Source organism: Lacrimispora sp., from assembly GCF_046972725.1.
In the GTDB taxonomy this organism is placed as follows: domain Bacteria; phylum Bacillota; class Clostridia; order Lachnospirales; family Lachnospiraceae; genus Lacrimispora.
This window is the reverse complement of record NZ_JBKVXF010000001.1, coordinates 519042-634384: the sequence shown is the minus strand read 5'-3', so window position 1 is coordinate 634384 and position 115343 is coordinate 519042. Positions and strand designations below refer to the sequence as shown.

Annotated in this window: 117 protein-coding genes and 2 pseudogenes (2 of these 119 cut by a window edge); 82 read left to right on the top strand and 37 right to left on the bottom strand. The window is 41.7% G+C overall.

Annotation, left to right across the window (positions count from 1 at the left end):
* The 28 genes and pseudogenes from ACLTWA_RS03245 to ACLTWA_RS03110 all read right to left on the bottom strand — a co-directional run.
* Positions 1-663, bottom strand: a pseudogene (locus ACLTWA_RS03245) (SNF2-related protein) (its annotated part extends 4518 nt beyond the left edge of the window); the annotation flags it as partial.
* A gap of 1658 nt (positions 664-2321) precedes the next feature.
* A complete protein-coding gene (locus ACLTWA_RS03240) occupies positions 2322-2666 on the bottom strand; it encodes a TnpV protein (RefSeq protein WP_412326108.1) in 345 nt (114 codons plus the stop codon).
* Positions 2667-3427: 761 nt separating this feature from the next.
* The gene (locus ACLTWA_RS03235) at positions 3428-3658 is read right to left on the bottom strand and encodes a transposon-transfer assisting family protein (protein ID WP_412326107.1); all 231 of its coding nucleotides are present in this window, start codon (positions 3656-3658) and stop codon (positions 3428-3430) included.
* A gap of 2 nt (positions 3659-3660) precedes the next feature.
* Positions 3661-6201 (bottom strand): YodL domain-containing protein, encoded by a 2541-nt coding sequence (locus ACLTWA_RS03230; protein WP_412326106.1) that lies wholly within the window; start codon positions 6199-6201, stop codon positions 3661-3663.
* A 201-nt stretch (positions 6202-6402) separates the two neighbouring features.
* Positions 6403-7512, bottom strand: a complete 1110-nt coding sequence (locus ACLTWA_RS03225; RefSeq protein WP_412326105.1) for a phospholipase D-like domain-containing protein — start codon at positions 7510-7512, stop codon at positions 6403-6405.
* A gap of 100 nt (positions 7513-7612) precedes the next feature.
* Positions 7613-9184 carry a hypothetical protein gene (locus ACLTWA_RS03220; protein WP_412326104.1) on the bottom strand — a complete coding sequence of 524 codons (1572 nt, stop codon included), beginning with the start codon at positions 9182-9184 and terminating at the stop codon, positions 7613-7615.
* A gap of 118 nt (positions 9185-9302) precedes the next feature.
* Positions 9303-11414, bottom strand: a complete 2112-nt coding sequence (locus ACLTWA_RS03215) for a DNA topoisomerase 3 (protein WP_412326103.1) — start codon at positions 11412-11414, stop codon at positions 9303-9305.
* Positions 11411-11581 carry a hypothetical protein gene (locus ACLTWA_RS03210; protein ID WP_412326102.1) on the bottom strand — a complete coding sequence of 57 codons (171 nt, stop codon included), beginning with the start codon at positions 11579-11581 and terminating at the stop codon, positions 11411-11413. The genes ACLTWA_RS03215 and ACLTWA_RS03210 overlap by 4 nt, the downstream gene beginning before the upstream one ends.
* Positions 11578-12303 carry a DUF4366 domain-containing protein gene (locus ACLTWA_RS03205; RefSeq protein WP_412326101.1) on the bottom strand — a complete coding sequence of 242 codons (726 nt, stop codon included), beginning with the start codon at positions 12301-12303 and terminating at the stop codon, positions 11578-11580. The genes ACLTWA_RS03210 and ACLTWA_RS03205 overlap by 4 nt, the downstream gene beginning before the upstream one ends.
* Positions 12290-12541, bottom strand: coding sequence for a DUF4315 family protein (locus ACLTWA_RS03200; RefSeq protein ID WP_412326100.1), 252 nt, complete (start codon positions 12539-12541; stop codon positions 12290-12292). Before ACLTWA_RS03200 ends, ACLTWA_RS03205 begins: the two co-directional genes overlap by 14 nt.
* An 11-nt stretch (positions 12542-12552) precedes the next feature.
* Complete coding sequence (locus ACLTWA_RS03195; protein WP_412326099.1) at positions 12553-14352, bottom strand: CHAP domain-containing protein; 1800 nt, start codon at positions 14350-14352, stop codon at positions 12553-12555.
* A gap of 4 nt (positions 14353-14356) precedes the next feature.
* Positions 14357-15115 (bottom strand): DNA-methyltransferase, encoded by a 759-nt coding sequence (locus ACLTWA_RS03190; RefSeq protein ID WP_412326098.1) that lies wholly within the window; start codon positions 15113-15115, stop codon positions 14357-14359.
* Complete coding sequence (locus ACLTWA_RS03185; RefSeq protein ID WP_412326097.1) at positions 15115-15906, bottom strand: DUF6674 family protein; 792 nt, start codon at positions 15904-15906, stop codon at positions 15115-15117. The genes ACLTWA_RS03190 and ACLTWA_RS03185 overlap by 1 nt, the downstream gene beginning before the upstream one ends.
* Before the next feature lie 27 nt (positions 15907-15933).
* Positions 15934-18321 carry a VirB4-like conjugal transfer ATPase, CD1110 family gene (locus ACLTWA_RS03180; protein ID WP_412327166.1) on the bottom strand — a complete coding sequence of 796 codons (2388 nt, stop codon included), beginning with the start codon at positions 18319-18321 and terminating at the stop codon, positions 15934-15936.
* Complete coding sequence (locus tag ACLTWA_RS03175; RefSeq protein ID WP_412326096.1) at positions 18227-18676, bottom strand: PrgI family protein; 450 nt, start codon at positions 18674-18676, stop codon at positions 18227-18229. Before ACLTWA_RS03175 ends, ACLTWA_RS03180 begins: the two co-directional genes overlap by 95 nt.
* Before the next feature lie 18 nt (positions 18677-18694).
* Positions 18695-19564, bottom strand: a complete 870-nt coding sequence (locus tag ACLTWA_RS03170) for a VirB6/TrbL-like conjugal transfer protein, CD1112 family (protein ID WP_412326095.1) — start codon at positions 19562-19564, stop codon at positions 18695-18697.
* A gap of 74 nt (positions 19565-19638) precedes the next feature.
* A complete protein-coding gene (locus tag ACLTWA_RS03165; RefSeq protein WP_004077018.1) occupies positions 19639-19854 on the bottom strand; it encodes a Maff2 family mobile element protein in 216 nt (71 codons plus the stop codon).
* A gap of 61 nt (positions 19855-19915) precedes the next feature.
* A complete protein-coding gene (locus tag ACLTWA_RS03160) occupies positions 19916-21706 on the bottom strand; it encodes a VirD4-like conjugal transfer protein, CD1115 family (RefSeq protein WP_412326094.1) in 1791 nt (596 codons plus the stop codon).
* Positions 21703-22185, bottom strand: coding sequence for a PcfB family protein (locus tag ACLTWA_RS03155; protein ID WP_412326093.1), 483 nt, complete (start codon positions 22183-22185; stop codon positions 21703-21705). The genes ACLTWA_RS03160 and ACLTWA_RS03155 overlap by 4 nt, the downstream gene beginning before the upstream one ends.
* A gap of 73 nt (positions 22186-22258) precedes the next feature.
* Positions 22259-22609 (bottom strand): hypothetical protein, encoded by a 351-nt coding sequence (locus tag ACLTWA_RS03150; RefSeq protein WP_412326092.1) that lies wholly within the window; start codon positions 22607-22609, stop codon positions 22259-22261.
* Between the two features lie 86 nt (positions 22610-22695).
* A complete protein-coding gene (locus tag ACLTWA_RS03145; RefSeq protein ID WP_412326091.1) occupies positions 22696-23586 on the bottom strand; it encodes a DUF6017 domain-containing protein in 891 nt (296 codons plus the stop codon).
* A 60-nt stretch (positions 23587-23646) separates the two neighbouring features.
* A complete protein-coding gene (locus ACLTWA_RS03140) occupies positions 23647-23973 on the bottom strand; it encodes a DUF5720 family protein (protein ID WP_412326090.1) in 327 nt (108 codons plus the stop codon).
* Between the two features lie 20 nt (positions 23974-23993).
* Positions 23994-24920, bottom strand: a complete 927-nt coding sequence (locus ACLTWA_RS03135) for a ParB/RepB/Spo0J family partition protein (RefSeq protein WP_412326089.1) — start codon at positions 24918-24920, stop codon at positions 23994-23996.
* Positions 24877-25698 (bottom strand): ParA family protein, encoded by an 822-nt coding sequence (locus tag ACLTWA_RS03130; protein WP_412326088.1) that lies wholly within the window; start codon positions 25696-25698, stop codon positions 24877-24879. The genes ACLTWA_RS03135 and ACLTWA_RS03130 overlap by 44 nt, the downstream gene beginning before the upstream one ends.
* Before the next feature lie 115 nt (positions 25699-25813).
* Positions 25814-26509 (bottom strand): hypothetical protein, encoded by a 696-nt coding sequence (locus ACLTWA_RS03125; protein ID WP_412326087.1) that lies wholly within the window; start codon positions 26507-26509, stop codon positions 25814-25816.
* The gene (locus ACLTWA_RS03120) at positions 26506-29436 is read right to left on the bottom strand and encodes a class I SAM-dependent DNA methyltransferase (protein ID WP_412326086.1); all 2931 of its coding nucleotides are present in this window, start codon (positions 29434-29436) and stop codon (positions 26506-26508) included. Before ACLTWA_RS03120 ends, ACLTWA_RS03125 begins: the two co-directional genes overlap by 4 nt.
* A complete protein-coding gene (locus ACLTWA_RS03115) occupies positions 29423-29674 on the bottom strand; it encodes a helix-turn-helix domain-containing protein (protein WP_412326085.1) in 252 nt (83 codons plus the stop codon). The genes ACLTWA_RS03120 and ACLTWA_RS03115 overlap by 14 nt, the downstream gene beginning before the upstream one ends.
* 153 nt (positions 29675-29827) lie before the next feature.
* Positions 29828-30211: pseudogene (locus ACLTWA_RS03110) on the bottom strand (hypothetical protein); the annotation flags it as partial.
* A gap of 206 nt (positions 30212-30417) precedes the next feature.
* On the opposite strand from ACLTWA_RS03110, the gene ACLTWA_RS03105 reads away from it, so the two are divergent.
* From ACLTWA_RS03105 to ACLTWA_RS03060, 10 genes are all read left to right on the top strand, one after another.
* Positions 30418-30507: a flavodoxin gene (locus ACLTWA_RS03105; RefSeq protein WP_412326084.1), complete on the top strand. Its 90-nt coding sequence runs from the start codon at positions 30418-30420 to the stop codon at positions 30505-30507.
* Between the two features lie 794 nt (positions 30508-31301).
* Positions 31302-31799 (top strand): PRD domain-containing protein, encoded by a 498-nt coding sequence (locus ACLTWA_RS03100; protein ID WP_412326083.1) that lies wholly within the window; start codon positions 31302-31304, stop codon positions 31797-31799.
* 133 nt (positions 31800-31932) lie between these two features.
* Positions 31933-33207 carry a hypothetical protein gene (locus ACLTWA_RS03095; protein WP_412326082.1) on the top strand — a complete coding sequence of 425 codons (1275 nt, stop codon included), beginning with the start codon at positions 31933-31935 and terminating at the stop codon, positions 33205-33207.
* A 6-nt stretch (positions 33208-33213) separates the two neighbouring features.
* Positions 33214-34275: a tRNA-dihydrouridine synthase gene (locus ACLTWA_RS03090; RefSeq protein WP_412326081.1), complete on the top strand. Its 1062-nt coding sequence runs from the start codon at positions 33214-33216 to the stop codon at positions 34273-34275.
* Positions 34175-35686 (top strand): PTS transporter subunit EIIC, encoded by a 1512-nt coding sequence (locus ACLTWA_RS03085; protein ID WP_412326080.1) that lies wholly within the window; start codon positions 34175-34177, stop codon positions 35684-35686. Before ACLTWA_RS03090 ends, ACLTWA_RS03085 begins: the two co-directional genes overlap by 101 nt.
* Positions 35687-37135 (top strand): glycoside hydrolase family 1 protein, encoded by a 1449-nt coding sequence (locus tag ACLTWA_RS03080; protein WP_412326079.1) that lies wholly within the window; start codon positions 35687-35689, stop codon positions 37133-37135.
* 31 nt (positions 37136-37166) lie between these two features.
* Positions 37167-37679 carry a PTS glucose transporter subunit IIA gene (locus ACLTWA_RS03075; RefSeq protein WP_412326078.1) on the top strand — a complete coding sequence of 171 codons (513 nt, stop codon included), beginning with the start codon at positions 37167-37169 and terminating at the stop codon, positions 37677-37679.
* Between the two features lie 4 nt (positions 37680-37683).
* Positions 37684-38466, top strand: a complete 783-nt coding sequence (locus ACLTWA_RS03070) for a Cof-type HAD-IIB family hydrolase (RefSeq protein WP_412326077.1) — start codon at positions 37684-37686, stop codon at positions 38464-38466.
* Between the two features lie 67 nt (positions 38467-38533).
* A complete protein-coding gene (locus ACLTWA_RS03065; protein WP_412326076.1) occupies positions 38534-39976 on the top strand; it encodes a M81 family metallopeptidase in 1443 nt (480 codons plus the stop codon).
* 48 nt (positions 39977-40024) lie between these two features.
* Positions 40025-41413 (top strand): M24 family metallopeptidase, encoded by a 1389-nt coding sequence (locus tag ACLTWA_RS03060; protein ID WP_412326075.1) that lies wholly within the window; start codon positions 40025-40027, stop codon positions 41411-41413.
* 105 nt (positions 41414-41518) lie between these two features.
* Here ACLTWA_RS03060 and ACLTWA_RS03055 read toward each other — a convergent pair whose 3' ends face one another.
* Both ACLTWA_RS03055 and ACLTWA_RS03050 read right to left on the bottom strand, forming a co-directional pair.
* Complete coding sequence (locus ACLTWA_RS03055) at positions 41519-42280, bottom strand: DeoR/GlpR family DNA-binding transcription regulator (RefSeq protein ID WP_412326074.1); 762 nt, start codon at positions 42278-42280, stop codon at positions 41519-41521.
* 72 nt (positions 42281-42352) lie between these two features.
* Positions 42353-43090: a SagB/ThcOx family dehydrogenase gene (locus ACLTWA_RS03050; RefSeq protein WP_412326073.1), complete on the bottom strand. Its 738-nt coding sequence runs from the start codon at positions 43088-43090 to the stop codon at positions 42353-42355.
* 246 nt (positions 43091-43336) lie between these two features.
* Between ACLTWA_RS03050 and ACLTWA_RS03045 the strand changes: the two genes are divergently transcribed.
* The 32 genes from ACLTWA_RS03045 to ACLTWA_RS02890 all read left to right on the top strand — a co-directional run bounded on the left by ACLTWA_RS03045 (position 43337) and on the right by ACLTWA_RS02890 (position 77432).
* Entirely contained in the window at positions 43337-44245 is a 909-nt protein-coding gene (locus ACLTWA_RS03045) for a LysR family transcriptional regulator (RefSeq protein WP_412326072.1), read from the top strand.
* 191 nt (positions 44246-44436) lie between these two features.
* Positions 44437-45342 carry a DMT family transporter gene (locus tag ACLTWA_RS03040; RefSeq protein ID WP_412326071.1) on the top strand — a complete coding sequence of 302 codons (906 nt, stop codon included), beginning with the start codon at positions 44437-44439 and terminating at the stop codon, positions 45340-45342.
* Positions 45343-45660: 318 nt separating this feature from the next.
* Positions 45661-46107 carry a helix-turn-helix domain-containing protein gene (locus ACLTWA_RS03035; protein ID WP_412326070.1) on the top strand — a complete coding sequence of 149 codons (447 nt, stop codon included), beginning with the start codon at positions 45661-45663 and terminating at the stop codon, positions 46105-46107.
* 85 nt (positions 46108-46192) lie between these two features.
* On the top strand, positions 46193-46426 hold the full coding sequence (locus ACLTWA_RS03030) for a hypothetical protein (protein WP_412326069.1): 234 nt from the start codon (positions 46193-46195) through the stop codon (positions 46424-46426).
* Positions 46401-46814, top strand: coding sequence for a DUF4418 family protein (locus ACLTWA_RS03025; RefSeq protein ID WP_412326068.1), 414 nt, complete (start codon positions 46401-46403; stop codon positions 46812-46814). The genes ACLTWA_RS03030 and ACLTWA_RS03025 overlap by 26 nt, the downstream gene beginning before the upstream one ends.
* A 1-nt stretch (position 46815) precedes the next feature.
* Entirely contained in the window at positions 46816-48024 is a 1209-nt protein-coding gene (locus tag ACLTWA_RS03020) for an ABC transporter permease (RefSeq protein ID WP_412326067.1), read from the top strand.
* Positions 48021-48707, top strand: a complete 687-nt coding sequence (locus ACLTWA_RS03015; RefSeq protein WP_412326066.1) for an ABC transporter ATP-binding protein — start codon at positions 48021-48023, stop codon at positions 48705-48707. The genes ACLTWA_RS03020 and ACLTWA_RS03015 overlap by 4 nt, the downstream gene beginning before the upstream one ends.
* Positions 48707-50227, top strand: a complete 1521-nt coding sequence (locus ACLTWA_RS03010; RefSeq protein WP_412326065.1) for an FTR1 family iron permease — start codon at positions 48707-48709, stop codon at positions 50225-50227. Before ACLTWA_RS03015 ends, ACLTWA_RS03010 begins: the two co-directional genes overlap by 1 nt.
* Positions 50228-50276: 49 nt before the next feature.
* Positions 50277-50936, top strand: a complete 660-nt coding sequence (locus ACLTWA_RS03005; RefSeq protein ID WP_412326064.1) for an iron transporter — start codon at positions 50277-50279, stop codon at positions 50934-50936.
* Positions 50937-51038: 102 nt separating this feature from the next.
* Entirely contained in the window at positions 51039-52286 is a 1248-nt protein-coding gene (locus tag ACLTWA_RS03000) for a Fe-S-containing protein (protein WP_412326063.1), read from the top strand.
* A gap of 14 nt (positions 52287-52300) precedes the next feature.
* Positions 52301-53590: an ABC transporter permease gene (locus ACLTWA_RS02995; RefSeq protein WP_412326062.1), complete on the top strand. Its 1290-nt coding sequence runs from the start codon at positions 52301-52303 to the stop codon at positions 53588-53590.
* A 27-nt stretch (positions 53591-53617) separates the two neighbouring features.
* Positions 53618-54754 carry an ABC transporter permease gene (locus ACLTWA_RS02990; protein WP_412326061.1) on the top strand — a complete coding sequence of 379 codons (1137 nt, stop codon included), beginning with the start codon at positions 53618-53620 and terminating at the stop codon, positions 54752-54754.
* Positions 54755-54757: 3 nt separating this feature from the next.
* Entirely contained in the window at positions 54758-55450 is a 693-nt protein-coding gene (locus tag ACLTWA_RS02985) for an ABC transporter ATP-binding protein (protein ID WP_412326060.1), read from the top strand.
* An 11-nt stretch (positions 55451-55461) separates the two neighbouring features.
* On the top strand, positions 55462-55914 hold the full coding sequence (locus ACLTWA_RS02980) for an FMN-binding protein (protein ID WP_412326059.1): 453 nt from the start codon (positions 55462-55464) through the stop codon (positions 55912-55914).
* A gap of 66 nt (positions 55915-55980) precedes the next feature.
* The gene (locus ACLTWA_RS02975) at positions 55981-56883 is read left to right on the top strand and encodes a transglutaminase domain-containing protein (RefSeq protein WP_412326058.1); all 903 of its coding nucleotides are present in this window, start codon (positions 55981-55983) and stop codon (positions 56881-56883) included.
* 349 nt (positions 56884-57232) lie between these two features.
* On the top strand, positions 57233-58498 hold the full coding sequence (locus ACLTWA_RS02970) for a DNA repair protein (RefSeq protein ID WP_412326057.1): 1266 nt from the start codon (positions 57233-57235) through the stop codon (positions 58496-58498).
* Positions 58499-58508: 10 nt separating this feature from the next.
* Positions 58509-58829 carry a YolD-like family protein gene (locus ACLTWA_RS02965; protein WP_412326056.1) on the top strand — a complete coding sequence of 107 codons (321 nt, stop codon included), beginning with the start codon at positions 58509-58511 and terminating at the stop codon, positions 58827-58829.
* A gap of 150 nt (positions 58830-58979) precedes the next feature.
* Positions 58980-60647, top strand: coding sequence for a DUF2207 domain-containing protein (locus tag ACLTWA_RS02960; RefSeq protein ID WP_412326055.1), 1668 nt, complete (start codon positions 58980-58982; stop codon positions 60645-60647).
* 266 nt (positions 60648-60913) lie between these two features.
* Positions 60914-61789, top strand: coding sequence for an AraC family transcriptional regulator (locus ACLTWA_RS02955; protein ID WP_412326054.1), 876 nt, complete (start codon positions 60914-60916; stop codon positions 61787-61789).
* A gap of 77 nt (positions 61790-61866) precedes the next feature.
* Complete coding sequence (locus tag ACLTWA_RS02950; protein WP_412326053.1) at positions 61867-63180, top strand: lactate racemase domain-containing protein; 1314 nt, start codon at positions 61867-61869, stop codon at positions 63178-63180.
* A gap of 19 nt (positions 63181-63199) precedes the next feature.
* A complete protein-coding gene (locus ACLTWA_RS02945; RefSeq protein ID WP_412326052.1) occupies positions 63200-64174 on the top strand; it encodes a hydroxyacid dehydrogenase in 975 nt (324 codons plus the stop codon).
* 145 nt (positions 64175-64319) lie between these two features.
* Positions 64320-65003, top strand: coding sequence for a hydrolase (locus tag ACLTWA_RS02940; RefSeq protein ID WP_412326051.1), 684 nt, complete (start codon positions 64320-64322; stop codon positions 65001-65003).
* Between the two features lie 18 nt (positions 65004-65021).
* The gene (locus tag ACLTWA_RS02935) at positions 65022-65573 is read left to right on the top strand and encodes a DUF3877 family protein (protein ID WP_412326050.1); all 552 of its coding nucleotides are present in this window, start codon (positions 65022-65024) and stop codon (positions 65571-65573) included.
* Between the two features lie 432 nt (positions 65574-66005).
* Positions 66006-67352, top strand: a complete 1347-nt coding sequence (locus ACLTWA_RS02930; protein WP_412326049.1) for an ABC transporter substrate-binding protein — start codon at positions 66006-66008, stop codon at positions 67350-67352.
* Between the two features lie 23 nt (positions 67353-67375).
* Positions 67376-68272 carry a carbohydrate ABC transporter permease gene (locus tag ACLTWA_RS02925; RefSeq protein ID WP_412326048.1) on the top strand — a complete coding sequence of 299 codons (897 nt, stop codon included), beginning with the start codon at positions 67376-67378 and terminating at the stop codon, positions 68270-68272.
* Positions 68273-68274: 2 nt separating this feature from the next.
* On the top strand, positions 68275-69120 hold the full coding sequence (locus ACLTWA_RS02920) for a carbohydrate ABC transporter permease (protein ID WP_412326047.1): 846 nt from the start codon (positions 68275-68277) through the stop codon (positions 69118-69120).
* A 3-nt stretch (positions 69121-69123) separates the two neighbouring features.
* A complete protein-coding gene (locus ACLTWA_RS02915) occupies positions 69124-70770 on the top strand; it encodes a glycoside hydrolase family 43 protein (RefSeq protein ID WP_412326046.1) in 1647 nt (548 codons plus the stop codon).
* Between the two features lie 27 nt (positions 70771-70797).
* Positions 70798-71733, top strand: a complete 936-nt coding sequence (locus tag ACLTWA_RS02910; protein WP_412326045.1) for an ArsR/SmtB family transcription factor — start codon at positions 70798-70800, stop codon at positions 71731-71733.
* 310 nt (positions 71734-72043) lie between these two features.
* Positions 72044-73927 (top strand): beta-glucoside-specific PTS transporter subunit IIABC, encoded by a 1884-nt coding sequence (locus ACLTWA_RS02905; RefSeq protein WP_412326044.1) that lies wholly within the window; start codon positions 72044-72046, stop codon positions 73925-73927.
* A 12-nt stretch (positions 73928-73939) separates the two neighbouring features.
* Positions 73940-75364 carry a glycoside hydrolase family 1 protein gene (locus tag ACLTWA_RS02900; RefSeq protein ID WP_412326043.1) on the top strand — a complete coding sequence of 475 codons (1425 nt, stop codon included), beginning with the start codon at positions 73940-73942 and terminating at the stop codon, positions 75362-75364.
* 23 nt (positions 75365-75387) lie between these two features.
* Positions 75388-76245 (top strand): PRD domain-containing protein, encoded by an 858-nt coding sequence (locus ACLTWA_RS02895; protein WP_412326042.1) that lies wholly within the window; start codon positions 75388-75390, stop codon positions 76243-76245.
* Between the two features lie 11 nt (positions 76246-76256).
* The gene (locus ACLTWA_RS02890) at positions 76257-77432 is read left to right on the top strand and encodes an MFS transporter (RefSeq protein ID WP_412326041.1); all 1176 of its coding nucleotides are present in this window, start codon (positions 76257-76259) and stop codon (positions 77430-77432) included.
* A gap of 75 nt (positions 77433-77507) precedes the next feature.
* Here ACLTWA_RS02890 and ACLTWA_RS02885 read toward each other — a convergent pair whose 3' ends face one another.
* Entirely contained in the window at positions 77508-79181 is a 1674-nt protein-coding gene (locus ACLTWA_RS02885; protein ID WP_412326040.1) for a S8 family peptidase, read from the bottom strand.
* 184 nt (positions 79182-79365) lie between these two features.
* Between ACLTWA_RS02885 and ACLTWA_RS02880 the strand changes: the two genes are divergently transcribed.
* From ACLTWA_RS02880 to ACLTWA_RS02870, 3 genes are read left to right on the top strand one after another with little or no spacing between them, the layout of a single operon-like run.
* A complete protein-coding gene (locus ACLTWA_RS02880; protein WP_412326039.1) occupies positions 79366-79950 on the top strand; it encodes a TetR/AcrR family transcriptional regulator in 585 nt (194 codons plus the stop codon).
* 10 nt (positions 79951-79960) lie between these two features.
* Positions 79961-80215 carry a zinc ribbon domain-containing protein gene (locus tag ACLTWA_RS02875; RefSeq protein WP_412326038.1) on the top strand — a complete coding sequence of 85 codons (255 nt, stop codon included), beginning with the start codon at positions 79961-79963 and terminating at the stop codon, positions 80213-80215.
* Between the two features lie 24 nt (positions 80216-80239).
* Complete coding sequence (locus tag ACLTWA_RS02870) at positions 80240-80560, top strand: carboxymuconolactone decarboxylase family protein (RefSeq protein ID WP_412326037.1); 321 nt, start codon at positions 80240-80242, stop codon at positions 80558-80560.
* An 89-nt stretch (positions 80561-80649) separates the two neighbouring features.
* Here the strand turns inward: ACLTWA_RS02870 and ACLTWA_RS02865 are convergent, their stop codons facing one another.
* Positions 80650-81201, bottom strand: coding sequence for a nitroreductase family protein (locus ACLTWA_RS02865; protein ID WP_412326036.1), 552 nt, complete (start codon positions 81199-81201; stop codon positions 80650-80652).
* Between the two features lie 87 nt (positions 81202-81288).
* Positions 81289-83724, bottom strand: coding sequence for a GH36-type glycosyl hydrolase domain-containing protein (locus ACLTWA_RS02860; protein ID WP_412326035.1), 2436 nt, complete (start codon positions 83722-83724; stop codon positions 81289-81291).
* A 294-nt stretch (positions 83725-84018) separates the two neighbouring features.
* Between ACLTWA_RS02860 and ACLTWA_RS02855 the strand changes: the two genes are divergently transcribed.
* The 8 genes from ACLTWA_RS02855 to ACLTWA_RS02820 all read left to right on the top strand — a co-directional run bounded on the left by ACLTWA_RS02855 (position 84019) and on the right by ACLTWA_RS02820 (position 93429).
* The gene (locus tag ACLTWA_RS02855) at positions 84019-85041 is read left to right on the top strand and encodes a LacI family DNA-binding transcriptional regulator (RefSeq protein ID WP_412326034.1); all 1023 of its coding nucleotides are present in this window, start codon (positions 84019-84021) and stop codon (positions 85039-85041) included.
* A gap of 23 nt (positions 85042-85064) precedes the next feature.
* Positions 85065-86468 (top strand): carbohydrate ABC transporter substrate-binding protein, encoded by a 1404-nt coding sequence (locus ACLTWA_RS02850; RefSeq protein ID WP_412326033.1) that lies wholly within the window; start codon positions 85065-85067, stop codon positions 86466-86468.
* Positions 86469-86522: 54 nt separating this feature from the next.
* A complete protein-coding gene (locus ACLTWA_RS02845; protein WP_412326032.1) occupies positions 86523-87458 on the top strand; it encodes a carbohydrate ABC transporter permease in 936 nt (311 codons plus the stop codon).
* Positions 87458-88297 carry a carbohydrate ABC transporter permease gene (locus ACLTWA_RS02840; protein ID WP_412326031.1) on the top strand — a complete coding sequence of 280 codons (840 nt, stop codon included), beginning with the start codon at positions 87458-87460 and terminating at the stop codon, positions 88295-88297. The genes ACLTWA_RS02845 and ACLTWA_RS02840 overlap by 1 nt, the downstream gene beginning before the upstream one ends.
* 155 nt (positions 88298-88452) lie before the next feature.
* Complete coding sequence (gene galE, locus ACLTWA_RS02835) at positions 88453-89472, top strand: UDP-glucose 4-epimerase GalE (RefSeq protein WP_412326030.1); 1020 nt, start codon at positions 88453-88455, stop codon at positions 89470-89472.
* 551 nt (positions 89473-90023) lie between these two features.
* On the top strand, positions 90024-91346 hold the full coding sequence (locus ACLTWA_RS02830) for a putative DNA modification/repair radical SAM protein (protein ID WP_412326029.1): 1323 nt from the start codon (positions 90024-90026) through the stop codon (positions 91344-91346).
* Between the two features lie 3 nt (positions 91347-91349).
* Positions 91350-92129, top strand: a complete 780-nt coding sequence (locus ACLTWA_RS02825) for a TIGR03915 family putative DNA repair protein (RefSeq protein ID WP_412326028.1) — start codon at positions 91350-91352, stop codon at positions 92127-92129.
* 172 nt (positions 92130-92301) lie between these two features.
* A complete protein-coding gene (locus ACLTWA_RS02820) occupies positions 92302-93429 on the top strand; it encodes a YifB family Mg chelatase-like AAA ATPase (RefSeq protein ID WP_412326027.1) in 1128 nt (375 codons plus the stop codon).
* Here the strand turns inward: ACLTWA_RS02820 and ACLTWA_RS02815 are convergent.
* The 4 genes from ACLTWA_RS02815 to ACLTWA_RS02800 form a co-directional block, all read right to left on the bottom strand.
* Positions 93378-94952, bottom strand: coding sequence for a recombinase family protein (locus ACLTWA_RS02815; RefSeq protein ID WP_412326026.1), 1575 nt, complete (start codon positions 94950-94952; stop codon positions 93378-93380). The two genes, ACLTWA_RS02820 and ACLTWA_RS02815, sit on opposite strands and share 52 nt — an antisense overlap.
* A gap of 74 nt (positions 94953-95026) precedes the next feature.
* Positions 95027-95194 carry a hypothetical protein gene (locus ACLTWA_RS02810; protein WP_412326025.1) on the bottom strand — a complete coding sequence of 56 codons (168 nt, stop codon included), beginning with the start codon at positions 95192-95194 and terminating at the stop codon, positions 95027-95029.
* A 76-nt stretch (positions 95195-95270) separates the two neighbouring features.
* Positions 95271-95582: a hypothetical protein gene (locus ACLTWA_RS02805; protein WP_412326024.1), complete on the bottom strand. Its 312-nt coding sequence runs from the start codon at positions 95580-95582 to the stop codon at positions 95271-95273.
* Between the two features lie 60 nt (positions 95583-95642).
* Complete coding sequence (locus ACLTWA_RS02800) at positions 95643-96326, bottom strand: helix-turn-helix domain-containing protein (protein WP_412326023.1); 684 nt, start codon at positions 96324-96326, stop codon at positions 95643-95645.
* Between the two features lie 156 nt (positions 96327-96482).
* On the opposite strand from ACLTWA_RS02800, the gene ACLTWA_RS02795 reads away from it, so the two are divergent.
* From ACLTWA_RS02795 to ACLTWA_RS02655, 29 genes are all read left to right on the top strand, one after another.
* Positions 96483-96674, top strand: coding sequence for a helix-turn-helix transcriptional regulator (locus ACLTWA_RS02795; RefSeq protein ID WP_412326022.1), 192 nt, complete (start codon positions 96483-96485; stop codon positions 96672-96674).
* Between the two features lie 55 nt (positions 96675-96729).
* The gene (locus ACLTWA_RS02790) at positions 96730-96918 is read left to right on the top strand and encodes a hypothetical protein (protein WP_412326021.1); all 189 of its coding nucleotides are present in this window, start codon (positions 96730-96732) and stop codon (positions 96916-96918) included.
* On the top strand, positions 96915-97091 hold the full coding sequence (locus ACLTWA_RS02785; RefSeq protein ID WP_412326020.1) for a hypothetical protein: 177 nt from the start codon (positions 96915-96917) through the stop codon (positions 97089-97091). Before ACLTWA_RS02790 ends, ACLTWA_RS02785 begins: the two co-directional genes overlap by 4 nt.
* Before the next feature lie 52 nt (positions 97092-97143).
* Positions 97144-97776 (top strand): single-stranded DNA-binding protein, encoded by a 633-nt coding sequence (locus tag ACLTWA_RS02780; protein ID WP_412326019.1) that lies wholly within the window; start codon positions 97144-97146, stop codon positions 97774-97776.
* Positions 97769-98242 carry a sporulation initiation factor Spo0A C-terminal domain-containing protein gene (locus ACLTWA_RS02775; RefSeq protein ID WP_412326018.1) on the top strand — a complete coding sequence of 158 codons (474 nt, stop codon included), beginning with the start codon at positions 97769-97771 and terminating at the stop codon, positions 98240-98242. Before ACLTWA_RS02780 ends, ACLTWA_RS02775 begins: the two co-directional genes overlap by 8 nt.
* Entirely contained in the window at positions 98220-100229 is a 2010-nt protein-coding gene (locus ACLTWA_RS02770) for a hypothetical protein (RefSeq protein WP_412326017.1), read from the top strand. The genes ACLTWA_RS02775 and ACLTWA_RS02770 overlap by 23 nt, the downstream gene beginning before the upstream one ends.
* Positions 100230-100370: 141 nt before the next feature.
* On the top strand, positions 100371-101081 hold the full coding sequence (locus ACLTWA_RS02765) for a hypothetical protein (RefSeq protein ID WP_412326016.1): 711 nt from the start codon (positions 100371-100373) through the stop codon (positions 101079-101081).
* On the top strand, positions 101082-101537 hold the full coding sequence (locus ACLTWA_RS02760; protein WP_412326015.1) for a hypothetical protein: 456 nt from the start codon (positions 101082-101084) through the stop codon (positions 101535-101537).
* Positions 101538-101556: 19 nt separating this feature from the next.
* Positions 101557-101898 (top strand): hypothetical protein, encoded by a 342-nt coding sequence (locus ACLTWA_RS02755; RefSeq protein ID WP_412326014.1) that lies wholly within the window; start codon positions 101557-101559, stop codon positions 101896-101898.
* Positions 101870-102466, top strand: coding sequence for an HD domain-containing protein (locus tag ACLTWA_RS02750; protein ID WP_412326013.1), 597 nt, complete (start codon positions 101870-101872; stop codon positions 102464-102466). Before ACLTWA_RS02755 ends, ACLTWA_RS02750 begins: the two co-directional genes overlap by 29 nt.
* A 42-nt stretch (positions 102467-102508) precedes the next feature.
* Positions 102509-103114, top strand: coding sequence for a hypothetical protein (locus tag ACLTWA_RS02745; RefSeq protein WP_412326012.1), 606 nt, complete (start codon positions 102509-102511; stop codon positions 103112-103114).
* Positions 103115-103307: 193 nt separating this feature from the next.
* Positions 103308-104231: a recombinase RecT gene (locus ACLTWA_RS02740; RefSeq protein WP_412326011.1), complete on the top strand. Its 924-nt coding sequence runs from the start codon at positions 103308-103310 to the stop codon at positions 104229-104231.
* 9 nt (positions 104232-104240) lie between these two features.
* Positions 104241-104600 (top strand): hypothetical protein, encoded by a 360-nt coding sequence (locus ACLTWA_RS02735; RefSeq protein WP_412326010.1) that lies wholly within the window; start codon positions 104241-104243, stop codon positions 104598-104600.
* Positions 104600-104980 carry a hypothetical protein gene (locus ACLTWA_RS02730; RefSeq protein ID WP_412326009.1) on the top strand — a complete coding sequence of 127 codons (381 nt, stop codon included), beginning with the start codon at positions 104600-104602 and terminating at the stop codon, positions 104978-104980. The genes ACLTWA_RS02735 and ACLTWA_RS02730 overlap by 1 nt, the downstream gene beginning before the upstream one ends.
* A complete protein-coding gene (locus ACLTWA_RS02725) occupies positions 104977-105363 on the top strand; it encodes a hypothetical protein (protein ID WP_412326008.1) in 387 nt (128 codons plus the stop codon). The genes ACLTWA_RS02730 and ACLTWA_RS02725 overlap by 4 nt, the downstream gene beginning before the upstream one ends.
* A 121-nt stretch (positions 105364-105484) precedes the next feature.
* Complete coding sequence (locus ACLTWA_RS02720) at positions 105485-106240, top strand: MBL fold metallo-hydrolase (protein ID WP_412326007.1); 756 nt, start codon at positions 105485-105487, stop codon at positions 106238-106240.
* A gap of 134 nt (positions 106241-106374) precedes the next feature.
* Entirely contained in the window at positions 106375-106809 is a 435-nt protein-coding gene (locus ACLTWA_RS02715) for a hypothetical protein (protein ID WP_412326006.1), read from the top strand.
* Positions 106810-106823: 14 nt separating this feature from the next.
* On the top strand, positions 106824-107546 hold the full coding sequence (locus ACLTWA_RS02710) for a hypothetical protein (RefSeq protein WP_412326005.1): 723 nt from the start codon (positions 106824-106826) through the stop codon (positions 107544-107546).
* A 52-nt stretch (positions 107547-107598) separates the two neighbouring features.
* Positions 107599-108039, top strand: coding sequence for a single-stranded DNA-binding protein (locus ACLTWA_RS02705; RefSeq protein ID WP_412326004.1), 441 nt, complete (start codon positions 107599-107601; stop codon positions 108037-108039).
* 157 nt (positions 108040-108196) lie between these two features.
* Positions 108197-108802, top strand: a complete 606-nt coding sequence (locus tag ACLTWA_RS02700; RefSeq protein ID WP_412326003.1) for a hypothetical protein — start codon at positions 108197-108199, stop codon at positions 108800-108802.
* Positions 108795-109427: a hypothetical protein gene (locus ACLTWA_RS02695; protein WP_412326002.1), complete on the top strand. Its 633-nt coding sequence runs from the start codon at positions 108795-108797 to the stop codon at positions 109425-109427. The genes ACLTWA_RS02700 and ACLTWA_RS02695 overlap by 8 nt, the downstream gene beginning before the upstream one ends.
* A gap of 66 nt (positions 109428-109493) precedes the next feature.
* Positions 109494-110276 carry a hypothetical protein gene (locus ACLTWA_RS02690; protein WP_412326001.1) on the top strand — a complete coding sequence of 261 codons (783 nt, stop codon included), beginning with the start codon at positions 109494-109496 and terminating at the stop codon, positions 110274-110276.
* Complete coding sequence (locus ACLTWA_RS02685) at positions 110273-110530, top strand: replicative helicase loader/inhibitor (protein ID WP_412326000.1); 258 nt, start codon at positions 110273-110275, stop codon at positions 110528-110530. The genes ACLTWA_RS02690 and ACLTWA_RS02685 overlap by 4 nt, the downstream gene beginning before the upstream one ends.
* On the top strand, positions 110527-112563 hold the full coding sequence (locus tag ACLTWA_RS02680) for an AAA family ATPase (RefSeq protein WP_412325999.1): 2037 nt from the start codon (positions 110527-110529) through the stop codon (positions 112561-112563). Before ACLTWA_RS02685 ends, ACLTWA_RS02680 begins: the two co-directional genes overlap by 4 nt.
* 16 nt (positions 112564-112579) lie before the next feature.
* Positions 112580-113005 carry a hypothetical protein gene (locus tag ACLTWA_RS02675; RefSeq protein WP_412325998.1) on the top strand — a complete coding sequence of 142 codons (426 nt, stop codon included), beginning with the start codon at positions 112580-112582 and terminating at the stop codon, positions 113003-113005.
* Between the two features lie 37 nt (positions 113006-113042).
* Positions 113043-113306, top strand: coding sequence for a hypothetical protein (locus tag ACLTWA_RS02670; RefSeq protein WP_412325997.1), 264 nt, complete (start codon positions 113043-113045; stop codon positions 113304-113306).
* Positions 113307-113410: 104 nt separating this feature from the next.
* The gene (locus ACLTWA_RS02665; protein ID WP_412325996.1) at positions 113411-113851 is read left to right on the top strand and encodes a hypothetical protein; all 441 of its coding nucleotides are present in this window, start codon (positions 113411-113413) and stop codon (positions 113849-113851) included.
* A 155-nt stretch (positions 113852-114006) separates the two neighbouring features.
* Complete coding sequence (locus ACLTWA_RS02660; protein ID WP_412325995.1) at positions 114007-114621, top strand: hypothetical protein; 615 nt, start codon at positions 114007-114009, stop codon at positions 114619-114621.
* 123 nt (positions 114622-114744) lie between these two features.
* Positions 114745-115343 carry the 5' portion of a DNA adenine methylase gene (locus tag ACLTWA_RS02655; RefSeq protein ID WP_412325994.1) on the top strand. It continues 196 nt past the right edge of the window, so 599 of the gene's 795 nt are visible here — the first part of the coding sequence; it begins with the start codon at positions 114745-114747; the stop codon falls past the right edge of the window.

The following is a 115343-nucleotide window of genomic DNA, read 5'->3' as shown; positions in this document are numbered from 1 at the left end:
GAGTTTAGAGCCTTGCATACCCTCTGGCAGCATACCAAAAAAGTTGCCTGTGCCGCAGGCAGGCTCTAATATATTGCCCGTGGAAAATCCCATTCGTTCCACGGTATCATAAATTGCTTTGATGACCGTAGGACTGGTGTAGTGTGCGTTGAGGGTGGAGGCTCGTGCCATTTCGTACTCGTCCTCGGATAAGAGAGCTTTGAGCTGCATATATTCACTGCTGAAACTGCTGTTTGCTTTGTCAAAGACTTCGGGCAAGCCACCCCAACCGACATAGGCTGATAGGATTTTCTGCTCTGCTTTGGTGGCAGGGTGGTTTTCACGCTCAATGGTCTGCAAAGTGGTAATAGCGGTAATGTTTCGGGCAATTTTCTCTCGTTTGCCGCCCTCGCCTAAGTGGGTGTCAGTAATGCGGAAGTTTTCTGCTGTTTCCTGTGGTTTCTCTGGCTGAGGATACCGTTCCAAAAGCCTTGTAAAGCTCTCGTGACTTTCAGCACGCAGGATAGGATAGAACAATGATGGATCACGCAGGGTGACTTGGTGGGCAGAGATTTCTTCAATTAAAAAAGGCGTACCGTTTTCAAGAAAAACAGTATCGCCTATGTTGTATGGAATTGTGGGTGTTTCTGACGGTGGCTCTGGCTGTTCCGCTTGCATCGGCTCTGGTGTAGTACCGTTTAAGTGGTCTGTAACCGCCTGTGCCTCATCCTCGGTCATGTAGGTCTGATAAATATCCTCAACCTCATAGTATCTTCCATCTTGCATATCGGGAACAGTGTTATCCCTTATGATGAAAGGTTCATCATAGGCATCGGAGGTAAGTTCTACCGTATAACGAGGGGGTTCGTCCTCTAAACCATAGTCTGCGGTATCTTGCTCTGGCTCGGTATAAAAAGCACCTTCCGCTACGAGCTGCCCAATTCGCCGCTGTACCTTTGCCCATGACATTTCTAAGGCATTTCCCCCCTTGCTGATGGAGAACATAGGGAGGTTGCCGCCGTATTCACCTTTTAACCATTCCGCTGTGCCACGCTCACGGCTATGGAGCTGCATATAGGAAAGTACCCTTAATTTGCTGCCCCCATCGCCATTCCATGCTTGTAGTGCGCTATCAATGTCCACGGCAGTAATTGCAGCCATCGGCTCTGCCTCTGGAGCTGTTGCTGAAAATGGCTGTGGGGGGACTGTAATTTCTGATTGAGTAGTCACAGGCTCGGTAGTAGTTTCAGTTAGTCCTGCATTTTCCCTCTGTTTTTCTGCAAGTTGTGCTTTTTCCACGGTGGTAAGGTAGCGGTCATTGGCAATAAGATAGTCAATTCGCTTTGCAACGGTATTCCACTTCAAATGGAGCTTATCGTCTTTTTCCCCACGCTTGTATTCCAGTCCTTTGGCACTGTGGTCTTCATAGCTGTTGTCTGCACCCGAAAGGGCGTGTGTTCCGCCGCCTGTACCGTACTCATTTTTTAAAAAATCCTCTTTCTCTTTGGGACTGTGAGGTTGAGTGAAAAACTCATAAATGCGATATTTGCCATTTTGAAAGCTGCTTCCATATGCCAGAGCAGTGTCAACCTCATCTTGGGTTACAAACATTTTAAGGGACGGGACATCAGTGAGAACGGACGAAAACGCCTTTATCGGCAATCGTAAATCTTCAAAAACAGCAATCATTTCTTTTGGTTGATAGAAATGAAACCGCAAAAGCTCTCTGTCTTGCTCGTAGTCGGCAGCAAATCGCTGTAAGCCTGCAATGATGGTTTCACGCTCGGCAGGCTCTCTAAGCAGTTTTGTAATCTGCTGTGTGGAGTTTGGGAAACCACCCTGAAACAGTTCCTCGCCAAAGTAAGTGTGAGGGGCATCATCTGAAAAGTTCTGGTGCAGATACCATAGGCGTTCCGCAAGGCTTTGGTATTCATAATCCTTGGCATCTGAAAAGGCATCTTGCGGCACAAACTGCCCCTCCGACAAAAGCTCTGTGATACGCTGCTCGACATTTTCCCACGGAATAAGCTGCTTGTTTTTGGCATAAAGAGCTGTTTCACCCTTTGCAATATGGATACCCTGCTCGTTGTACCAGACGGAAACCTTTGTGCCGCCTAAATACAGTCCTTTGCCGCCTGTGCCAAATTCTTTCTGTAAAAAAGCGATGTTTTCCTCAGTGGTTTTTGCTTTCTGATACATGAAAACAATGCGGAAAATGCTGTTATTCTGATTGCCTCCTGTGCGAAGGATATGGTCAATCTCTGTTTGGGACATAGAAAAAGGGTCAGGCATTTCGCTCGACCCAATTCTCTGTATCTGTTCCTGTTCCGATGGGAACAGGGTTAGCTGTATATAAGCTCCGTCAGTATCATTTCCTCTGCCTGTGCCTTGAGATTGTTCATGTATCCCACCCATTCCATCTGATGGGTCATCTTGTCGGGAGCTGGCTGCACTTTCTGCAAGTCTGCCATAATCTGCTCCATTCGTCTGGTGGCGGTCTGGTCTATCTCCAATAGGTGGGGAAACAGTTTCTCGGACAGCAGCAGGGAATGGAATAAGGGTGTCCGATGTTCCATGAGGTACTGTTTCCTCATTCTGCCGTATTTGCCTATCGGCTGCACCTGCTCGGTCACTGTGAGGTCGGGTATCAGATAATCCCCGCTCTGGCTGTAAGTTAGGTTGTTCATGCTCTTTGCTCCTTTCGCGCTCTGTTTTAGCAATGGTAATGGATATTTGTCTGAATACCTGTTCCGACTGTTCGCTGACCGCCGTACCCAAGAGGGCAACGGTATCTGGTGTGTTGAAATCAAAAACGCTTAAAAAGTCCTCGTGCTCAAAGTATTCATCGGGGTTTAGTCCGCACCGCTGCATAAGGGTGTAGGCAATGCTGACGGTGGCGGCATTTTCAAAAGCTATTTGGATATTATCCTCATCATAATCCTCTAAAAAGCTACCGGGGACGATGTAGGGAATGTCTGCCCTGTGGTCATCATAATACTCTTTTGCGAGAGCTGATGCAATGTTGTAAAAAGCATCGGAAAGATCTTCGCTGTTTTCTCCGAATTTGTCCTGCAACATTTGCAAAACGGGAGCCTCGTGATAGTCCTGCATTTCCCAAAGGAAAGGGCGGCGAGAATGTTCTCCGCCGCCCGTGTCCTTTACATCAAAAACATATCGCAGTCTTGGGGTATCGCCTGTGGGGTCAATGAGAGCAATCCCCTTTGAACCACGGCGAACATATCGCCGCATCGTGTTGTTCCATAGGTCGAAGTCCGCACAAGCCGTTGCATCGGGTCGCTGTGCGTAAATCATAAGCTGCTCATAATAAGGATACTTGTAGAGCCGTCCTACAGTGGTTAGAAACCCCGTCCAACCTGTGCGGCTGCTTGTGATCTGTTTAGCGGTTTGTTCTGCCATCTGTGCTAAGGCTTGTGCTTTTGTTGACATATTAGTCCTCCTGTTCTTCAAAATCGGCAATAAGCTCTGCCGTAATTTCTCTGTATTCCTCATCGGTCATGGCAGTGAGTTTATCCATTACACGGTGGGTCAGCTCCAAAAGCTCAGTTTCGTCCGGCTGTAAATGTACTTGCATTGCCGTAAGCTCCGCAAGCAGACCTTCCTTTGTGCCTGTGTCATAGATGCACATGAGGTTACATTCTTCCATCGTAAATTTTCCCATAATCATAGCTCCATTTCTGCACCTTTTGGCGGCGCTGTTTTTTCTTTTTTCTGTGGTGGGTTTGCTTTCTGCTCCCTGCGTGTGGCATCAAGCAGATCCATAAGGGAGATAGGCTTGCCGCTTTTTGCATCTTTCTCAAGCTCGGCAACCGTAGGCTGATTATTCAGCACACCGTCAATCTGATTGTAATTTTGTTCGGTGGACAGTTCAGCGGTACGGAGGGGATTATCCTCGTTTCTAATGGCAAAGGCGCGAATACCGTTTCCCATGATGTGATAAGCTCCGTCATCAGACGAGTGGTGGAAACCATAGCTTGCCGCCGCCATCTGTTCTCGTGTCATCGAGGTCAGGGAAAAGCTGCCCCGTGGCGTAGCAATCCTTTCTCCTGTCAAAAGGTCATCCGGCGAGAGCGGTGCAGGCTCTAAAAATTGTGGCATCTCGGCAAAACCAATGTTATCCACATAGTGAGAGGATACCGTACCACCCACATTGAGCGCAACGATGTCACTGACGGACAGGGAATGTCCTTTGAAATCAGTAGGCTGGTTTAGGTTAAACTGCTCATAGAGATGTTCCAGAGCAGCAGCCTTATTCTCGTTAAAATCTGTAAGTGGGGCGGTATAGACAAGCTCATAATGCTCATGTTCCACAGAAAATCCTGATTTTTGTAAGCGTTCCAATCCCTCAAAACGGTAATTTCTTGTTTCATCGTCGTCTTTGAGCTGATAGATGGCATAAGTATCATGGGAGCTTTCCATAAAAAGCTGTTCCCGTATTTCAGGCGAGAGTTTACCATCCCCTTTGAGTTCCTCAAAGTCCTGCAAAGCTATCCAATCGGCACGTTCCATGCCGAAAATACCGTTGTGGTTGTCGATGTCCTCACGGTCAAATGCCATTGCCTCGGTGTTGTCCTCATAAAGAAGATATACCGTCAAATCCTGCTCAAAAAGCTCCACCGCCCGTGCCTGTGAAATCGGCAGCATTTCATCATCTAAATAGCCATAGGTATTGCGGTCTGCAAGGCTCATACCAGGGTCAGGCAAGGGATAGGAGAGTTCCTCGGTTATCGGCTCTGTGTTTTCAGGGGTAATGGTTGTGGCAAAGTGTTCCTCTAAATCACCAAAGTCATTCCAGACATCGTCCAAAACAACCTCGCCTTGTGGGGTGACTATCAAGCAGGCTGCTTCATCACCATAGTCCTCATGTTCCAAGAGAAAATAGTCCTTGCCCTCCATTTGTGTGCTGTCAATGGCATACCAAGTACCGATATGCCCCTCAACCTTGATATGGCTGCTATTAATGCCGATGGGGGTCGGATTAACACGCTCTTGAAAAGCGGCATCGGCTTTTTCCGTCAGCTCTTCATAATTAATTTGTTTTGCATTGGCACGGTCTTTTAGGGCGGCAATCCCGTTCACAGGGTCATCTTCCATAATGCTGTCCATTGCTTCGTAGATGGAAATGTCGGGGTCATCATATATGCCACCATCAAGGAGATTGTAGTCCTTATCGTAGAAGGAATAATCATAGCCGTCCTCCGTTTCCTGTATGGAAAAATACAGCTCGCCAACCTCATAAGCTAAATATTCGGGAGTAAGGTCAATGCCTTTTTCCTTGATTATTTCAGAAAAATTGCGGTTAATGTCCTCAATCAAGCCGGAAGCAGTTTTGTTGATGGTTTCAAGGGATGCTCTAAGCTCTGGCAGCTCCTTGTCTTTGCTCCATGTGGCGATGTAGCTAAAGCTGTTCTCGCCTGTCTGGATACCGTAATATTGGCAGACAGCAAAGGAAATACTTTCTGCCTCCACTTCCTCGGTACGGCGATCTTTGGGCTTCGGTGGTTCGGTATTTTCACTTAGCTGTGCCACCTCTGCCTGCTGTTTGGTACGGTCATGAAGTTTGGAATGGGCAATCTCATGGATAAGGGCAGAAACCGTCTGCACCTCGCTCATTCCCTCACGGATGGCGATTTTCTGATTTTGACTGCTGAAATATCCGTCCGTATCCGTATCCATCTTTTCAAAAGAGATAGGAACAGGGGCAGAACGAGAAAGAGCCTCCATAAAAAGCTCATACTGTTTCACATCGCCTGTCAGATTGCTTGCAAGCTCCGGCAAAGGTTTCCCTTCGGTTTGTGACACATCGAAAACGGATACCACACGGTAAAGAGGTATTTTAACCTCTACTTCCTCTGTGATGACCTTGCCATCGGTATTTAGCATGGGAGCTTGTGTCACAGGGTCGAGCTTTTCCATTTCTTTTTTTACCTTATAGGGTGTAGGGGCAATAATCTTAATGCCTTTTTCGCCTTTTTTAACATTGCGGGAAAACTGGTCACGCCACTTGTTAAAGCCTGCCACATGGGTGGCATCTGGCTTTTGCATGGAGATGAGCAGAGTGTTGTTGAGGGAATATCTGTGAAAGCGTGACATGGTGCGGAGGTAATCCATGTATTTGTCACTTTGGAACAGCTCCTTGATACCGCTTTCTATACTGTCGGTTATTTCTTTTAGGCGGTCTTTGGTTGTGTTGTTATCAGCCATAGGGGTACTCCTTTCTTATTTTGGACATGAAAAAGAGCAACCATAAAAAATGATTGCTCTAAGTATGGGTGTATCTATTTGTTTGACAAATTGGAATTTGTCAAACTGGTGTTAGGTCAATCCAAACCATGTCTGAACTTTATTTTTTATTAACGTATCACTGAAGTAGCTACCTCTAAATCGGATTGTTATGGTGACAAATCAAGTGTTATCAATCTCGGGATTCACTTTTGATACTTTCCATTTAGTTGTGAAACAGCTTGCTGCTTCTAAGGCAGATAAAATTTTCTCAATTTCTGCAAGGAAGTCCTCGGACTCATCTTGAAAAGCGTTATGTAAATCCGAATATATTTCGGAGGCACTATTCATGGCTTTTTCAACATATGCGTCTAAATACTCATCCCAAGCCACCGATGCATATTCTTCTTGCAGGATATCATTAGCTTTTTCTTCTGTATTGAAAGTGACAAGTTGATACAACGTTCCACCTTCAGATATCGTTTCTTTTAGCCAATCAATACTAAGTCTGTCAAAACATTCTTTGAGTTGTTCAAGAGCATCATTATAGTCTTCATTATCTTCATCATAAGTGTCATCGGCCGTCCCACATACAGAACCAAGCTCATCAAGATCACTGTAGAGGGTTTCAAGGTCACTTAAATCGATGAATATCGAATCCGCTACAACCATTTTGGTTCTCATATAGTCTGTATACAAGTCTTCCAACATCTTATGATGATGGTGTTTGAATTTTGCATAAAGGGACAAAATGAAAAGCTGAAAGGCACTGAAATTCTCGTCGAAATAGGAGAGTGAATCCTTCCTTACCTTATCGAAGAACTCAACGTATAACTTTATGATAAAATCTTTGTCTTCGATCAGAACTCCGGTCTCAATATTACTGGCACTTTCATTTGAGTAATTAGCTGAACCGATATAAACAATGTTTTCCGTTCCAATCATTTTTGCATGATTATAGATATTGAAATATGGAGTGAACTGACCTGGAAAGTTATCTGGATTCAATTTTGAGATATAAATATTAATATTCTTCCTTGCATTAGAACGCACATTATGACCAGCATTTGTATCATAGTATTTATCCATGCGGGAAGGCACGTTTGTTATCAATTCAACATCTGCATCAGTGTTTTTCAATGCTTCCAGAAGTGCATCATATCGCTGATTTTTAGAGATGTTGTATGTTATGATCCTGATGGTTTTCGCAGTTGGAAAATCATCAAGAACCTCTCTATAGTTTAAATCTCCATCGAGTGATACAAACCTTCCACTATCAAACGAAAGTTCCATATAGTAATTCCTCCTTGCTCATATCGATGAATCAGCTTGCGGACAAGGTCATCGTTAAATTCAAACTTATCATCCTAACAACTAGTAATTTGTATTTCAATTACTTGTAATTTTGCAAATATTCTTTATCCTTTTTCACATATCTTTTATCAAACTGTTGAGTGTAAGCTGTTATATGCAGTTCATCGCCTTCAATTTCAATTTCTCTATTACCATGCTCTTTATAGAAACCAAATACGTCTAATTCATCTACAGATGAAATGAGTTTGTGATTGATTTCCCTAAAATTAAGATATCCAAGAAACTCCTCGTATGAATTACATTCCTGTGTAATAATATCCAAATCATAAATATTCACAACATATGGTACTATGTTAATGTCCTTATCAATCTCAACATATTTTGTAATTTCTGAAGGAATAATACCAAAGTTCTCGGCAGTTACACAAACAATATATTTCACTGCAGTATCATCAATATGAACCTCCTGCGCTGTTCCGTCAACCAATTCTATAAATGTTTTTCCATCCTGTATTCTTTTTATAGAACGAACTCCTTGGGTATACGCCGCACCAATTGCTTTATACACATCCTTTTTAATATCATTATTTATTCCTTTTAACGCATTAAGTGTTAGAATTTTACTTTTACACTCACAAAAAAGTGTTCCTTCTGGCATACATACAGTTACATCCGCTTCGCCATCTTCATCTGTATATTTGAGCGATCTGAGTATATTTTCTTTGTTAACTATTCGTTCAAAATACGATTGAGTTAAATCCTCTACAACATCACCCCTATGTTGGGTATAAATTCCTACTACTTTTTTATCAAAAATTTTCTCAGCTATAAAAGTATAGTGAAAGAGCTTTGGTAAATTCATTAATGATGAAAATAACAATGGCATGTATATATATTCTCCAAAGTCAATAAATGGCTTTGATATCAAAATTTTAAATTCCGCTAAATCTACTTTTTTGTAATCTCCTGCAAAAGCCTTAACGCTTAAATAATTGCAGATGTAATCTACTTCTTTTACGCCAATAGCATCTCGCAAATTTTTTTTGTCAATTCTGAAAATATATCCTTCTTTTATACTGGGCAATTGAGGTTTTGTTTTTCCAAAAAATGCTTTTATCATATTTTTAACTTTATATTTCTCTGAATAAGCTTTTGCGACTCTAACTCCATATGTATGGAAAATATATAAAATCATCTTTTTGCATGAAGTAAACGAAAATCCCAGCTTGGCTTTTATATCCTGATCTAATGGAGAATACAATTTTTCTGCAAAACTAATAAGTTGATGAATATAGCCATCTCCACGAAATGCCATATTTTTTACTTTCATATGTTGTGCTTGTAAAAATGCCTCTTTCTCTTCATCTGTTGCATTTACCATCTTTAGTGCTTCAGTAAATAATTCTTCAATATTAGGAGCAAAAGCCTCTTTACAATACTTTTCCAGTTTGAGATAATCCTCCCATTCAAATGGAATATTTCCACTTTTTTTACATGCGAATAACGCATTAGTCGCAAAATACTCAGATGCAGATATTAGTGAATCTACGCCATGTCCATATAGCAGCATCTGCATTTCGATTATTCCAGACAGAACTTCCTCCAATGAGTATTTTGATAGAAATTCCACTATTTCATCTGTTTTGCTCATTTTAGCACTTAACCCCCTTTACACAAATTCAAATTTATCTGTTGCCGTTATAGATATTATTATAGTATACAAGCATGAGCATTTCTACTAAAATAGGATTTTATTGTTTCTTGTCTATTTACTTTTTGCCCCCTTTCTTTTTGAGAAACTCCATCTTGAAATTCACATACTTACCGCCCGTATCATCAAGCAGGACGATAGCATCATAGGTTTTTTCTGTCTTTTCAGAGAAACAGCCAGTAAGCTTAACTTTTCCATTTTTCAGCAGCTCAGTCGCAACCGCCTTTGTCAGCGCCTTTTTCTTGGCAGTGAAAAACTTGTTTTCTTTCCAGAGAGCAAAGCCACAATCCCTGGTTTCACAGGCAAAACCTTTTTTGTTCTCCATCACATTCCCGCCACAGCGAGGACAGATGCCGATAGCTTCACGGTCAGAGGGAAAGAGGACATTGCCGCCCTTAACCACTTCATAGGTTTTCACAAGGGTATCGGTCATATCGGTAATGCCCTGCATAAATGTTTCAGCAGAAAGCTCCCCACGTTCAATGAGTTTGAGTTTTTCCTCCCATTCGGCGGTAAGCTGTGGGGATTGAATAGCCTCCGGCAGTATTGTAATGAGAGAAACACCCTTGTGGGTAGGCAATAGATGCTTGGTTTTTTTATCGCCCTTACGCTCGGCAAGCTTGGTTTTGATGAGCTTTTCCAAAATGCCTGCACGGGTGGCAGGAGTGCCGATGCCTTTTCGCTCCACATCTTCGGGCATATCCTCAATGCCTGCTGTTTCCATAGCAGAAAGCAAGGTGTCCTCGGTAAAATGCTTGGGCGGTGTGGTCTTGCCCTCTTTGACGGCAACTTTTGCAGAAGAAAACACTTTGCCCTGGTCGATGTTCGGCAGGGCGGCGGTTTTCACGCTATCTCCAGTTTCTCTCTCTGGCTTTTCCTTCAGCGTGGAACGAAACAGCCATTCAGCCGCCTTAAAGCCCTCATCAAGCACCATTCTGCCCTTTGCAGAAAAGGAATTGTCGCCACAGTCGGCGGTGATGACTGTTTCCCCATACACACAGCTTTTGCCCACAGCACAAATCAGCCGTAAGGCGATAAGAGAAAGAATGTCACGCTCTCCTGCAGGCAGTTCAGTAAGCTTGGAGCTGCTTATCGCCATTGTGGGGATAATGGCATGGTGGTCGGATACCTTGCTGTTATCGGTCACGTGCTCCATATTGATGGACAGCTCCAGAGTGTTCCCAAATGAAAAAATCTTTGCGGCGGTTTTTACTACGGCAGGGGTACTCTCCATCATATCGGTGGTTAGAAATCGGCTGTCGGTACGAGGATAGGTCACGAGCTTTTTCTCATACAGACTTTGGGTGTAATCAAGGGTCTGTTGAGCTGTAAAGCCAAACATTCTGTTAGCCTCTCGTTGCAGGGTGGTAAGGTCATAGAGCTTGGGCGGCTTTTCGGTTTTCTTTTTGCTTTCCACGCTTTTGATAGTGACGATCTGACCGTCACAGGCTTTGTAAAGTGCCTCAGCCGCCGCCTTGTCACTTAGCCTTTCGCTGGACAGCACAAAACCGTCACAATCAAGCAGCACCGTGTAAAACGGCTTTGGTACAAAGGAGGAAATGGCACTTTCACGCTCCACGAGCATGGCAAGGGTGGGAGATACCACTCTACCTACGTTTAAGGTCTGATGATACAACACGGAAAACAGGCGGGTGGCATTGATGCCCACAATCCAGTCGGCTTGGGGACGGCATAGAGCAGACTGATAAAGCCTTTCATATTCCACACCGTCTTTGAGATTTTTAAAACCCTCGGCAATGGCACTTTCCTCCATTGAAGAAATCCAAAGGCGTTTAATAGGCTTTTTACAGTTACAGTGATTGTAGACAAGGCGAAAGATAAGTTCTCCCTCACGTCCTGCATCGGTAGCGGCGGTCACGATATCCACATCAGCACGGCTCATCAGTTCACGGAGGATTTTAAGCTGCTTTTGCTTGCCGTTTGCAATAGAATACTGCCATGAGGCAGGTAGGATAGGTAAATCATTGTATGTCCATTTGGCATACTTTTCGTCGTAGGCATCGGCAGGCGCAAGCTCCACCAGATGCCCTACGCACCACGAAACAAGGTAGCCACTGCCCTCCATATATCCGTCGTTTCTGTTGGTTGCACCGATAACAGCGGCGATGGACTGTGCCACACTCGGTTTTTCTGCGATAACTAAATTCATTTTTTGTCGCTCCTTTCCTTGGGGGTAATGATAAGCTCACGGTAATGTTCATTTTTACCGTGAGCCTTTTCCTGTTTTTCTTTATGGAGAGAGGGCGGGTTCCCCCGCCCTCCCCGTGGTTTCTGCATCATCATTTTTTCAAAGGGACTGTCTGTAAAATAGGTCACTTGGTATCAGCCTCCTGTTCAGTATCCTCCGTATCATCTTCGGTTTCGTATTCTTCCTCGGTATCATCAGCCTCATCGTCATCAAATTCGTACTCGTCGAGTTGAGAATTGCCCTTTGTTTTCGGCTTGTTTTTCAAAACCTTAAAGTAGTAGAAAGCACCGCCGCCTAAAATACCTACAATTAAAAGCAGGGCAAGCATACCCATAGAGCTATTTTTCTTTTCGGGTTTTTCTGGCTCGGTTTCCTCGGCGGTCTTACCAGAGCATTTTGTCAGATCGTTTTTGCATACAGGGCAGGAGGTGTTGACTGCTCCGGTAGTACATTCATCGGTACAGGAGCAAATCTCTTGCACAGGGGCGGCGGTGGCATCGTCCTCAATAAGTGCCATGAGGTCAGCCTCGTCTACAAGGTTTAAGAAATAGACATTTTCCTTGTCACCATCACGGTCTATGACCAAATAAAAGTAATTGCCGTTTTTGGACTGCATGGTGACAAACTGCTTGGACTTTGCCTGTTCACCATCAATATCGTCCACAAGCGTGAGGTTGCCATCGGGGGTAAGAGGTGCAGGGTCTGGTGTGGGTGTAGGTGTTTCGGTTACTTCGGGGGCAGGCTCGGTAGTGTCCTCGCCGCCGCCTGCAAAGGCAGTGGTGGAAAAGGCGGTACAGCAGAGAGTAACCGCAAGTAAGGTAGCGAAAATACGCATTTTAGTTTTCTTCATCGTGTTGTTCCTCCTGTTTTGGCATAAAAATAGGCACTTCGCTTTTTTCACGAAATGCCCTTAAGAATATAGAAAGTTCCTCGGTATTCATTTTGGTACTGCGGATAAGCTCCACCATTTCGGTGTTTTCCAGTTCCGTCTTTTGGCGTTCCAGTTCACGGAGCTTTCCTTGCTGTTCAGATAGCTTTTCTTTGGCTTTTTCTATCTCTGCAAGGATTTTACTTAATTTTTTATTCATTTCAGACCTCCTTAATTCATTAGTCCATATCCAATAATCACGCTGCTGTTCATATCATAATCTCGGATACGGCAGGCATCGCCGCTATTGCCCTCTACGGTATAAACCCTCTGACCGTCTGTGCCGATGACAATGCCCACATGGTCAGAGCTGCCGTCACCTTCCCAATCAAAGAAAATCACATCGCCGGGGGCAAGGTCTTTGTAATTACCGCTTGCCCATTGCCCATGCGATTTAAACCACGGAATACCCTGCGACTGGCAAGCGGCAAATCTCGGTTCACTGTATCCTGCTTGATTTAAGCACCATGATACAAAGCAGGCACACCATTCTACACGGCTGTTAAAACCATACCATGACCAGAACGGCTGTCCGCCCACATTGCCTACCTGCGACTTAGCAATGTCTACAATATTTTGATTGCCCTCTCGTGAGCCGTCTTTGAAGATAACACCGCTTAAATCGGTGGAGGGAGAGCTATCGCCTGTGCCGCCACCAAAGATAAATGGCTTGTTTCCTCGTGTTTGCAGACAAATACGATACTGCTCAAGCTGTTCGTCATTCAGTAATCGTTCCGCAATAGAACCGACAGAAGCGTTTTTCAATTTCACATTTAAAATGTAGTAATTGTACGGCACTTCCACGGTGTAAGTATCGCTGTGGGAATTTCCTTCAGCATCAGTCCATGTATCAGTATGGGTTTCGGTGCGGTAGCGGACTTCCACCACTTCGGTAATGGTTAGCTTATATTGCATATCAAAGACACGCTGTAATTCTTGGTTTACCTCACTGCTTGGCTTGTAATTCTGAAACAGGGCGGTGAGATAGGCGGCAAGCTCGTGAGGGTTATGTCCGATGGTATCAAGGTCATAGCGGTACTCGTCATAGCCTGCATACTGACTTTCAATATTGTCAATGCGGTCTTGTAAGCCATTTTCAAGGGCGGTGTAATTGTTGTCTACAGCAATAATATCCGCATCCTCTGAGGTGTAGGAGGTGGCCGCTATGCTGTGTAAACCGCCCTCCAACAGAACTGTGCAAGAGGATACCGCACACATGATAAAGACAACGAGCAAGCCGATGGCAGCGAGGATAAGAAACACTTTTTTGTTCTTGGTGATAAACTGAACTACCTTATCGGTGGCTTTTGCCGTAGTCTTTGCTGCTGTTTTTGTGTTCTTAGCGGTGGAGCTTGCCGATGCAGCCGTATTTGCTGATCCGCTAAAGCGGGCGGCAGCATACTGCTTTTTAATCGCTCGTTTTTGCTGCCACTTAGAAAGAGGATTAGAGGCGGCCTCTGGATTATCCCGCAAGCTCTTTTTGTAGAGATAGTTGATTTCAGCCTTTGCAGTTGTCCGTTCAGTTCTGGCAAGCTGACGATAGGGTTTGAGCTTGTGGCTGTGATAAGCATTTTGCATCCGCCTTGCGCCAAACTCTAAAACCTGCTCGGACTTATGAGCTGACTCCACACCCACATTATCCCTTTCGCTTTCCCGTATCTCTTTATGGATTTTCGCCATCAGCTCCTGCTGTGGGATATTCTTTATCTTGCGAGAGAGCTTAGAGGGCGGTTTTGGCTTGTCGATATCCTCAAAATACAAACGCACCTTTGGTTTGCCTGTGTCGGCGTCAAAGGTGCGTTCTCTGGTCAGCTTTTTCTGTTGTGGAATATTTGCCTGTGCTTTTTCCATTTTATCCGCCGCTTTTACCGCCTTTTTCATCGGTTTTTCAAGGGTCGGGTCTGTGCGTTCTTCTTCGGTAAAGGTAAGACGTGATGCCTTACCCACAGGGCGAAAGGGTCTTTTTCCCATGATTTCACCTCATTTCTTTGATACGGTTTTGAATGATTTCATAATATTTCTGACTGATTTCTGCACCCAAATACTTCCTTTCGGTCAGAATTGCTGCTAAAGCTGTACTGCCTGTTCCCATAAATCCGTCAAAAATCAAATCCCCGGAATTACTTGAAAGCTGAATGAGCCATGACAGGAACTCCATATTTTTAATAGAGGGGTGGTAAATCCCATGTTTCTTTTGCCATGTGGAATTATAGGTAGCTTTAGGATATTCACTTCCAAACCAACAGGAATTAAACCTTGTCTTATATTTCTTCGCAGGCTGTCTGCCTGTATTGGACTTTGTTCCCTCCGGTTTTCTGTTTCTCAAAAGAGTAGTCTTGTTAAATTTCCTACGACCTTTCTGACAAAAGATAATCCATTCTGAATTGTTAGCAAAACTTCCATGTAAATCTCCAATACCACCAATCGTTCCTTTTTCTACTATCATGCAGTTTTTTATGGTAAATCCTGCCTTCTCTAAACACTCATAGTGATAGGGATAACAGTCAAATCGGGTAAAAAAATAGGCATGGGCATTGTTTTGTAAAACACGGTAACACTCCCTTGCAAACAGACTGTAATTAATTCCGTCATCGCCTATGATGAAAGGGTGTTTCTGATTGGTAAAGTGGTTTTGATATGAGATTCCATAGGGCGGGTCGGTCAATATCATGGAAACATGCTCATCAGGAATTTTTGATAGCAGTTCCATACAATCCATGTGATATACCGCCATTACAAACTATGCTCCTGCTTTTTTTGTGGGACAGGGGATTTAGGAGCAGGTGCTTTCTGTGACTTTTCCTTTAAATGGGCTCGTACAGATGGCTTTTTTTCGTTTCCTTTATTCGCTGCCTTTTCTAAGCGGTCAACTGCTGTTATGGTATGGGTTACATTTTGCCTTATCCTTTCTAACATGGATTTGGAGTGCTTGAGCTGTTTTGTGGCAACCGCCAGTATTCCTTTGTCCTCATTTCTTTGGGTCAGTTCCTTTGTTTCTTTTCCCGTAAGGACACGCCCCAAGTTACCGGTTTGTTCCTTTAAAGCATGAAATTCACTCCCTACAGCATTGATTTTGTTTATGTGCTTTTGGGTTTGGGCAATAGAAGAAGTCAGATTATCCCTCAAATCCGTCAGAGCTTTCCTCAGTCCGATAAAATCCACCGCTTTATTCAGGGCAGAAATTCCATTTTCTTTAATAAGGGAAAGGCTCTCCTTGATGCTGTTGGAAATATCCGTTTTGATATGCTCTAACTGATTTTTCGCCTCCGTTACTTTTTCCTGTAGCGTTAGAACCCCGTTCATAACAACGGCTTTTATTCCCTTATCCTGTATAGCCGATAGCTGACCTTTGACGGTTTGCAATTCGCTTAATACCTCGGCATACTGTTTTTCCATCTGATTTAGCTGTGACAGGAGAGAAGAAAACTCTGTGAATTCTTGTTTTCTACCCTGACCGTTTAAAATCTCAAAAAATTCTTTCAAGTGTTCCTGTTCCCCCAACGGGGCTGTCAATATTGCATTCATATATTTTCGCCTCCATTCTTTGCTCATTTACTTTTCATTTGGTTTCGTTGTCATAATGCGGTACAGCTCTGTATCCTTGGGGAACTTATCGGCAAAGGGCAGAATAACATTCCCATAAAATAAAAGTCCCTCGCCCTCGCCAGAGTGGGTCACATAGGAGAGTTGATGGGTGGAGATATTGAGCTGTTTGGAAAGGATTTGCCTGTCACCCGATGCTTGACTGAGCATATAAATGAAGTCGGAGTTTTCAAAGATATTCTCCACCTCACGAGAGGATAACAGGTCTTTTACATTCTGCGTAATGCCTGTCGGAATGCCTCCCCACTTACGAAAGCGTTTCCAGATTTCTACTGAATAGGCGGCTGTCTGTTCCTCTTTAAGCAGCAAATGAAACTCATCCATATAGTAGCGAGTGGAGCGTTTTTCAGCACGATTGACCGTCACTCTGTTCCAAACTTGGTCTTGCACCACCAGCATACCGAGCTTTTTAAGCTGTTTGCCCAGCTCCTTAATGTCAAAGCAGACAAGGCGGTTATTCAGCTCCACGTTGGTGCGGTGGTTAAAAACATTGAGCGAGCCAGTGACATAGATTTCAAGGGCAGCTCTGATGTGCTGTGCCTCTTTTTCCTCCTGTTCCTCCAGAGCATGATAGAGGTCACTCAAAATAGGCATTTTTTCTGGTATGGGGTCAGCAAGGTAGTCATTGTAAATCAGACGTACACAGCGGTCTATAATACTTTTCTCCACTGGCTGCAATCCCTCCTTGCCGCCGACAATCAGCTCACAAAGGGAGAGGATAAAATCACTCTTTAAGGATAACGGACTTTCATCTTCGGAGTAGTTGAGGTTAATGTCCATCGGGTTTACAAAGTCAGTGCTGGTGGGTGAGATTTTTATCACTTGCCCATTAAGCCTCTGAACAAGGGGAAAATATTCTGCCTCTGGATCACAGATAATAATATCATCTGTGGTAATCAAAAAGGTATTGGTAATTTCACGCTTAGCAGAAAAGCTCTTGCCACTGCCCGGTGTTCCAAGTATTAAGCCGTTGGGATTTTTGAGCTTTTTTCGGTCAACCATAATGAGGTTGTTGGAAAGAGCGTTCAGTCCATAATAAAGAGCTTCGCCGCCTGCTTGAAACAGCTCCTGCGTGGTAAAGGGAACGAAAATGGCAGTTGCCGAGGTGGTAAGACTGCGTTGAATTTTAATCTGGTTTAGTCCGAGGGGCAGAGAGGACATCAATCCTTGCTCCTGCTGATAATCGAGCCGTACCAGAGTACAGTTGTGTTTTTGGGAAATCCCCGATGCTTGGAATACGATGTTTTCAAGCTGCTGCTTGTTGTCGGCAGTGTTCATCACAAGAAATGTGACTAAGAACATTCGCTCATTGCGGCTCTGCAAGTCCTGCAATAGTTTTTTTGCCTCTCCGCCATAGGTGGCAAGGTCTGACGGAATGATATCCATATCATATCCTGCACGGACAGCTTTTTTCTGTTCTTCAATTTTCATCTTGTCGAGGTCGGTGATTTTTCGCTTGATAGTCTTAATCGCCTTGGTCTGGTCTACCGACTGAATGTGCATGGTGACAAGGAGATTGCTCTCCATGTCCAGAAAGTCGGCAAGCATACGGTCATTGATTTCGGGAGCGAGTATCTGCAAAAAAGAAACTGCCCCATACTTTTTGCCCATGCGGAATGTTCTGCCCTCACGAAACTCAAAGGACGGTGGGGCAATAAAGTCCTTTGCAGATAATCCCGATGGCACAAGCCATTTCCAGTCAAAGCGGAACGGCTCGTTGCCGTCCATGCGGAGCATATTATGGAGCAGTCGCAAACGTTCTTTACCATCTACCGATTCCACCATTACTCCCAACCGCTTAAAGCTGTTCCAGAGGTCATTTTCAATACGCTCCAAACGGGGTTTGGCAATTTTGATGTTCTCTGCCTCAATGCCAAAGGTGAGGTACTTGGTCTTTACCAGCCCGTTGTTGCCCTTGGCAAGCTGATTGTGGAGCATTTCTGTGTATTCGGTACGGATGCTGTCAAAATCGTCTGCCTGTGGCCTGATGGAAACACTGCTTTCATAGTCCTCGGCATTGGCGGTCATATTGAGGAACGAAAGCTGAAACCGCACAGAACTGTCAAAGTAGTTGAGAAAATCGCACCAACTCTCAAAGATGGCGGTCTTGTCATCGTTCTGTGCAAGCTGATAGTTAATATCGTGAAAGCGTAGGGTCTTGGTGTAGAGGGTATCTGTCACACGGCAAATGCCATCGGGATACATTCTCTGAAAGGGGATACTGTCCTGTGCAGATTTTGCCTTATTGTCCGGGTTTTTTGCTCTTGCAATTGCCGCCGTAATTTCCTTTTTTTCTGCCCTCGTGAGCTTGAGGGCTTTTGCTTTTTCTGCGTTCAACAATGTTTTTTACCTCCTTGTCTAATATGTTCTGCCTTTGTATAACAGTGTAGAAATTATCTGTCTGATACGGTCTTTGCTTTGAAGTGAAAAATCGTACCTCCAGATAGTGTTTTGCAATGACTTCCAACGGCTGACCGTGCTTTTCATACATAGCAAACATGAAAAGGGGCAACATGGAAAATATCATTAAGAGAGACGCACCGCTTGTGCCGATACTGTCCTTTGTGAGAAAGAACAGGGGCAAGCCGACAGCGAGAGCCGCAGAAAAACAAATGAGCTGCCGCTTGGTGAGGTTGAACATCACCTTTGTTTTCACGGTGCTTAAATCTTTGGGAACGGGTACATAAGCCATAAAAACTCCTTTCTGCTCTTAATGAGCTGAGAATATACTCTTAGCCAGTGAACCCGTCTTAAGAAGGGTAAAGCAGAGCAAAATTGTATACCCCATACAAGTCCAGATAGCGGTGATGATGTCCTCATCAGTGGCGATGGACTGCACCAGTACCGCATAAATGCCCACACACACCATAATGAGAAAGGCTTGAAAGCCGAGAGCAAGCATGGATTTCAGATAGTTCTGCCCCATGCCGCCCCATTCACGGTTTGCCATTGTTGCAAAAGGAATGGGAGCGAGAGAGGTGGTCATATAGATTTCAAGCATTCGCCCGTAGATGACCACAAAGATGCAAGCACTTAAAATGTGCATTGTTAGTCCAACCACCATACTTTGTAGCCAAATGCCTAAAAGTGTTCCTACCTCCATTTCACCGAGGCGGGTTTCCATGTCTGCTACAACAGAGGTAATGTCGATGTTGGTGTCCGTAATAATCACTCCGGCAGCACCCGATACAACGTGCTGTGACATATCAAAGATAGCCATAACGATGTTAAAGGTATTGGTAATCAGGTACACAGCTACAAAGGTTTTGAATATCCACTTGAAGAATATCCAAGTGTCGATTTCGTGCATATTGTTCTTTTCAATGACCATCTGTATCAGCTCGTAGCACATTACAAAGGTCAAGATAATGCCTGCAATGGGAATAATGACGGTTTCGGAAAGTGAGCGCACCATAGAAAAAATATCACCATTCCATGCGGATGGGGTCATTCCTACATCGCCTGCGATTTCTCCAACTTGTGTGTTGACATTATCAAACATTCCAGACAAGTTACCGGTAATGCCGTCAATTAAAAGGTCTTTGAGCCATTTTTCAATGGCTTCCCATAAAGAATCCATCAGGGTTGCCCTCCTTTCTTGCCCCCTCCAGCCTGATACGGAAGGGGGCAGAGAAGTTTACTGCTCTGCTTGGATTAACCGAACAAGCCAGACAAGAGAGGTACAAGTACCATGCCGATGAGGGCAACACCGCCGCCTGCCATGAGCTGTTTCATACCTTGAGATTTTGCACCCGGATTATCGTTACCGTAACCTTCCAAGAGGTTGATGACACCCCAAATTCCCAAGCCTGCACCAAGTGCGATTACCAGTGTCTGCAATACATCTATTGCTGAGTTAAAAAATTCCATTGTGTTTCCTCCTAAAATTTGAATTATTGGTTGTAATTGTGTTTAAACATGAAAAAACCGCCTATTCAGCGGTTTCGGGTTCGTCAGTGAGGTCGATTTCGTAAACATCGAAAACCTCATCGGGTTTGAGTTTCAGTTTTGTGGACAGATATTTTTCAATATCAAAGGTGTTTCTTTTATCAAAATCAGACAGATATTTATAGTTCGGGTGCTGCGTAATATCATACTTGTCCGAGAGAAACGGGCGAACACCTCTAAGCTGTAAAATACACTTGCCGCCGTCCATAACGGCAAGCTCATCCATGCTCATAAGCTCCTTTCCCAACTTTTGATAATTAAGCCCGTAACTTCTTTGTGTTCCTCTGGTATCGGAAGTGTTAAACATATCAATGGTTTCCTTGCCGAGAGTTTCCGACAAGTCCTTGAGGGTGGTTTTCTCCTTTCCACCGAGAAACACCATACTGTCGCAGTTGCCGATAATAGTGTCGGCATTGTCCTTATAGAGAGCCTTTAACTGGCTCTGTGCCTGCAAAACGAGGCAAGCCGAGATCTCACGGCTACGAATGGTTGCCATCAGCTTTTCGAGCTTTGGTATCTGCCCGATGTTGGCCGCTTCATCAATCAGGCAACGTACATGGATAGGAAGTCTGCCGCCATACACATCATCGGCTTTATCACACAGGAGATTGAAAAGCTGTGTGTATGCCATCGACACCAAAAAGTTAAAGGTATCGTCTGTATCACTGATGATGATAAACAGGGCGGTTTTCTTATCGCCCAAGGTGTCAAGCTCCATTTCATCATAAGCGGTCAGCTCACGCAGTTCCTTGATGTCAAAGGGAGCAAGCCTTGCACCGCAGGAAATAAGGATAGATTTTGCTGTCTTGCCCGCAGCTAATTTGTATTTTTTATATTGCCTTACAGCAAAGTGCTGGGGGTCTTTTTCCTCCAAGCGATCAAACATGAGGTCAACAGGATTTTTAAAGTCCTCATCATCTTCACGCACCTCCGAGGCGTTTATAAATTCGATGAGGGTAGAAAAGTTTTGCTCATGTTCGGGAGCCTCAAAGTGGATATACCCGATGAGTGCCGTATAGAGCAAGGTTTCCGCTTTCACCCAAAAATCATCTCCGGCTTTGCCCTCGCCTTTGGTATTGGCGATTAAGGTAGTGACCAGTTTCAAAATGTCCTTTTCACTTCGCACATAGGCAAAGGGGTTGTAATGCATGGATTTTTTGAAATTGATGGTGTTGAGCATCTTGATTTTGTAACCATACCGTAGGAGCATTTTTCCGCACTCTACCACGATACTGCCCTTGGGGTCAGTCACAACAAAGCTGACTGGATACTCTTTAGACTGGCATTGCATAAGGTTTGGTTTGAGCCAAAACCTCGTTTTTCCAGAGCCGGAGCCGCCTACAATCAGCACGTTCTTATTTCGTGCGTTCTTTGGACTTTTGGGGCGGCTTGACATCATCAGCCGTTCCGTTTGGGTGAGTATCACATTGTTTCCAAACACAGGGTCTGCAAAAGGTGCAATGTCCTTTGCGTTGCCCCATCTTGCAGAGCCGTACTCAATGCCCTTACGGTATTTTTTTGCATTTTTCCCTTTGAGATAAACCGCAAGCCGAATAGCAGCCGCAAGCAGGATACCGATTAACATATCCTGTGGGTACAGGCTCGGCAGTGGATTTTCAAAGGCGGCGGCAAACCCATCGGTAAGGTTTAACACTTTGCTTGCAAAGTCATAGCCTGTGGTGAGCCGCCATGCCTGCGGTACTTTTGTGAACATCAAGCCGATAAAGACATAGGGCAGATTGAGAATAAGGAGCTTTTTTGTTTTCGTGTTCATAGGCTCTGCTCCTTATTTCTGTTTTTCACCTTGTCGGTGACCGTGTTTTTCACAAGCTCAGTAAATTTCTTGAGCTGTACAAGTACGGACGGTTTTTCAGCCTTTCGCACGGTCTTGGCGGTAAACTCGGTAAAAGCGGCGGTGAGAGCATCGGCATCCCTCGCCTTGAAAAAGACAAGGTACTTGGGTGGGGTCACGCTTTTATCCTTTTTGATGGCAAAGTCAACGCCGTATTTCTTTGCCACCCGTTCAAAGCTCTTGATGTTCTTGTCCGTCACCTCAATATTACTCATGCCTTGATTTTGCTCTGCAAGCTGCTTGACCGTTTGCTTGCCGTGGGGAATGGGGTCAGGACTGTCACGGCTCTTGTTTTTCTGTGCCTCCAAGAATTTCAAAATGGCGTTTTTCAGCGTTCTGCCTGTCAGCTTTGCCGTATTGATGGCAAGCGTAACCGACCTGTTTTCAACTTCTTCCTGCATAAGCAGTCCTCCTTTCCGTGATGTAGCTGGTAGTTTTCACTAAGGTGGAACTACCAACCGCCGGAGCAGATATTTAATCATTCTTTGTTCGCCCCTGTCCTTTCACAGTGAGAATGCCGTCCAGTGTAGTGGCGGTAATCCGCAAACGCTCTGCAACAGCAATGTCATTTTTTACGCTTTCGTCCACAACAGTTCCGCAGACTATAAGGACATGGGAGCGCCGTAGCATATCCCGTCCTATATCAATTCCATCCTTATGCTCCTGTGGGATTTCATCGTTTATAAAAAGTGGCAGGAACAGCAGAGGACACATGGGCATAAAGCCTGCCTCATAAATTGCCCTGCAATATTTAGCGGCGTTTTCGGTGTTCTCAAACTCGTTATTGCTCCAAGCAGCCGTGATATATGCCATAGGTCTTTTCATGGTAAAAAACTCCTTTCTGATTTTGGGTATGAAAAAAGGCGTACCCAATCCTGCTGTGCAGGGAGGCAATGCCTTTTGTGAATAAGTTATTTGCCACCGTATAAATCGTGGTTGACCAAAGCGGAATAGTAATTCCCAATGGTGGAGGGAGCATTGAACAATGTTGCAAGCAGATATCGCTTGATGTTCCGCACATAGGTGGTGGTTTTCTGTAAGCACTCAAACACATAATCAATGTGGGAGCTGTCAAGCCGCAGGAGCTTTTCTTTGACGAGCCGTGCGGGGTATTCTTCTCCAGATATGTTTATGGTAGGTTTGGTGGAGCAGAGTGTTTCCACGATGATGTCTACGATTTCGTCAAGCCGTTCTCTGTCATGGGTTCTTTTGATAAACTCGTACTCAAGATTTTCTAAAACCAATTCTTTTAATTCTGTGATATTTTCGCATCCCATCCACTCCAATCCCATCTCAGTTTTTATGTCAGTGCAACTTGCAGGATGAGATTGATTAGGATTTGATACCTCAGTAATCAATAAATCTTTCTTTTCTTGATTAGTAGTTAATCTATTAGTAATTAATTGTACGGGGTTTTCCAGATAAGGTTTATCCATATCCGGATTATCCAGATACGGCTTTTCCGTATGTGGTATGTCCGTATCTGGTTCAGTCGCATCTGGATTATGTTGTGGGTGCTCGTAAATGATGTACTCGGTATCGGAGATGCGTCCCTTGCTGTCACGGAGTTGATTGCGGATAATATACCCCTGTTTTTCCAGTTCTCGCAGAGTAGAACCGATACTGTCAACACCCTCCTTACAGATTGTCGCCAAGCCTCTGGTGGTGTAATTCCACTCATCGGGCAGTGATAACATCATGGATAGCAAGCCTTTTGCCTTTAGCGTAAGGCTTGTATCTTTCAAATGGAAATTGGACATCACGGTGTATCCACGATTTTTTTCTACCCGAAAAACTGCCATATTTTCTCAACTCCTTTCGTTTGGGTATAAAAATAGCCACAGCATAATACTGTGGCAAAATCATCTGATTTCCTGCTTTGGTTTGTCATAGAAAATATCGCCCTTGAATACCTTGGCGTGTTTAAGAATTTTGCACTCCCCACGGCTTTGGCTCTCCAATGCTTTTTGATAGCCGTTCTCGGAGAGAAACAGCCGCATACGCTCACCTTTATTTCCAACGGGGGAAGAATGGCTCAAAACATCAAAGGTAATCATGTGTTGTGTGCCATCAGCAAATCGCTCCAGAGCCATAATGTCATGCCCTGCAAGGGTAGGTTCTCCCGACTTGATACGAGCTTCGTCAATCATCTCACCAATGGTTTTTCCTGTGGTTTTACCACTATTCATAGGTCAATTCCTCGCTTTCATTATCGTTCCTGCTGTTGCTGCCGCTTTTTTTGCCAACCTTCTAAAAGTTTGAGAATAGTTTCCTCCATTTTTTGCGGAGTGTAGGACTTGGGGAAATATTTGCGGAGTTTATCGCCAGTAAGCGTTATCTTATCCAATTCACCTTTCTTTTCTTCGCTCATAATGGCACACATAACCTCAAGGGTACATTTTCCCTCGGCACTAAACTTTTTAAGCCGCTGTGCCTGTGAGAGTGAGGGAGTAGCTTGTTCCATATCCATTGCCTCAAGCAAATCTGTTTGTTCCTCTTTTTTCAGATAGGACAGTTCCACGGCAGGGTTAAAGGCTATTTTCTTTTCATCTACCATTGTAAGAAGTTCGGGGATCAGCTCGGTTAGGCGAATGTAGCGTTGGACTTGTCTGCCGCTATCACCACTTTCTTTTCCCACTATATCAGCAGTTTCCAACTTCCCGACAACTTGTCGGGAAGTCAAATCCGACCTTGCACCTTGCCGTTTGATAGCATTTAATTTCATCTTAAAGGCAAAAGCTCGTTCGCTTGGCAGAATATTTTCTCTCTGCAAGTTGCTGTCCACCATAATGATAGTGGCGGCATCATCGTCAAGATTACGGACAATGACGGGCATGGTAGAAAGTCCTGCCAGTTCGCTTGCTCTGTGTCTGCGGTGTCCTGCCACAAGTTCATAGCCGCCATCGTCACGGGGACGGGCGATTGCAGGAACAAGCACACCGTATTCCTTGATGCTTTCTGCGGTGTCTGCCATTGCTTCATCGTCTTTTACTTTAAATGGGTGGTCTTTAAATGGAAATAACTCTGTCAATGGTATCTCCATGACCTTTTCACGGTTGGCATCGGCTCTGCTTTCTTCGGTAGAAAACAAATCATCTACCGATGTCAGATTTATGTTTTTGGCGGAGCTTTTCAATCTTCAACACCTCCTTCGTCAAATCTCGGTAGCTTTCCGCAACCTTGCCTTTGGGGTCGTGAGCAAAAATGCTCTTACCCTCGGCACTAATTTCAGCTGCTCGTACTGAATGGGGAATGTCGGTAGAGAATATCTTCATGCTGCCTCCATAGGTTTCTCTTAGTAGGTTGCAGATGTCCTTTGCAAAATTGGTACGGCTGTCTACCATTGTTAGCAGGATACCGTCTATTTTCAGTTTGGGATTAATCTGTCTGCGCACTTTGTTAATGGTCTGTAAGAGCTGTTCTAAGCCTTTGGCGGGTAAATATTGTGCTTGCACAGGAATAATTACGCTGTCTGCGGCAGCAAGGGCATTGACCGTGAGCATACCGAGAGAGGGCATACAATCTAAAAGGATAAAGTCATATTGTTTTTTAACCGTATCAAGATATTGCTTTAGGACAGTTTCACGGCTCATGGCATTTACAAGGGAGACTTCCATACCTGACAATTCTATATTGGCGGGCATCAAGTCTGCTCCCTCATGGTGGCTCAATATACCTTCTTTGTGGTGGAGAGGGGTGTCGGTTATCACTTTACCCATTACAGTGGCAAGGGTGGTATCCAGCTTGTCAGGCTGTGCGTATCCTAAACTGATTGATAAGCTACCCTGTGGATCAGTATCTATCAGCAGAACTTTTTTGCCTTCAAGTGCCAATCCAATGCCTAAGTTGGCACAGGTTGTTGTTTTGCCCACGCCGCCTTTTTGGTTGGCGATGGCGATTATCTTTGCGTTCAATTTTGTTCCTCCTTTCGGTTTTTGGGTATAAAAAAGGAGCTAGTTCGATGAACTAACTCCTTTATGGGATATTGATTTAAGTATATTTTTACATTTTATTTAATGATTAACGCAGTTAAGATACTTTTATTATGGGTGAGAAGTCAAAAAAGATGTGGAGCAATTGTAATGACTTATTTGATAAAGTATAGTCGCTTATATATTCATGCAAACCTTCATCTAAATCCGTTTTTATTGAGATTAGATCTCCTTGACTGATTGCTCCAAACTTATCTTTATTAATTTTAGAAAGTTTTATCGAATTATTGGGAATATCAATATTTTTCACAACGAAGCCGAACATAATATTTTTATTGTGATAAGACGGATATTTAGGAGGTTCATCGACAAAGCGACTAACCCCTTCATCAATATATTTTTTATTTAGACTCGAGCTTCCATCAATTCGTTTGCACTCAATGATATAGTAGTCCTTTTTGTTTTTATTCACCCAATAATTATTTGATGTTACTTTAATATCACACCTTCCTATAAAGGTATCTGTATTTTCATCATATGTTTCAGGCGTTTCTATTTGAAATGAGATAGGAAACATTTCACATCCCAATTCAGTTAACACTGAATTATCGTCTAAATAATAAAAAAATAGATGGTTCTGTATGTTTACCTCATGATTTTTAACTGTGCGTCCTAAAGAAATACAATTTCGCTTCATTAGGCTACAACATTTTTCAATAGTCTCAACAATATAAGAATGAAAACCATTTTGAAAATCTTCATTTATTGATTTTTGCTTAAAACCTCCCATCATTCATCACCTCCCGAATCCATTATTTGCTCCATAACATCGGAAAGGTCAAGTTCTGCAATTGCAGGATGCCAGTACTTATAAAAATTAGGCTTTATGATAAAAAATGAGTTATCAGAAAAATGGATAACATCTCTAATTTGATGAAACTTGTCGTTGTGAGAAAACACACAAAATCTTGATAATAATGCTTTATCATCATCAATACTTTTGACCAAATCAATCGTGGTATCAGATTTGCCATCTAAAACTGCCAGTTCAAATATAGAAAATCTGTTCAATACATTATGGTACAATTTAATTGCAATGTGCTTTTCTACACGTTGATAGATGGCAGTAAATTGTTTTTTAAAACATTCACTATAGGCAACTAATTCCTCGGCAGATATCTTTCTGTAGATACTCTCAAGGTTTGTATTCGTTAGTTCCGGTATCTGAATTTTAATTGCATAATCAATAAATTTATTATCCTTCAATCCAAACGCCTGTAATACTAAATTATCAAGGTTTTCGATTTCAGAATCTAAGTCTGATAAATATAGAAAACTATCTTTCTTTTTTTCTCTATGAATGTACTCAGTTTTATTTGCAATAGCTTCAGAAAAAACATAAGGAAATTCTAATACTTCTCCCATAAACCGCTGCTCTCGTTCTATTCCTATTGAAGTCCCAAGCATAAGGTTCAAATAAGCATATAATGAAGAGTTTAGCAAGCCTACTAGGTTCATGAAAAATGGTCTTTGTTCCACCGTTCCTTTGATGATATACATGGTTTTTTTACAAATAAATGTTTCTTCACTAAAAGCTGCTCGCAATTTGTAATTATTACAGTTCACCCCAGTTGGAGTTAAGACATAAGGTGGCTCAAACAATGCTCTATCCCGAGGACGATGCACTTTGCTTTTTGAAAATAGAGTAGTATTATTTGAATTTACAAAAAAGTGATCCACTCCTTTTTGTGAATCAAGTAGTTTTTTGTTTAGCAAATGAGAAGCATCTAGCTTGTCACCGTCTTGATACTCTACTCCGGCTCCCATGATAATAGGGGGATCTTGTTTTTGGATTGCATCTGAAATTGTGCAGAAACGATTCTTAAGTTTCATCATCAAGGTTAAATCATTAGAAAATCCGTACACAATAGTTTTCCAAGCCCAGTCAAATTTCATCAGCATATCCTGTGCCACATACTTTATATCATTTTTCTCAATAACAATAACATTAAATAACTTGAAGAAAATATTAGGCTTTATAGATGTATAATTGATAACATTATCCAAGTTATTTCCCTCTGAATAACTAAAAGAAATTATTACCGCAGGGGCATCAGCATTCTCGAAAACCAATTTTCTTACGGAAGACATTTCAATTATGCTGTGAATTTTGGTTTTCTGTAACAAGAAGTCTCTAAATCTCTTAGAAGGCTGTTTTTGATTATATAATAGTTTTGAATGCAAAATAAAGCAGCAAGTAGTATGATTTTGACAAAAATCCTTTACTCTGAAAATAAAACTTCTACAAATCTCATTATTTTGTTGCTTATCAAGGTGTCCATTCTTTTTACAGTATTCTAAATGAAGACCTGTTTTTACATTACCCCAAGGCGGATTACCAATAATAAAATCAAAGGAGAGGTCACTTAGTTCTTTAAGTTGCTTGTCATCAAAGAAATCGCTGACAAATAAATTGGTTCCTTTGAGATTTGGTAACGTAAAAGTAGATAACGATTTTGGATCTTTATAGTCTAAAACAGTTAAATAAAGCGAAAATATTGTGACATCAATCGCTTCCTCATTAATGTCGATACCATAAATATTATCAATTAAAAGAGACTTTAGAAGATCATCATCATCACAATATATCTGCCCACTTAGGTTTTGCTCTACCATACGGCGATAGCTGTCAACTAAAAATACACCAGAACCGCATGCGGGGTCTAATATGGTATATTTATTATGTTCTTTTAAGAATCCTAATGTAGTTTTATCTAAAATGTATTCAACGAGATAATTAGGTGTGTAGAATGCATTGTCTTTTGCTCTTGCTTCCCGTCCAAGTAATATTTCGTATATATTACTTATCAGTTCTACTGGAATAATATTAAAATCATACATTGCAAATAGTGACAGTTGACCATCATTCATTGAAATTTTTCCAGATAAAAAATTTGCAAGCAGATTAAATACGTCCTGTGTTAATTCAGGGCATTCAATTTCATCACCTAAGTCAAAAAGATTTCCATTAAATTTTGATTTTAGATATGCAAACAAAGTATATATTGAACTTTTATCTCCCAAACACTTAAGAAGTTCATTTTTTGATTGTTCAATATTATTAGAAAAATTCTCATAAGCAAGATCAACACCTCGATCTATCAAAAATCTAATAAAAATAAGTCTTAATACTAGCTTTGTAGCAAAACTTATGTGATATGTTTTTTTCAATTCTTCCGTCAAGTAAGTAATATTTGCTAGCAAAAAATGATTCAACTTTGCATTTGAAAATCCTTTTATGAACTTTCCCCAGAATATAGGGTTTGTTATTTCTAAATAGGAAAAGTCTGTTGTAACAGAACAATTATCTATCGAAAATTCTGTAGCCATTTCTAAAATATAAGATGACAAATCCAAAGACATTCCATTATATATTTTAACTGTTTGGTCATCGCAAAGAATAGCAACAGGAATTTGAGCATTCCAAACCTGTTTACTAATTGTTTTAAAAGAAGCGTCGTCAAAAAGGCTATCAAAAAAAAGAATAAATGGTTTTCCATCCATAAAATAGATTGCATATGGTTTAATCTCAGAGACTACTTTAGATATATGGTTAGTGTAATTAGAACAATTAAACTCACTATAATAAACAAGGTTTTCTGAATTTTTGTAACCAAGTTTTTTAATAACAGTTTCTATTGGCAATTCATATCTTTTCATTTTTAAGTAAGCCTCCTTTCGTTTTCTCTGTTTCTGCAATAAATAATAAATATGTTTCAATTTCCAAAGCGTCAGCAATTTTTTGAACGTTATCTAATGCAATGCTTCTTTTCTCACGTTCTATTGCACTGATATAGGTTCTATGCAATCCTGCCTTTTCTGCAAAAGCTTCTTGCGACAGTCCTATTTCAGCTCTATACTTTTTCACGTTATTTGCGAACACTTTTACTATATCCATGGTTGCACATCACCTCAACAGTAATTTTATTTGATTGAATACAATAAGTCAACATACAATAAGTCACATCGTTATGATATTGGAGAAAGCAATTATATAAAAAATTGCCCCTTACAGACGTAAGAAGCAATTTTCATATCCATATTGGGTTTTCTATATTACTTCAAAATAAATAAGTGCATCTTTGATGGCATCTACTTGAATAGGAGTGGGGTGCTTTCTTGGATTTTTTAATGTTTCAACTGCATTAGGGGCAACGTACATTGGCAGACCTAAACTTCGTTTCACTTCGGCAATATATGCTGTGTGAACTTTGAAGCTGTATTTTTCATCAATATATTCTTTAATCATTTTGTAAGTGGTTCGTGGTTTTGGCTTGTATGCCTCAGCCTTTTGAGCTATATTATTAAGAGTGAGGCTATTTTGAACAGTGACTATACCATCAAGTGGTATCAATCCATCACCGTGTCCAAAGCCTACGGTAATACTAATATAACTGTCTGGAGCTTTGTGGGTTTTTGGTAATACCGTTGAGACGGTGGTTTTGCTGGAGCGGAAAGGCTAGGAAATCAAAGGGTTTTGAGATTCAGAACAATCAAGTATTTAGATGGCAGTTGAAAATGAATAGAAAATTAGTTGCGTAATTTTCAACAAGTGGAGTTACGGCAGAACTGATATAGGTATCGGTAGCAGGTATTGATTTCTATATAATCAAACCGAAAGTATCATATACCTAAGTTCATTTGGATTGGTATGATAAACAATCCCGCAGTACGATTGAAATGAAAGATATAACCTCACTACCAGCTATTGCCGATAAGATAATTGGTTAGAACTGTGAAGGAGTAGCTATGGTATCAAAAAAAGGAACTCGGAAGTTCGTATATAAAGGAAAGGTTTTCTATTGGTTTGTCAAAAGAGATCAATTAGATTTTATAAAAATTTACATACTTTCCGAGGATAAGAAAATCCGCTTGGAATGTAATCCCATTGATTCGGAAGCCATAATAGAGCCGAATGATATTAGAATACTTTTGAAAGATTATTTTGAGTTGCGTGAAACATAGGAATCAGCAAGAACTTCTATACCTGACAAATTTTAATTTGTGAGGTTGAATGGTAATCAGTGGGGTAAAAGTTTTACCCCACTTGAAAGTTAGGCAGTTTAGTTTTACCAAGTGATATAAAAGTTGAGTCTACAGGAATGTGGAGGCCGTTTGTCTGCTAACCCGTGTATAATAAGGATTTAAGCTGTTTTTAATACTGGCAACGGTTGCCGCCTTTTCAAATATACCTGCACTTCTGGAAGCCATTGTGTCAGTTGCATGGGACATGGGAACTTTGATGTTAAAAATCATATTGTAAGATGTAAAAGCAAAATAACAAATAATAACAAATAATAACAAATTTATCTTGACAATAAGAAAAAATGTGTTATTATGATAGTAACAGAACGGTTTGTTTTTTTATCTGGAAAATTTTTAAATTGATTTTTTAGATTGAATTGAATGAATTGTACTAAGAGGTTAAGTTATACACAATTACATAGGTGACAATAATTTTGTTGAATATTACAAAGGCGTATTATTAATAATAGTACGTCTTTTTTTGTGTATGGAGGTGAGAAATGACTGTCCAAAAAGTATTAAATAACAATGTTGTTATTGGTTTGAATGATTCAAACAAAGAAATAATCCTAATGGGAAACGGAATTGGATTTGGAAGAAAAAAAGGGGATTATATAAATTGCAATATAGCAGAAAAATGTTTTCAACTTTCCGATTCTGTAAAAATGAAATTTGAATCTATCATTCAAAACGTTGCATATGACAATATGATGATTGCGGAAGAAGTGATCACGTATGCAAAAGAAGTCAAAGGGTTAAAATTATCGGATGTAATTTATATTACATTAACGGATCATTTAAATTTTGCAATTGAAAGACATCGGGATAAAATGGATTTTAAAAATGATTTGTTAAAGGAAATTGAAGAAAAATATCCAAAGGAATTCCAGACAGGATTGAAAGCTTTAGAAATTATAAAAGAGCGTATCAGCATGCAGCTTTGGAAGGATGAGGCAGCATTTATCGCAATGCATATTGTAAATACAGAAATTGAATAAAGATCGAGGTGTTACGTTTCAGGCGGCAAGACTCAAAATGACAAAAGCGTTGTTTTGAGTCTTTTTTTATTACTAAAAAGGGCCCAAATAGAAAAAATGGAGTCAACACTCAAAGGGCGAAAGGAGAAATAAGATGTTAAAAGTATCATTTACCAGAAGTATTATAAACCCGGTGTTTCCATGTAAAATGGAAGGTTACCACGAGAAACGTTTTTGCCTGTTTCAGAAAAATGAGGATGGGCTGCCAGTCGATCCTATGCGTACTGCATATGCAGGAAGAGATGATTTGGTCATGGATACGATCTTAATTAAGGCGGGAGAAGGGAAAGAAGTCATCATACACGTGGCTGACGTTGTCAGTGTAGAGAAGTCTTTTTCAGAGGAGGCAAAGAGACGCCTGGCCGCAAAATATCAGATGAAAGAAGAACAGTTTGTTATTACTGCTTCCCATACTCATTCCAGTCCTTTGGTCTCTCACGGGATTGCAGGAGACTTGCATCCCAGTGAAGAATACCATCAGCTGATGATTACAAAAATGGAGGAAAATACTGCATATTGTCTGAATCATTTAAAAGATGCGGTTGTATCATTTGATTCCCATGAAATCGAAGGGTTCCTTGCAAACAGGCATGGTCTTGATCAGGAGTATTTTAACAAAATTCTAACTTTGAATTTCAAGGACCTGGAAGGCAATGGCATTATCCGTATGCTGAATATCGGAAGCCATCCGACTGTTTTGGATAATAAGAACAAATGTGTTTCTGCAGACTTTTTCGGTGTCATTCGCCGCTATCTGCAAGGCTACGATGGAGAGCCTACAATGATCGTCAATGGTGAAGCAGGTGATATTAGTACAAGACTTACAAAGAAAGCCGGTGATTGGCCGGAAACGATCAGAATCGGAGAAGGAATTGCAAAACAGATTCAGGACCCGAATGTCCCACAAAATCTGGACTTTGATGAAGTGGTAATAAAAGAAGTCCCATTTGTAATTGATTATAATCCAAAGGCGGAGCCCTATCTGATTAATAAAAAGAAAGAATTAGAAGAAGAATTAAAAGAACTTGATCCCGAAAGCAGAGAAGCAATTATGATTTCACAATGTTTTATACTTGATGTAAATGAAAAGATGGAAAAAGACAGGATTTATTTTGAACTTTCCAGTTTTATTTATGATTTTGGTTCTTTTCGAATGGTAACGTTTCCCTCTGAAATTGATACCCAGCTTGCTAAGAAACTTCGTTATGCGGATGAGAAACCAACGTATGTGATAGCGTATAGCAATGATTTTCATTATTACGCAGTAAATAAAAATGAATATGGTAAATGTCATGAATCATATGTAACCGATTACCCCTTTGGAAAGGCTGATGAATTTGTAGATAAGATTATTGCAAATTATGAATGAGGTAAAATGAAATTATTTCAATCAATTCAAATCAAAAATTTAGTGATAAAAAACAGAATTGTAGTTCCGGCAATGCTTGTAAATATTGGAACAGTCCGGCAGGGAAAAGTATCAGAGGAAAAAGTCCGTCATTATCAGGCAATAGCAGAGGGCGGTGCCGGGCTTATCATACAGGAATCAGCGGCTGTTTCTAAAGAAGATGGGAAAGCCATTGACTATGAGCTGGATTTCTTTTGTGATCATTCGATTGAAGAAATGAAAAAAATTGTTGATGCAGTACATGAAAAAGGCTGTCCAATTTTTCTTCAGTTATGCCATGCAGGAGTTACGGCTATTGATGAACAACCAATTTGTCCAAGTGCATATACCTGTACAAAAGCTGGCAGAACCAGAACCGGAAGAGAGATGGATCTAAAGGATATAAAGCGTGTGCAGCACGATTTTATAGAGGCAGCGAAACGTGCTGTCTTAGCGGGATATGATGGCATTGAAATTCATGGATGCCACCGCTATCTGATTAGCCAGTTTTTAAATACAAGAGTGAACAAAAGAACGGATGAGTATGGAAGAAAACCGGAGTATTTCGTTCAGGAAATTGTGAAAGCAATAAAAGGTCAGACTCCAACAGATTTTATTGTAGGAATAAGAATCGGAGGCTTTGAGCCGACACTGGCGGATTCCATTCGTTATTGCAGGCTTCTTGAAAAGGAAGGAATTGATTTCTTTAATATATCGTATGGATGCACGGGGGAATTTGATGCAGAGACTCCCGAAGGTTATCCATTGAAAGATATCATATACGCTGCGTCTAGAATAAAGCAAGAAGTAAGCGTTCCTGTTTTTGCTGTCAACGGGCTTCATACAGCCGGGCAGGCAGAAGAGGTACTGTTGGAGACAAATGTTGATATGGTCAATATAGGAAGAAGCATTCTGGTGGATCCGGATTGGCCTTCTCATATCATGAGCAATGAAGCAGCCGGAAGATGCATTGACTGCAGGCAATGCTATTGGCACACAAAACCGGACCATTGCCCCGGAAGGAAATTATTCAAGAAAAGCCTACGCTAGAAGAGGAGAAAAGAAAATGGCAAATAAGAATTATTTAAATATGTCAAACGAAATTATTGCGGCTGTCGGCGGAGTATCGAATGTCGCAAATGTATCTCATTGTATGACACGCTTGCGGTTTCAATTAGTGGATTCATCTAAATTGAACCAGGAAAAAGCAAAAGGAATTACTCATGTTATGAATCTGGTTGTACAAAATGGTGAATACCAATTTGTGATTGGACAGGATGTGCCAAATCTTTATAATGAAATTATTAAGAATGAAGGAATCAAAGCGAACACAAATACAGTGGAAATCAAGCAAGTAAAGGACAATGGACAAAAAAGTAAAGTAGTCGAAGCCATTTTCTCTTTTATAGGAGGAACCTTTTCTCCAGTCATACCAGTGCTTATCGCAGGAGGATTGACCGGGGCTGTATTAACCTTGCTTACTACATTTTTTGGTGTAAGTTCTGACTCTGGAACATATCAGGTATTTTATGCAATTAATCAGGCAGCCTTTTTCTTCTTACCGGTTTTTGTCGGCTTTAGTGCAGCGACCAGATTAAATTGCAATGGATATCTTGGTGCTTTTCTTGCAGCGATCCTTTTGTTTAGTGGAATTAATGGCGTGGAAGGATTGGATTTTTTTGGATTAAAGATACAAACAATTAGTTATAATGCAAATATTTTTCCAATTATTCTTGGCGTTTTATTTATGGCGGTGGTATACAAATATTTACAAAAAGTTATGTTTGTATATATGAAAACAATTTGTGTTCCATTGCTCACGATGCTAATTACGGTTCCGGTCACATTACTCGTATTAGGACCGATTGGAAATACGGCAGGTACCTGGCTGAGTAATGCTTTATTAGCGCTTTATTATACCGTTCCGGCACTTTCTGTAGCAATTGTGGGTGCAGGCACATGCTGGCTGGTATTCTTTGGTATGAATAATGCTACATACGTTCCATTGTTTTTATTGTTGGCAGAAATTGGAAGCGATCCGCTGATTTGTACTGGTATGGCTCCTGCAAATGTAGCTGTAGGCGGTGCATGTTTAGCAGTTGCATTTGTTGCAAAAAAAGGAGATGAGAAATCAGTTGCGGCAGGTGCAGGTGTGACCGCATTATGTGGTATCACAGAACCGGGGGTATATGGTGTGTTGTTTGTGAAAAAATACCCATTAATAGGAGCAATGATAGGTGGTGGTATCGGTGGATTTCTTGCAGGACTTCTCGGAATGACACAATATGTTGTTTCTACCCCGGGATTTATCTCTTTTGCTGCGTATATTACACCGGCAGATCAAGGCGGTGGGTGGTATAACCTGATCGTTTCTATGATCGTTATGGTCATTGCAGTAACAATCTCCTTCCTTGTTACTTTGATATTAGGAAAATATGCAATGAAAAAGGAGCGTGTTTAATTGAATGAATTTCCGAAAGGCTTCTTATGGGGAGCCAGCACCAGTGCTTATCAGGTTGAGGGTGCCGCATACGAAGATGGGAAAAAGGCAAGTCAACAAGATATAATTAATAAAGACAGTTTTTTGCAATATGGGTTTGCTACAGCTGATGTTGCAAGTGATCAATATCATCATTATAAGGAAGATATTGAATTGATGAAAGAAATGGGTTTTAGTACCTACCGCTTCTCTATCGCATGGAGCAGAGTATTCCCGGATGGAGTAGGAGAAGTGAATGAAAAAGGCATACAATACTATAGGAATCTGATAGAGGAACTGCGGAAAAACCAGATTGAGCCAATTGTAACCTTATACCACTACGACCTTCCATGGGCCTTGGTAGAAAAATATGGCGGCTGGCTGAATCGACAAGTGGTAGCGGATTTTACGTATTATGCCAGTTATATGATTAATGAATTCAAAGATCAGGTGAAATACTGGACGACCATTAATGAACAGAGCATCATCGTTCAGTATTGGACACAGAAATGCTACATACCAGATGAAGTGCTTTCTGATAATCAAAAGAGGTACCAAATCAATCACCATATGAACTTAGCGCAGGCAATTGCGAATCGATTGGTTCATGAGCTGGTACCAGGAGGATTGGCAGGTGCTGCTCTTGGTTATAGTCCTATTTATCCGCTTACTTCGGATCCAAAAGATCTGATGGCAATGCAGAACGCTCAGGCACTTAGAAATGATTATTATACGGATGTGTATTTTAAAGGAAGGTACAATACTGCGGCTCATATTTATCTGGAGGAACACGGACTTGCACCGGTGATTGAAGACGGTGATCTTGAACTGCTTGCAGATCCTGCCGCAAGTTCAGATTTTCTGGCTTTAAATAATTATGCCAGTGAATGTGCAAAATGGTGTGAACATGGAACGAAACAGATTCAGTGGAGTGGTGTAAACCGTACTGGACAAAAAGGAGATATTTCTGGATTTGAGACACACCCAGGCTTTTATGAAATGTGTGCAAATCCAAAGCTTGACACGACTGACTGGGATTGGGCAATCGACCCGCAAGGTATGGAATATATGTTAAGAGATCTTTACAACCGTTATAATAAGCCGCTTATGATTACAGAGAATGGGCTTGGCTCCTACGATGTTCTGACGGAAGATGGAAAAGTACATGATACTTATCGAATTGATTTTCTGAGAGAAAATATAAAGGCAATAAAACGGGCAATTGATCAAGGAGTGGAAGTACTGGCTTATTGTCCCTGGAGTGCACTAGATCTTTTATCGACTTCCAACGGTATGAAGAAACGCTACGGACTTATTTATGTTGATAGAAGCGATGAAGATCCAAAGAATTGTACACGTATTCGTAAAGACAGTTTCTATTGGTATAAAAAAGTGATTGAGTCAAACGGTGCCAAGCTGGACGAAAAATAAAAATATAACTCAAACCTAGGAGGTTTTTTCAATGGGATTATTTGATAAAAAGAAGAAAAAGATAGAAATAGAAGAAAAAAGATATACTTTGTATTCAATTGCAAATGGTAAAACACTTCCTTTAGAGCAGGTTAAGGATGAGATGTTTTCGAAAAAAATTTTGGGTGACGGCATTGCTTTTGAATCCTTAGACGGAGCAGTATATGCCCCTTGTAGTGGTGTGATTTCAACAGTTATGGATACTGGACATGCCCTTGCAATTACGTCAGCAGACGGAGCAGAGGTATTAATTCATATTGGTTTAGATACAGTAAAAGAAGGCGGAGAGGGGTTTACAGTGCATGTTTCCGCGGGAGATAAGGTAAATGCCGGAGAGCTGATCGTAACGTTTGATAAGAAGAAGCTTGAGAAAAAGGGTTATGATCTTGTAATTCCAATGATTATTATTAATGGGGATGAGTTTCCGAAACATGAGAATCTATATGAGGGCACGATTCAAGCAGGAGAACCTGTAGTAGCACTTTCAGAAATAACAAAGGTGTAAGGCGATGATTAAACTAATTGTTAGTGACATAGATGGAACCTTGGTGCCGACTGGCAGTTCAAAGATGGATCCGGAATTTATAGAGGTACTTAAAAAGGTTTTAAACAAAAATATTATGTTCTGTGCATGCTCGGGAAGAGAATATAAAGCAATGCAAATCATGTTTCCAGAGGTAGAATCTAAGATTTATCTAAGTTGTCAGAATGGGAATGTGATCTTTCAAGACGGTAACATTATTTATCATAAGCCTTTAGATCGCATGGTAGCTGCAGAAATTCTTTCTGATGTAATTTCACAGGACGGCTGTATGTGCCTGATCTCTAATAATTCCGGATATTATATGATTGACCGTCCGGGATTAGCCGGGGAATTAAAAGAAATTAATTTTCAGTTTGAAGTATCCCTGGTACAGACGCTTGAACAGGTCCCGGGAGATATCAATCAGCTGACGCTGCTTAAAATGGGAAAAGCAGGTGAATACATTTCATATTTTACACGACGCTGGTCAGACAAGTTACATGTGATGTTATCTTCTGTAAACTGCATTGATTTTTGCAATATGACAAAGGCGGATTCCATACAGTATTTGTGTGAGTTATTGAATATTATGCCGGAGGAAGTAATGGCATTTGGTGATAATTATAATGATATAACCATGCTGGAAATGGTTGGAAGTGCCTATATCATGGAAAATGCGCCCAGGGAACTTTTAAGTAAAATTCCAAATCAATGCAGTTCCGTGAAAAAAGTAATTCAATCCGTTATTCTAGGAGATGAAACAGTATAAATAATTGATAAAACAGAAAATGATTTTGAGCAGCAGATGAAGCGAAATCATAGGAAAGGAAGAAAAAATGAAAGTATTGGTAGGTCAGTTTGTAACAGAATCAAATGCAAATATTCCACTACGAAATGAAATCTCTAATTATGTAATGGCATTTGGAGATGAGTGTATTAAGAAGACGCATGTGGGCGATATATTTGAGCAAAATGGAATCGAGGTAATTCCGTCTGTTTATGCAGATGCAGGAGCTTCTGGTGTTATTAAAAAAAATGCTTTTACATATATTGAATCCTGTTTTGTATCGGCAGTCAAGGAGCATTTAAATGAAATTGATGGCATATATCTGATGCTTCATGGTGCAAGTGAAGTGGAAGAAATTGGATCAGGGGATCATCACATTCTTGCCGCTATCCGTGATATTGTTGGGCCTTATATGCCAATTGCAGTTGCATGTGACCCACATGGTAATCTTTGCAAAGAGTATGCAGAGAGCACAACCTTGATTCGCAGCTATCGGGAATCACCCCATACGGACAGCAAGGAGACTATGAAAAAGGTAGCGGGAATGCTATGCGATCTTTTGAAAGATCGACAGAATATTCACTCTGTTTATCGAAAGCTGCCGATGATTTTAGGCGGTGAACAAAGTGTATCCACGGATGAGCCAGTAAGAAGCATAAATAAATATATGGATGAAGTGGAGAAAGATCCAAGAATCCGTAGTGTGAGCTGGCATGTAGGCTATATTCGACATGATTCACCAGTTGCCGGCTGTGGTATTATTGTTGTTCCGCAAAATGGAACAGACCAGGAATATGCAAATGAAATTGCAGATCAGGTAGCAGAGTATGTATGGAACAAGCGCCATGAGTTTCATTATACGGGACTTACAAAAACTCCGGAGGAAGCTTTGAAAATGGCTTTGGAATTTGAAGAAAAACCAGTATTTATAACAGACTCCGGCGATAACACCACATCCGGTGCTACGGGATGGAATACCTATATCTTAAGACAGGTATTAGCCGTAGAAAACTTAAAAAAGAAATTTTTGTTTTCTAATATATGTGATCCAAAGACGAATAAACAGCTGGAAAAACTTGAAATTGGAGAAGAAGCCCATATCAGTCTGGGAATGAATTTTGATGAAATGTCAAAATCAGTAGAACTGGATGTGGTTGTGAAAGCAAAAGGAACACTGCGTGGCTATATGATGCACCCCCATGATGCAGACTATGGTTCGTCTGTAACTGTATCTGTAAAGGGGCTTCCGATTGATATTTCAATTGCAAGTACACGACAAACCATGTGTGAAGAGCATCAATTTGTGGGAATTGGCTTAGACTGGGATAACTATGATGTTATTGTAGTAAAGCAGGGATACATTTTCCCGGAGCTTGCGGCAAAAGGGAAATTGTGCATTATGTCACTGACTATGGGAGCAACCCCACAGGATACAAAGATCATACCGTTTAAAAGAATTATGCGGCCCATGTATCCCATTGACAATATATAATAAAGAGAGAAAAAAAGATTAAATAGATAAAAGAATGGAGAAATTCATGTGAAAACATATCATATTTGTTTAGAAAATATAGCAGCACCAAAGAGAGATTGTGAAGGAAAACCAGTAGTTTTGACAGATGATACCATTCAACAGAGAAAAGAAAAAATCATTGCGTCGATGAAACAGCGGGGACTGGATCAGCTAATCGTATATGGAGACAGCGAGCATAATGGTAATTTTACTTATCTGGTCGGTTATTTTCCAAGATTTGAAGAAGCACTTCTTGTTATTCATCAGGATGGAACTCTTAAGCTGGTACTTGGAAATGAGAACCTTAATAAGGCATCTAAGGCAAGAGTAGAAGCAGAGGCAGTTCATGTATCACTCTTTTCCTTACCAAATCAGCCGAATCGAAAAGACAAAACATTCCTTGAACTTTTAAAAGAAGCAGGTATAAAAAAAGGTCAGAGAGTGGGAATTGCAGGGTGGAAAGTTTTTACCAGCCCCATTGAGGAAAATAAAAAAATATTTGAAGTACCTTCCTTTGTAGTGGATACGATTCGTGAAATTGTTGGAAGTAACGAGCTGCTCACCAATGAGTCAGATCTCTTCATGGGTCCAGGAGGGGTAAGGGCAACAAATAATGCGAATGAGATTGCACATTATGAATATGGCGCAGCACTGGCATCAGACTGCATGTTAGATGCTATGGACCTGGTGGAAGAAGGAATAACAGAGCAGGAATTAGGTAACGCATTAGTTAGAGATGGACAACATACAAATGTAGTAACCATAGCAGCCAGTGGTCCCAGATTTGTTAATGGAAACATGTTCCCAACAGATAACACAGTGAAAATCGGAAATGCCATGTCTTTGACTGTGGGATATTGGGGAGGGTCATCGAGTCGGGCAGGTTACGCAATTCGAAGTGAAAAAGACCTTCCAGAGGAGACTAAGGATTACGTTGACCGGGTTGCCGCTCCATATTTTGCATCTTATGTAAGATGGCTGGAGGAGGTCCGTATTGGTATAAAAGGCGGAGAAATGTTTGACCTTGTTGAAGAGATCCTGCCTCGTGAAAAGTATCATTGGTGGCTTTGCCCGGGACACCTGGTGGCAGAAGAGGAGTGGATGTCATCTCCAATCTATGAGAACTCCCAGGAAAGGTTAAAAAGTGGAATGATCTTTCAAATTGATATTATTCCATCGGTTCCGGGATACGCAGGGGTTTGTGCGGAGAGTACGGTCGTATTGGCAGATGAAGAGTTGAAAAGAGAAATGAAAGAAATGTATCCGCACATGTGGAACCGCATGCAGAAACGTTGCGAGTATATAAAAAATGTTCTTGGGATTCATTTATCGAAAGATGTGTTACCTATGTGCAGCACAGTAGCATATTTAAGACCATTTTTATTAAATAAGGATTGTGCATTTATAAGTAAATAAAAAAATAAGTAAGCAAATTTTGCTCCATGGTCAGATGACTGATGGAGCAAAAATTCCTTTTTACTTAAAGTTTTAAGCGGTTTAAATAATAAAATGGGAATCTTTTTATACAGTAATAATTGAAATGTGATTCTTAGTAAATAAGTCAAATGTTTTCTTATCCAGGTTGGAATCAGTAATGATTAAATCTATTTTCGAGAGTGGTGCGATGCCGTATAGTAAGTTATTGCCAAATTTGCTGCTATCAGCAATACATATTACTTTTTTGGCATTTTGAAGCAGGCATTTTTTCGTAAAACCATCAATGATATCTGGGACTGAGACACCATTTTCCAGAGTGATTCCATCTACTCCAAGAAAAAGAGTATCAATTTGAAACTGTGAAACGAATTCGTTCGTAAGGGGTCCCATATAAGCAGAAGAGGCCTGCCGAAATTCTCCTGGACACATGACAATCCTAATATTGTTCATATTTGCAACAGAATTGGCAACTAGAAGGGAATGCGTGAGAACGAATACATTATTCTTACTGCTTAATAAACTTGCTAATTGATTGGAAGTTGTACCGGCATCCAGAAAAATAGAGTCTCCATCATTAATAAACTCTAAAGCCTTTTTTGCAATACGTTTTTTTTCTTCCAGATATATGGTTTGTTTTTGGGAGATACTATATTCGAAAAGCGATCCACTGTTTAAGAATACGAAGCCATTTTCCAAGGTAACGATGCCGTTACTTTCTAATGCGTTGATGTCTCTTCGGATTGTCATGGAAGAGACATGTAATTCTTCAGCAAGTGTACTAATACTACAAGTACTTGTTGTTTGTAATTTTTTTAATATTAATTGTTTTCTATTTATTCTATTCATATAATCACCTGGAGTAATTATATCAAAAATATGAATGGTCTACAATCAACCAGACAGATTTTATCAGAAAATTTATTGTTTACCAACGGGTGCAATCAATACAATAAATTCATTCTCCCCATCAAGCCGAAGATATCGATTCAGATATTCCTGATCATATTTTCCGATAGCAACAGTTCCACAAGCAATAGAAGTGGTTAAAAGGTATAGATTTTCAGAGATATGACCGGCATCTAATAAAATGGTTTTATAGGCTGACATATGGTAACGCCAAACGGTTCGGTAAGGAATGACGGACCACATAAAGGTTACGGCACAATTTGCCACATAAGTTTGTTTCAAAGCAGCTTTGGATATGTGTTCTATTTGATCAGAATCTTCAAATAGAAGTTCTAAAGCGTGCTGTTCCGGTAAATAATGATAAATTCCGGGAGTAAGGTTGTCTACATTGTTAACTGCAAGATAAGTTTCAAAGGGATGCCGGATTCCTCCGCTTGGTACCGTACGAAACGTATATTGCGGTGTTACTTTTTTTATACCCTGTGTATAAAAAAGAAGAAAAGAAAGTTCATCCAGGGATAAGGGGGAATTTGAAAATTTTCTCTGACTATGCCTTTCGTTTAGAATCTGCTTAAAGCTTTTATCTATTACAATATGATCAAAGGTTTTACATAAATTAGTTATTGGTCCGCCTGACGGAGCCTTTAAAAGTGGAGGATTTGGAATCCCTTCTTCTTTGTCTGGTTTCATTTCGTTCCAGTGATGAAAGTCAGATTTTAATATTTCTACCCGTTCAGATTTATATTGCATAAGCGGCTCCTTGTCTAAGTTTTAGTTATTATGATTATATCGTAAAAAAATATGATTGTGAAATAAGTAATAGTTATTTCTATTATAAAGAATTATTATTGATATACTTAAAAAAATACAAGTAGATACAAGGTTTAAGTGGATATAAAAATACACTGGAGTATTAAATATAATAGTATGGAACCAAGTTAAGATGAAAATGAGTGAAAGAAATAAAGGTACATGGGAAAGGGTAGGTGGTAGTTTGTGAATGATCAAAACATACAGCTTTACAGAGTGTTTGCGGAAGTGGCAAAATATGAGAATATTACTCGGGCGGCGAATCGTTTATTTATTAGCCAGCCTGCAGTAAGTAATGCAATTAATAATTTAGAGTCAAATCTTGGTGTTCTGCTTTTTATTAGAAAAAGCAGAGGCGTTGAATTAACACAGGAGGGAAAGATTCTATATCGTTATATTAATTCAGCCTTTGACACAATTGAAAGAGGAGAGGGGGAACTGGCTCAAATTGAAAAAAATAAAATAAGCAGAATTAGCATTGGTATCAGTACTACAATATGTCATTTTGTTATGCGTCCCTTTATAGAGAGGTTTATAGAAGAACATCCGGAAATTGAAATATCATTGGTAAATCAATCCTCTTTTCAAACATTTCAGATGTTGGAAGAATTTCTTTTAGATATAGGTATTACATCAGAGCCAATTCGTGTGCAGAGTTTTGAGTACCGGCCATTTATGAAATATAAATATACTTTTGTGGCAACGCCGCGATATCTAAAAAAATTAAGGGCCAGAAATGCAAAAACATTAGATGACTATTTCCAGTATGGGACTTTGATGCTTTTATATAAGAACCATCCAATACGTGAAACAATTGATCAATATTTCTATGATAACAATTATAAGATAGGACATACGCTTGAAGTGTCAAATATGGATTTATTGATTGATTTTTCCATCATGGGAATGGGTATCGGGTACATTATTCGTGAATTTGTAAAAGAAGAGTTAGAAAGTGGCGCTTTGATTGAATTGCCAATTATGAAAATGGATGAAGACAGATCATTTGGTCTGATCTTTAACAGCAATACGAAATTAACACCTGCCATGCAGACATTTATCGGTTTTTTTGAAAAAGTCTATCCAGGTATATAGAAAAATATGAATAAAGTCTTTAAGAATCATTGAAAACCTTACAATAGCAGAAAGATAAATCTCAATTATGACAGATATTAGTTATAAATATTTTACAGGGAAATGATTGGGTTGATATAATAAGTGGCAGGATTAAGCGTGGAAAAAGAAAGGAAGCTATGATGTTTGAATAAACATCCTACGGATGAAAAATGAAAAAAAATAAGATTTCATATGTTTTTCTGATTATTGCACTGGTAAGTTTTAGTACTTATGAAGTTATTAGTAAAACAATCGTCGGCGCAATAAATGCAACTCAATTAACTTTTATCAGATTTTTGGTTGGTGGACTTTTTCTATTACCGTTCGCAATTAGCCATATACGGAAACATCAGATCAGATTAAATAAAAACGATTGGATACAAGTGCTTTTATTAGGGGTGATTAATGTTACCTTTAGTATGAATTTAATTCAAATTGGATATCGGTATACGAATGCAAATTTATCAGCAATCATTATTAGTGCAAATCCTATTTTTGTTGCATTATTTTCCTCAGTGTTATTAAAAGAAAGACTTACAGTAAAAAAGATAGTTGGACTTATAATCGGCGTTTGTGGTGTTTTAATTGCAATGGGAGGAACGGGGAACTTTAAAAATCCATCGGTACAATACGGGATTTTATTACAAGTTATAGGAATGTTGGCATTTAGCCTTTATACGGTGCTGGGAAAGAAAACATCATTAAAAATAGGAAGTGAGTCTATGACTGCCTTATCAGATTTGTTTGGGGCGATTACGATCTTACCTATTTTATTGGTTCAAGGAATTCATCCTTTGTCTTTTCAGATATCCAATATTTGGATACAAATGATATACATTTGCATTGGTAATACAGGCATTGCCTTTTTCCTTTATTTCAGAGCATTGGAAAAACTGGATACATCTTTAGGATCTATGACCTTTTTTGTTAAGCCGATTCTTGCCTGCATAATTGCGGCTGTTTTTTTGAAAGAAGAATTATCTTTGCAGATTGTAGCGGGAATCGTATTGGTTGCGATTGGAATTTATCTGGTGTTACTAGCTACACAAAAAAAGCATACAGTGATAAAAAGTTAGAAAGAAAATAAAATTGAATCCCGGCTTTGACAGGGAACATAGAATTAAGAAGCTTATGCCCGCATTGTTTTTACAATATGCGGGTATTTTTATGTGCGCGCCAGTATGGGGCAATCTCATGATAAAAATTTATGATTCTAAATAATAAACAGTACTTTCTTACAGTTTTGTATCTATTTAAAAACATAAATCGACACGAAAAAGTCAATATCAGGATATTAATGTTTATAATTAGGGTATATAATACCTTTTAGTTAGTTTACGCTAACCAATGCGTTCAAAGGCATGAAGGAAGAAAACAAAGAAAGAGGATGAGTTATGTCTAGTGAACAGCTGAAAGTTATATCCTGGCCTGATAAACGCTGTAATGGTGAATACGAAATCTGCAATTGGTGCGGCCCTGAGAATGCACGGTGGATTGGAGCCAAATCAGAACTTACCATGAAAGCGCAGGAGATCCTGCATGAAACATTTCCCCGGAAATTTGATTTAAGTTCTATTTCGAACAGATTGTTCGTAAATAAAAGCTATTTATGCAGAGTGTTTAAAAAGGAAACAGGTAAGACGCTGCTGCAATATTACAATGAAATACGCTGTGAGCATGCCAGAAGACTGCTGATACATTCTAAGCTGGGGCTTGCCTATATAGCCATCCAGGTGGGATTCTGCAACCTTTCACAATTTTGCTGTGTATTTAAAAAAGTAGTCGGAACAACACCTTGTGAATATAGAAAGTCATATTTAAAAGCTTTGAAGGAAAAATAATGCGGTCCAGGCGTGTATAAGCGGCTTCACAGGCTGAGCAGCAGGACAATGAACCCATTAACCAGAATTTACAGGAGGAGCGGGTATGCACGGCTATAAAAATGTTAGTCCACACAACCACCCCGGCGTGCGCTCTGAGAACACCAGAAAACAGAGGGAACATTTCTTTAGCAGCAGACAGCCGTCTGCCGATAGAGCGGACAGAAACAAAATAGTAACTGATTGGAAGCCGGAATCACTAAGACTTTCGACAGATAAGAAAAAACAGATAGAAAGGCAGCGTGTGCCAGAATATGAAATCCGACAATACAGCGAGTAATCTTTTATCCGTCCTTTTACTGGTGCTGAGTATTTTTTTGACCTTTGGCACCCAATTTTTATTCCATGCCTGCAGCCCTATGGAGGATGGCGGCTATATGCTGTGCCACTGGGCCCAGCGCGGGGTGACAGGTGCCGGTGCGGTCCTGGTCATTCTGTACATATTTTGCGTGGCAGCAAAGGACCGAAAGGTCAGAGCTGCATTTATCACGGCAGGGATACCGGTTACTATCCTTGCGATGCTGTTTCCTGATGTGCTGATCTCTATGTGTATGTCAGATTCCATGAGATGTCAGTCGGTCATGCGCCCTGCGGTTTTTGCAGCCGGCTGTGTGATTTTGATAATAACTGCCGTATCGCTGCTGGTGAACCTCAGAAGGAGGAAGTGACATGTGGATTTTTAAAAGTCTTCCGGTGCGTAACTGTCTGCACAGACCCGTAAGAACAGCGGCAATGACAGCATTGTCGGCACTTTTGAGCTTTTCTGTGTTGGCGGGATCGCTGATGATATCAGGTCTGAAAAACGGATTGAGCTCTTTGGAAACGCGTCTGGGAGCTGATATTATGGTGGTTCCTTACGAGGCGGCCACCAAGTCCGCTCTTACAGCACTGATTCTTCAGGGAAATCCAGGCTATTTTTATATGGATCAAGCGTATGTAGACAGACTCTCCAAGTTGAATGGTATCGGTCAGATGTCAGAACAGTTCTTTCTGGCCTCGTCGGCATCGAGCTGCTGCTCTTACAAAGTGCAGATCATAGGATTTGATCCCGCAACAGATTTTACGATTCTTCCGTGGGTACAGCATACATATAACAAAAAGCTTGACCATATGGAGGTGCTGGTGGGCAGCAGCCTGAATGCATTTGCAGGAGATGAACTGACGTTTTACGGCTCAGATGTATCGGTGGCAGCAAGGCTTGATAAGACCGGTACCTATCTGGATTCGGCTGTGTATGCCAATGAAGATACCATAAAAACCCTGATTTCGGCAGCAAAGGAAAAGAAGATATTTGATTTTGGTGGCGTTGACCCGGAACAGGTCGTATCTTCTGTACTGATCAATGTAGCTGACGGTTACTCTGTGGAAGAGGTTCTTAATGATATCAATCTCCACGTCAGAGGTGTGGAGGCGGTTCAAACACAGAATATGGTCTCTGATGTGGCAGGCAAGCTTTCGGGCATTTCGGATATGGCTGGAGCACTGGTGGTTATGGTATGGCTCTTGGTGCTGACGATTATGGCAATTGCATTTTTCCTGCTGTCAAATGAGCGGAAAAAAGAGTTTGCGGTACTTCGCCTTGCAGGCGCATCGAGGAAGAAGCTGATTACCATTTTGATGGGAGAGACTTTACTGGTCAGTGTGACAGGGAGTGCTGCCGGAGCTGCCTTTGCGGTTCTTCTGGTTTCTTTATTCAGCAATCTGATTGAAACATCTTTGAATCTGCCCTTTTTGATTCCGGGAACCGAAGGCCTCTGGATCATGGCTTTCTGTGCGGTCGGCATTTCTGTTGCAGCAAGTTCGCTGTCAGCTTCCTTTGGTGCATACAGGATCAGCAGAATGGATACGGCATTGGTAATGAGAGGGGATAACGGATGATTTTGCAGGCGGAGAAAATAAGTAAAAGGTTCATGCGGAAAAATGGTGAGAGCAATTTTTTCTATGCGGTACAGGATCTGTCGCTGTCACTTCATTCCGGTCAGCTCATCGCGTTATTCGGTCGTTCCGGCAGCGGTAAAAGTACGCTCCTTAATATATTGTCAGGTCTTTTAAAACCCAGTGACGGCCATGTGAAACTGGATGGGGACGAGCTTTACCGTATGGATGACGGCAGGCTGTCTCAATACCGTAATGAACATTTTGGGGTTATTCCCCAGGGACAAGCTGCGTTACAGTCGCTTTCAGTACTGGATAATGTACTTTTGCCGTGCACGCTGTTTTCTGCAGCCGGTGCCTGCGAGGAAGAACGGGCTATGGCGCTTCTTGAAGAGACCGGCATAGGCAAATTAAAAGATGTAAGGCCGTCAGAATTGTCAGGTGGAGAGATGAGGCGCATGGCAATTGCCAGGGCGCTTATACGGAATCCGGATGTCATTCTGGCGGATGAACCGACGGCAGATCTGGACGATGAGAATACAGAGATTGTTCTTAAGCTTTTGCGGAAAATGGCGGACCAGGGCAAGATAGTTTTCATAGCAACCCATGACAGGGACACATTTGGTTATGCGGATTCTATCTATCGAATGGATGCCGGAATAATAAAGAAAGAAGGGTGGATTTGATGCAAAGAAAAGAAGTCAGGATGAGCAGACGGATTGCCACGTTCCTCATGGTGTGCTGCCTGCTTGCTTTTATGACACAGACGGTACATGCAGAGGAGTCTTATTATGCTACCTGGGCAGAATACCAGGAATCAGGGCAGCCTGCTTCGTCCTGGAATGATGTGGTAGATGCCATGGAAGCTGTATTTGAGACGGGCAAGGAGTACTATGCGGCAGGAGATACCAAGGCAGCCTATGATTGTATCAATCATGGCTATTATGGATATTATGAAACGACCGGTTTTGAACGGATCGCTATGGGGTATATATCCGGTTCCAGGAAAACAGAGATGGAGCTGCAGTTTTCGGCCTGTAAAGCCATAGCAAAAAAGGGGGGGAGTGTGGATGCGTTCAATGAAGAAGTGGATCTGCTTGCTTCCATGCTTCGTGAGGATGCCAATATTTTAGATGGAACAACCTCGGAGAATGATTCTTCCGATTCTTCTGGCTCATCCGCAACGACGTCTTCGGGAGGGACCTCTGCAGCGGTAGCAACATTTACCGCATGTTTTTCCATCATATTGAGGGAAGGCTTTGAGGCTATCCTCATTGTAGGCGCCATCATAGCATATCTGGTAAAGTCTGCGGGTGATGACAGAAAGCGCCGCAAAAAGCTGGTAACTCCGGTCTATATAGGATCGGCCGCAGGTATCGTGGCGAGCTTCGTCCTTGCATGGCTTTTGAACCAGCTGAAACTGGCCAACAGTGCTTCACAGGAGGTTATCGAGGGAGTTACTGCTCTGATAGCGGTGTGTGTGCTTTTCTACGTAAGCAACTGGATGCTGTCTAAATCCGAGACAGATGCATGGACATCCTATGTTAAGACAAAAACGGAGAAATCCACTACGGGAGGAAGCAGCTTCGCGCTGACATTTACCGCGTTTTTAGCGGTTTTCAGAGAAGGGGCGGAGGTGGTGCTGTTCTACCAACCGATGCTTGCAAACAGTAATACCGGAAGCGTGTGGGCCGGATTCCTAATCGGCTGTATATGCCTGGTGTTCGTTTATCTTGCGATTCATTTTCTCAGTGTTCAGATTCCGGTCAAGCCGTTCTTTACTGCTACCGGTGTGCTGATGTCACTGATGTCCATATCATTTTTGGGCGCAGGCATTAAGGAACTGATTGAGGGCGATGTCATCACCATGGTATCACCCGAATGGCTGGCGTGGATTCCGGCCAATGATGTACTGGATGTTCTGGGCATCTACCCGACGGTTCAGACCCTGCTTCCGCAGCTGATTCTTCTGGTTATAGCAGTGACGCTGTTTGTTATTCAGAGCAGAAAAAACCGCGCGGTACATATTGAAGCTGAAAAGAACCGGGAGGCAAAGCGCCTCTTGCTGGAAGCCGAAGAAAAGAAGGCAAGGCATGAGGCCCTGAAAAAAGAGGTAATGGAAATACTCGAAGAGCTGGGGATTCAGAAAGAAGCATCCTTGGGCGGAGAGCTTAATCACGATAATTCCCGAGACAGCAGTATTTAACCTGACTGTCCGGAGTTAAAATAAATCACCTATCTAAGGAGGAAATACTATGAAAAAGGCACTTGTACTGTTTATGTGTACATCAATGACAGCTGCTGCATTAAGCGGCTGCGGCAAAAATGCGGCAGCTACGACGGAAGCGGCAGCTGAAGCAACAACGGTAGCTGTATCTGAGGCGGAGAAGGTGGAGGCCAATGTCAGTTCTGATGCTGCGGTAGCACCCGGCGATGCTGCAGGTTTTACGGAGTATCCGATTTTTGAAGATCAGGAAGTAGGGTTTATCAATCTTTCTGCTGTTTATTTTCAGCCGGTACCTATGTCTAAGGGCAATGGCAATATAGAAGATTTTGATCTCCATCTTGAAGCCGACATCTCAGCGCTCCAGAATGATCTGGGCTTTGGTGTAGGTGACTGGGTTCCTTACCTGACCGTTGATTATAAGCTTACAGGTTCTGACGGAAAGGTTGCTGCAGAAGGAACATTCATGGAGATGAGCGCATCTGACGGACCGCATTATGGAGCTAATATTGCGCTTCCTAATGCAGATACATATTCTCTGCAGTTCACGATACACAGCCCTGAAGAGAACGGTTACCTGCTGCATACAGACGCTGAAACGGGCCCAGGAGGTTCTTTCGACAAGTATTTTGGTGACGGAAATCTGACCTACACATTTGAAGGCTGGGATTATACTCCTCAGGAGTGGTAATCATTTCTGAAAACACTGCGCTGTGCCGGGGAAGTATTTCTGCGGCACAGCGTTTCTGTTCATAACAAGTTCAATCATTCATATTCAGGGCAGGTGTACAGAGTGCTAAAATATCTTGTGGAATCAACAGAACAGCTGGCATCGCTGGCTATTATGACAGGGATGCTTCTGGCATATATAAAAATCACATATCAGGGCAGAGCGGCGTTTATCGTGCGGATCGGTTTTATAGCAGGAATCGTCAGTGCCATAGTTATGTCTGTAACGAAAACAGTGACGAATAAAGTGGATACCGGTACATGGAACCTTTATATCTATGCAGTGTCTCTGGCTGCGCTGGCACTGGTTTTTGTGTTTACATTTTTAGGGAAAAAACTGAAAAAGCAGGCGCAGTATCTTCCTGCAGTTATGCTTTCGGCAGAACTGGCCATGCTTTTTTTGTACTTTTTGCCGGCTTTTTTTGAGATGCCGCATACGATCCTCTTAACGGAGGAGACGGTTATGTCTACGGCTTTTATCGTAAAGTTCCTGGGCATGCTTTTGGGTCTTTTGCTGATCCTCCTTATGGGAATATCCGTATATCAGGGAATGGTGCATATGGGGAAGAATACGGCGCTGGTTCTGACCTTTTCAGTACTTCTTATAAATGCCTTTAAGCAGGTTGCCTCAGCCTTTGGAATACTTCTTGCCAAAAGGCTGATAGCATCAAACCACACGTTATTCGTGATATCAAAGTACGCCTCTAATCTGAACGTCTGGTTCATATATCTGACGATACTTGTTGCCTTCGTGGTGCCTGCCATACTGCTGGTCAGAAGCTTTTTGGCCGATGAACCCTATGCGAATCATGCGCAGCGCAGAAAGATTATAGCGAAATGGAGGAAACTAAGGCGTTTCAGCGGCCTGGAAATCGTATGTTTTGCATTCGTCATCTGTATTATGACGGCTGTGAATGCTTATGCCAATAAGGAAGTCGAACTTTCCCCCATTGAGGAGGCAACGGTTGACGGAGAAGATTTCATAATACCATTTGACCAGGTAAATGACGGACATCTGCACCGCTTTGGCTATACCACTGCGGATGATGTGGTCATCCGGTTTATTATCATCCAGAAGCCGAATTCAGCCTCCTATGGCATAGGTCTGGATGCTTGTGAGATCTGCGGGGAGACAGGATATTATGAAAAGAACGGGCAGGTGGTCTGCAACCTGTGCGATGTTATCATGAATATCAATACCATAGGATTTAAGGGCGGCTGTAACCCGATTCCCATTGATTATGGAATTGAAAATGGCAACATTGTAGTTCCTGTAGAAGGGCTGCTGGAACATGAAGCTGAGTTTAAGTAAAGGGGGAGACTTGTATGTTCTTTAAAATGATTCGAGGTACACTTCTCCACCAGTGGAAGAAGATGCTTATGATCGCACTGACCATAGCTCTTGGTTCATCACTGGCGACAGCGATGATAAGCGTGGTCATGGATGTGAGAGACAAGGTCAACCAGGAGCTTAAAACCTATGGTGCCAATATCACTGTGGTGCCGGAGCAGTCCTCTGTAGTGAGCAGCCTCTATGATGTGGATGGTGGAAAAAAGGGAAGTGCGTATTTAAAAGAATCGGAGCTTGGCAATATAAAGACTATATTCTGGGCCTTTAATATTGTGGATTTTGCACCGTTTACTACCGTGTCGGCAGACCTGTCTGATGGGACTGAAGTGGAGGTGGTGGGAAGCTGGTTCGATCATCATTTAGATCTGCCCACGGGGGAACAGCTGGATGCAGGAATGAGCAGCCTGCGTTCCTGGTGGGATATCCGTGAAGGGCAGTGGATCGATGAAAAATCGGACATGGGCATCGATGTAGTCATGGCAGGTGCTTCCTTAGCTGATAAAAAAGGGATCAAGGCAGGTGACCGCATAACCCTTAAGGGAACTGCGGCATCAAAGGAACTCACCGTAGTGGGCATCTATGAGTCCGGGGGAGAAGAGGACAATCAGCTCTATGTGCCGCTTTCGGTGGTACAGGATCTGGCGGATCTGTCAGGCTGTATCGACAGCATTGAAGTCAGCGCACTGACTACGCCGGATAATGAACTGGCAAAAAAGGCGGCTAAGGACCCTTCGTCTCTGACTGTGGCACAGTATGAGGTCTGGTACTGCACCGCCTATGTCAGCTCCATCTGTTATCAGATCCAGGAGGTCATTACGGATTCGGTAGCATCACCCGTCAGGCAGGTGGCTGATTCGGAAGGTGCAATACTCAATAAGACAGAGCTTCTTATGCTTCTTATTATGGTGCTGAGCCTTATCGGATCGGCACTGGGCATCAGTAACCTGGTGACTGCCAGCGTGATGGAACGTTCAGGAGAGATAGGACTGATGAAGGCCATAGGAGCCTATAACCATTCCGTAACCATACTGGTGCTTACTGAAATTCTGATTGCATCTGTCATAGGAGGAGCCGCAGGATTTTTCGCAGGGATAGGCTTTGCTCAGATAATTGGACAGAGCGTATTCGGCTCGGCGATTGCCATACGAACGGTAGTCATACCAATCGTGGGCGTTCTGGTTATTACAGTGACCCTTTTAGGAAGTATTCCTGCCATTCGAATGCTGCTTGGCCTGCATCCGGCAGAGGTACTGCATGGCAGATAATTACAGCGGCGCGGAGGAAATGATATTATGAAGAAAAGAAGAATGCTGTTTCGTATGATCACCGCCTCACTTTTGAGGCGCAGATCCCGTATGCTGGTGGCACTGCTTGCAATAGCTATAGGAGCCACCATACTGTCGGGACTTGTGACAATATATGTGGATGTACCGCAGCAGATGGGGGCCCAGTTTCGAAGCTACGGTGCAAATATGATTTTTATGCCGGCAGCAGATAGCTTTACTCTTACAAACATGCAGGAGAGCCTCGCAGCTATCCCTTCCGCAGAGCTGGTGGGCGCTGCTCCATATCAGTACAACACTGTGCGAATCCATGAGCAGCCAATTATGGCAGCAGGTACTGAGATGGCTGATGTACAAAAGGCCAGCCCATACTGGCTGGTAGACGGAGCATACCCCTCCCATGCCCATGAGATACTGGTAGGGAAAAATGTTGCCCAGAGCCTGGAACTCAGTATTGGAAACAGAGTAAGCGTTAATTTTACACCAGAGGATAAGACTCAGATGGACAGCACGGTCGACTTTACCATAACCGGAATACTGAATACAGGCGGCTCTGAAGAGGAATATGTCTATATCTCCATGGAGGATATGTCAGAGCTTACAGGAAAGTCGGAAACCGTGGATATTGCGGAGGTCAGCGTCTCTGCATCTTCGGCAAAGTTGCAGAAGTATGCAGAGGAAATAAATGAAAGCAGCACCGCAATCAGCGCGAACCTGGTCAAAAGAGTTACGGCCTCGGAGACTACTGTGCTCTCGAAGCTGCAGGCTCTGGTGCTTTTGGTAACTGTTATCGTACTGGCGCTCACCATGATATGTGTTGCTACGACGATGACGGCGGTAGTATCCGAACGGCGAAGTGAGATAGGCCTTAAGAAGGCAATTGGAGCTACGGACAAAGGGATTATTATGGAATTCATGGGAGAAGGAATGGTGCTCGGAGCACTTGGCGGCATACTGGGATCATTTGTCGGATTTGCATTTGCACAGTTCGTAAGTGTCAATGTATTCAGCAGCTATATCTCGTTCCGGCCGCTTCTCGTACCGGTTACAATCATAGTCTCGATTGCCGTCACAAGCATTGCATGTCTGATTCCGATACGCAGTGCAACAAGCGTTGACCCGGCATTGGTACTGAAAGGAGAATGATAGATGAGTCTTTTAGAATTTCAGAATGTATTTAAAATCTATGGGGACCTTCATGCTCTCGACGATGTGAATTTTTCCGTGGAGAAGGGCGAGTGGGTATCAATCATGGGACCCTCAGGATCAGGGAAAAGCACTATGATGAATATTATCGGCTGCATGGACAAGCCCTCCAGGGGGCATGTGCTGTTAGATGGTGTGGATGTAGCAAAAGAACCGGCCAAAAGACTTACAGATATCAGGCGCGATAAGATCGGGTTGATCTTTCAGCAGTTTCATTTAGTCAACTATCTTACAGCGTTAGAAAATGTTATGCTGTCGCAGTATTATCACAGTGTTCCGGATGAGAAGGAGGCAATGGAAGCTTTGGATCGTGTGGGTCTGGCAGAAAGAGCAAAACACCTGCCGAGTCAGCTTTCCGGTGGAGAGCAGCAGCGGGTGTGCGTGGCAAGAGCGCTGATCAATTATCCGGAAATCATTCTCGCAGATGAACCTACGGGTAATCTGGACGAGGCCAATGAAGAAATCGTCGTGGAGCTGTTTCGCAAGCTGCATGAGGAAGGCACGACGCTGATCGTTGTCACCCATGACCCTGAGGTAGGAGAAGTGGCGCAGCGGCAGATCGTGCTGCGAAACGGGAGGATAACCAGACAGACGGTGAATGAAAATTTTACCGGACATATCAGATTCACAGAGTGAGGTGGATTTTTATGAGTTTAAAAAATGTTGCAGGTTTCCTGATGGTTATGGCCTGTATGGCTTTGCTGACTTCCTGCGGAGGAAATAAAGCAGTCTACAGCGACGGTACCTATAAGGGACAGAGCGCAGTACATGATGAAGAAGAGAGCGCAAGCTATGGCAATGGTTACGGCGTGGTGGATCTTACCATAAGCGGAGGCGTCATAACGGAATGCACCTTTGAGACCTACGAAGCGGATGGTACTTTAAAAGCAGAAAATTATGGTATGGAGGGCGGTAAGATAAGCAACCGTGATTATTATAACATGGCACAGAAGGCTGTGGCCGCATGTAAAGAATATGCAGAGCAGCTGGTTAAAAGCGGCAGCGCAAAGGAAGTAGATGCCATATCCGGAGCTACCGTTAATTATAATCTGTTCCAGGAGGCGGTTGAAGATGCCTTAATGCAGGCTGAACGTAAGTAAGGAGTCTTTGCTATGGGAAGACCTGTGTGAAGGATTGACAGCAAATACTCATATTCCGGAGGAAGCATGGCAGGATATAAACAGATGGCTGCAGCTGGATTTTTTTTGCTCATGGGTATCTCTGTAGCTGGGGCGGCAGCAATCAGGCAGAATCCCTCAAAACAGTATATCCGCAGCGGAGTCTATGGGATTGTGTTTCAGGATGAGGGCAAAATTGCAGATATGGTTCAAAAAAGCCTAAAGCAGCACGACAGACGCATCACACTGACCTTTTATACAGAGGGTGAGTACATGGGAGATATCAGCCTGCTGGTTGAGGATCTGATGATGAATGCACTTAACATCGGGGACAAACCGACTGACGGGGATTACATTCGTTACCAGTACGGTGGATATACCTTGTCCTACAGTCATATATGGCTGGGTACCCAGTACTGCTATACGATAGAAATAGAGCCCATATATTATACAACACCAAAACAGGAAATAAAGACAGACCTTGCGGTGAAGGAAGTTCTGAATAAGCTGGATTTTGGTCTGTTATCATCGGATTATGAAAAGATACGGAAAATCCATGATTATCTGTACTGCACTGTGACGTATGATATTATTCATCAGAACAATGAGAACTACCATCTGGATACCACGGCCTATGCGGCACTGATCAACCGTACGGCCAGATGCCAGGGCTACAGCGTGGCGGCGTACAGGCTGTTAAGGGAAGCAGGAATCGACTGCCGTATCGTAAAGGGAACCGTGGAGCATGACGGAACTTCCCAGCTCCATGCATGGAATCTTGTGAAGCTGAACGGAGCATATTATAATATGGATATCACCTGGGATAAGCTGCTTGAAACAGATGATTATTTTTTGAAAAGTGATCATTCAATGCCGGATCATATAAGAGACAGTGAATATGATGCTGAGAGCTTTAGGAACAGGTATCCTGTGGCAGAAAATGACTATTAGAGAAGGGAATGCGGATAAAGGGCTACCCTCCATAAGGAGGAAAGCTGCAATTGAAGTAAGATTTCCCGTTGAGATATTGTGAGAAATCTTGAACAGGGCTGATTCCTGGCAGCCATAAATTTTTTGTTAGCCGATAGTATAAAACAAGGGACAGAGATAATAATCTGTGCCTTGTTTTTTGTTGTTCTAAAACATCACCACACAAAAGTCCTGAACAAAATCCGCATAGATACTGATATCCAATCCTTGTGTAAATTTCCAGAAAAAGCATATATACAAACGTATGTTCTGTTAATATAATTAGGTTAGGTTTTTATCGTAGCAATAAAGAATGGGAGGTGTTTCTCGCATGGAAGAGCGTATCTACTTATGCATTGATCTTAAATCATTTTATGCCTCTGTAGAATGTGTGGAGCGTAAGCTTGATCCCCTGGTTACGAATCTTGCGGTGGCCGATCCTGACAGAAGTGAGAAGACAATATGTCTTGCGATTTCCCCGGCGATGAAAGCATTGGGAATAAAGAACCGATGCAGAGTATTTCAGATTCCCAAAGATGTGCAGTATATTATGGCACCTCCAAGAATGAAACTCTACATTCAATATTCCGTGGATATTTATGGTATTTATTTGAAATATATCTCTAAAGAGGATATCCATGTCTATTCCATAGATGAATGTTTCCTTGACGTGACCAATTATCTTTCCATGTATCATATGAGTGCAAAGGAACTGGCATTGCGGATCATGGAAGATATTAAAGAAACAAAGGGAATTACCGCTACAGCAGGCATTGGAACGAACCTGTATCTGGCAAAGGTAGCACTGGATATTATGGCAAAGCATGCGAAAGACAATATTGGATATCTGAATGAGGAACTTTACCAAAAAACATTGTGGAAGCACCAGCCCCTGACAGACTTCTGGAGAATCGGTAAGGGAATTGCCAACAGACTGAATCATATCGGTATTTTCAATATGGGCGATATTACATGCGCCAATGAGGATTTATTATACCGGTTGTTTGGCATTGATGCGGAGCTTTTGATAGACCATGCATGGGGAAGGGAAACAACCACCATGGCGGATATTAAGGCATATAAGCCGAAAAGTAATTCCTTATCCAACAGTCAGGTGCTTGCAAGGGATTACAGCTTTGAGGAGTGCAGGCTGATTGTAAAAGAGATGACGGATGCCTTATGTCTGGATATGGCAGATAAAAATGTGATTACCGGTTCTATGTCATTGATGATCGGATATTCCAATGAAATGGGATTAAAGCCGTCCATAGGAACCGCTGCCATGTCTGTTACCACCAATTCCTACCGGTTGATTATACCTTATGTGATGGGACTTTATGAACGTATTGGGGAAAAGGACCAGCCAATACGGCGGCTGAGTCTGTCATGCAATAATCTTGTAAGTGATGCTTACGAACAGTATGACTTATTTACGGATCAGACAGAACTGGAAAAGGACAGGAAGTTACAGAGGGCGGCATTGGAAATCAAACAAAGGTTTGGTAAAAATGCCCTTGTGCGTGGGATGGATCTGCAGGAAGCCGGTACCACCATAGAACGTAACAGACAGATCGGAGGTCATAAAAGTGGAGACTAGAAGGCGTAAAATGGATAGGAGCAGCCGGGCGAAACAATTTATGCCCTTTGATGCATTAAAGGGGTTTCGGGAAGCGGTGGCAGAAAAGGAACGGATTTTCGTTTCCAAACGTGATTTACCGGAAGATAAGAAAGAGGAGTTAGACTGGAAATTAAAACAAATTCAGAAGGAGGACATAATTACTGTGGAATATTTCCAGAATAGAGAATATATGCAGATAACCGGAATGGTAACACGAATCGATGATGCAGGCAGAGCCCTGGAGATTGCCGATAGAAGGATCGCCTATACGGATATTTCTGACTTGAAGTGCGATATGTTAAAGGAGTGAAGGATCCCTTTTTCTCTGTAAAAAAGAATGGCATTATGGATTTTAAGGGAAAGATGTTATAATAAACAGGAATCTTTCCAAATGTGGATTATTTCCATAATGGGGAATTCAATTACTTTTCATTTATAGAAACAAGACAGGAGAAGGCTAATGAAAATAAAACAAAAAAGATTTCTTGCTCTTTTTGTACTGTTGGCGGTACTGTTCAGCCTGAGTGCAGTTAAAGTATTCGCAAAAGAGGAGGGGATACCGTCCATTAAGCAGAAGGTCGTTCTTCACAGTGACGGCTCTGCGGTCATCACAGAGGTCTGGGATGTACGGGGGGTATCAGGCGGTACGGAATATTATAAGGCTTTAAACAACATGGAAGGGATGGGCGTCCATTCCCTGACCGTATGGGACGAGTCGGGAGCACAATATAAAACGCTGGATGAATGGAACACGAAGCGCTCCAGAGAGGAAAAGTCCGGGACCTGCGGAATCCTGAAAACCTCCGATGGATATGAACTCTGCTGGGGCATTGGCAGCTATGGAAACCATCAATATACCATCCGGTATACCATAGATGGATTGGTAAAGGACTATGGTGATTATGCAGGATTTTATCATCAGTTTCTATCAGAGCTATCAAGTGCTCCGGAATCTGCTGATATCAGAATCCGGATGGCGGATACCGGTCTGACACAAAACAACGCCCGCATCTGGGCATACGGTTTTACGGGAGAAGTCGAGATTGGGACCGATGGCAGCCTTCATGTTTTTTCTTCTGAGGCTTTGGACAGCAAAGATTATATGAATGTACTCTGCCGCTTTGACAAGAGCCTGTTTCCGATGGCCGCCTCATCCGGCATGTCTTTTGAAAAGCTGCAGGAATACGCAGAAGGTAAAAACTCTGATAGGGCTTTGTATATCACCCTTGGTATAATAGGGGCGGTTAGTGCCATGACCGTTCTGTTGATTGTCTTCTTTTCTTCACGCTATAAACTGGCAGATGGTACAGCCGTGCGGCTTCCCAGACAGAAACAAATAAATTCTAACTGGTCGGTTCCTTTTGGCGGCAGCATTCCTGCGGTATATTCCTCTATGCTGCTGCTGCGAAAGGCCATTTCCTGTGAAATGCTGATGAGTGCATATCTGATCCGCTGGCAAAAGGCAGGTTATATCCGTATAGAAAAGATGGAAAACGAACGAAGGAAAAAAAGGACTCAGGAAGAAGCTATCGTATTTTGTCGGGATAACGGAATGGACCCAGGGGTGGAGCGGGAGTTGTACGAACGATTGGCTCGCAATACTGACCGTGACGGCATTCTATGGGCCTCTGATATTGAAAAGCAGGCGGAAGCCCTTAATGAGGAACTCATAGCATGGGCGGAAGAAGTAAAAAGCCAGGGAGACAAGGAATTAATCTTGTCAGGTGCGGCGGCAACTGATAGAAAGGGCATTGTCCGGTTTACTGCATCGGGATTTGAACAGGCGGTCAAACTGCTTGGATTCCGGAAATACCTGATCGAACTGCGCAGGCAAAGTGGAGACGGGTCAGTTCATGGAGAACTTTGGGGGGATTATCTTGTGTTTGGGGTACTGTTTGGCGTGGGAGAGCATGTTCTCGAAAGCATGAAAGCCCTTGACCCTGTGTACTTTGATACCTTTGCAGGCATGTATGGCTATAATGCCTACACCATGATATATTTTATGAATATGACGAATCACATTTCCAGTTCTGCATCGCCAGCCCATAACACAGACGGGATTGGCGGAGGAGCAGGCGCGGCCGGCGGTGGCGGCTTCTCCGGAGGAGGTGGAGGAGGCAGCCGGTAAACCTATAAACCGGAGAATTGGAGTGCAGAAATGCATTTTTATTCTTCGGTATATTTAATAAAAAAATAAATATTGACAAATATTGACATTTGCGATAAAATAAAAATGTACAAAAGAGAGTGCTACATATAAGCTAAAATACGAAAGAATACGTTCAAAAGATAAAACAAACCCGGAATCTTAATTGATTTCGGGTTTGCTGCATTATTTAGAAAACGATGATATAGATATGAAGTAAAAAGTTGATTTGCAGGAGGCCGGAACCTATGCTCACCCTTCATCGGATCGTAAAACAGAAAAAAGGCAGAAATGAATATATTCCTTTGCACAGTCATACTTATTTTCACTGTATTTACGGGCTTAGCGGAAAGGCAGCAATACAGATTCGCGAAGAATATATTCAGGCCGGAAAAGGAATGTTCCTCTGCCTCTGTCCCGGCACACCTCATGCAATTTTCGGCATAGATAATTTCCAGAGTTTTGATATTAAATTTTCCTGTTCGGACAGTCTGACCCAGATGCTTGCGGCCTTGCCGGCAAGTAGTGTTTTAAACCGGTTTGAAGACGCAATTTTAAAAGATATATTCCATGAAGCCATAAGGGGAGACTGCTTTGCAGAAGAAATTATCAATGCTCAGATGACCGGATTAATTTACCGGCTGCTACGGAAAGAGCACAACAGCCTGCAGGCCGGAGAGAATCTCCTTTCCTCTGCGGCAGCTGTTGAGGATAAAGCCGCTTGTTTCCGCTTGCGGCCAGCCATTCAGTACATAGAGAATCATCTGGATGAAGAGATTTCTGTGGCTGGTTTAGCCTCCCTGTGTGGATACAACAGTTCTTATTTTTCCACTGTATTTCGAAATACCTGCGGCCTTTCCCCGAGAAATTATATAAATTCACAAAAGATAAGCAAAGCAAAAGACCTTCTTTTGACTACAGACTATTCCATTACTCAGATTTCCGGTCTTCTCGGCCTGCAGCTCCATACATTCAGCCGTATGTTTAAAAATGCCGTTGGAATTTCCCCGCTGCAGTACTACAGCCGGGCCAATTCTGACATCGGGATCAATGTTTCAAAAAGCAGTCCCTATGCCATAGAATCTGCCTTTGAAATCCCATTGAAGCAATTTCCCGAAGTTTAGGCAAATATGCCTAAGATAGAGCCAAATACTTTTAATCCTTCTTGCGGTATACTTATTGAGCAAGGAGGATTATTTTTATGGAGCAGGCAGTTTTTAAGGATTATAGTGTGATTGAGAAGCTGTTGGAGGGTACTGCCATACCGGATATGTTTAAGGTACGTCAGATTTTTTCCAGGGAACACATTGAAGATGTGGCAGAAGAAACGACAAGACAGTTAAAATCCGGTCACTTGGAGGAACTGATTAAGCCAGGCATGACCATAGCGGTTACAGGCAGCAGCCGGGGGATTGCCAATATGAACATCATTCTCAGAGAAACGGTCCGTTTTCTCAAAGACGCAGGGGCTTTGCCCTTTATTATTCCGGCGATGGGAAGTCATGGAGGAGCCACTGCTGAGGGACAGAAAGCGGTTCTTACCGGATATGGGATCACAGAAGAATTCTGTGGTTGTCCCATTGTGTCATCGATGGATACGGTCTGTATCGGTACGGTAGAGGATGAAGGGAAAACACTGCCGGTATTTATTGACAGCCATGCGGCCAGTGCAGATGGAATTGTGGCAGTGAACCGGATCAAACCCCACAGTGCATTTCGGGGACCTTTTGAATCTGGAATAACGAAGATGCTCTGCATTGGGCTTGGGAAGCAAAAGGGAGCAGACTGTATGCATAACGATGGCTTTAAATATTTTAAAACCAGAATCCCGCTTTTCGGCAATTATGTCCGCACACATACCAATGTACTATTTGCGGTTGCAGCCATTGAAAATGCGTTTGATGAAACAAACAAAATAGAGGTATTGAAAAACGAAGAAATACCTCTAAAGGAGCCGGAGTTATTAAAATATGCTTTTTCGCTGATGCCTAAAATCTTGCTGGACGAAACCGATGTACTGATTGTAAATGAAATCGGCAAAAATTTTTCCGGCAGCGGCATGGATCCAAACATAACCGGAACCTGGTCCACCCCTTACGGTTCCGGCGGTATAAAAAAGCAGCGAACCGTTGTTCTTGATCTGTCCGGGGAATCACATGGCAATGGTCTGGGAATCGGCCAGGCGGATACGACCACACTTCGTTTTTTTAACAAAATGGACTTTACGGAAACGTATCCCAATGCCCTGACATCCACCGTTTTTCTTCCGGTCAAACTGCCCATGGTCTTGAAAAATGATGAGATGGCGATAAAAGCGGCCATTAAGACCTGCAATGAGGTGGATCCTGGCAATGTCCGGATCGTTCTGATTAAAAACAGTCTGAGTATGGAGGAAATCTATCTTTCCAAAGCCTATCTGGAACAAATAGGGGGTATAAGCGGTCTTGCTGTGGAAAGTGAATGTGAACCGCTGCCATTTGACGGTAAGGGAAATCTTATATTATGGAATCAGTAAAACCGGGGAGGTTATTGAAATGAAACATATTGTAATGACTCAGCCACTTTGCAAAGAGGGCTATGAAATAATGGAAAAGGAAGGCAGTATATTTGTAGCTGATAATCCAAATCCAGGCGAATACATGGATGAAGTGGAAAAGGCGGACTGTATCATCGTGCGGATTGCACACTTAAACAGGGAAGAGATCGAGAGGGCACCCAGACTTTCCGTCATCGGACGCACCGGAGTAGGGTATGACAGTGTGGATGTGGAGGCGGCTACAGAGCGGGGAATCCCAATTGTTATTACACCAGGGGCCAATGGAGATGCTGTGGCAGAGCACACCCTTGCAATGCTTTTTGCCCTGTCAAACAACCTGGTAGAAGCGCATAACGAAACCCTGAAAGGGAATTTTGCGATCCGCGGTTCAGGCAAAGCCTTTGAACTTCATGGCAAGACCCTTGGCATTTTAGGAACCGGCGATATTGGCAAAAGGGTGGCCAGGCTGGCTCAGGCACTGTGTATGAATGTATGCGGCTATGATCCGGAATATACAAAGGCCGATATGATGGCTTTGGGAATCCATCACTGTGCTACCATGGAAGAGTTACTGTCTGTCTCTGATGCAGTCACCATTCATACCCCTCTCAATTCTTCTACTGCAAATATGATTCAACTGGAGCAATTGCGGTTGATGAAGCCGTCGTCTTTCCTGATTAACTGTGCCAGGGGCGGAATCGTCAGTGAAGAGGATCTGGCATTTGCTCTAGAGAATCATATTATCGCAGGAGCCGGAACCGATGTATTTTCAAGTGAACCGCCAAAAAAAGACCATATTTTTTTCCGCACCAAAAACCTGATTGTTTCTCCTCACAGCGCTGCACAGACGAAAGAAGCCGTAATCAACATGGCTGTGATGTGTGCACAGGGATGCTCCGCCATTCTCAGAGGAGAAAAGTGGCCCCACATTGCCAATCCAAAGGCGTATGACCATCCCCGATGGAAGCGTTGAGCATTGCCTCTTTTCCAGTAAAGTTATAAATTTCGATCAATGAATGCTCTGGTCTTATCACACAAAAAAATTCCGAATGACACAGATTCCTCGTATATGATATAATGGAAAAAACGGTTTATATCAACCGTAAAGGGGGAATCCCATGAAGGATAGAATTGTGCCAAGAATCAATACCCGCTTACGCAGCCATACGGTAATGGTGCCTGAAGCGATCAATCGGGCTACTGGAATTATTATCAACGGAAAGCGGATTAAATCCATTTTATTTTCCACAGATGTTGCCATAATTGCAAATTGCAATGCGGATGCAGTCATTGCCTTATATCCGTTTACCCCCACAATGCAGATCACAAAAGCAATCATAGATGTATCACAAAAGCCGGTTTTTGCAGGTGTAGGCGGCGGGACAACCTCCGGGGCCAGAGTCCGTGATATTGCCCTTGATGCCGAGCTGCACGGAGCGACGGGAGTAGTGTTAAATGCCCCTACGAAAACGGAATTTGTACAGGAACTGACGGAATATATTGATATTCCAATTGTGCTGTCAATTATATCTGCCTACGAAAATTTAGAAGAACGAATGCTGCATTCCGGAGCCCGGATTATCAATGTATCTGGTGGAAAACATACTGTTGAGATCATCAGGGAATTGCGCAGGATAGATGATACATTTCCGATTATTGCAACAGGAGGGCCAGATAAAGCGTCAATAGAAGCCGTAATCGAAGCTGGGGCGAATGCTGTTACATACACACCGCCAACCAATGGGGAGATTTTCAGGGATATTATGGACGAGTACAGGAAGCGTTGGAAAGGATCGGAATAAGTCTTTAGGAGGTATAAAATGCAGCTTCATAATGAACCGGATTTTAAGGAATTGGAAAATAATATAATTGAAGTTATAAAGGAAGAACAGATTAAGCTTGGTTATGCCAGTGAAACCATAAGACTGTATTACCCTTTGGAGTCCCTTTGCAATCTTTTGGGATCAGATTATACAGTTACAGAACTGCGTGATCCTTTAACACAGTTCTGTGAATTAGTAAAAAGCAGGTTAGGAGATGTGGAGTTTTCTCATAAGGAAACAAGATTTTGCTTTGTAATACCTCCAAAAGGAGTGGATTATGTACATGAAAGCATTGAGGAAAATCATTTTCTGCGCGATTTTATTGAAAAGATAAGCAGCCATAATTGTACGCTTGATGATTTATTACAGATATTTCACAGATACTCCAATGATGTTGTCTGTGAAAAAATGAACAATGGAGAGTTTGATTACCTGATTTATTTTAAGAACCGGAAGCCGGATGCTTATAAATACTGCATCAAATTTGAAAGTTGTCATGCCATATATCACCGGTTTACGGAAGCGGATTATGAAAATTTTGGTTTTTGATTCACGGAATAACAATTAGATTTTGGCCTGCCAGTAGGTACATGCACTGGCAGGCTTTTTATGTGGATAAGCAACTTGATTTCTTCATAACAGCAATGTCCGTGATACAAATAATAAAAAATATGGGTACGATTCCTTATAAGATCATATGATATAGAAAAAGAGACAATATTTTATATAAAATTATTATAATTAATGAATATCCGAAATAAAACATGTATAGTATATACAAAATATATGTATTGAAATCACATAATATATAAAAAAAGACCAAAAGAATAAGCCTGGAACTTGCAGATAAGCTGCAGCAAATATCTGGATCATATAGATATAAGCCTGTAAACGGAATAGAACACTCAAAGATCAACTATTTTTTTGCCATGATATTTAGAAAAGACTAAATTATTATAATAAAATATAAAGGAGATTTTTATGAAAAGAAGGTTCACAGGCATACTGGCTGTCCTTGTGGCGGCAACTGCAATTGCAGCAGGCTGCAGCACGTCTGCTGGTACAGGAGAAGACCTTTCAGAAGAGTCTGTAGTAACTACAGTAGGACCTGATTCCGGGACCCATATGAATATGTGGTCATTTGTTGAATTACATAATACCTTTTACGGAAGCATGGTGGAGAAATGGAACAAGGAGAACCCGGACCGCCAGATTCAGGTGACATTTACTACGTATCCATATGCAGATATGCATAATAAACTGATTATGGCATTGCAGACCGGGCAGGGAGCCCCCGATCTCTGTGATGTTGAAATCGGTCAGTTTCCGAATTTCCTTCAGGGGGAAATAAAGCTTTATCCTCTGAATGAAGCCATGAAGCCTTATGAAGCTGATCTGGTGCAATCCAGATTAAATGTCTATTCCAAAGACGGAAATGATTATGGAGTGCCCACACACGTAGGGGCATCCGTCATGTATTATAACACTGAGGTCCTGGAGAAATACGGGATTGACTATACCAGGATAAAAACGTGGGAGGACTACACGAAAGCAGGAGAGGAGCTGAAAGAAGCGTCAGGCGGAACGGTAAAACTGACAAGTGTGGACACGGGCGGCATGGACTGGCTGACCATTGCCATGGCTCAGTATGGGGAAGATTGGCTGTCCGGCAAGGACGGGAATGTTCAAGTGAAACTGGAATCTGTAAAAAAGATGCTTACCATGCAGCAGGGCTGGCTTTCAGACGGCATCGCCATGATATCCCCCGCAGGACATGTGGACTTAGAAGAAGGCTTTCAGAACATTATTGATGGAAACATTGCATCTTTTCCCAAGGCCTTGTGGTTCATGAGCCGTTTTATAAATTATATGCCGGAGATGAAAGGGAAAATAGCACTGGCACCTTTGCCTGTATTTGAAGAGGGGCAGAACCGTTCCGTGGGAATCGGAGGAACCGGTACAGTAGTGACTGCCCAGGCGGCTGACCCGGAACTGGCGGCAGACTTCATTGCTTATGCCAAATGCTCTGAGGAGGGCAGCCGGCAGATATGGGAGCAGCTGGGATTTGATGTGTGCAACACGAAAATATGGACAGAGGAAGCCATAACAAAAGATGCTTCCAATCCCTACATCAGCTTTTTTAAGACCAATCCCTTTGACGTGCTGAACGAAGTAAAAGATGAAATTACAACCCTTAGTATTACGAAAATGACTCCTGGAATCAATGATTATTTCTGTACAACAACCCTGAATGAGGTGCTGGAAGATAAAAGAGAAGTGGATGAAGCGTTGCAGGAAGCCCAGGACTATCTGGAGCTGGAACAATGAGAAGCGGGGCGGAGGAATCATTTATGAAATTAAAACGGATTCTTTATTCCCAGAAAACGGCTCCCTATCTCTTTGTACTGCCATTTCTGTTAAGCTTTCTGGTTTTCTGGATATATCCGCTGCTTAGTACGGTGAAAATGAGCTTTCAAAGCATCTTGCCGGGGCAGATTGAATGGGTTGGCATGGAGAATTATGTAAAGTTACTGAAAGATACTACGTTTCATACTGCAGTCAAGAATAGCTTTACATACATGGTTCTTTCTCTTGCATTGCTGATTCCCTTTCCCATGTTCTTTGCCGTTTTGATGGACAGCAATCTGATCAGGGCAAAAGGTATTATAAAGGGCGCATTGTATCTGCCTGCCCTGACTTCTGTGGTCATATCCGGAACCTTGTTCAGGCTAATGTTTTCAGAATTGCCGACAGGCCAGATGAATCTGCTTTTGCAGACTCTTGGCAGAGCTCCTGTTCCGTGGTTAAAAGAAAAAGGTCTTGCAATGGCTGCACTTCTTACGCTTTGCTGCTGGAGATGGACCGGTGTCAATATGCTTTACTTTTTGTCGGGTTTAAAAAGCATTGATTCTACGCTGTATGAGTCAGCGGCCATAGACGGGGCAAGCGGTTTTAACAAATTCCGGTATATTACCGTTCCTCTGTTAAAGCCAACGACGATATACGTTTTAACAATCAGCGTTTACGCCGGATTGTCCATGTTTCTGGAAAGCTATATGCTGTGGGCAGGAAATACGTCTCCGAAGAACATCGGACTGACCATTGTGGGGTATCTCTACAAACGGGGAATTGAAAAGAACCAGATGGGCTATGCATCCGCAGTAGGGCTTATTCTGCTTCTCATTGCCCTCATCATTAATGTGGCACAGCTGATACTGAACGGTTCTTTTAAGAAGGAGGAAAAGTAACGGTGAATGGAAAAAATAAAATCCTTACAGCATTGGGTACCTGCTTTTTTGCATGCCTGTGTTTTTTCATTCTTTTTCCGGTACTGGCCGGATTCCTTGCCTCCTTTCGGCCCGGAAGAGAACTGATCCGGCGGGGGCTCAGCATCCATACGGATTTTTCCGCGATGACTCTGGATAATTATAAATATCTCTTTTCCTGCAATGCTGATTCCAGAAAGTATTTTATGTGGTTTAAAAACAGCATGATCCTGACTTTACTTGCAGTGGTACTGACACTTTTGATCTGCTATTTTGTGGCCTACGGTTTGACCATGTATGAGTACCGGTTAAAAAATCTTCTGTTTTTTCTGGTGATAGCTACGATGATGGTGCCGTTTGAGATTCTCATGCTGCCGCTGTATCAGGAGATGATTAATTTAAATCTGATCAATACCACTGCCGGGGTCCTGCTGCCAGGGCTGTGCAGCGCTTCCACTATATTCTTCTTCCGGCAATATATGATTTCCCTGCCCAAAGAGCTTTTAGACGCAGGCAGAATCGATGGGGCAACAGAATTCGGGATCAGTATTCGGATTATGATGCCGATTACCAAACCTGCATTTGCTGCCATGGCGATTCTCTGCGCCATGGGTGCCTGGAACAATATGCTGTGGCCAATGCTTGTATACCGTGATGCTGCAAAGTTCACACTGCCGATTGGCCTGAATACACTGCTGACACCCTATGGGAACAATTATGATTTGCTGATTGCAGGCTCCATGTTTGCAATTTTTCCGGTATTGGTTGTATTTCTGTGCTTTCAAAAATATTTTATAGAAGGAATGACAGTTGGCGCTGTCAAGGGGTGAGATATGTGTGGATTCATTGGTAAAAACAAAACATTTGCGCCGGTACTGACAGCCGGGCTGATTACAGTTTTTGTAAGTGCTTTCTTTTTTTATTCGTTGGGAGCAGAACGTGAGAAAAACCCGCAGAATAATCAGGAAACACCACAACGGGTATCGGTCCATGACCCATCCGTTGTTGAGGCGAAAAACGGGGAGTATTATATATTTGGTTCTCATCTTGCAGGAGCAAAATCAAAGGATCTGATCCAGTGGAAGTCTTTGGGGAGTGATTATGACAATGTAACCAGTAACTGGCTTTATGGGAATCTGAGGGACAATTTAAAAGAATCCTTTTTGTGGGCCGGCTATGACGATGGAGATTGTTCCGGCGGAAAGTATGCTGTATGGGCGCCGGATGTTATCTGGAATCCATATTATAAGAATGAAGATGGAAGCAAGGGCGCTTATATGATCTATTACAGTGCGTCCTCCACCTGGCGCAGGTCCTGCATTGGATATGGGGTTTCCAAAGAGATAGAAGGTCCTTATACCTATGTGGATACCGTTGTTTATTCTGGATTTACAAAAGATGGAAGGACCGATGGAAACAGCAGCAGAAATACAAGATGGGATAATGATTATCTCAATCTGAAAAAACTTGTGGATTCCGGTGTATTAAAGGATGGGATCAGCAGCCAGTGGTTTAATGGGAATGAATGGAATCACCATTATGGGCCAAATGCCATTGACCCCACCCTGTTTTTTGACCAGTCAGGTAAAAAACTCTATATGGTTTATGGTTCCTGGTCCGGAGGAATCTATCTTTGTGAGTTAAACAGGGAGACAGGAGAAATCAAATATCCGGGAACGGATTTTGTGGATGAAGTGAGCGGAAACTATGTGGACCGTTATTTTGGTGTTCATCTGGCCGGAGGCAATCATCAGTCAGGGGAAGGGCCATACATCACATATGACAGGGAAAGCGGGTATTATTATCTGTATGAAACTTACGGCAGCCTGACCGCCGACGGCGGGTACAACATGCGCCTGTTCCGCTCCAGGAATGTTACGGGTCCGTATCTTGACGCTTCGGGAAAAAATGCTGCAGATAGTTACAGGAACAATGAGCAGTACGGAATCAAGCTCATCGGTAATTACCGGCTGGGCACAAGCAGTACGGGATATAAGGCAGCAGGGCATAACAGCGCACTCATTGACTCAAAGGGAGATCGCTATCTGGTTTATCATCAAAGATTTGATAATGGGACGGAATTCCATGAAGTCCGGGTCCATCAGCAATTCCTGAGTCAGAACGGCTGGCCGGTGACTGCTGTATATGAGCATAAAAATGACCCCATCGGCCATTATAATACCAGGGAAGTATTGGGCAAATATGTGTTATACGATCACGGTCAGAAAACAACGTCTGACATGATAAAGAAAGAAACCATTACCCTTCTTGAAAATGGAAAAATTCAGGGAGACAGAAATGGAACCTGGGAAAAAATCAAAGGCAAAAACTATGACTATATCACCCTGTTAATCAATGGTACCGAATACCAGGGAGTATTTTTCAAGCAGCATGACGAAAACGGCACTCCAGAGCCGGTGATGACATTTACCGCAGTAGGAAATGACAATACATGCATTTGGGGCAGCATGGCGGAGTGATGTTCCGAATCAAGGAAAGGAACTGTTATGCTGTACATCAAAAATTTAGAAGAAGGGCGGAAGGTTTTTAATGCCCTGGGGTCAGAGCTTAGAATTGAAATCATAAAACTGCTGATGGAACGCACGGAGATGAATATGAATGAGCTGGCTTCCAGTCTTGGTGTGACAAACGGAGCATTGACCAGTCATATCAGAAAACTGGAAGACAGCGGAATCATACGGGTGATTGCAGAGCATAATGGCCACGGGAATCAGAAAGTCTGCCGGGTAAATGTGGACCGTCTGCTGGTGGATATTGCACCGAAGCAGAGTGACGACGGAAAAAACACCTACACAACGGATATAAAAGTGGGCTGCTTTTCTGATTACCGGGTGCTGCCTACCTGTGGTCTGGCCAGCAGCCGGGCGATCGTAGGAGAAGTTGATGATCCACGCTATTTTGCTCATCCGGACCGGTTTAAAGCAGATATTGTCTGGTTTACCAAAGGATATGTGGAATATATGATCCCCAATATGGTGCCGCCCCATAGGCAGATCGATCAGGTGACGATTTCTTTGGAGCTTGGCAGTGAAGCGCCTGGAGTGAACAATGACTGGCCCTCAGATATTACCATATGCATCAATCACGTGGAAGTGGGAATGTGGACCAGTCCGGGGGATTTCGGCGATGTTCAGGGGATATTCACACCGGACTGGTGGTTTCCTAACTGGAATCAGTATGGTCTTTTAAAGATGATTGTGGTAAATCAGTCGGGAACGTTTATTGATGGATTAAAGATATCGGATGTGACGATCCTGGATTTGAAGCTTGGCAGGCGCGATCCCCTGAAACTAAGGCTTGAGGTAAAAGAAAATGCCGCAAATGCAGGCGGATTAACCATATTTGGATGTGCTTTTGGTAATTACAATCAGGACATTAAAGTCCGGGTTCATTATAGCCCGGTAAAAGAGGAAGGAGTTTGACGGTATGAAACGATGCGTGTCTTGTAGAAATTCGACAAAAAACACCTATAATATTTGTGTTAAATGTAGAAACACCTAAAATGTTGTTGCATGATTGTAAAAATAGTGTTATATTATGGTTAAGTTGAAAACAACTAAATATAATAATTATGAAGACGTGTTACTGGTAATGCAGGCAAGATCGGATTAAACGAATGGATGTAAGACGGATGGGGTATTTTGTCTTATAAAAGGTCGTTTAATTGGGTCTTTTTCTTTTGTCATTCCGGCCGGATGATGATTATGAAACTACTTGAAAGGGGTTTTGAATATGAATTATAATCAAATAGCCAGGGACATCTTAAAAAATGTCGGTGGTTCTGGTAATGTAAAGGGGTTGACCCATTGTTTCACAAGATTAAGATTTCAGTTAAAGGATTCAAAGAAAGCCAATAAAGAGACAATCGAACATTTGGAAGGTGTCATATCCGTTGTGGAAAGCGGAGGACAGTTCCAGGTGGTACTTGGAACAAAAGTAAATCAGGTTTACGATGCCCTTGTTCCCATGTTATCCATTGATGAAACCACAGAAATCAGCGAAGAAAAGGTATCCATCTGGAATCGTATACTGATTGCAGTTTCCGCAATGTTTACTCCCATGGTTCCTGCAATCGCGGCTTCCGGACTTTTAAAAGGATTTCTTACCATAGCAAAGATCGTTGCAGCCAGGCATGGTGTGGATATTACCTTAAATCAGACATATACGCTGATCATGGCTGGTACGGATGCTCTGTTTTATTTTATGCCGGTAATTCTTGCGTATACCAGTGCCAAGGTATTTAAAGCCAATGAATTCATTGCCATGGCGCTTGGCGGTACCATGTGTTATCCTGCGGTTGTAGCACTGATGACTGGACAGGATGCAGTAAGCATGTTTGGCATTAGCATCACAAAGGCAAGCTATGCATCCTCTGTAATTCCGATCATAATCGGTGTTTTCATTCTCTCCTATGTACAGAAATTTTTAGAAAAAGTAATTCCTGAAGTATTAAAAATCATTTTAGTTCCAGGTTTATCACTTCTTGTTATGATACCGGCAACCTTTATGGTTTTTGGACCGATTGGCATCTACATTGGTAATGCGATTAACTTTGTTTATACAGGCATGATGAATTTAAGTCCGGCAATCTGCGGCGCTTTTATCGGCGGTATGTGGTGCGTATTTGTTATCTTCGGAGCGCATAGAGCACTTCTTCCGATCGGTATTAATGACGTTGCCCAGTTTGGACATCAGAATCTTCTGGCTTTTGCAGGTGCTGCCAACTTTTCACAGGGTGGAGCTGCACTGGGCGTTATGTTAAAGACCAGGAATAAAGATTTAAAGACAGTAGCAGCATCCGCCGCGATTTCTGCTTCTGTCTGTGGAATTACAGAACCGGCGATTTACGGCTGTAACCTGCGTTTAAAAAGACCGATGATATATGCCATTATCTGCGGAGCCATCGGCGGAGCGATCATGGGCATTGGCGGTGTATACGGTGATTCCTTTGCCAACAACGGAATTCTTACCTTTGCAACTTATGCGGCATTTGGTATGAAACCATTTGTATATTACTTAATTGGTGTAGGCGTTTCTTTCTTTGGCGCAATGGTACTTACGTACCTGTTCGGATTTGATGAAATGGAAGATAAGAAAAAGAAAGCAATTGCACCGGCAAAAGAAGAAGCTGCAGAGTCAGAGGCAGCAGCGGAAGCAGATTTATTGATTAGCTCCCCGATCGAAGGGGAAGCAGTTTCCATGACAGAAGTTAATGATGAAGTATTTTCTTCCATGGCATTAGGAAACGGCATTGCGATTATTCCGGAAAAGGGTGAGGTCGTTGCCCCGGAAGACTGTACCGTAACCTTAATCTATCCGACCCTTCACGCCCTTGGCCTTATGCTGGATAATGGGGTCGAAATGATCATTCACGTTGGAATCAACACCGTTCAGCTGGAAGGAAAACATTTTGAGAAGTTTGTAGAAGAGGGAGCTCATATTAAAAAGGGAACAAAGATTCTGTCCTTTGATATCGATGCGTTAAAGAAGGAAGGCTATGATACCATTGTTCCGATCATTGTCAGCAATACTCCCGTATTTCAGCAGGTTTCCGGAATTACAGGCAAGAAGGCGACACTCAACACATCTGTCATTGCTATCAAAAAAAATCAGTAAAGGAGTCTTATTATGGATAAAATCAAAGCGAAGTTTCCAGATAACTTTTTATGGGGGGCGTCTTCTTCCGCATTCCAGATTGAAGGCGGCTGGGATGAAGGCGGCAAAGGCCCTACAGTTGCTGACATAAACTCCTTTAAGCGTTCCCATCTGCAGGCAGACAGTAAGGTTGCCAGCGATTTCTTCCATCACTGGCCAGAGGATATTGCTCTCATGAAGGAGATGGGACTCGACATTTACCGTTTCTCCATTGCCTGGGCCAGGATCATTCCGGATGGTGACGGGGAAATCAATCAGGAAGGCATCAGGTTTTATAATGATGTGATCAATTGTCTGCTGGATAACGGCATTCAGCCGTTCATTACCCTGTACCATTTTGATCTTCCTTATAAACTGGTTGAAAAATACAATGGCTGGGAATCCAGAGAATGTGTAAAAGCCTTTGAACGCTATGCAAAGATTTGTTTTGAGGCATTTGGCGACAGAGTCACCTACTGGCAGGTCCACAATGAGCAGAACCTTATGGTCCGTGTGGACGAGCGGGTAAATATTACTGCAAAAGACAGCTGGGAAGCAGACCGCCAGAGAGCCCAGATGGATTACCACATGTTCCTGGCGCATGCGCTGGCAGTGAAAGCGTGTCATTCCATAATTCCGGAAGGAAAGATCGGTCCGGCAGTATCTTCTACCTGCACCTATCCGGCGACCAACCGGCCGGAAGACGTGTGGGCAGCCAGGTTAAATGACTGGTTTAAGACAGATTATTGTCTGGATATGCATTACTACGGACGCTATCCAGGATACTATATGCGTTATCTGGAAGAACGGAATATCGTTCCGGTCATGATGCCGGAAGACGAAGAGATTTTAAAAGATGCAAAGATGGATTTCATTGCGCTTAATTATTACCGTACCCTTTGTGTCAGCTACCTGCCGGCAGATGATGAGCATCCGGTTGGAGAAAGAGCGTTCCCCATCAATCAGGTTGATTTTGACCAGTACGGATATTTCCATCATCTGAAAAATGAGCATCTTGCGTCCAGTGAATACGGGGCCCAGATCGACCCCTTAGGCCTGCGTACCGTTTTAAATAACTATTATCAAAAATATCATCTTCCGCTTATCGTTACAGAGAATGGACTCGGAACTGCTGATACCCTGACAGAAGACGGAAAGGTTCATGACGATTACAGGATCGACTACTTAAGAGAGCATATCCTTGCCTGCAGCCAGGCAATCGAAGACGGAGTTGAGATGATGGGCTATTCCCCATGGTCTGTAATGGACTTACTCAGCTCCCACGAGGGATTTAAAAAACGTTATGGTTTTATTTATATCAATCGTGAAGATCATGACTTAAAAGATCTGCGCCGCATTAAGAAGGACAGCTTTTATTGGTATCGCCGTGTCATTGAAACGAACGGGGAAGAACTCTAAATAGCAGAAATGGGGTTTTGGTTATGAGGGTTGTTAAGGTAATGAATAATTCTCTGCTGCTGGCACTTGATGACAGCGGCAGAGAAGTAATTCTGATGGGAAAAGGAATTGGATTTAACAAATCCATCGGACATCATTTAAAAAATGAAGACATTGAAAAAGTTTTTGTCTTAAAAGACCGCTCCATATCCAAAAACATCATCCGTCTTGCATCTGAAATTGACAGTACTTATTTTGAACTGGCCAAGCAGGTAATTGATTATGCGATTGAAGCCTATGGAATGGTGCTGATGGAGCATATATATCTGGGACTAACGGATCATCTTTCTTTTGCTGTAAAAAGATACAACGAGGGGATTTTTATACAGAATTTTTATACACAGACCTTAAAGCGCTTTAATCCAAAGGAATATCAGGTCGGCTTATATGCCCTGCAGCTTGTGAGGGAGCAGCTGCATGTGGAATTGCCCCAGGATGAAGCCGGCAGCATTGCCTTTCATTTTATCAATGCCCAAACAAACAACTCTTATAGCACAGACAACCAGGCGATATTTGAGACCGTAAAAGGGATTTTGGATATTGTAAAATATAATTTTTCCATTGTTTATAATGAAGATGGGATTGGATATACCCGTTTCGTAACCCATTTAAGGCTTTTTGCACAAAGGCTTGTGAACGGCAGTCAGGATTTATATGATTATGAGGATTCTTTTTACACGCATGTAATTGAAAGCTGTCCAAGAGAATACGAGTGTGTCAGGAAAATCGGGATATTTATTCAGGAAAAATTTGATTCCAGACTATCCAGACAGGAAGAAATGTATTTAACGGTCCATATCCACCGGATATTGGAAGAATACTCTCAGCAAAACAGGAAATGAAGGGATAGAAATTGAACGATCAAACTTTTACGCGCAGGCAGGAAATCCGTTTTCTCGCTATGGTTTCCCTGTTTTGGTTTGCGCAGTATGTATACATCCCCTATCAGACGACTTATCTGACTCTTTTAGGTGTCAGCAGTGCTTTTACCGGAATGGTCGTAGGAGCTTATGGGATTACCCAGCTGGTATTTCGGCTGCCCATAGGACTTTGTGCGGATTCCATTGGAAGGCATAAATGTTTTATCATGGCAGGAACGTTGTTTTCAGGCCTGGCCTCTTTGTTTCGGATTTTCTGGGACAATGGAATTGGATTTTTGGCAGCAAATCTTTTCTCAGGCCTGGCATCAGCCATGTGGATTTCTTTTATGGTGTTTTACACCAATCACTTTTCAGCAAAAGACCAGCAGTCGGCCACCAGCAGGATTGTAATGTTTAACAACTTTGGAATGCTTGTGGGATTTTTATTAAGCACCATTGGCTATGGCACCATCAAAATGACGGGAATCTGTATTCTCAGTGTGTGTGCCGGACTGCTTGCCTTTGTTCTTTCGCTTCAGATCAAGGAGCCATGCAGAAAGATTGAAACAATTCATACAAAGGATCTTCTTTCCGTATGCAAAATCAAACGGTTATGGTTATTTGCCATTCTTGCTTTGATCCAGCAGGGAATTCAGCTCACAACTGCCATGTCGTTTACCAATCAGATCTTAAAGGATCTTGGAGCCTCCGACGGACTTGTTGGAATGTCTTCCATCATATATATGATTTCTGCCGTAGGCTTTGCTGCGTTTGCGTCTACGTTTCTCTGTTGCAGGAAAGGACCCAGATTTTGGATACCTGCAGTTTTTGTCATTGTATCTGTATACTGTATCCTGATTCCATCAACAAAAAGCATAGCAGAGCTTATGCTGCTTCAAATACTTCCGGGAATGTCCACCGGTATTCTGTTTTCTTATATCACTTCAGAGGCAATGTGTGGAATTCCTGCAAAAAAGCGTTCCACGGCCATGGGACTTTTTCAGGCGGTTTATGCCTTGGGAATGACTACATTTCCCATATTTACAGGAAGTCTGGCTTCTGCCTTTGGCATCCGGTTTGGATATCTGGTGCTGGCAGGACTTGCCTTTGCGGGAACCGCAGTATCTGCAGGATACTATATCATTAAAAATAAAAACAGCAGAAAATAATTACATACAAAAAGGGAACGATTTCACAGTTTGACTGTAAACCGTTCCTTTTTGTATTTTACTTTCAGGATGGATTCATATGGCAGAAATCCGCTCGAACAAATTATAAATATCAATCTGCCCGTATCCCCAGGTATTATTAGGATACGTAAAGGAATCGCATCGTCTGGCACCTCTGACGATCATCCGGTTCACTAAAAGTCCGGTAACCGATGTGTGGTTTCCTCTGCAAAAGCCCCATTCCATCACTATAGCGGCAGCTCCGGCAGCGTGTGCTGCGGCAGCTCCTGTGCCGGTGAGGATTCCATATCCGTGATTGGCAATGGCACAGGGGATATGGTAGCCCGGAGCTGCAATATCGGGAACGATTTCGCCGAATCGTGTATACCCCCTTCCGGATTCTTCCAGAATTTGATTGTCAAACTGGTTATAGGCGGCAACTGTAAGCGGGTTTCTGGCATTTCCCGGCGCTGTGATCGTGGTAGAAGAGGTAGAATTAAAAAAGTATGTTTCCTGGGAAAGCAGATTCCCGGATGGCAGCCAGGAGTGAATGGAAAATGGTTCATGTTCCATGTTGTGAAGCTTAAAAAACCAGGGGCCGGGAATGGGATTTTCAAAACGGACCAGAATAAGCTGGTCACCGGATTCCCCGTCCATATTGATATTGTTGACCAAAATCCGGGTATTTCCATAAAAGAGCTGGTAGTTTTTGCAGCTGTTGCCAGAGGGGGACTCTTCGTGGATAAATTCTCCGTCAGGAGATGCAATATCAAGAAGAATCCTTCCTGGAGGGAACGGCCAGATTTCCATGGAAAATTTTTTATCCGGCTTTCCTGCATTTAGATAAAAGCCGTGTTGAAATGGCGGTGAGGCAATGCTGTGATAATAGTGTCTGCCTTTGTTTCCTTCGTTTCCGGCAGCAATTGAAACATCGGTTTTTGGCAGACTCACAATAAAGTCAATATAAGAACTGAGAGCTCCCCGTCCGCTGTGCCCGCCCTGGCTGCTGCCGAGCGCAATGCATATGACAAGCGGGCGGTTTAACTGTTCGGAAACAGAGATAAGATACCGGATTCCCAGTATAATATCTGATTCCTGGTAACAAAGAGCATCTTCGGGTACAAAAAAAATGTTCTTTAAGTTTTTTTTTGCTTCTTTCAGTTTTACAACAGCCAGTTTCGTTTGTGGTGCCACTCCTGTAAAGGATGCATTCTCATCCGGTGTCCCGGAAGCAATGCTTGCAATAGCGGTTCCGTGTCCGTTTGTATCAGTGGTTGGTACGATGCTTAAGGGGACAGATGATTTCAATGCTGTATTAATATGATTTTTTCCGTATTCAGAGCCAAAATCAAATCCTTCCGGAAGCTTTCCGCTTTCATCTGTCTGGTCCCAAATGGAGAGGATGCGTGTGGTTCCGTCGTGATTGCGAAAGGCAGGATGCTGGTAATCTATGCCCGTATCTATGATTCCGACAATGACACCCAAGCCATAAAGCTTTAGATGGGATTGCCTCTGGACATTTCCGATGCCTGATTTTTCCACACTTACCTTTGATGAGAGCGTAAAAAGAGAAGGAAAACTGTCATAGGAATGAAGTCCTAAATCACATGCGTCCATGTTACTTTTATGTATATGGAGCAGGGAGTGCTTTTCATTCAGTCTTGTTATGTTATTATCGTTATTAAAATTCGGAACCAAAGCGTTGTTTATAATAAAGTCATAATATTCATTGTCCAGAATTTTTTGCATAAAAAAGCCTCCTATGCCTTTAAGACGCAGTATATATATATTATATGCAGCTGGTATGGGGGGCTTGCATGAAAGTTATGCTCCGGGGTTCCGTGAATAAAGCAGCAAATATATATGTTTGAATTGACATTTGAACTATATGGGATTATAATGAGTATATACTCAATGAATGGTTGGTCAATATATGAAATCAAAAAGACAGTTGCAAAAAGAACAAACAAGACAAAACATCATGGAAACCGCATACCGGGTCTATACAGAAAGAGGGTTTGGGGCTGCAACAGCGCTGATTGCAAAGGAAGCAGGAATTTCTCATGGGGCAGTTTTTTCTCATTTTTCTTCGGTGAATGAACTGCTGGAGTGTCTGATTGAAGAGTTTGGACATGCTCTTGCAGTGGAAATCCATGATCTGGCGGAGGCCAGCGGCAGCGTAGAGGAACTTTTGCAGATTCATCTGCAGGTTTTGATACGCCATGAAGGCTTTTATACCCGCCTGATTACAGAGAGAGCCCTGCTCCCTTTGGAAGTTCAATATACGTTTTCCAATACTCAGTCGGCTTTTGCACATCACTTTGGACGGATTTTAGAACAGGAGATTAAGAATCATAAAGTAAAAGATATTCCCGTGCACTTGCTGCTTCATACCTGGCTTGGAATGATTCATTATTATCTGTGGAACAAAGACCTTTTTGCGCCGGGAGCACCGGTTTTATCACGATATTCCCAACAATTGATGGATACGTTTTTAAAATTAATAAAAGATAAATAGGAGGAAGCAAATGAAAACCTGTATTGCCTGTGGTATGCCCATGGAAAAGGCATCTGATTTTCCGGGAGGGGATGAGAAGAAAGATTATTGTATTTATTGTGCAAGACCGGATGGAACCATGCAGTCTTTTGAAGAGAAAAAAGCCGGGATGACAGAATTTATTATGAAGACCCAGGGATTTGATGAGTCAGTAGCCTTAAAGACAGCCATTCACAGTATGAAGAAACTTCCTGCCTGGAAAAATTATTTCAAGGAGCAGGATTGATCGTTGAAGAGAGGAGATTAGGAGATGAAGGTAAGCAATGCATTTGCAGCATTTGCAAAGGAGGTACCGGATGTTCATCAGGCATGGATGGAAACAGTAGGAAAGCTTGATACAGCCAGCACGCTGGATAAAAAGACAAAAGAGCTTGCATATATTGCAGTTATGGCAGCGGTACGTCTGGAAAGCGGACTTCCTTTTCATGTGCAATTGGCAAAGTCTCATGGAGCAACAAGAGAAGAGATTATTAGCAGCATTCTTGTAGGACTGCCTGCGGTTGGTAATACAGTGATCCAGTCACTTCCCATTGCATTGCAGGCTTATGATGAAGGGAATCAGAACGAATAAAATCATATCAAAAAAAATCCCTCTTTCTCCCGGCTCCCGGCTTTGGTTAAAAGCTTGGAATCTCATGAGAAAGAGGGATTTAAATTTATTTACTTTTCCGGAGTTTTCCCTTCTTTTATTCCTTCAAAGGAATCAAAGAAAACGGTATGCTCCCGGTCATAACGTTTTTCGTGAAGGGGATGGGGATGGCAGTCTTCTCTTGGATAGCCAAGGGGAAGCAGAGCCGCCGGAATCAGGAAATCCGGAATATGAAAAGCAGTCCGGATAGCTTCCGGATCAAAATGTCCTACCCATGTTGTACCTAGCCCTAATTCTGCTGCCTGAAGCATCATATGAGTGGTGACAATGCTGGCATCAACCATGCCCATATCCGCCTGGTCGTAGGACCTTTTCCAGCTTGCGGTAGCATCGTAGCAGACCAGCAAGGCCATGGGAGCATGAAAATGGTAGATGGTACAGGATTTTAGCTTGGCCAGATTTTCTTCGCTGCTTAAAACAAGAATTCTCTGGGGCTGATAGTTGACAGCGGTAGGAGCGACTCTTCCTGCTTCCAGAATCAAGTCCAGTTTTTCCTGTTCCACTTTCCGGTCGCTGAACTTCCTGACGGAGTAACGGTCTTTCACCAATTGTAAGAAATCCATAATAATGCCTCCTTATTCGTTTTTGCATTTTATTATAGCATAAAATGGATGAAAGGGCAAAGCCAAAAATCGGCCTTGCCCTTTTCCTTATGCCAGGTTAAGCGAAATGTGATATTCTTTTTTTCCTTCTATATAAGGAATTTCATTTCCTTTTATTAGTTCCCCGTCAACCAGGAGCCCTTTCATCTCATTGCTGGCGCTGCGGTCATTGTTTACATGGATATGGTAGTCAGCTCCCCGGAATTTGCGCACAGCAGAAAATTCCTTGATGGTATCGGGGAGACAGGGATCTATGATTAAGCCGTGAAAGCCCGGGCGGATTCCAAGAATATGCTGGGTGATACTGACAAACGTCCATGCAGCGGTTCCTGTAAGCCAGCTGTTTTTTGCCTCACCAAAATTCTTGGCATCCTTTCCGGCAATCATCTGGGAATAAACATAAGGTTCTGTTTTGTGAATCTCACTGATTTCTTCCGTATAGGCAGGACAGGTGCGGCTGTATACTTCAAAGGCCCGGTTCCCTCTGCCAAGCATTGTCTCCGCAATGGTGATCCAGGGATTGTTATGGCAGAAGATTCCTGCATTCTCCTTGTAGCCGGGCGGATAGGAAGTGATTTCCCCTAAATGCTTGTGGTAAATGGAATAGGCTGGTTGTAAGATTACAATACCATAAGGCGTATCCAGTCGTTCTCTTACGCTGTCTAACGCTTGTTCTGCAAGGCCTTCTGTAATGCCGATGCCACCCATCACACAAAATCCCTGAGGTTCAATATATATCTGGCCTTCTTCGCAGTCTTTGGAACCTACTTTTCCACCAAAGGCATCATAGGCTCTTAAAAACCATTTTCCATCCCAGCCGGCATTAAGAACTGCATCGTATACCTCCTGAACAGAAGCCTCCGCCTGCAAGGCTTCATCAGGCAGCCCTGTCATACGGCATATCTGAGCATATTCTTTGCCATATTTCACATACATTCCTGCAATCATGACTGATTCTGCCACAGGACCTTCGGAGGGGCCGCTGGTCTGGAAGGATTCCCCCGGCTCGGTAGAAAAGCAGTTTAAATTCAAACAGTCGTTCCAGTCTGCCCGTCCGATGAGGGGCAGACCGTGAGGGCCTAAATGGGATTTGGTATAACCAAAGGAACGGCGTAAATGTTCCATAAGGGGCTGGCTTTTGGAAGTATCATTGTCGAAGGGTACCGGTTCCTTAAGAATGCTCCAGTCTCCGGTTTCACGAATATAAGCGGATACTCCGGCAATAAGCCATAAAGGATCGTCATTAAAACCGCTTCCGATATCTGAGTTCCCTTTTTTTGTAAGAGGCTGGTACTGGTGGTACGCACTTCCGTCTTCAAACTGGGTGGAGGCGATATCTATAATTCTTTCCCGGGCGCGTTCCGGTATCATATGTACAAAACCAAGGAGGTCCTGGCAGGAGTCCCGAAATCCCATTCCCCTTCCGGTGCCTGATTCGTAGTAAGATGCGGAACGTGACATGTTGAATGTGACCATACACTGATACTGGTTCCAGATATTTACCATGCGGGCCGTCTTTTCATCTGCCATAGAAACGTAAAAGGTGGAAAGAAGATTTTCCCAATACAGTTTCAGCTCGGTAAGTGCCTGCTCGGCCTGGGCGGCAGTGCCGTATTTTTTCAGAACGGACTTTGCAGGCTGCTTATTGATAACATCAGGAGCACTCCACTTTTGACCGTCAGGGTTCTCCGCGTATCCTAAGAGAAAAATAAGCACTCGTTCTTCCCCTGGTTCCAGATGAATGGACAGCCGGTGAGAGCCGATGGGGGACCAGCCGCTTGCCATGGAATTTCCTGAGCGATTTTTTTGAATCATGACAGGCTCTTTGTTTGAACCGTAGGTTCCTACAAACGTATTTCTATCCGTGTCAAATCCGTCAATATCTGCGTTTACAGAATAATAAGCAAAATGATTCCGCCGTTCCCTGTACTCTGTCTTATGATAGATGACGGACCCTTCTACCTCCACTTCTCCGATGCTCAAATTACGCTGAAAATTCGTCATATCGTCCATGGCATTCCATAAACAGAATTCCACATAAGAATAGAACGTAAAATCTTTGGCTTCATGGCCTTCATTTTTAAGTGCCACCTTATGAATCTCGCAGGTATCCTGCAGGGGAACAAAGGCAGTGACTTCGGCCTTTAACCCGTTCTTTTTTCCGCTGTAGCGGGTATATCCAAGGCCGTGGCGGCATTCATAAAAATCCAGAGGCGTCTGAGAGGGCTGCCAGCCCGGATTCCAGATCGTTCCGTTATCATTGATGTAATAGTAATGGCCGTTGCTGTCCAGAGGAACATTGTTATAGCGGTACCGTGTAATTCTTAGCAGCTTTGCATCTTTATAAAAGCTGTAGCCGCCTCCGGTATTGGAGATCAGAGAAAAAAAATCCTGGCTTCCCAGATAATTGATCCAGGGAAGCGGAGTATCAGGAGTTGTAATGATATATTCTTTTTCCTGGTCATTGAAATAACCATACTTCATAATAGGAAAACTCCTTTCGGCTGAACGTTGTAATTTACTTGGTCTGACATTTTACGAAAACGATTAAGTAAAAGCGTTTAGAGTCATAACCCAATAATATCGTATCAGGCAAAAAAATACAAGAGAAAAATTTTGCATGATGGAATTATATTTTTAAAATCATAAGTAATAATATACAAAATATAAACGTATAATCTATGGAAATTATATAAAATCATAAAAGTATATTGATTTTCTTAGAAAATGGGAGTATAGTGAATATACGAAAACGATTAAGTTAAAAGGACGAGACATATGATTTCTATGAAAGAACTGGCACAGTATTGCGGAGTATCCATTGCCACAGTGAGCAAAGCGCTCAATGACCAGAGCGATATCGGTGAGAGCACAAAAAACAAAGTAAAGAAGGCGGCGGAGAAGTTTGGATATTATCCTAACGCAGCGGCAAGGTCTTTAAAGACGAATAAAAGCTACAATATCGGCGTTTTATTTGTAGATGAGGCAAACAGCGGCCTTACCCATGAGTATTTTGCATCAGTGCTGGAGGGGTTTAAGGTGGAAGCAGAGAAACAGGGATATGATATCACCTTCATCAACAGTCAGATTGGAAAGAAAAAAGTTTCCTATTACGAGCACTGCAAGTACCGGAATGTGGATGGGGTGGTAATCGCCTGTGTGAATTTTGACAACCCGGAGGTAAATGAGCTTCTGGCCGGTGACATTCCGGTGGTCACCATCGATCATATTCATGAAAACTGTTCTTCTGTTTTATCTGACAACGCAAAAGGAATTGAAATACTGCTGGAACATGTTTATAAAAAGGGACACAGAAAGATCGCATACATTCATGGACAGACAAACACAGCTGTTACAAAGGCAAGGCTCACCAGTTTCTACCGTTTTATAGAAAACCACCAGCTTGAAATACCGGACAGTTATGTGATTGAGGCAGATTATCTGGATGTGGAGGAAGCGGCCGCATCAACCAGAGCGCTGCTGGACAGGAAAGATAAGCCTACCTGCATTCTTTATCCCGATGATACCGCTTTGATCGGAGGCCTGAATGAAATACGGGCGAGGAATTTAAGGGTTCCCCAGGATATCTCCATTGCCGGATATGATGGCAGCCGGGTTTCCCAGCTTTTAAACCCCAGATTGACCACCATACGCCAGGACACAGCGGCCATCGGCAGGCAGGCAGCAAAAAAATTGATAAGCACCATCGAGAAACCCAAAACTACATTTACAGAGCAGATCATTGTGGAAGGAGAACTGCTCATTGGGGAATCGGTTGGAAATGCATATGTATTAAAATAGTTTTATAAAAAAGGAGAGGTAAAATGAAGAAGAAGGTAATCAGTGGATTGTTATGTGCAGTTATGGCAGTGTCATTGACTGCAGGCTGTAGCTCTCAGAGTGCCCAGAGTCAGGACACAGGCAAAGAAAGTGCTAAAGAGGGCACAAGTAAGGTGGCAGCAGAAGAAGGGGCAAAAGGCAAAGAGGGGAAGGTTATAAATATTTATGTCTGGAACGATGAGTTCAAAACCAGATATGAAGATTATTATGCCTCAAAGCTGCCTGAGGGATATACAGTAAACTTTGTGACGACTCCAAGCGAAAACAATGCATATCAGAATGCCCTTGACGAAGCGCTGCTGAATCAGGCGGACGCGAAGCCTGATGATAAAGTGGATATGTTCCTCGTAGAGGCGGATTATATATTGAAGTATGTGAATTCAGACAGCACCATGGATTTAAAGGAACTTGGAATTACGGATGAGGACATGTCCAAACAGTATGAGTACACAAAGGTCATTGCACAGGATTCCAACGGACGCCAGAAAGGTATTTCCTGGCAGGGCTGTCCCGGACTTTATATTTACCGCCGTTCGATTGCAAAAGAGGTTCTTGGAACCGATGATCCGGCAGAAGTACAAAAGGCAATCAATGACTGGGATTCCTTTGATAAGACTGCAGAGAAGATGAAAGAAAAAGGTTATTATATGGTATCTGGTTTTGATGACACATACCGTACCTTTTCTAACAATGTCTCTGCTCCCTGGGTAGATGGTGACAAAGTAGTCATTGATCCCAATATGGAAAGATGGATTGAGCAGACAAAGAATTACACAGACAAGGGGTATAATCAAAAAACCGTTCTCTGGTCAGCAGAGTGGGCATCAGGCCAGGGACCGGAAGGAAAGGTGTTTGGTTACTTTATGCCGGCATGGGGCGTGGATTTTACTATGGCTAAAAATTCCCTTGCAAAAGCAGAAGCAGACGGCGGAAAACAGGAAGCAGGAAATGGTTCATTTGGTGACTGGGCGGCAACAACGGGACCGGAGTCCTATAACTGGGGAGGAACCTGGATGTGTGCGGCAACCGGAACCGACAATGCGGATATTGTGGCAGACATTATGAAGACGATCTGCTGTGATGATGATACCATGAAAAAAATCGTTGAAGAGAAGAATGACTTCGTAAACAACAAAGTAATTATGGAAGAACTGGCAAAAAGTGATTATAAATCGGCATTTCTTGGAGGCCAGAATCCTTTGCAGATGTACTGTGATGCGGCAGAAAAGGTTGATATGAGCAAGATATCTCCTTATGATCAGGGGCTCAATGAAAGCTTGCAGACCGCCATGCATGATTATTTTAACGGAACTGTTGATAAAGAGACGGCGTTGAAGAATTTCTATACCGCAATTAAAGAAAAGTACCCGGAATTAAAAACCGAGTAGCTGTAACCTGCAGGGCGGAAACTTCCGCCCTGCAAATAAACAGGAGGTTTTGCTATGGTAAAAGAAAAAAAGGCAAAGACCAGAAAAAAAGTCAGCTATGCAAAATGGGGATATATTTTTCTGATCCCCTTTTTTGCCACTTATTTGATATTTTCCTTTATTCCACTGGTGAATACGTTTTATAACAGTCTGTTTGAGAACTACCGTTCCGGGCTTAAACAGATCGGCCCTGAGTTTGTGGGATTGCAGAATTATGTATCCATTTTTCAAAGCGATCTGCTGAAATATCTTGGCAATACCATGATATTGTGGATCATTGGTTTCATTCCTCAGATTGTTATCTCATTGATTCTGGCCGTATGGTTTGCGGATTTCCGGCTGAGAATTCGGGGAAGCAGCTTTTTTAAGACGATTATTTATCTGCCCAATGTCATTATGGCCGCTTCTTTTGCCATGCTGATATTTGCACTGTTTTCTGATGATGGACCGATGAATCATCTGCTGATAAAGCTGGGATTTACAAACAGTCCGGTCCGTTTTTTGGCAACTGTTTGGGGAACGAGGGGATTGATCGGCCTTATGAATTTTATGATGTGGTTCGGAAATACCACGATTCTTTTGATGGCAGCAATCCTTGGTGTGGATGCTTCCTTGTTTGAAGCGGCTTCCATGGATGGCGCAAAATCCCTGCAGATATTTACAAAAGTGACCATGCCTGTGATAAAACCTATTTTTATTTATGTTCTGATCACATCCATGATCGGCGGCCTGCAGATGTTTGATGTTCCCCAGGTGCTGACCAATGCAAAAGGATCTCCTGACAGAACCAGCATGACTTTAATTATGTTTTTAAACAATCATTTATACAGTAAGAATTATGGAATGGCAGGTGCTCTTTCCGTAATACTGTTTTTCATAACGGCGGCCCTCAGTCTGGTGGTATTTTTTGTGCTGACGGATACCGGTAAAAAGAAAGGGGGTAGCAACTGATGAGCCGAACGGCAAAACTAAAAAAGGCTGTAGTTTATACGGTGCTGTCACTTTTGGTATTTTTGTGCCTCTTCTTCTTTTATTGCCTGGTGATCAATGCTACAAGGTCTCATCCGGAGATTTCCAAGGGGTTTTCATTTATACCGGGGAAATCATTTGCTGCCAATCTATATCATGTACTGCATAATGAAAATCTTCCTGTTTTACATGGGATTTTAAACAGCCTTATAATAGCAGGAAGTTCTGCAGCCTTATCCGTGTATGTTTCCGCAATGACGGCATATGCGATTCATGCCTATGATTTTCGCTTTCGCAAGGCGGTCTACCTGTTTATTATCCTGATCATGATGATCCCGACCCAGGTAACCACTCTTGGATTTTTAAGACTCATTAACAACATGGGCCTGATGGACAGTTTTATTCCTCTGATCCTGCCGTCTATGGCAGCCCCGGTGGTATTTTATTTCATGGTTTCCTATTATGAAAGCAATCTTCCTCTGGAAATTGTAGAATCTGCCAGAATTGATGGTTCCAATGAATTTTATACCTTTCATTTTATTGTAATGCCGATTGTTAAACCGGCGCTGGCGGTACAGGGGATATTTGCATTCGTAGCTTCCTGGAACAACTACTTTGTTCCGTCTCTTGTTCTTAAGTCCAATGAAAAAAAGACGCTGCCGATTTTAATTGCCCAGCTCCGAAGTGCGGATTTTTTGAAATTCGACATGGGGCAGGTCTACATGCTGATTACCATTGCCATTGTTCCTGTAGCGGTCATTTATCTGTGCCTGTCAAAATTCATCATCGGAGGAGTAACTGCAGGAAGCGTAAAAGGTTAAGAAATTAATAATATTATATGAAGATTTTGACTGATATCGGATCAAATCGAAAAAAGCGAAAAAAACTATAGGTTTTTCTTAGAATTCTGCATTGCCATTTTCAGTTTCTCTGCTTATAATATTTAAAGACATACATATTTGAAGGAGGAAACAAAATGGGAATTTTGGTTACTGGAGGTGCTGGCTATATTGGCAGCCATACCTGTATCGAGCTGCTGAATTCGGGTTACGAAGTAGTGGTAGTGGATAATCTGTGCAATTCCAGCAGGGAATCCATGGAACGGGTGATGGAAATCACCGGAAAAAAGCTGACTTTTTATGAAGCTGATCTATTGGACCGTGATGCGCTGGAGCGGATATTTGAAAAAGAGACGATTGAGGCGGTTATTCATTTTGCAGGACTGAAGGCAGTGGGAGAGTCTGTAAGCAAACCCCTTGAATATTATCATAACAATATTACAGGAACTCTGGTTCTCTGCGATGTAATGAGAAATCATGGCGTAAAGAGCATTGTATTCAGTTCTTCTGCGACTGTATACGGGGACCCTGCATTTGTTCCGATTACAGAAGAGTGTCCAAAGGGGGAGATTACGAACCCGTACGGACGTACCAAGGGCATGCTGGAGCAGATTTTAACTGATTTACATACAGCAGACTCCCAGTGGAATGTAATGCTTCTTCGGTACTTTAACCCAATCGGTGCTCATAAATCCGGACGCATTGGTGAGAATCCAAAGGGAATTCCCAACAACCTTCTTCCTTATATTACTCAGGTTGCAGTTGGCAAATTAGACTGCCTTGGCGTGTTTGGCGGCGATTATGATACTGCTGACGGCACCTGCGTCCGTGATTATATTCATGTTGTGGACCTGGCAGATGGCCATGTAAAAGCCTTAAAGAAGCTTGCTGGCGGCGAAGGCGGAGTCTGGGTATATAACCTTGGCACAGGCATTGGCTACAGTGTACTTGATGTGATTCATGCCTTTGAAGAAGCCAATGGTTTAAAGATCCCTTATGTCGTGAAGGACCGAAGACCGGGAGACGTTGCCAAATGCTATGCAGATCCTTCAAAGGCAGAAAAAGAACTTGGCTGGAAAGCAAAACACAGCTTAAAGGATATGTGCTGTGATTCCTGGAACTGGCAGAAGAACAATCCGGAAGGTTATACGAAGTAAAGAATTACAGAAATTATTCCATAAAGAAAGCAAAATAGAAGCTTGCGCGGCCCTTAAACAGTGGCCGCGGTATTTTGCTGCCTGATTATAGAAGAAATAGACCATGTGGCTTTCACATATTTGAAAACCTGTTTTTACAGGAGATTAATTAAGGCAATTACTGTTTGAATGAAAAAACAGAAAGTCTCCCGCATTTAAATAAGAAGAAATCCGCCTGAAATAGCTTTCAGGCTTGTTGCTTATTCGGTGGTATTTATGGAATGATCATATCAAAACAGTTATTTGACTGCTGTAGTCTTTCTTTGTAAAAGCAAAAGCCAAGCAGGTTTTTTTCGGCCATTTGCTTTAAACCAATCCTTTACTGAATCATTTTATTAATTTTATCTGATTTCTATATTCACTTTCTTTTTTATCTGATTTCCCCCTGGAATGTGTTGATCAAAAAGTGGGAATTACATCCAATTCAGAACATATATTCGAAAAAGGCTTGAAATGATTTATTTTTTGTGCTATCATAAAAGAAAAAAAGAACGTGCGTTCGAGGAGAGGAAATGCTGATACAGGAAGAATTAAGTGTTCAGGAAAAACTTGAAATATTATCAGATGCTGCCAAGTATGATGTGGCCTGTACCTCCAGCGGTGTTGACCGGAAAGGCAAAGCCGGTACTCTGGGGAATGCAGCAAAAGGTGGTATCTGCCATAGCTTTTCCGCAGATGGCAGGTGTATTTCTCTGTTGAAAATATTATTTACCAATCAGTGTATTTATGATTGCAAATATTGCATTAACCGAAGTTCCAATGACGTTCCGAGGACTGCTTTTACTCCGGAGGAAGTATGTCAGCTGACCATACAGTTTTACCGGAGAAATTATATTGAAGGGTTGTTTTTGAGTTCCGGAATTTTACACAGCCCGGATTATACCATGGATTTAATATACCAGACGTTGAAAAAGCTGAGAGAGGAATACCATTTTCATGGTTATATTCATGTAAAGGCCATACCAGGTGCAGACCCTGTTTTAATCGAGAAAACAGGATTTTTGGCGGATCGTATGAGCATTAATCTGGAATTGCCTACGGCAGAGGGGCTTAAAAAACTGGCACCGGGTAAAAGCAGAAGTAAAATTCTTGCACCAATGAAACAGATTCAAAAAGGGATTACAGCCAACCGGTTTGAATTAATGGAATATAAGAAGGCACCGGCTTTTGTCCCTGCAGGTCAGAGCACGCAGATGATTGTGGGAGCAACTCCGGAAAATGATTATCAGATGATGATGGTTGCTGAGGCACTGTACCAGAAATATGATTTAAAAAGAGTATTCTATTCGGCCTTTGTTCCGGTGAATCAGGACAGCAGTCTTCCCTCGCTTCCAAGCGGACCTCCTCTTTTGAGAGAGCACAGGCTTTATCAGGCAGACTGGCTGATGCGGTTTTACGGTTTTCAGGCAGGGGAATTGCTTTCTGAGGAGCGGCCTAACTTTAATGTACTTTTGGACCCAAAATGTGACTGGGCATTGCGGCACCTGGAGTTATTTCCGGTAGAGATTAACCGGGCGGATTACTACACACTTTTAAGAGTGCCGGGAATGGGAGTAAAATCAGCGCAGCGGGTGATAGCGGCAAGGAAAAATGGAGCGCTTGATTTTGATGCATTAAAAAAGATGGGAGTGGTATTAAAGCGTGCGGTATATTTTATTACATGCTCCGGAAGAATGATGTATCCGACAAAACTCGAAGAAGATTATATTTCCAGCCATTTAATCGGAGAGGAAAAGAAAAAGGTCTGGGATATCAGTTCTTCAGGCACTTACAGGCAGCTCTCTCTTTTTGACGATACGAATACTTTGCAGCTCACCGGATTGGGAGGCGTTTAATTGATGAAAACAGTCTATTTATGCGAGAACAGTGTGGAAGGGATACTGAGTGGCGTATATACCGCATGGACCAGCAAAAAGGGCCATAATAATGTGAAGTTGCAGATTGTGGATGAAGTGGGCAACATGGAACTGTTCTGCCAATATGAAGAAGTGCCTGCCAGCCGGGAAAATGCAAAGAAAGTGGTACAGGCAATTAAGGAAAAGATATCTGCAGAGGCTTATACTGCCGTTTATAAAGCAGCTCTCAGTGTGGATTCGGACCGGGCAGATAAGATTTACCGGTTTTTGGTTTATGGGTTTCATATTGGTTCCTCCATTGTTACCATGCTGCAGGTACAGGAGGTTTATGACATATTTCAAATGTGCCGTTTTATCGACAATGAAACTCATCTTCTTACAGGATTTGTGCGCTTTATTGAGATGGAAGGAGACCTTTTGGTAAGTCGGATAGGGCCAAAGAATGATGTGCTGGTACTTTTGGCTCCTCATTTTGCAGACCGAATGTCAAATGAAAACTGGGTAATATTTGATGAAAAAAGGAAAAAAGCTGTACTTCATCCGGCAAACCGCCGGTGGTTCTTGGCGGATCTTAGTTCTTCGGAATGGGAAACAAAGTTAAAAAAGGCTTTTGAAGAAGATGAATATGAGGATCTGTTTAAACGTTTCCGAAAGAGTGTGACAATCAGGGAACGAAAAAACCCGACATGCCAGCAAAACCATATGCCGCTTCGTTACCGCCCTTACATGCCTGAATTCTCTGACGGTTTAAGGGATACCTAAGGGGGATGGTGCCTGTGCGGTGTCAACACTTGCGAACAAAGGTCTTGTCTTTTCTTTCCTTTTGGGTTATGATGAAGTCAGGTTCCTTATCGGGAACATTCCATGTGCATTTCTGCACGTATATCCATGAAAGAAGAATTATAAAACTGAATAAGGAAAGGATGAGACAACTTTGTACAGCAAGGTTCATAGTGTTGGCATTACAGGAGTGGAAGGGGTCCCTATACTGGTGGAAGCAGATGTAAGTGACGGCTTACCGGGATTTTCTATGGTTGGGTATCTGTCTTCCCAGGTAAAGGAGGCTCAGGACAGGGTCCGTACTGCATTAAAGAATTCCGGATTCAGACTTCCTGCAAGAAAGGTCACTATTAATCTATCTCCTGCAGATATCCGTAAAGAAGGAACTGCATTTGATCTTCCCATCGCAATTGCCATATTGACGGCTTCCGGTCTGGTGGATGCCTCTCTTTTGGATAAATGCGTGATTTCCGGTGAATTGGGGCTTGATGGCAAAATCAAACCGGTTCATGGCGCACTTTCCATTACTGCGGCTGCAAGAAAGGACGGAAAACCGTTTTGCTTTCTCCCGCAGGAAAATCTAAGAGAAGGCTTAATAATAGAAGGAATACAGATTATCGGAGTAAATCATTTGAAAAAAATAACGGATGTACTCAACTCTCCAGAAATGCTGGAACAAAGTGAGAGCAGGGAAGTTCCAATGATCAAACAAGCAAAAGCATATGATGTCGATTTTTCTGAAATTGGAGGACAGCTGTTGCTCAGACGTGCCACAGAGGTGGCTGTGGCGGGAATGCATAACATTCTCTATATTGGTCCCGCCGGTACCGGAAAATCAATGGTGGCCAGGCGTATTCCTACAATTATGCCTTCGCTGTCCCTGGAAGAGATTATAGATATTTCAAAAATATACAGCGTCAGCGGTCTGCTTACTCCAGAAGCCCCCCTGATGATCAGAAGACCATTTCGTAGTCCCCATCATACCATAAGCCCCCAGGCCCTTGCCGGCGGCGGGCGAATACCCAAACCAGGAGAAATCTCCCTGGCTTCCGGAGGCGTTCTGTTTCTGGATGAATTTCCTGAATTTCAAAAAAACACCATAGAGATATTAAGGCAGCCTCTGGAGGAGGGAAAGATTACCATCTCCAGGATTCACGGAGCTTATGATTTTCCTGCTGATTTTATGCTTGTGGCGGCTATGAATACTGGTTTATATCTATGCGGATATAATTATAACTTAGGAATCTTAGGAAATACGTGGAGTTTGAAAGCGTCTGAATGACCTCGGCCTTTTTCTGTTTTTACGTATACCACCTTATCTAATATATCTCTCAACATACTATTCTTTTCTTTAGCAGACTCGTATGACCAATACTTTTCAATAACTGTCTGTATTTTGGGTAAAAGAGTTTTTTGCGCTTCTTGATATCTTTGAACTTTTTCGTATTCTTCTTTGGAAGACACGAGACGTTCTTCAAGTGCAGATATTAAATCCTTCAAGGAATAAGATCGCTCGTTGAATTCTTCAACACTATATACACCTTTTTCCAATAAGTCATATACAGATGAGAGCTGTTTTTTAGCAGTCTCAAGTTCTTTAGTTGCTGCGTCAATTGATATAGTAAGAGAATGGAGTAAGAGAGTATTATCCTTATTATCTGTCGGATTATCAATAATGTAACCATCAGTCCACTGTTTTAAAACTTCAATGAGACGATATTCAACCAACTCAACATATGCTCCTACACATGAGCAGTTGACATTTGCACAGAATAAAGCTCGTTGGCCGGAACTGTCAGCGGAACGTAGCCTTAAATTTTTGCCGCATAAACCGCATTTAACTATATTACAAAGTGGATTCTGCATTTCTGCTGCTCGCCTAAGATGGGGAACTTGTTTTTGTTTTCTTCTTTCCAATGCTTTTTGAAATAGCTCACAACTAATAATTGGTTCATGAAGTCCATCAACCACAAGTTTATCGGGATGATTATTCATTTCAATAGTTATTAATTCTCCATTTCTTACTTCTTTCTGTTCACGTCGTTTCATGAAAACAACTTTACCAGTATATGTTTCATCTTTTAATATTTTAGTAATATGAGATTGGTTCCATTGGCAATTGAACTGATTGACGTATCCCATTTCATTAAGTTTTGCCGCAATTACTTGAGATCCAGCTTCAGTCCTTTTTCCATTATCCCAGAATCCATTTACGTACATATCATAAATTAGACGAACTATATCTGCTTGTTCTGGAATGATTTCAAGTGAATATCCTTTTTGTTTCGGAAGTTTGTATGTACGATACCCATAAGGAGGGTTCCCTCCAACGTATTTACCCTCACGGACAGAATCAAGCCGGCCGTTCCACAAGCGACGTTTTATTTTCCGGTATTCACTTCTTCCCATCATCAATCCATATTCAGCATATTCTTCATCAAATTCGTTGGTAAAATCATATGTTTTATATGGAGTTATAATTTTGGTTCCGGAATATTTAAAAGTATTCATTACTATTCCCTGGTCAATGCTATCGCCGCGGCACAGACGGTCCATATCAATGACTACAACTCCATTATATTTACCTGTCTCAACAAGCTGCAGGAGTTTAAGCATTTCAGGTCTTGCGGCTATGGAATCCGCTGAAACAATTTCGTAAAATACCTGGGAAACGGCAATCATCTGATCACGGCAAAAGGAGTCTAATCGTTCCTTATGCCGGTTTAATGTTTTCATGACATCTTCATCGACAAAATCCCGGTCAGCACGGGATTTTCTTAAATACATTAAATATAAATCTGACATTGCGTTCAGCCTTCTTTCTGTAAATATTTCAACTTACAAGGTCTCACAATTTTCGAGGTTAAAAAATCCATAGGCTATTTTAGATCAAACTCAAGACTGTTCTCCATTTTTCCACGAAAGAAAGTCATGTATTGCTTTAATAAGAATTTTGCGTCTTCTTCAGACAACTCGTCTACCAATTCATTACGTTTTTCTGTATCAGCTTCAAATATGATTGCAGTGGCTCTTTTTACAGATATCATATCATAGCTCCTTTAAATTATGTATTCCTGCAATGTGGCAGGCTTCTCTTTGGTAAATGACGTTCCTTGCTTAAATCTAGGCCACTTCATTAAAGTCCAATTGACTAATTCCCTCATTAATATTTTCTAGTAATTCATTTTTATCAATGAAAGAAATCCATGATTCCCTAAAATCTGATTTTATTTCATTTTTCAATTTATTATAGAGTGGCTCCATTGCCGCTTTCCACATATCATAAGTGGCCTTTTCAACTTTTTCATCACTCCACCGACTTTTTGCCGGACGTTTTAAGTTTTTCTCTATTTGGAACTGATTAGCTTTACGCATAAAGGTGTTATAACTTTCCAGGTATTTTTCCATATACTCTAAAAATTCTTTGTATTTCATGATAAATCCGTTTCCTTTCTCAAATAATATAGGTTCTGCAATTTAATGGGATATAATAAATTATTTTACATCACTTTGAAATGCTACGGCTTTACCCAATATTCGAACATGGTTTAAAGTTTCGTTCTGCAATATGATGTCAGAGTATCTAGGGTTTTCGGGTTTTAAAATAACCATATTTTGTTCAGGGTAGTAGTTTATTCTTTTTAAAGTTGCTTCGTTGTCGATGATAACGGCAGCGATTTCTCCGTTTTCAACTGTTTCTTGTTTCTTAATAAAAACAATATCCCCATCAAGAATACGAGCGTTAATCATACTGTCGCCATGTGCCTTTAAGCAAAAGTCAGCGTCTATATCTGTACCGGATATAACATATGATTCCCTGTCCTCGTTACAGAAAATTGGTTCTCCACAAGCAATTTCCCCGAGAAGAGGGTACTTCTTAAGTTCTATGGGGAAAACATTTGAAATGTTAATAAAGTCAGCTGATTTATTTTCATCTTCTAAGCTAATTTCTTGTTCACCATCTAACAGCTTTAGAAGTGAATCAACATCCATATTCATTCCAGAGGCGATTTTCTTAATTGTAGGTAATGTAGGTGCAATAGGTTTGTTATTTCTAGGATTCGTATTGTTCTCTAGCATAGAGATATATCCTTTGCTTAGAGAACTCTTTTTGGAAAATTCATCCATGCTTATTTTATTATCTTCTCTGTACTGTTTCAATATATCTCCTAATGTCATTTTCGACCTCCAAAGTGTTGTTTAACATATTGTACATCAGCAATAAAAAAAAGTCAATAAAAAATGTTCAACATGCTTGACAACTAAAACCCAAAGTGATATTATACAAATAGTTCAACATGGTGAACTAAAAAGGAGAACGAAAGGAGCAACTATATGGGTTACAAGATTAAGGAAAAACGAGAGGAATTAAAGATGTCCCAGGTTGAATTATCTCAGAAATCTAACGTTTCAAGAACTATAATTTCGGGCCTTGAAAATGGTACTATCAAGGTAACAACTACAGAAACATTGTTAAAACTCGCCAAAGCGTTGAACGCTAAAATAAGTGATATTTTTTTAGAATAAATGTTCAACATGCTAAACGGATTTGAAAAGGGGAGATAAGTGAGGAGGTGGATCATTGAAAGTCCAGGAAACAAAAATCGGAAATTCAATTATCGAAGTATACGATGATTGCATACTTGATTCGGAAGAACTTGAAAAGTTGCTCAAGAAAAGCGGCATTAGTAGAGCCAAGGGAAGAGAGAGTCCTACACAGATGGCATCTCTTGACCCCGAATCTAAAAAGGAGGAGGTAAAACTCGCATGAAAAAGTTTGACATTTTGTGGACCCCGGCTGAAATTAATAGCTTGTCCATAAATGCATTGGAGAAAGCTTTTGATTCTGGAAATTTAGATATGCTGCTAATAAACGATGGTTGTGTTGTAGGCTATGAAAAAGCAGAAACCCCAGGAGCGGCAACTCCCAGGGAATCAATGTAACAAGAAAATAATTTACACCCTTATTATAAACGGGGATCAGGAGGAAATCAAGATGGATGCAAAAATTACCAACAATACAGTTATATTAATCGGAGAAATTGTTTCCGGATTTACATACAGCCATGAGATTTTTGGTGAAGGATTCTACATGGTGGATTTGGCTGTTAAACGGCTTAGTGAACAGGTAGACGTTATTCCACTTACTATTTCAGAGCGTCTTATTAACATGAATGATATTTCGCTTGGTGACATGGTAGAAGTAAGGGGGCAGTTCCGTTCCCGCAACCAGTTCGGTGAAGATAAAAAGCGGCTTATCCTTTCAGTGTTCGTTAGAGAGGTTATTTTTCTGGAAGAGGAGATTACTGATTATACGAAGACAAATTTTATTTCGCTAGATGGATTCATTTGCAAACCGCCCATATACCGGAAAACACCACTTGGAAGAGAAATTGCAGACTTGCTTCTGGCAGTGAATCGACCATACGGCAAGTCAGATTACATACCTTGTATTGTTTGGGGTCGTAACGCGAGATATGCTTCAGGGCTTCTTGTCGGCAATAGACTGGAAATTTATGGAAGAATCCAGAGTCGAGAGTACGAAAAGAAAATTTCCGAGATAGAGGTTTCCAAGCGAACTGCTTACGAAGTTTCCGTTTCAAAACTGGAGGTGCCTGAGCATGATTAAAGAAAAGACAAAAGACGTGTTGATTAAAATGGGAATGCCGGTCTCTATACGTGGATTTAAGTACATACCTGATTTTATGGAACTATTTGATGCCGGATATGAAGATGCCAAGATAACTGGTTTATATGCAGATGTTGCCAAGAAACATGGCACAACAGGGAGCCGGGTAGAAAGAGCCATCAGGCATTCTTTTGAGACATTGATTGCTAAAGGTCGGCAGGACCTAATTGGAAAGTATTTGTCATTAGACAATACCACTAATTCAAATATGCTAAAACTTCTCTATTATCGCTTGAAGCAAGAGGAAACGGAAGATAAGCCATCTGAAATACATATACCGGAATCCGATCCCAGTAAAGGGTTGGACCCATATAAGACTTTGGAAGATGATATGGTTCTGGCTGTCCAGAAATTTGTTAAGCATTTGAGGGAGGAAAATGTAAATGCATGTAGTAAAGTTGGTTAGCGCACATTGTGAAAACTTCAAGGGCTTCAAGAGTTTTGATATCCAGTTTGGGAATAAGATAACCCATATAAAAGGTGCAAATGGACTTGGAAAATCAAGCGTTATTGAATTGATTATGTGGGTGCTCCACGGAGTCAGTAATAACTTGTCCAGTAATCCAAAAGTTCGCCGGGAAGTTGACGGAGTACCAGTTTCAGATGTTCATGTGGTTGGTGAAATCACCATGGAAGTTGACGGAAAAAAGGTTGTTGCAAGAAAGGTTCAGAAGAGGAGCATCAAGAAAGATAAAAGCTATTCAGATGAAAATACATATTCCATTAATGGTTTAGAAAGGAACTTAAAGGATTTTATTGCCTATTTTGATTTCAGCTTTGATGATTTGCTTCTGGGTATGAACATTGACAAGTTCCTGACAAAGAAACCAAAAGAAATGAGGGAATTTCTTTTTAAATTACCAGAGGACATTTCAGTTAGAGATATTATTTTGCAATATCCGGAATTTGCAGAACTGGTGCCATTGCTTGAAAATTACAAAGATGTTGATGAAATAAGAGCAATAAATAAAAGAAGTATTAAAAAGCTAGATGAAGAAATGGAAGATTGTCTCACAAGGATAGATGAGGCAAGCCGTCAAGTTATTGAAAATATTGACACTGCTGAATTGGAATTACAAAAGGAAGATTTACAACGTCAAATTGTAGAAATAGAGAAACAGGAAGATGATTCTCTAGCACAAGCTACAGAATACGACGCTATGTCAAAGGATATTCTGGATTTGCAGTTTAAGAAATCGGAGATTGAACGGCAAGCTTATTTCAATTTAGCTAAGCAGAAGAAAGAAATCCAGAAACGCATTGATGAAGCAGAAATCCAGTTCCGGCAGGCTATGAATGATTCTTCCATGGCTGAAATGGATAAAAAGCGTATTGAGGATAACATATCCAGAAAGAAAGCTGAGAAAGCTCGGCTTTTGAAAGATTATACCTTGCTTTCCGAAGAAACGTTCTGTAATTATATTCCTCTTCCAGAATTAAGTGAGGACGTTCTTACTTGCCCTACCTGCGGACAGGAGCTACCAGGAGCGGTTAAGGCACAGAAAATAGCGGAGTATGATGAAAATAGCCGTAAGCAACGTCAGAAGTATGAAAATGATAAGACAGAGTGGGAAAGGCGTCAGGAAGATAGGAAAACAGCTATCAATGTAAAAGGTCAGGCCTTGAAAACGGAGATTGAAAAGCTAGAAATGGATGAGCTTCCGACTATTGAGGAACGTCTTAAATCAGCTAATGAACGGAAAGTTACCGCCAATGGTGCAAAGAACAAAGCACTGGAAGAATTAAACGCTATACCGGATAAGGCTGATTTATCGGATAACCAAGAGTATGAATCGCTTTGCCAAGAAATTGCAAAAAAAGAAGAGGCCTTGAAATCTGTGAATACTGGAGCTGATTATCGTGTTACTCTACGGAATCGCAAAGCAGAGATTCAAGCTGAATTGGATTTGGTGAAAGATAAGATAAAAGATGCATATAAAAGTGCAGAAGCAGAGGACAGAGTGGCCTCCATTAGAGAAGCTCTTTCTATAAAAGAACAGGCAAAGTCAGATTATCAGAAAATTAATGATTTGCTTGACCAGTTGGAACAAAAGAAAAATGAGTTAATGGTTGTAAGTATTGACAGCCATTTCAATAAGGTGAAGTGGCAACTATGGGCAGATGTGAAAAATGGGAACTATAAACCGGACTGTATTCCTCTTATTGACAACAAGGACTTAAAAGATAACTCAAATAAGGCTCTTGTTTTGGAAGCTAAGATTGACATAGCAACCTCCATACAAAGGATTACAGGAATTACCGCTCCAGTCATTATTGATGATGGCGAAGCTCTTGATACGGAAAATCTCCACAAAATATTGGCTGACTGTGAGTGCCAGGTTATTGTTACGTCGGTTTCAGACAACAAAGAACTTCAAATTGAGGTGTCGTAATGGACGCTGATAGTCTGATTCGTGTAACGGAATTCTACATGCTTTGAAGATATTGCTTGCGGCACAAAAACGTCTTAAAAATGAAGACTGGGTACATTGAAAAAAGATAACTGAATTAATGGAAAATGGAGGAAAACCTAAATGCAGAGTATCACGGAAGAAATGAAAGTTCATGAAGAATGGTATAAGCAATCAAATGATGTGACAGTTGAAACATTGCCTGATTTCATCAAGCATTTAACAGAAGATTATCAGCATGATTACGGAACGATTTGTCACGCTATAGTTGCAGGTGCCTTGGCGACTATTCATGCGATAGATAAATCCCCAACAGGTGGCATCACTGGATTTCAGGCTGGTTGTATTATGTGGGAGCTTATCAGATGCTTAAGCTATCAGGGAAATAAATGCGGCTTAAGAATCCTTGATTATGACAATCTTCTTTATCCGCAGCATGAAGACAAATTCGGCAAAACTATAACTCCCTCAATATGGGAAAATGTTCAGCATGAAGCCAAAGAACGTATCAAAGATTATGAAACGGAAGTAGCTCGCTATCAAAGGAGCGTGGAAGAGTATCCAGCAAAACTTGAAAGCTTTTATAAAATAGTCGAGGAATACAGAAAAGCAAATCCGAACGAACCAAGCTATGAAAACAATCCAGGGTACTATCAAGAGTTGTCATGTGGAACAGCTGCAGAATGGGAAGAGTTTGAAAAAAGAAAGGAAGCAGGTGTTCCAATGAAGCCAAGAGAGCCCTATTTCGGTGGCGCATGTGATGAAGTTCTTAACCATTGGAAAAGTATCGTTGATGGCATTGTTCCTTTTGGATTCAGAGTAGAGGAGGATTAAATGAAGATTATAAAAGTTCGGTTTTTAAAGGGAGAAGTGCCCAGTGGCAGAGCTTATACATATTTTTCAGATGCACCGGTATCGGTTGGAGATTTGGTTCAGATTAATTCTTCTGCCAAGGGCATTGTTATCGAAGCTGATGTACCAGAAAGTGAGATTGAAGCTTTCCGGGATAAGGTGAAAACCATTGTGGGAAAAGTGGTTGCTGAATCAGAGAAAGAGCCAAATGAGCATTTCAATGTTTCTGATTCCGTAGCGGCACAGGAACGCTATTGTAAAGAAAAGGAATATCCTCATTTCGCCCCCAATAACGGCATTTGCTGGAAATGTAATCAGCAGATTTACGCTGAAGGTAAAAATCGTATGGGAAATCTTTCAAAGGGGATATCCGTAGAAGAAGCTGGAAGTGAGTTAATTACTGGCTGTCCTCATTGTAACTGGTCATATTGCGAATGACAGAGATTAAGGAGGACACATGAAACAGAATCCTTGTAGGTATTGTGCTTTGAGTTGGGAGCATAATGGCAAGTACTACCCATCTTACAAATCTCCCTGTGCTGAATGTGAGAATATCAAGAAGCATAAGGAGTATCTGAAATCCCAAAGGAAGTTTGAAGAGGGTCCCCTAATCACATCACTTGATGAACTTTTAAAAGAAGAATGGGTAATGTGGTATCACCAGACAAAGCACATTGAAGTCATAAAGCATACGCAGTTATTAACTGTCTTACATTGGCTTAACAATGGAGCATTTCATAAAGCAATCAGAAAAGAAAGTGAGGAAAACAGTGAATCAGGAATTAGTTGTAAAATTTGAAAAGTTGTTATTGGAAACTAAACGTCCGGGAGTTGAAAATCTTATTGAATTTATTCGCAAGAGTGATTTTTATACGGCTCCGGCCAGTACCAGATTCCATGGTGCCTATGAGGGCGGTTTGTTGGAACACAGCATTAATGTACTTGATTGCTTGGCAGAAAAGAAAGCCAGTGACAATGCTATTTGGCACAAAGTATTAGTAAACGTACAAAGCGAAAGCATTGTAATTTCAGCATTGCTTCATGACCTTTGTAAAACGCATTTCTATACTATTGAAATGCGTAACAAGAAAGATGAATCAGGTGCTTGGGTACAGGTTCCCTTTTATACAGTGAATGATCAGGTTCCTTACGGCCATGGCGAAAAGAGTGTCATGATGATTGAGGAATACATAAAGCTGTTGCCAGCTGAAAGATACGCTATACGCTGGCACATGGGTTCATACGAACCAAAAGAACTTTGGAATACTCTGGGAACGGCTATGGAGAAATATCCTCTGGTTCTGGCATTGCACGAAGCGGATATGGAAGCAACTTATTTATTAGAAAAGGATAAGGGAGGTAAATGACAAATGAGTTGTAGTAGTCTTTGGATTATGGATAAGGACTTCGTGGGGTATGAATCAACCGAATATTCAAATTCATGGTTGTTCAGTCCTATTGTTTGGGACCTACTTCTTGATAAGTATATGAGAGCTGATATACAAACGGGTTTTGGTTATAAAAAGTCATTCCTTACAGATCCCAGCGGTCAGTTATTTAACAAACTTAATGAAATTATTAATGGTTGTGACGCTTTCTGTGACCGGATTATTTGGGAGATGAGTAATCAGCAGATATTTCACTCCAAGGATAAGCAGTTGGTTTCTAATGCCATTAAAGAGGCCCTGGAAGTAAATAGTCAATTCAACAAGAGTAATAAGGATAATATTGGTTCTTTGGAGAGAGCGCACATCAAAGAACGTTGGATTGAAATTGCAAAAAACATTTCGGAAATTGATGAAGAAGAATATCCTTACTTTATTTTTAAAAATACCAGTTGTGATGATGGTGTGGAATACTGGTTCAGTAAATTTAATGAAGAGAAAAAGGAATATGAGAAATCTTCCTTGAAGGAACTTAATAAATTCGTTGCTGAGTTTGTGGAAATCAGCGAGAATCATAAAATCAAGTTTACTGGAAATCTTGATTATTTTAAGAAAAGCGAGGACAAGTAAAAATGGCAGGAGCATTAAAGCATAGGCAGAGAAGTCACCGGAGCTTTTATGAGAGTCGCAAGGTTCTGGGAAGCGTGGCAACAGCGGCGGCATACCGCAGTAATTCAAGAAATATGGTCCGGCAGGCAACGGGCGTTAATTGGCTAGATAGATTCAAACAGATGTTCAGAAGTCAGAAAGGGGATAAATAATCATGACAAAGCAGGAAGCTGCGACAACGGCAAATCAGCAGGCAGCATTAATTGTAAACAACGCTTTTATTGAGGGGCTAAATGCACAGCTGAAGCAGAAACAGGAATACGGATTGACCTTTCCGGCAGATTACAATCCCACGAATGCATTGATGGGGGCATATCTCATTTTAAAGGAAACAAAGGACAGGAACGGCAAATATGTTTTGGAATCCTGTTCTCAGGCCAGTATCGCTAATGCACTTATGGATATGGTAACAATGGGTCTGTCAATGCAGAAACGCCAGTGTTATCCGATTGCTTACGGTGGGAAGTTACAGTGTCAGGTTTCCTATCATGGTCATAAAGCCATGGCTCACCGATATGGTGCAAAGGATATCAATGCAGAGGTCATTTATGAAGGAGATACATTCAAATACCATATTGAGAATGGCCGAAAGATTCTTGATGAGCACACACAGGATTTTGAGAACATCGACTTGACCAAAATCAAGGGTGCCTATTGCATAGTTATCCTTGCTGACGGCAGTACATACATGGAAGTGATGAACATTCATCAGATTAAGACGGCATGGAAGAAAGGCTACGGCTACAAGGAAAACAGCGGAACACATGCGGAATTTACTGACATGATGGTTAAGAAAACAGTAACTTCCCGGGCCTGCAAGCAGATTGTTCAGCAATATGGTGATGTATATGCCATTGAAGCAGTTGATAAGGCAGAAGATATTGATTCGGTAGATGTTGTTGCTGAAGATGTGGCACATGATGTTCAGAGCTATGCCAATGCCCAGGAGTTCCCAATGCCAGAGGAATCGGAGACGGTTGAACAGGAAGAAGCACCTGCAGGTGAAGAAGTTCCCGATCAGCAGGCAGAAGCCGAACCGGAGCCAGCACCGCAGCTGCAGAAGCCTGATTGGGCATAGGAGGACATCATGAGGATTATATCGCAAAGTGGAACTGATTATCCATATGAGCAGATTTGCATTCAGATTGAGAATAATCAAATTAAATGTAAATCATGTAACAACGAACGGGTGGGTTTGTTGGCAAGTTATTCTTCACCTGAAAAGGCTCAGAAAGCCATGGAAATGTTACATAGGGAGTATATCGGCATAATGCCAAGCTTGATCATTTCAGATTGTGAATTTCCCCAGACAAACTTGGAGGAATTAAAAAACTCCATGGTTGGCGGTCAGATTATGGTGCCAAGTCAAGACGAGGGACGTGTTGAATACCATATGCTTCCCCGGATATTCCGGTTTCCAACCGATGAAGAAATTGAGGTGGGGTAATGAAAAAAGAAGATTTCCATAAAGGCCAGACAGTGTATCTGCTTCTTTTGTGTAACGCCGCCCGGGGTAAGCATGGTGAGGAACTTATAAGAGAAGCCACTGTCACCGCAATAGGAAACAAGTACATCACTGTTTCTCCTGGCTATTATTCAACAAATGTTCGCTTTGAGATAGAAAATAATTTCAGAGAACATTCAGATTACTCACCGGAGCATAAGCTATTTCTTTCAAGAGAAGAAATTGTAGATCGCCTTGAAAAAGAAAAATTGCTTTGCTGGTTCAGAGATTCTTTTAGGATTTTTTCTCAAAGCAAGGATTTTAGCTTAACCGCACTTCGGGAAGCAAAGGAGATATTGGAGAAAAGTGAGGTGGAAGCATGAAAAATCTAAAACGTCTTTACGAAGAACTAGAAAGTAGGGATGATTTTGAAATTATTCGGAAAACTTTTGACGGTGGCATGGGTGAATTTACCAAGGGAATCCTCCATAATTGTACTGTGGTTTGGAGTTATGCCGGTGGCTGGGAGCATGTAAGTATAAATAATCCTCGCCGGACCCCGACATGGGATGAAATGTGTATTATCAAGGACATGTTCTGGGATTTGAAAGAGGCAGTAGTTCAGTATCACCCGGCCATGGATAACTATGTAAATAATCTCAAAAATTGCTTACACCTTTGGAAGCCGATAGAGAAGTATTCTGGGGTGCTGCCTATACCACCTGATTATTTGGTAGGGATAAAGGAACTGGGGGTGCTGGAATGAGCAAGAAGTGTTGCGGAACGTGCATACATCACATTCCTATGCCACTTGATGAATGGGTTTGCAGTAATCCAGATTCAGAAGCCTATGGACTTGAAACTGCCTATGAGGATTCTTGTGAGGATTGCGAGGTGAGGGGGGCGTTTCATTGTTCTTGAAATGCATCTCCTCTGGCTCAAAAGGAAACGCATATGTGTTACAGGGTAAAGATGAAATTCTCCTGTTGGAATGCGGAAAGCCTTTCATTGAAGTAAAAAAAGCCATTGATTGGCAAATTCTAAAGATAAAAGGTTGTTTGCTCACCCATGGGCATTTGGACCATTCTAAAAATACTAAAGATTTTCTAAAAGCCGGAATCCCGGTATTTACCAACGAAGAAACGAAACAAACTATTGGAGATATTCCCGGAGCACAGTTTTACAGTGTATCAGAGTTTAAAGCGGTACAGATAGGTGGTTTTAAATGTATTCCGTTTTACGTACCTCATAACGGAACACCGTGCTATGCGTGGCTGATTGAACACTTAGAAATGGGAAGATTGCTGTTCGCTACAGATTTTGAATACATACCATACAATTTCCAGAAACAACAAATTCAACATTTTCTAATTGAAGCAAATTACCAAGAGCAGTTCATTGATAAGGATATACCGAATTACGAACACAAGCTCCTGGGACACGCTTCATTTGAAACTTGTATTGGAGCCATTAAAGCGAACCAGTCACCAAATCTTAGAAGCGTCATAATGTGCCATCTGGGAGCCGGTTCTAGTGCTGGTAACTATTTTATCAATGAAATGCAGAAAGTGACAGGAAGAAACATTAATGTGGATTGTGCGGCACCGGGGCTTATTGTGGAAGTAAATAAAGAGCCTTTTTAATAAACCGGAATAGAATCCGGAATTTACATTGAATTAATTCATATGGGCGAAATCCCATTCAAAACTATAAGACGTTTTTAACCCGGGTTGAAATAAATGTAACTAATCAATTTGTGCCTATGGAGGAAAATATCATGGCGAAAATTAATTTGGAAAAGTTTGCAGGCGGTGCCCTGCAGGAAAAGTTTGACATGGCTGCCGAAACTGTTTTGGCAAACATGAAAGATTTAAATACACCTTGGAAAAACAAGAGATCTATTACTGTGAAGGTAACTTTTCAACAGAATGAGGATAGAGATGATGCACAGGTTGATGTGTCCGTAGATTGGAAGACAGCTCCGGTTGCCCCAATATCTACTAGAATGTCAATCGGTAAAGATCTGAAAACGGGAGAAGTTTTTGCTCAAGAATATGGTAAGCAGGTCCGTGGCCAGATGACGATTGAAGATTATCAGACACCGCAGGAAGATTTACAGGTTGACGGAAAGACCGTTGATCCGGAAACCGGAGAAATCAAAGAAGAACCAGATGGCAAAGTAGTTGACATGAGAGCAGCCAAACAGGCTTAAGGAGGATATGAATTATGGATATGACAAGAGATGCATTACAGTATGTGGTTGGATTAAGTGAGGCAAATCTCCTTACGATTAATGGAGATACATATACAGATAAGCAGATTCACAGAATTGACAACGAACTACGTGCTGCAGCTATTGAAATGAATACGCTTTCAAGTCTGATTGACTATGCAAAAGCATTTACCAACGAGATGTCAGATCAAATGTTAGTTCAGGTAGTTTCGCCGACAGAAGTTAAACTGATTTCCTGCCTTGATAGAGATCGAAAACGGGAATGCCTTGTAAACGTGGCTGCTATGGTTCCCGAATTCAGCTATGGAAGATATATGGATCATGAAAGTTTCATCATTGCTTTACAGTCAAAATTCATTCCAAACGATCATCGTGCAGACTTGTTAAGATTCGCTGGAACCGTCAAAGATGAATCTGTTGCGCAGTACGGTGATGATGGAATTACCCAGAAGGCGACAGTTAAAAGAGGAATTGCAAGTGTTGAAGAAGCTATTGTTCCGAATCCGGTTAACTTGAAACCGTTCCGTACCTTTGTTGAAGTGGATCAGCCCGAAAGTGCCTTTATATTCCGTATGAAACAAAGTGAAGGACGTGGTATTGAGTGTGCCATATTTGAAGCTGATGGTGGTGCTTGGAAGAATGAAGCCATGAGAAACATCAAGAAATATCTTGGATTTGCCCTGAAAGAATTACCGCAGTTTACAGTGATTTCATAACATCAATACCGCCGGTTCAATAATGGGCCGGCGGAGAAAGAAGGAATTAAGCATGAACCGAGCAATATTAATGGGACGTTTAGTGCGAGACCCGGAAGTTAGGTATTCCCAGGGTGAAACCCCAATAGCAATTGCAAGATATACTCTTGCTGTTGACCGAAGAGGACGCAAAAGCCAGGACAGTGAGCAGACTGCCGATTTTATCAACTGCATTGCATTTGGTAAAGGCGGAGAGTTTACGGAGAAGTATTTCCGTCAGGGAATGAGGGTTCTTGTTTCTGGCAGAATCCAGACTGGGAGTTATACAAATAAAGAAGGTGTTAAGGTCTATACCACAGAAATTATTGTTGAGGAACAGGAGTTTGCTGATAGCAAGAATGCTTCTTCTGGTGGTAGTCAGCCAACCTCCAGACCTGCACCTACTAATTCCATTGGCGACGGTTTTATGAACATCCCTGATGGTGTAGAAGATGAAGGCCTGCCCTTTAACTAACCGGAGGTGATACGCTTTGATATTGTTATGTGATACCCGGCAGCAATCCGGCAAGCATGACCTTAAAAATGCTTATTTCCGGTCCAAGGGAATTGTTGTCAACAGAACAAAGTTATACGCAGGCGATTATGCCCTTTCTAATAATCAGGGTGTTTGTGTGGATACAAAAAAGGACATAGCGGAACTTATTTTAGATATTCAGTTTAGAAAACGAGTGTCAAAGAAAGAAGTGGAGACTGCTGTTCTTGAAATTATTGAAAAAGAACATATTCCGTTAATCTATGCAGATGAAATCTTCCACGCAATCTGTGATGATGATACAGACCGATTCGCTGAAAAGGATATTAACGATGTCTGTTATAACTATGGTATTCCTGAAAGCATAATTGACCGATTTCAGGCTCTTTACGTCAAGAGACACGGATTCTTTCACCGAGGACTTAAACGAGCCCAGAATAGCGGAATACGACTTTACATACTGGTTGAAAACGAGGATAGAGTAACTTGCATTAATGATTTATTCCATTGGCATAATCCCAGGCTTGATATTTTAGTCAATAGCAATCAGATGATTGGATTCTGGAAGAACGGAAAGCCCCGGTATAAGAAAGTCCAGAAATATCCATATGCGGCTACTGGAGAATGGTTGGCAAAGGCCTGCCTGACTATGGAACTAAAATATGGTTGTAAGTTTCTTTTCTGCAAGCCAGAAGAGTCTGGGGCAAAGATTTTAGAGTTGTTAGGGGTTGATAAAATTGGCTAAACAAAGCAACTATCACTTAAGACGAGAACAGGGACTTTGCCCAAGATGTGGGAAAAATAATGCAACACCAGAAAAGTCGATGTGTCCTACATGTAGAGAAAATTTTAATCGAAAACGGCGTGAAAACAGTAAGTACTTGAAAAAAATAGGTATCTGCGTAAGATGTGGAAAAAACAAATCTGAACCCAACAAAACGCTGTGTATGGAGTGTATTGGAGCAGAGTCAGATAAATACCATAACAAATCTAAAGATTTGAGTTCTGTAGTCAAGATAAAGGAACGGTATAGAAAACGTAATTTGATGAATATGCGTAGAGTTTCAGGTCTTTGCTACAGGTGTGGAAAGCATAAGGTAAGTTCTGGTGAAATGTGTAGTTCATGTAAGGCTTATTTAAAGCAATATAGGTATAAGAATAGGGCTGATATAGAAAGATCTGAATGGCCCAATTATGGAATTTGTTATCTATGTGGGAAAGCTCCAATCATGAAAGGGAAAAAGGTATGCGCTTCGTGCTATAAAGTACGAATGCGTACCATACCAACAATGCTTGCCAATCAAAATAATGAGTATTTCAGAAAATTGAATATGGCAATCTTTAGTAAAAAAGAGGAAATTACAATATAAAATATTCATGGTAATTGAAATAGTTGTTTTATAAAAGGTCTGGAGCTAATTAAGGGAGGTTTTCTAATGACACATAGTTTTGATTCGGAAATAGCAGAGAAATATGGGATTTTAGAAGCTGTTCTTCTCAATAATATTTATTATTGGATTGAAAAGAATCGGGCAAATGAACAGAACTTTTATGATGGTACTTATTGGACATATAACAGCACAAGAGCATTTAATGAACTGTTCCCTTATGTATCTGAACGGCAGATAAAGAATGCACTAAAACATTTACGGGAAGAGGAAGTTATCATTACTGGAAATTACAATGAGAATGCCTATGATCGTACTTTGTGGTATGCATTGTCCGAAAAGGGATTTTCCATTGTGCAAAAACGTCCAATGGAAGAGACAAAAGCGTCCAATGGAAAGGGCGATAATGTCCGACCTATACCAAATAATAAACCAAATATAAAACCAGATATAAACCAGAAAGATACTTTTTGCTCGGAGCCAGAAAATCTGGCTTCCGAACCGGAATCATTCATGCAAGAAGAACAGATGATTTTTAATATTGATACACCAAAGCCGGTAATTACTTTTCCACTCAATGACAAATCTGAATATTCAGTAACGGAGAGTGAAGTTGTTGAATGGCAGGAATTATATCCAGCACTTGATGTTATGCAAGAGTTAAGGAGTATGAAGGGCTGGTTGATAAGTAATCCCCAAAAACGTAAAACACGTAGAGGCATTAATAATTTTATTAACACATGGCTCTCAAAGTCACAAAATAGAGCTCGATGGACTCCAGTGGCAGGTCCAAATTCACAACAAAAATCAAAATGGGAGGATATGCTGTGAATAAGCAGGATTTTGGAGAAGTTATGGAAATGTTGGGTGGTGCTTTTGGCTCTAAATTTGCTCAGGCAGACCCTTCAGTGGCAAAAATATGGTACGAGTGCTTGAAAGACCTGCAGTCAGAGTGGCTAAAAAAGGCAGCTATTCAATGGATTCAAGAAAATAAATATCCTCCTTCTATTGCGGAATTAAGAGATATTGCGAAGAAGATTGAGCAAAATGAGTATGAACAAGGAAATGTGGAGCGGTGGCAATGAATGGAAAGAAGTTGTTTGATCCAGATGAAATAAGAAAAACTGTCAGTGCATTAAAGCCTCAAGGAGAATTGTTTGAGGTTCGGTGTCTGGAAGCAAATGGTCGGAGAGTCTACAGTGGATACTTCAAATCTCCTGAAAGTTTAATAGATCAGCTTTGCAGGTTGAATTCTACAGACAGCAATATTTACATAACTCTTGGAAAGGTAAAAGAAGATTGTTATTCACGGGAGCAGCGAGAAAAGTTTGTCATGAATGCTAAGAATACAACTAATGACAATGATATCGTGGGATATAAATGGCTGTTCATTGATGTGGACCCTCAACGGCCTGCTGGTGTATCCAGCTCTGATGTGCAGTTGCATAAAGCAAAGGAACGTGGCAACCAGATTTATGTGTTCATGAAGAACCTTGGATTTAATGATCCGGTGACTGCCCTAAGTGGTAACGGTATTCATCTTCTTTACCGGATACAGATTGCCAATAACGAGGAAAACAAAGCTTTGGTTAAAAAATGCTTGGCTGCTTTGGATATGTTCTTCAGTGATGATGAATTGAAAATTGATACAACAAACTTCAATCCTTCCCGGATATGTAAATTATATGGCACCATGGCCCGAAAGGGAAGCAACACGGAACAGAATCCTCACAGACTTAGTCATTTGCTTTCAGAGGGCAGTCGGGAGCCTACAGATAGGGTTTACCTGGAGAAGTTGATTTCCATGATTCCTGAGAAACAAGAGAAACCGCAGAAGTACAACAACTACAATCCCAGGGATTTTGATTTAGAAGAGTGGATGCAACGGTACAATATCCGGTACAGAGAATCTGGTTACAGTGATGGCACTAAATATATACTGGACGAGTGTCCGTTTGATAGCAACCATAAAGGCAAAGATGCTTGCATTTTTCAGACCCGGTCTGGTGCAATTGGATTCCACTGTTTTCACAACTCATGTTCGGATAAAACATGGCAGGACGTTAGAAAGCTGTTTGAGCCAGATGCATATGAGAAGCGGCAGCAGGAGTATGAACGGAAGATCTATTCAAAACTACCAGTTCAGCAAAGGCCAGTTCAGAGTATAGTTCCGGTTCAAGGAAATCCAGTTTTCTTCACAGCAAGGAATATTTTGGATTTGCAAGTACCGGAGGAACGGTTTGTTAAAAGCGGAATTGCTGACATTGACAAGAAGCTCAGGGGATTGAAGAAAAGCTATGTTACTGTTATGTCTGGTCTGAGAGCCTCCGGCAAATCTAGTGTCATATCTGAAATGGCATTGGATGCTGTAGAATCTGGAAATAATGTCGGTATTTTTTCAGGGGAACTTGCCCCAAAGAATTTTATGAGATGGATGGATCTGCAAGCAGCAGGAAGAGGATATACAGAGCCTACGCAGTTTGAGGGATATTACAATGTTTCACGAAAATATAAAGAGCAAATTGCAGAGTGGCTAGGGCAGCATTTCTTCCTGTACAACAACGATTACGGCAATGATTACCGGGCAGTAGCAGAACAGTTTGAAAAGGCTATTGAGGAAAAGAAACTAGACTTGCTGATTCTGGATAACTTGATGGCATTTAATATTCTTTGCTTGTCGGATAACAAATTTGAAGCGCAGACGGCATTTATTCTGGATATGCAGAGGATAGCTAAGAAACATAATGTGCATGTGCTATTTGTGGCACACCCAAGAAAGGCAATGGGATTCCTACGGCTTGACGATATTTCTGGTACTGCTGACCTGGGAAATGCCGTTGACAATGCTTTAATAGTCCACCGGGTAAACAATGATTTTAAGAGACTTGGCAAGCAGATGTTTGGGTGGAAAGACGATAATCCTATATTCAGTGCGACAAATGTGATTGAGATAGCAAAGGACCGTGACGGAGGCACAATGGATTATTTCGTTCCTCTACACTACGAAATAGAAACTAAACGGCTGAAAAATTACCCAGCTGAAAATAAAATCTATGGCTGGAACAAATCAGATGATGGATTTCTGAATGTGGAGCAGGGCGAAATTCCTTTTGATTGAGAGGAGAAAGGATAATATGAATACTTATATGATTACTCTGTCAGGATATGATAGGCAGGCAACTGCTTATGGTGAAGCACCCGGGAAAGCTAAGTACAATCTATACTTAGAATTGGGAGATTTATTTGACAGTTTTACTGAGTTTTTACGATTTGTTGAAAGCATAAGACTGGTTCATAAATTCAGGCCATGTGATCTGTTTGGTGACGTTGAACAATTTGAGCGAATGAAAGAATACCGTAATATCCCGTTTGCGTTCATGGGAATGAAGGTGATTTTGAAATCGAAAAGCAGAGGAAACATTAAAGGTACCATTGTCGGTTCAAATGACAGTATGAATCTGGATATTTATTTTGACGGAAGCTGCCACAAAGAGAATTGCCACCCACATTATGAATTGATTTATTTAGATAATAGTGGGAACGTTGTAGCCGAATTTTAATCGGGATATAAAAATCAGGACAGAGAGGAGTAAAGGCATGACAGAATATTTAGCGGAAAGAACCCTTGCAAACATGAGATTCAACCTGTCAATAACAAGGCCCGGAATTAACGCAGTAAACGAAAAGACGGCCCTTGAAATGGGAGTAAGAGCACTAGAAAAACAGATTTCTGCTCAGCCTGTAAATGATGGAGCGTTTGGAAAATGCCCAGATTGTGGATATGAATTTAATTCGGAGCTTCTGGAAGAGTATAATTTGAAGTTCTGCTTGAATTGTGGGAAGAAGATTCAATATTGCTAAATTAGGATTTGACGAATTACTGAACATTGAAAACTTAATATTGATAGTTGGTAGTTTCTGAGGTAATATTTGTTATATAAAAAAGTTATTGAAGGAGGGATAATTTGGATAGAGAACAGCAGGTAGAGGAGCTTTTAGAACAGCCGTATTATGTTATAGATTTTCTTCCACGACAAGTTCAAAAGGATGAAGGTTATTTCTTCTTTGAAGTAGAGGAGTATTTTTTAAATAGTAATGAATTAGATAGGATTTCAGAAAAATTCATCCATATCATTTTAAAAACACTATGTTATTTTGAATTTTCGGTTTATAAAGAAAAATGGCTAAATTCGGTGACCCCCAAAAAATTAGCAAGCGTTATTAAAAAGGTTGTTACGAAACAAAAAGGATTTATCTACATCCTACTGTCTCAAAATAACATTTTAATAGAAATCAATGGAGGGGATTTGCATATTTCTGTTTTTAATTGTAATGAGAAGGTAGAAAGCATTATGAAAGCTTTGGCAATATCAGAGGGGTTATTCTTGCGGAAGTTTAGAAATTAAATTTAAGTTTACATTGAAAGCTGCTAACTATGATATTAAGTTAGTAGCTTTTTGTTTATACGCAAAACTGAAATTTGAAAGATAGAGAAAAAGTACATTGACAATCGAATATGATAGTTGGATAATTATGGAATAAAAAGGAGGAGGTAACATATATGATTATATTTCATAAGCCATTAATAGTTCCAAAAGGGTTCTTTAAAAAGCGAAAAGTGGATGGGGTAAATGCTGACGGGTGCGAAATTTTAGTCTCTAGGATTGTAAATAATATGAAAGGAGGACAGGAAATTATAAGGGGAAACGCATTAAAAAAAGAACCTGACTATTTAATTAATGGAGAATGGGTTGAAGTAACATATGCTGAAAGGAAAGCTCAAAAAACCATGGTTGAAGAAGGTATATTTACAGAGGAAAGAGATTTGAACGATATACTTAAATCTCTGGCCAAAGCAGTAGACATAAAAGCCAATAAAACATATTCAGTGGATGAATATTCGGTTGCGATTTTGAGTTTGGATTATTGCCCTTCAATGTATAAAGATGTTGGAAATGAATTGCTAGATGCAATGGCATCCCGCTACGTTAATGATTTCTACAAACAATTAACAAGTAGATATATTGATAGCGGTAAACTAAAGAATATTTACTTTATTTTCATTGATGATGATTATAAATTTGCTTTTGTAGATATTAACGATTTAATAAAAAATGATAACAGCATCATGTGTATAGAGTACGAAGACAAAACAGGGATTCCGTATCTGGAATAGAATAAAAAACCAACTATCATATTCAGTAGTTGGTTTTTTTATTGCGAAAAAATGAAAGGAGGCTGGAGCGGTGGCCACCGTAACAGGATATCCTGGCTCCTTTCAAAAAGAATGAAAGCAGTTATGAAATATCCAGGAAGTAAATGGAGTATTGCCGACTGGATTATAAGTTTTTTCCCAGAGCATCACAGCTACCTGGAAGCGTTTTTCGGCAGCGGAGCAGTTCTATTCAATAAGCCCAGGTCAAACATTGAAACTGTAAACGATTTGGACGGGAATGTGGTAAACCTTTTTAAATGGATTCGTAAGGACCCAGAAAGACTGGCCAGAGAAATATATTTAACTCCTTATGCCAGGCAGATTTATGATGATGCCTTTAGAACGGTACCAGAGGACAGCTTTCAGAAAGCAGTCAATTTTTACATAAGGCTGAATATGGGTCATGGCTTCCGAACCAATGGCGAAAAGGTAGGCTGGAAGAATGATGTACAGGGGCGTGAAAAGGCTTACGCCGCATCGGATTGGTGTAATCTTCCTGACAAGATAATGAAAGCAGCGGAGCGTATAAGGGGAGTACAGATTGAAAATCGTCCGGCCGTGGAACTGATAGAACGATTTAATAATCCCAAAGTCTTGATCTATGCTGATCCTCCTTATGTACTGAGTACAAGGCATGGAAAGCAGTACCGCCACGAAATGGACGATAAGCAGCAGAATGACTT

What these genes read in the sequence shown, in the direction of transcription:
- ACLTWA_RS03240 (WP_412326108.1), bottom strand. Translation starts at nt 2,666, where the DNA reads ATGAACAACCTAACTTACAGCCAGAGCGGGGATTATCTGATACCCGAC.
- ACLTWA_RS03235 (WP_412326107.1), bottom strand. Translation starts at nt 3,658, where the DNA reads ATGGGAAAATTTACGATGGAAGAATGTAACCTCATGTGCATCTATGAC.
- ACLTWA_RS03230 (WP_412326106.1), bottom strand. Translation starts at nt 6,201, where the DNA reads ATGGCTGATAACAACACAACCAAAGACCGCCTAAAAGAAATAACCGAC.
- ACLTWA_RS03225 (WP_412326105.1), bottom strand. Translation starts at nt 7,512, where the DNA reads ATGGAACTTTCGTTTGATAGTGGAAGGTTTGTATCACTCGATGGAGAT.
- ACLTWA_RS03220 (WP_412326104.1), bottom strand. Translation starts at nt 9,184, where the DNA reads ATGAGCAAAACAGATGAAATAGTGGAATTTCTATCAAAATACTCATTG.
- ACLTWA_RS03215 (WP_412326103.1), bottom strand. Translation starts at nt 11,414, where the DNA reads ATGAATTTAGTTATCGCAGAAAAACCGAGTGTGGCACAGTCCATCGCC.
- ACLTWA_RS03205 (WP_412326101.1), bottom strand. Translation starts at nt 12,303, where the DNA reads ATGAAGAAAACTAAAATGCGTATTTTCGCTACCTTACTTGCGGTTACT.
- ACLTWA_RS03200 (WP_412326100.1), bottom strand. Translation starts at nt 12,541, where the DNA reads ATGAATAAAAAATTAAGTAAAATCCTTGCAGAGATAGAAAAAGCCAAA.
- ACLTWA_RS03195 (WP_412326099.1), bottom strand. Translation starts at nt 14,352, where the DNA reads ATGGGAAAAAGACCCTTTCGCCCTGTGGGTAAGGCATCACGTCTTACC.
- ACLTWA_RS03190 (WP_412326098.1), bottom strand. Translation starts at nt 15,115, where the DNA reads ATGGCGGTATATCACATGGATTGTATGGAACTGCTATCAAAAATTCCT.
- ACLTWA_RS03185 (WP_412326097.1), bottom strand. Translation starts at nt 15,906, where the DNA reads ATGAATGCAATATTGACAGCCCCGTTGGGGGAACAGGAACACTTGAAA.
- ACLTWA_RS03175 (WP_412326096.1), bottom strand. Translation starts at nt 18,676, where the DNA reads ATGGCTTATGTACCCGTTCCCAAAGATTTAAGCACCGTGAAAACAAAG.
- ACLTWA_RS03170 (WP_412326095.1), bottom strand. Translation starts at nt 19,564, where the DNA reads ATGGATTCTTTATGGGAAGCCATTGAAAAATGGCTCAAAGACCTTTTA.
- ACLTWA_RS03165 (WP_004077018.1), bottom strand. Translation starts at nt 19,854, where the DNA reads ATGGAATTTTTTAACTCAGCAATAGATGTATTGCAGACACTGGTAATC.
- ACLTWA_RS03160 (WP_412326094.1), bottom strand. Translation starts at nt 21,706, where the DNA reads ATGAACACGAAAACAAAAAAGCTCCTTATTCTCAATCTGCCCTATGTC.
- ACLTWA_RS03155 (WP_412326093.1), bottom strand. Translation starts at nt 22,185, where the DNA reads ATGCAGGAAGAAGTTGAAAACAGGTCGGTTACGCTTGCCATCAATACG.
- ACLTWA_RS03150 (WP_412326092.1), bottom strand. Translation starts at nt 22,609, where the DNA reads ATGAAAAGACCTATGGCATATATCACGGCTGCTTGGAGCAATAACGAG.
- ACLTWA_RS03145 (WP_412326091.1), bottom strand. Translation starts at nt 23,586, where the DNA reads ATGGCAGTTTTTCGGGTAGAAAAAAATCGTGGATACACCGTGATGTCC.
- ACLTWA_RS03140 (WP_412326090.1), bottom strand. Translation starts at nt 23,973, where the DNA reads ATGAATAGTGGTAAAACCACAGGAAAAACCATTGGTGAGATGATTGAC.
- ACLTWA_RS03125 (WP_412326087.1), bottom strand. Translation starts at nt 26,509, where the DNA reads ATGATGGGAGGTTTTAAGCAAAAATCAATAAATGAAGATTTTCAAAAT.
- ACLTWA_RS03120 (WP_412326086.1), bottom strand. Translation starts at nt 29,436, where the DNA reads ATGAAAAGATATGAATTGCCAATAGAAACTGTTATTAAAAAACTTGGT.
- ACLTWA_RS03115 (WP_412326085.1), bottom strand. Translation starts at nt 29,674, where the DNA reads ATGGATATAGTAAAAGTGTTCGCAAATAACGTGAAAAAGTATAGAGCT.
- ACLTWA_RS03100 (WP_412326083.1), top strand. Translation starts at nt 31,302, where the DNA reads ATGACTGTCCAAAAAGTATTAAATAACAATGTTGTTATTGGTTTGAAT.
- ACLTWA_RS03095 (WP_412326082.1), top strand. Translation starts at nt 31,933, where the DNA reads ATGTTAAAAGTATCATTTACCAGAAGTATTATAAACCCGGTGTTTCCA.
- ACLTWA_RS03090 (WP_412326081.1), top strand. Translation starts at nt 33,214, where the DNA reads ATGAAATTATTTCAATCAATTCAAATCAAAAATTTAGTGATAAAAAAC.
- ACLTWA_RS03085 (WP_412326080.1), top strand. Translation starts at nt 34,175, where the DNA reads ATGAAGCAGCCGGAAGATGCATTGACTGCAGGCAATGCTATTGGCACA.
- ACLTWA_RS03075 (WP_412326078.1), top strand. Translation starts at nt 37,167, where the DNA reads ATGGGATTATTTGATAAAAAGAAGAAAAAGATAGAAATAGAAGAAAAA.
- ACLTWA_RS03070 (WP_412326077.1), top strand. Translation starts at nt 37,684, where the DNA reads ATGATTAAACTAATTGTTAGTGACATAGATGGAACCTTGGTGCCGACT.
- ACLTWA_RS03065 (WP_412326076.1), top strand. Translation starts at nt 38,534, where the DNA reads ATGAAAGTATTGGTAGGTCAGTTTGTAACAGAATCAAATGCAAATATT.
- ACLTWA_RS03055 (WP_412326074.1), bottom strand. Translation starts at nt 42,280, where the DNA reads ATGAATAGAATAAATAGAAAACAATTAATATTAAAAAAATTACAAACA.
- ACLTWA_RS03050 (WP_412326073.1), bottom strand. Translation starts at nt 43,090, where the DNA reads ATGCAATATAAATCTGAACGGGTAGAAATATTAAAATCTGACTTTCAT.
- ACLTWA_RS03040 (WP_412326071.1), top strand. Translation starts at nt 44,437, where the DNA reads ATGAAAAAAAATAAGATTTCATATGTTTTTCTGATTATTGCACTGGTA.
- ACLTWA_RS03035 (WP_412326070.1), top strand. Translation starts at nt 45,661, where the DNA reads ATGTCTAGTGAACAGCTGAAAGTTATATCCTGGCCTGATAAACGCTGT.
- ACLTWA_RS03030 (WP_412326069.1), top strand. Translation starts at nt 46,193, where the DNA reads ATGCACGGCTATAAAAATGTTAGTCCACACAACCACCCCGGCGTGCGC.
- ACLTWA_RS03025 (WP_412326068.1), top strand. Translation starts at nt 46,401, where the DNA reads ATGAAATCCGACAATACAGCGAGTAATCTTTTATCCGTCCTTTTACTG.
- ACLTWA_RS03020 (WP_412326067.1), top strand. Translation starts at nt 46,816, where the DNA reads ATGTGGATTTTTAAAAGTCTTCCGGTGCGTAACTGTCTGCACAGACCC.
- ACLTWA_RS03015 (WP_412326066.1), top strand. Translation starts at nt 48,021, where the DNA reads ATGATTTTGCAGGCGGAGAAAATAAGTAAAAGGTTCATGCGGAAAAAT.
- ACLTWA_RS03010 (WP_412326065.1), top strand. Translation starts at nt 48,707, where the DNA reads ATGCAAAGAAAAGAAGTCAGGATGAGCAGACGGATTGCCACGTTCCTC.
- ACLTWA_RS03005 (WP_412326064.1), top strand. Translation starts at nt 50,277, where the DNA reads ATGAAAAAGGCACTTGTACTGTTTATGTGTACATCAATGACAGCTGCT.
- ACLTWA_RS02995 (WP_412326062.1), top strand. Translation starts at nt 52,301, where the DNA reads ATGTTCTTTAAAATGATTCGAGGTACACTTCTCCACCAGTGGAAGAAG.
- ACLTWA_RS02990 (WP_412326061.1), top strand. Translation starts at nt 53,618, where the DNA reads ATGAAGAAAAGAAGAATGCTGTTTCGTATGATCACCGCCTCACTTTTG.
- ACLTWA_RS02985 (WP_412326060.1), top strand. Translation starts at nt 54,758, where the DNA reads ATGAGTCTTTTAGAATTTCAGAATGTATTTAAAATCTATGGGGACCTT.
- ACLTWA_RS02980 (WP_412326059.1), top strand. Translation starts at nt 55,462, where the DNA reads ATGAGTTTAAAAAATGTTGCAGGTTTCCTGATGGTTATGGCCTGTATG.
- ACLTWA_RS02975 (WP_412326058.1), top strand. Translation starts at nt 55,981, where the DNA reads ATGGCAGGATATAAACAGATGGCTGCAGCTGGATTTTTTTTGCTCATG.
- ACLTWA_RS02970 (WP_412326057.1), top strand. Translation starts at nt 57,233, where the DNA reads ATGGAAGAGCGTATCTACTTATGCATTGATCTTAAATCATTTTATGCC.
- ACLTWA_RS02965 (WP_412326056.1), top strand. Translation starts at nt 58,509, where the DNA reads ATGGATAGGAGCAGCCGGGCGAAACAATTTATGCCCTTTGATGCATTA.
- ACLTWA_RS02960 (WP_412326055.1), top strand. Translation starts at nt 58,980, where the DNA reads ATGAAAATAAAACAAAAAAGATTTCTTGCTCTTTTTGTACTGTTGGCG.
- ACLTWA_RS02955 (WP_412326054.1), top strand. Translation starts at nt 60,914, where the DNA reads ATGCTCACCCTTCATCGGATCGTAAAACAGAAAAAAGGCAGAAATGAA.
- ACLTWA_RS02950 (WP_412326053.1), top strand. Translation starts at nt 61,867, where the DNA reads ATGGAGCAGGCAGTTTTTAAGGATTATAGTGTGATTGAGAAGCTGTTG.
- ACLTWA_RS02945 (WP_412326052.1), top strand. Translation starts at nt 63,200, where the DNA reads ATGAAACATATTGTAATGACTCAGCCACTTTGCAAAGAGGGCTATGAA.
- ACLTWA_RS02940 (WP_412326051.1), top strand. Translation starts at nt 64,320, where the DNA reads ATGAAGGATAGAATTGTGCCAAGAATCAATACCCGCTTACGCAGCCAT.
- ACLTWA_RS02935 (WP_412326050.1), top strand. Translation starts at nt 65,022, where the DNA reads ATGCAGCTTCATAATGAACCGGATTTTAAGGAATTGGAAAATAATATA.
- ACLTWA_RS02930 (WP_412326049.1), top strand. Translation starts at nt 66,006, where the DNA reads ATGAAAAGAAGGTTCACAGGCATACTGGCTGTCCTTGTGGCGGCAACT.
- ACLTWA_RS02925 (WP_412326048.1), top strand. Translation starts at nt 67,376, where the DNA reads ATGAAATTAAAACGGATTCTTTATTCCCAGAAAACGGCTCCCTATCTC.
- ACLTWA_RS02915 (WP_412326046.1), top strand. Translation starts at nt 69,124, where the DNA reads ATGTGTGGATTCATTGGTAAAAACAAAACATTTGCGCCGGTACTGACA.
- ACLTWA_RS02910 (WP_412326045.1), top strand. Translation starts at nt 70,798, where the DNA reads ATGCTGTACATCAAAAATTTAGAAGAAGGGCGGAAGGTTTTTAATGCC.
- ACLTWA_RS02905 (WP_412326044.1), top strand. Translation starts at nt 72,044, where the DNA reads ATGAATTATAATCAAATAGCCAGGGACATCTTAAAAAATGTCGGTGGT.
- ACLTWA_RS02900 (WP_412326043.1), top strand. Translation starts at nt 73,940, where the DNA reads ATGGATAAAATCAAAGCGAAGTTTCCAGATAACTTTTTATGGGGGGCG.
- ACLTWA_RS02895 (WP_412326042.1), top strand. Translation starts at nt 75,388, where the DNA reads ATGAGGGTTGTTAAGGTAATGAATAATTCTCTGCTGCTGGCACTTGAT.
- ACLTWA_RS02885 (WP_412326040.1), bottom strand. Translation starts at nt 79,181, where the DNA reads ATGCAAAAAATTCTGGACAATGAATATTATGACTTTATTATAAACAAC.
- ACLTWA_RS02880 (WP_412326039.1), top strand. Translation starts at nt 79,366, where the DNA reads ATGAAATCAAAAAGACAGTTGCAAAAAGAACAAACAAGACAAAACATC.
- ACLTWA_RS02875 (WP_412326038.1), top strand. Translation starts at nt 79,961, where the DNA reads ATGAAAACCTGTATTGCCTGTGGTATGCCCATGGAAAAGGCATCTGAT.
- ACLTWA_RS02870 (WP_412326037.1), top strand. Translation starts at nt 80,240, where the DNA reads ATGAAGGTAAGCAATGCATTTGCAGCATTTGCAAAGGAGGTACCGGAT.
- ACLTWA_RS02865 (WP_412326036.1), bottom strand. Translation starts at nt 81,201, where the DNA reads ATGGATTTCTTACAATTGGTGAAAGACCGTTACTCCGTCAGGAAGTTC.
- ACLTWA_RS02860 (WP_412326035.1), bottom strand. Translation starts at nt 83,724, where the DNA reads ATGAAGTATGGTTATTTCAATGACCAGGAAAAAGAATATATCATTACA.
- ACLTWA_RS02855 (WP_412326034.1), top strand. Translation starts at nt 84,019, where the DNA reads ATGATTTCTATGAAAGAACTGGCACAGTATTGCGGAGTATCCATTGCC.
- ACLTWA_RS02850 (WP_412326033.1), top strand. Translation starts at nt 85,065, where the DNA reads ATGAAGAAGAAGGTAATCAGTGGATTGTTATGTGCAGTTATGGCAGTG.
- ACLTWA_RS02845 (WP_412326032.1), top strand. Translation starts at nt 86,523, where the DNA reads ATGGTAAAAGAAAAAAAGGCAAAGACCAGAAAAAAAGTCAGCTATGCA.
- ACLTWA_RS02840 (WP_412326031.1), top strand. Translation starts at nt 87,458, where the DNA reads ATGAGCCGAACGGCAAAACTAAAAAAGGCTGTAGTTTATACGGTGCTG.
- galE (WP_412326030.1), top strand. Translation starts at nt 88,453, where the DNA reads ATGGGAATTTTGGTTACTGGAGGTGCTGGCTATATTGGCAGCCATACC.
- ACLTWA_RS02830 (WP_412326029.1), top strand. Translation starts at nt 90,024, where the DNA reads ATGCTGATACAGGAAGAATTAAGTGTTCAGGAAAAACTTGAAATATTA.
- ACLTWA_RS02825 (WP_412326028.1), top strand. Translation starts at nt 91,350, where the DNA reads ATGAAAACAGTCTATTTATGCGAGAACAGTGTGGAAGGGATACTGAGT.
- ACLTWA_RS02815 (WP_412326026.1), bottom strand. Translation starts at nt 94,952, where the DNA reads ATGTCAGATTTATATTTAATGTATTTAAGAAAATCCCGTGCTGACCGG.
- ACLTWA_RS02810 (WP_412326025.1), bottom strand. Translation starts at nt 95,194, where the DNA reads ATGATATCTGTAAAAAGAGCCACTGCAATCATATTTGAAGCTGATACA.
- ACLTWA_RS02805 (WP_412326024.1), bottom strand. Translation starts at nt 95,582, where the DNA reads ATGAAATACAAAGAATTTTTAGAGTATATGGAAAAATACCTGGAAAGT.
- ACLTWA_RS02800 (WP_412326023.1), bottom strand. Translation starts at nt 96,326, where the DNA reads ATGACATTAGGAGATATATTGAAACAGTACAGAGAAGATAATAAAATA.
- ACLTWA_RS02795 (WP_412326022.1), top strand. Translation starts at nt 96,483, where the DNA reads ATGGGTTACAAGATTAAGGAAAAACGAGAGGAATTAAAGATGTCCCAG.
- ACLTWA_RS02785 (WP_412326020.1), top strand. Translation starts at nt 96,915, where the DNA reads ATGAAAAAGTTTGACATTTTGTGGACCCCGGCTGAAATTAATAGCTTG.
- ACLTWA_RS02780 (WP_412326019.1), top strand. Translation starts at nt 97,144, where the DNA reads ATGGATGCAAAAATTACCAACAATACAGTTATATTAATCGGAGAAATT.
- ACLTWA_RS02775 (WP_412326018.1), top strand. Translation starts at nt 97,769, where the DNA reads ATGATTAAAGAAAAGACAAAAGACGTGTTGATTAAAATGGGAATGCCG.
- ACLTWA_RS02770 (WP_412326017.1), top strand. Translation starts at nt 98,220, where the DNA reads ATGCATGTAGTAAAGTTGGTTAGCGCACATTGTGAAAACTTCAAGGGC.
- ACLTWA_RS02765 (WP_412326016.1), top strand. Translation starts at nt 100,371, where the DNA reads ATGCAGAGTATCACGGAAGAAATGAAAGTTCATGAAGAATGGTATAAG.
- ACLTWA_RS02760 (WP_412326015.1), top strand. Translation starts at nt 101,082, where the DNA reads ATGAAGATTATAAAAGTTCGGTTTTTAAAGGGAGAAGTGCCCAGTGGC.
- ACLTWA_RS02755 (WP_412326014.1), top strand. Translation starts at nt 101,557, where the DNA reads ATGAAACAGAATCCTTGTAGGTATTGTGCTTTGAGTTGGGAGCATAAT.
- ACLTWA_RS02740 (WP_412326011.1), top strand. Translation starts at nt 103,308, where the DNA reads ATGACAAAGCAGGAAGCTGCGACAACGGCAAATCAGCAGGCAGCATTA.
- ACLTWA_RS02735 (WP_412326010.1), top strand. Translation starts at nt 104,241, where the DNA reads ATGAGGATTATATCGCAAAGTGGAACTGATTATCCATATGAGCAGATT.
- ACLTWA_RS02730 (WP_412326009.1), top strand. Translation starts at nt 104,600, where the DNA reads ATGAAAAAAGAAGATTTCCATAAAGGCCAGACAGTGTATCTGCTTCTT.
- ACLTWA_RS02725 (WP_412326008.1), top strand. Translation starts at nt 104,977, where the DNA reads ATGAAAAATCTAAAACGTCTTTACGAAGAACTAGAAAGTAGGGATGAT.
- ACLTWA_RS02715 (WP_412326006.1), top strand. Translation starts at nt 106,375, where the DNA reads ATGGCGAAAATTAATTTGGAAAAGTTTGCAGGCGGTGCCCTGCAGGAA.
- ACLTWA_RS02710 (WP_412326005.1), top strand. Translation starts at nt 106,824, where the DNA reads ATGGATATGACAAGAGATGCATTACAGTATGTGGTTGGATTAAGTGAG.
- ACLTWA_RS02705 (WP_412326004.1), top strand. Translation starts at nt 107,599, where the DNA reads ATGAACCGAGCAATATTAATGGGACGTTTAGTGCGAGACCCGGAAGTT.
- ACLTWA_RS02690 (WP_412326001.1), top strand. Translation starts at nt 109,494, where the DNA reads ATGACACATAGTTTTGATTCGGAAATAGCAGAGAAATATGGGATTTTA.
- ACLTWA_RS02680 (WP_412325999.1), top strand. Translation starts at nt 110,527, where the DNA reads ATGAATGGAAAGAAGTTGTTTGATCCAGATGAAATAAGAAAAACTGTC.
- ACLTWA_RS02675 (WP_412325998.1), top strand. Translation starts at nt 112,580, where the DNA reads ATGAATACTTATATGATTACTCTGTCAGGATATGATAGGCAGGCAACT.
- ACLTWA_RS02670 (WP_412325997.1), top strand. Translation starts at nt 113,043, where the DNA reads ATGACAGAATATTTAGCGGAAAGAACCCTTGCAAACATGAGATTCAAC.
- ACLTWA_RS02660 (WP_412325995.1), top strand. Translation starts at nt 114,007, where the DNA reads ATGATTATATTTCATAAGCCATTAATAGTTCCAAAAGGGTTCTTTAAA.